General features: G+C 63.0%; 91 protein-coding genes and 2 tRNA genes. 46 read left to right on the forward strand and 47 right to left on the reverse strand.

The window, feature by feature from the left end:
- From JQ586_RS28165 to JQ586_RS28185, 5 genes are all read left to right on the forward strand, one after another.
- A partial coding sequence (locus JQ586_RS28165; RefSeq protein ID WP_212397886.1) for a hypothetical protein occupies positions 1-434 on the forward strand: 434 nt, incomplete at its 5' end.
- 313 nt (positions 435-747) lie between these two features.
- Entirely contained in the window at positions 748-960 is a 213-nt protein-coding gene (locus tag JQ586_RS28170) for a hypothetical protein (protein WP_212397887.1), read from the forward strand.
- 222 nt (positions 961-1,182) lie between these two features.
- Positions 1,183-1,488 carry a hypothetical protein gene (locus JQ586_RS28175; protein ID WP_312017030.1) on the forward strand — a complete coding sequence of 102 codons (306 nt, stop codon included), beginning with the start codon at positions 1,183-1,185 and terminating at the stop codon, positions 1,486-1,488.
- A 196-nt stretch (positions 1,489-1,684) separates the two neighbouring features.
- The gene (locus JQ586_RS28180; protein WP_212397888.1) at positions 1,685-1,963 is read left to right on the forward strand and encodes a hypothetical protein; all 279 of its coding nucleotides are present in this window, start codon (positions 1,685-1,687) and stop codon (positions 1,961-1,963) included.
- Positions 1,964-2,072: 109 nt separating this feature from the next.
- On the forward strand, positions 2,073-2,279 hold the full coding sequence (locus JQ586_RS28185; RefSeq protein ID WP_212397889.1) for a hypothetical protein: 207 nt from the start codon (positions 2,073-2,075) through the stop codon (positions 2,277-2,279).
- Positions 2,280-2,642: 363 nt separating this feature from the next.
- Here the strand turns inward: JQ586_RS28185 and JQ586_RS28190 are convergent, their stop codons facing one another.
- Entirely contained in the window at positions 2,643-2,876 is a 234-nt protein-coding gene (locus JQ586_RS28190) for a hypothetical protein (RefSeq protein WP_212397890.1), read from the reverse strand.
- Positions 2,877-3,557: 681 nt separating this feature from the next.
- On the opposite strand from JQ586_RS28190, the gene JQ586_RS28195 reads away from it, so the two are divergent.
- The gene (locus tag JQ586_RS28195; protein WP_212397891.1) at positions 3,558-4,367 is read left to right on the forward strand and encodes a hypothetical protein; all 810 of its coding nucleotides are present in this window, start codon (positions 3,558-3,560) and stop codon (positions 4,365-4,367) included.
- A 413-nt stretch (positions 4,368-4,780) separates the two neighbouring features.
- Here the strand turns inward: JQ586_RS28195 and JQ586_RS28200 are convergent, their stop codons facing one another.
- Together JQ586_RS28200 and JQ586_RS28205 are read right to left on the reverse strand one after the other, a co-directional pair.
- Positions 4,781-5,287: a hypothetical protein gene (locus JQ586_RS28200; protein WP_212397892.1), complete on the reverse strand. Its 507-nt coding sequence runs from the start codon at positions 5,285-5,287 to the stop codon at positions 4,781-4,783.
- 23 nt (positions 5,288-5,310) lie between these two features.
- Positions 5,311-5,724 carry an SRPBCC family protein gene (locus JQ586_RS28205; RefSeq protein WP_212397893.1) on the reverse strand — a complete coding sequence of 138 codons (414 nt, stop codon included), beginning with the start codon at positions 5,722-5,724 and terminating at the stop codon, positions 5,311-5,313.
- Positions 5,725-5,832: 108 nt separating this feature from the next.
- Between JQ586_RS28205 and JQ586_RS28210 the strand changes: the two genes are divergently transcribed.
- Positions 5,833-6,138 (forward strand): hypothetical protein, encoded by a 306-nt coding sequence (locus JQ586_RS28210; protein WP_212397894.1) that lies wholly within the window; start codon positions 5,833-5,835, stop codon positions 6,136-6,138.
- A 59-nt stretch (positions 6,139-6,197) separates the two neighbouring features.
- On the opposite strand, the gene JQ586_RS28215 is transcribed toward JQ586_RS28210, so the two are convergent.
- From JQ586_RS28215 to JQ586_RS28225, 3 genes are all read right to left on the reverse strand, one after another.
- Positions 6,198-6,374 (reverse strand): hypothetical protein, encoded by a 177-nt coding sequence (locus JQ586_RS28215; RefSeq protein ID WP_212397895.1) that lies wholly within the window; start codon positions 6,372-6,374, stop codon positions 6,198-6,200.
- Between the two features lie 569 nt (positions 6,375-6,943).
- Positions 6,944-7,579, reverse strand: a complete 636-nt coding sequence (locus JQ586_RS28220; RefSeq protein WP_212397896.1) for a 2-dehydro-3-deoxy-6-phosphogalactonate aldolase — start codon at positions 7,577-7,579, stop codon at positions 6,944-6,946.
- Positions 7,580-7,591: 12 nt separating this feature from the next.
- The gene (locus JQ586_RS28225) at positions 7,592-8,506 is read right to left on the reverse strand and encodes a 2-dehydro-3-deoxygalactonokinase (protein ID WP_212397897.1); all 915 of its coding nucleotides are present in this window, start codon (positions 8,504-8,506) and stop codon (positions 7,592-7,594) included.
- A gap of 554 nt (positions 8,507-9,060) precedes the next feature.
- Between JQ586_RS28225 and JQ586_RS28230 the strand changes: the two genes are divergently transcribed.
- Complete coding sequence (locus JQ586_RS28230; RefSeq protein ID WP_212397898.1) at positions 9,061-11,382, forward strand: hypothetical protein; 2,322 nt, start codon at positions 9,061-9,063, stop codon at positions 11,380-11,382.
- 736 nt (positions 11,383-12,118) lie between these two features.
- Here JQ586_RS28230 and JQ586_RS28235 read toward each other — a convergent pair.
- The gene (locus JQ586_RS28235) at positions 12,119-12,328 is read right to left on the reverse strand and encodes a hypothetical protein (protein WP_212397899.1); all 210 of its coding nucleotides are present in this window, start codon (positions 12,326-12,328) and stop codon (positions 12,119-12,121) included.
- A gap of 200 nt (positions 12,329-12,528) precedes the next feature.
- Between JQ586_RS28235 and JQ586_RS28240 the strand changes: the two genes are divergently transcribed.
- The gene (locus JQ586_RS28240; RefSeq protein ID WP_212397900.1) at positions 12,529-12,702 is read left to right on the forward strand and encodes a hypothetical protein; all 174 of its coding nucleotides are present in this window, start codon (positions 12,529-12,531) and stop codon (positions 12,700-12,702) included.
- A gap of 31 nt (positions 12,703-12,733) precedes the next feature.
- Here the strand turns inward: JQ586_RS28240 and JQ586_RS28245 are convergent, their stop codons facing one another.
- Entirely contained in the window at positions 12,734-12,973 is a 240-nt protein-coding gene (locus tag JQ586_RS28245; RefSeq protein ID WP_212397901.1) for a hypothetical protein, read from the reverse strand.
- Positions 12,974-13,110: 137 nt separating this feature from the next.
- Complete coding sequence (locus JQ586_RS28250) at positions 13,111-13,287, reverse strand: hypothetical protein (protein WP_212397902.1); 177 nt, start codon at positions 13,285-13,287, stop codon at positions 13,111-13,113.
- A 184-nt stretch (positions 13,288-13,471) separates the two neighbouring features.
- Here JQ586_RS28250 and JQ586_RS28255 point away from each other — a divergent pair, with 184 nt between their 5' ends.
- Both JQ586_RS28255 and JQ586_RS28260 read left to right on the forward strand, forming a co-directional pair.
- Positions 13,472-13,705, forward strand: coding sequence for a hypothetical protein (locus tag JQ586_RS28255; protein ID WP_212397903.1), 234 nt, complete (start codon positions 13,472-13,474; stop codon positions 13,703-13,705).
- Positions 13,706-13,917: 212 nt separating this feature from the next.
- Positions 13,918-14,274, forward strand: a complete 357-nt coding sequence (locus tag JQ586_RS28260; protein WP_212397904.1) for a DUF6481 family protein — start codon at positions 13,918-13,920, stop codon at positions 14,272-14,274.
- A gap of 57 nt (positions 14,275-14,331) precedes the next feature.
- Here the strand turns inward: JQ586_RS28260 and JQ586_RS28265 are convergent, their stop codons facing one another.
- Positions 14,332-14,571 (reverse strand): pentapeptide MXKDX repeat protein, encoded by a 240-nt coding sequence (locus tag JQ586_RS28265; RefSeq protein WP_212397905.1) that lies wholly within the window; start codon positions 14,569-14,571, stop codon positions 14,332-14,334.
- A 325-nt stretch (positions 14,572-14,896) separates the two neighbouring features.
- On the opposite strand from JQ586_RS28265, the gene dctP reads away from it, so the two are divergent.
- Genes dctP through JQ586_RS28280 form a run of 3 tightly spaced genes read left to right on the forward strand, consistent with a single transcriptional unit; the run spans position 14,897 to position 17,825 of the window.
- The gene (gene dctP / locus JQ586_RS28270; protein WP_212397906.1) at positions 14,897-15,919 is read left to right on the forward strand and encodes a TRAP transporter substrate-binding protein DctP; all 1,023 of its coding nucleotides are present in this window, start codon (positions 14,897-14,899) and stop codon (positions 15,917-15,919) included.
- On the forward strand, positions 15,916-16,470 hold the full coding sequence (locus JQ586_RS28275) for a TRAP transporter small permease (RefSeq protein WP_212397907.1): 555 nt from the start codon (positions 15,916-15,918) through the stop codon (positions 16,468-16,470). Before dctP ends, JQ586_RS28275 begins: the two co-directional genes overlap by 4 nt.
- Positions 16,467-17,825 carry a TRAP transporter large permease gene (locus JQ586_RS28280; protein WP_212397908.1) on the forward strand — a complete coding sequence of 453 codons (1,359 nt, stop codon included), beginning with the start codon at positions 16,467-16,469 and terminating at the stop codon, positions 17,823-17,825. The genes JQ586_RS28275 and JQ586_RS28280 overlap by 4 nt, the downstream gene beginning before the upstream one ends.
- Before the next feature lie 35 nt (positions 17,826-17,860).
- Here the strand turns inward: JQ586_RS28280 and JQ586_RS28285 are convergent, their stop codons facing one another.
- The 5 genes from JQ586_RS28285 to JQ586_RS28305 form a co-directional block, all read right to left on the reverse strand.
- Positions 17,861-18,286, reverse strand: a complete 426-nt coding sequence (locus JQ586_RS28285; protein ID WP_212397909.1) for a zinc-ribbon domain containing protein — start codon at positions 18,284-18,286, stop codon at positions 17,861-17,863.
- 43 nt (positions 18,287-18,329) lie between these two features.
- On the reverse strand, positions 18,330-19,244 hold the full coding sequence (locus JQ586_RS28290) for a hydroxymethylglutaryl-CoA lyase (RefSeq protein ID WP_212397910.1): 915 nt from the start codon (positions 19,242-19,244) through the stop codon (positions 18,330-18,332).
- Positions 19,241-21,247: an acetyl/propionyl/methylcrotonyl-CoA carboxylase subunit alpha gene (locus JQ586_RS28295; RefSeq protein WP_212397911.1), complete on the reverse strand. Its 2,007-nt coding sequence runs from the start codon at positions 21,245-21,247 to the stop codon at positions 19,241-19,243. The genes JQ586_RS28290 and JQ586_RS28295 overlap by 4 nt, the downstream gene beginning before the upstream one ends.
- 2 nt (positions 21,248-21,249) lie before the next feature.
- Positions 21,250-22,854, reverse strand: coding sequence for a carboxyl transferase domain-containing protein (locus JQ586_RS28300; RefSeq protein ID WP_212397912.1), 1,605 nt, complete (start codon positions 22,852-22,854; stop codon positions 21,250-21,252).
- An 81-nt stretch (positions 22,855-22,935) separates the two neighbouring features.
- Positions 22,936-24,108, reverse strand: a complete 1,173-nt coding sequence (locus tag JQ586_RS28305) for an isovaleryl-CoA dehydrogenase (protein ID WP_212397913.1) — start codon at positions 24,106-24,108, stop codon at positions 22,936-22,938.
- 192 nt (positions 24,109-24,300) lie between these two features.
- On the opposite strand from JQ586_RS28305, the gene JQ586_RS28310 reads away from it, so the two are divergent.
- A complete protein-coding gene (locus JQ586_RS28310) occupies positions 24,301-24,963 on the forward strand; it encodes a TetR/AcrR family transcriptional regulator (protein WP_249148252.1) in 663 nt (220 codons plus the stop codon).
- A complete protein-coding gene (locus JQ586_RS28315; protein WP_212397914.1) occupies positions 24,960-25,454 on the forward strand; it encodes an Lrp/AsnC family transcriptional regulator in 495 nt (164 codons plus the stop codon). Before JQ586_RS28310 ends, JQ586_RS28315 begins: the two co-directional genes overlap by 4 nt.
- A 14-nt stretch (positions 25,455-25,468) precedes the next feature.
- Here the strand turns inward: JQ586_RS28315 and JQ586_RS28320 are convergent, their stop codons facing one another.
- Complete coding sequence (locus JQ586_RS28320; RefSeq protein ID WP_212397915.1) at positions 25,469-25,774, reverse strand: ETC complex I subunit; 306 nt, start codon at positions 25,772-25,774, stop codon at positions 25,469-25,471.
- A gap of 223 nt (positions 25,775-25,997) precedes the next feature.
- On the opposite strand from JQ586_RS28320, the gene JQ586_RS28325 reads away from it, so the two are divergent.
- Positions 25,998-27,167 carry an OpgC domain-containing protein gene (locus JQ586_RS28325; RefSeq protein WP_212397916.1) on the forward strand — a complete coding sequence of 390 codons (1,170 nt, stop codon included), beginning with the start codon at positions 25,998-26,000 and terminating at the stop codon, positions 27,165-27,167.
- A gap of 51 nt (positions 27,168-27,218) precedes the next feature.
- On the opposite strand, the gene JQ586_RS28330 is transcribed toward JQ586_RS28325, so the two are convergent.
- Positions 27,219-28,109 carry a VOC family protein gene (locus tag JQ586_RS28330; RefSeq protein WP_212397917.1) on the reverse strand — a complete coding sequence of 297 codons (891 nt, stop codon included), beginning with the start codon at positions 28,107-28,109 and terminating at the stop codon, positions 27,219-27,221.
- Positions 28,110-28,935: 826 nt separating this feature from the next.
- Between JQ586_RS28330 and JQ586_RS28335 the strand changes: the two genes are divergently transcribed.
- Both JQ586_RS28335 and JQ586_RS28340 read left to right on the forward strand, forming a co-directional pair.
- The gene (locus tag JQ586_RS28335) at positions 28,936-31,185 is read left to right on the forward strand and encodes a TOMM precursor leader peptide-binding protein (RefSeq protein ID WP_212397918.1); all 2,250 of its coding nucleotides are present in this window, start codon (positions 28,936-28,938) and stop codon (positions 31,183-31,185) included.
- 12 nt (positions 31,186-31,197) lie between these two features.
- Positions 31,198-32,646 carry a SagB family peptide dehydrogenase gene (locus JQ586_RS28340; protein WP_312017031.1) on the forward strand — a complete coding sequence of 483 codons (1,449 nt, stop codon included), beginning with the start codon at positions 31,198-31,200 and terminating at the stop codon, positions 32,644-32,646.
- Positions 32,647-32,920: 274 nt separating this feature from the next.
- On the opposite strand, the gene JQ586_RS28345 is transcribed toward JQ586_RS28340, so the two are convergent.
- From JQ586_RS28345 to JQ586_RS28360, 4 genes are read right to left on the reverse strand one after another with little or no spacing between them, the layout of a single operon-like run.
- Positions 32,921-34,123, reverse strand: coding sequence for a Xaa-Pro peptidase family protein (locus tag JQ586_RS28345; RefSeq protein ID WP_212397919.1), 1,203 nt, complete (start codon positions 34,121-34,123; stop codon positions 32,921-32,923).
- 21 nt (positions 34,124-34,144) lie between these two features.
- Positions 34,145-35,557, reverse strand: a complete 1,413-nt coding sequence (locus JQ586_RS28350) for an MFS transporter (RefSeq protein WP_212397920.1) — start codon at positions 35,555-35,557, stop codon at positions 34,145-34,147.
- Positions 35,558-35,577: 20 nt separating this feature from the next.
- Complete coding sequence (locus tag JQ586_RS28355) at positions 35,578-36,366, reverse strand: alpha/beta fold hydrolase (protein WP_212397921.1); 789 nt, start codon at positions 36,364-36,366, stop codon at positions 35,578-35,580.
- Between the two features lie 11 nt (positions 36,367-36,377).
- Positions 36,378-37,997 carry an FAD-dependent monooxygenase gene (locus JQ586_RS28360; protein ID WP_212397922.1) on the reverse strand — a complete coding sequence of 540 codons (1,620 nt, stop codon included), beginning with the start codon at positions 37,995-37,997 and terminating at the stop codon, positions 36,378-36,380.
- A 95-nt stretch (positions 37,998-38,092) separates the two neighbouring features.
- On the opposite strand from JQ586_RS28360, the gene JQ586_RS28365 reads away from it, so the two are divergent.
- Positions 38,093-39,070, forward strand: coding sequence for a LysR family transcriptional regulator (locus JQ586_RS28365; RefSeq protein ID WP_212397923.1), 978 nt, complete (start codon positions 38,093-38,095; stop codon positions 39,068-39,070).
- Here the strand turns inward: JQ586_RS28365 and JQ586_RS28370 are convergent.
- The 5 genes from JQ586_RS28370 to JQ586_RS28390 form a co-directional block, all read right to left on the reverse strand.
- Positions 38,991-39,767 carry a cyclase family protein gene (locus JQ586_RS28370; RefSeq protein ID WP_212397924.1) on the reverse strand — a complete coding sequence of 259 codons (777 nt, stop codon included), beginning with the start codon at positions 39,765-39,767 and terminating at the stop codon, positions 38,991-38,993. The genes JQ586_RS28365 and JQ586_RS28370 overlap by 80 nt on opposite strands.
- A 365-nt stretch (positions 39,768-40,132) precedes the next feature.
- Positions 40,133-40,209: transfer RNA gene (locus tag JQ586_RS28375), tRNA-Pro, on the reverse strand.
- A 129-nt stretch (positions 40,210-40,338) separates the two neighbouring features.
- Positions 40,339-40,818: a DUF192 domain-containing protein gene (locus JQ586_RS28380; RefSeq protein WP_212397973.1), complete on the reverse strand. Its 480-nt coding sequence runs from the start codon at positions 40,816-40,818 to the stop codon at positions 40,339-40,341.
- 136 nt (positions 40,819-40,954) lie between these two features.
- Positions 40,955-41,620, reverse strand: coding sequence for a cold-shock protein (locus JQ586_RS28385; protein ID WP_212397925.1), 666 nt, complete (start codon positions 41,618-41,620; stop codon positions 40,955-40,957).
- A 201-nt stretch (positions 41,621-41,821) separates the two neighbouring features.
- A complete protein-coding gene (locus JQ586_RS28390; RefSeq protein WP_212397926.1) occupies positions 41,822-42,583 on the reverse strand; it encodes a Sir2 family NAD-dependent protein deacetylase in 762 nt (253 codons plus the stop codon).
- A gap of 222 nt (positions 42,584-42,805) precedes the next feature.
- Here JQ586_RS28390 and JQ586_RS28395 point away from each other — a divergent pair, with 222 nt between their 5' ends.
- Positions 42,806-42,973: a hypothetical protein gene (locus JQ586_RS28395; protein WP_212397927.1), complete on the forward strand. Its 168-nt coding sequence runs from the start codon at positions 42,806-42,808 to the stop codon at positions 42,971-42,973.
- A 66-nt stretch (positions 42,974-43,039) separates the two neighbouring features.
- On the opposite strand, the gene JQ586_RS28400 is transcribed toward JQ586_RS28395, so the two are convergent.
- The 3 genes from JQ586_RS28400 to JQ586_RS28410 all read right to left on the reverse strand — a co-directional run bounded on the left by JQ586_RS28400 (position 43,040) and on the right by JQ586_RS28410 (position 44,449).
- On the reverse strand, positions 43,040-43,330 hold the full coding sequence (locus JQ586_RS28400) for a hypothetical protein (protein ID WP_212397928.1): 291 nt from the start codon (positions 43,328-43,330) through the stop codon (positions 43,040-43,042).
- 334 nt (positions 43,331-43,664) lie between these two features.
- Complete coding sequence (locus JQ586_RS28405; protein ID WP_249148253.1) at positions 43,665-43,850, reverse strand: hypothetical protein; 186 nt, start codon at positions 43,848-43,850, stop codon at positions 43,665-43,667.
- A 251-nt stretch (positions 43,851-44,101) separates the two neighbouring features.
- Positions 44,102-44,449: a GrlR family regulatory protein gene (locus JQ586_RS28410; RefSeq protein ID WP_212397930.1), complete on the reverse strand. Its 348-nt coding sequence runs from the start codon at positions 44,447-44,449 to the stop codon at positions 44,102-44,104.
- Between the two features lie 184 nt (positions 44,450-44,633).
- On the opposite strand from JQ586_RS28410, the gene JQ586_RS28415 reads away from it, so the two are divergent.
- Together JQ586_RS28415 and JQ586_RS28420 are read left to right on the forward strand one after the other, a co-directional pair.
- A complete protein-coding gene (locus tag JQ586_RS28415) occupies positions 44,634-45,086 on the forward strand; it encodes a VOC family protein (protein ID WP_212397931.1) in 453 nt (150 codons plus the stop codon).
- A gap of 395 nt (positions 45,087-45,481) precedes the next feature.
- Complete coding sequence (locus JQ586_RS28420; RefSeq protein ID WP_212397932.1) at positions 45,482-46,126, forward strand: glutathione S-transferase family protein; 645 nt, start codon at positions 45,482-45,484, stop codon at positions 46,124-46,126.
- 5 nt (positions 46,127-46,131) lie between these two features.
- Here the strand turns inward: JQ586_RS28420 and JQ586_RS28425 are convergent, their stop codons facing one another.
- Together JQ586_RS28425 and JQ586_RS28430 are read right to left on the reverse strand one after the other, a co-directional pair.
- Positions 46,132-46,377 (reverse strand): hypothetical protein, encoded by a 246-nt coding sequence (locus JQ586_RS28425; protein WP_212397933.1) that lies wholly within the window; start codon positions 46,375-46,377, stop codon positions 46,132-46,134.
- A 57-nt stretch (positions 46,378-46,434) separates the two neighbouring features.
- The gene (locus JQ586_RS28430; protein WP_212397934.1) at positions 46,435-46,692 is read right to left on the reverse strand and encodes a PilZ domain-containing protein; all 258 of its coding nucleotides are present in this window, start codon (positions 46,690-46,692) and stop codon (positions 46,435-46,437) included.
- Between the two features lie 315 nt (positions 46,693-47,007).
- Here JQ586_RS28430 and JQ586_RS28435 point away from each other — a divergent pair.
- Together JQ586_RS28435 and JQ586_RS28440 are read left to right on the forward strand one after the other, a co-directional pair.
- Positions 47,008-47,082, forward strand: a tRNA-Glu gene (locus JQ586_RS28435).
- Positions 47,083-47,204: 122 nt separating this feature from the next.
- Positions 47,205-48,503: a tyrosine-type recombinase/integrase gene (locus JQ586_RS28440; protein WP_212397935.1), complete on the forward strand. Its 1,299-nt coding sequence runs from the start codon at positions 47,205-47,207 to the stop codon at positions 48,501-48,503.
- Here the strand turns inward: JQ586_RS28440 and JQ586_RS28445 are convergent.
- Positions 48,479-48,685 (reverse strand): hypothetical protein, encoded by a 207-nt coding sequence (locus JQ586_RS28445; protein WP_212397975.1) that lies wholly within the window; start codon positions 48,683-48,685, stop codon positions 48,479-48,481. The genes JQ586_RS28440 and JQ586_RS28445 overlap by 25 nt on opposite strands.
- Positions 48,686-49,053: 368 nt before the next feature.
- Between JQ586_RS28445 and JQ586_RS28450 the strand changes: the two genes are divergently transcribed.
- From JQ586_RS28450 to JQ586_RS28465, 4 genes are all read left to right on the forward strand, one after another.
- Positions 49,054-49,944, forward strand: a complete 891-nt coding sequence (locus JQ586_RS28450; protein WP_212397936.1) for a helix-turn-helix domain-containing protein — start codon at positions 49,054-49,056, stop codon at positions 49,942-49,944.
- On the forward strand, positions 49,937-50,647 hold the full coding sequence (locus JQ586_RS28455; protein WP_212397937.1) for a hypothetical protein: 711 nt from the start codon (positions 49,937-49,939) through the stop codon (positions 50,645-50,647). The genes JQ586_RS28450 and JQ586_RS28455 overlap by 8 nt, the downstream gene beginning before the upstream one ends.
- Before the next feature lie 465 nt (positions 50,648-51,112).
- Positions 51,113-51,796, forward strand: a complete 684-nt coding sequence (locus JQ586_RS28460) for a recombinase family protein (protein WP_212397938.1) — start codon at positions 51,113-51,115, stop codon at positions 51,794-51,796.
- Between the two features lie 5 nt (positions 51,797-51,801).
- The gene (locus JQ586_RS28465; RefSeq protein WP_249148254.1) at positions 51,802-52,005 is read left to right on the forward strand and encodes a helix-turn-helix domain-containing protein; all 204 of its coding nucleotides are present in this window, start codon (positions 51,802-51,804) and stop codon (positions 52,003-52,005) included.
- Between the two features lie 51 nt (positions 52,006-52,056).
- Here the strand turns inward: JQ586_RS28465 and JQ586_RS28470 are convergent, their stop codons facing one another.
- The gene (locus tag JQ586_RS28470; protein WP_212397940.1) at positions 52,057-52,248 is read right to left on the reverse strand and encodes a hypothetical protein; all 192 of its coding nucleotides are present in this window, start codon (positions 52,246-52,248) and stop codon (positions 52,057-52,059) included.
- A 375-nt stretch (positions 52,249-52,623) separates the two neighbouring features.
- On the opposite strand from JQ586_RS28470, the gene JQ586_RS28475 reads away from it, so the two are divergent.
- The 8 genes from JQ586_RS28475 to JQ586_RS28510 all read left to right on the forward strand — a co-directional run bounded on the left by JQ586_RS28475 (position 52,624) and on the right by JQ586_RS28510 (position 57,029).
- Positions 52,624-53,028 (forward strand): hypothetical protein, encoded by a 405-nt coding sequence (locus tag JQ586_RS28475; protein ID WP_212397941.1) that lies wholly within the window; start codon positions 52,624-52,626, stop codon positions 53,026-53,028.
- Positions 53,029-53,066: 38 nt separating this feature from the next.
- A complete protein-coding gene (locus JQ586_RS28480) occupies positions 53,067-53,441 on the forward strand; it encodes a hypothetical protein (protein ID WP_212397942.1) in 375 nt (124 codons plus the stop codon).
- Positions 53,438-54,961 carry a hypothetical protein gene (locus JQ586_RS28485; protein ID WP_212397943.1) on the forward strand — a complete coding sequence of 508 codons (1,524 nt, stop codon included), beginning with the start codon at positions 53,438-53,440 and terminating at the stop codon, positions 54,959-54,961. Before JQ586_RS28480 ends, JQ586_RS28485 begins: the two co-directional genes overlap by 4 nt.
- A gap of 13 nt (positions 54,962-54,974) precedes the next feature.
- Positions 54,975-55,484 carry a hypothetical protein gene (locus tag JQ586_RS28490; RefSeq protein WP_212397944.1) on the forward strand — a complete coding sequence of 170 codons (510 nt, stop codon included), beginning with the start codon at positions 54,975-54,977 and terminating at the stop codon, positions 55,482-55,484.
- Between the two features lie 181 nt (positions 55,485-55,665).
- Positions 55,666-56,061 (forward strand): hypothetical protein, encoded by a 396-nt coding sequence (locus JQ586_RS28495; RefSeq protein ID WP_212397945.1) that lies wholly within the window; start codon positions 55,666-55,668, stop codon positions 56,059-56,061.
- A gap of 12 nt (positions 56,062-56,073) precedes the next feature.
- A complete protein-coding gene (locus JQ586_RS28500; protein WP_212397946.1) occupies positions 56,074-56,391 on the forward strand; it encodes a hypothetical protein in 318 nt (105 codons plus the stop codon).
- Between the two features lie 16 nt (positions 56,392-56,407).
- Positions 56,408-56,590, forward strand: a complete 183-nt coding sequence (locus JQ586_RS28505) for a hypothetical protein (RefSeq protein WP_212397947.1) — start codon at positions 56,408-56,410, stop codon at positions 56,588-56,590.
- Between the two features lie 232 nt (positions 56,591-56,822).
- A complete protein-coding gene (locus tag JQ586_RS28510) occupies positions 56,823-57,029 on the forward strand; it encodes a cold-shock protein (RefSeq protein ID WP_212397948.1) in 207 nt (68 codons plus the stop codon).
- Positions 57,030-57,053: 24 nt separating this feature from the next.
- Here the strand turns inward: JQ586_RS28510 and JQ586_RS28515 are convergent, their stop codons facing one another.
- Entirely contained in the window at positions 57,054-58,037 is a 984-nt protein-coding gene (locus JQ586_RS28515) for an ABC transporter substrate-binding protein (protein ID WP_212397949.1), read from the reverse strand.
- Between the two features lie 167 nt (positions 58,038-58,204).
- Complete coding sequence (locus JQ586_RS28520; protein ID WP_212397950.1) at positions 58,205-58,888, reverse strand: N-acetylmuramoyl-L-alanine amidase; 684 nt, start codon at positions 58,886-58,888, stop codon at positions 58,205-58,207.
- Positions 58,889-59,583: 695 nt separating this feature from the next.
- Here JQ586_RS28520 and JQ586_RS28530 point away from each other — a divergent pair.
- Positions 59,584-59,952, forward strand: coding sequence for a recombinase family protein (locus tag JQ586_RS28530; RefSeq protein ID WP_409411024.1), 369 nt, complete (start codon positions 59,584-59,586; stop codon positions 59,950-59,952).
- 6 nt (positions 59,953-59,958) lie between these two features.
- Here the strand turns inward: JQ586_RS28530 and JQ586_RS28535 are convergent, their stop codons facing one another.
- From JQ586_RS28535 to JQ586_RS28545, 3 genes are all read right to left on the reverse strand, one after another.
- Positions 59,959-60,960, reverse strand: a complete 1,002-nt coding sequence (locus JQ586_RS28535; RefSeq protein ID WP_212397952.1) for a hypothetical protein — start codon at positions 60,958-60,960, stop codon at positions 59,959-59,961.
- Between the two features lie 733 nt (positions 60,961-61,693).
- Positions 61,694-62,377: a hypothetical protein gene (locus JQ586_RS28540; protein ID WP_212397953.1), complete on the reverse strand. Its 684-nt coding sequence runs from the start codon at positions 62,375-62,377 to the stop codon at positions 61,694-61,696.
- A 765-nt stretch (positions 62,378-63,142) separates the two neighbouring features.
- Entirely contained in the window at positions 63,143-63,379 is a 237-nt protein-coding gene (locus JQ586_RS28545) for a DUF6894 family protein (protein WP_212397954.1), read from the reverse strand.
- Between the two features lie 703 nt (positions 63,380-64,082).
- On the opposite strand from JQ586_RS28545, the gene JQ586_RS28550 reads away from it, so the two are divergent.
- A complete protein-coding gene (locus JQ586_RS28550) occupies positions 64,083-65,441 on the forward strand; it encodes a hypothetical protein (protein ID WP_212397955.1) in 1,359 nt (452 codons plus the stop codon).
- A gap of 250 nt (positions 65,442-65,691) precedes the next feature.
- Here the strand turns inward: JQ586_RS28550 and JQ586_RS28555 are convergent, their stop codons facing one another.
- Entirely contained in the window at positions 65,692-66,015 is a 324-nt protein-coding gene (locus JQ586_RS28555) for a hypothetical protein (RefSeq protein ID WP_212397956.1), read from the reverse strand.
- A 127-nt stretch (positions 66,016-66,142) separates the two neighbouring features.
- Here JQ586_RS28555 and JQ586_RS28560 point away from each other — a divergent pair, with 127 nt between their 5' ends.
- Entirely contained in the window at positions 66,143-67,375 is a 1,233-nt protein-coding gene (locus JQ586_RS28560) for a Zn-dependent hydrolase (protein WP_212397957.1), read from the forward strand.
- A 119-nt stretch (positions 67,376-67,494) separates the two neighbouring features.
- Here the strand turns inward: JQ586_RS28560 and JQ586_RS28565 are convergent, their stop codons facing one another.
- Positions 67,495-68,400, reverse strand: coding sequence for a sulfite exporter TauE/SafE family protein (locus JQ586_RS28565; protein ID WP_212397958.1), 906 nt, complete (start codon positions 68,398-68,400; stop codon positions 67,495-67,497).
- 397 nt (positions 68,401-68,797) lie between these two features.
- On the opposite strand from JQ586_RS28565, the gene JQ586_RS28570 reads away from it, so the two are divergent.
- Positions 68,798-69,835, forward strand: coding sequence for a PrsW family glutamic-type intramembrane protease (locus JQ586_RS28570; protein ID WP_212397959.1), 1,038 nt, complete (start codon positions 68,798-68,800; stop codon positions 69,833-69,835).
- 386 nt (positions 69,836-70,221) lie between these two features.
- A complete protein-coding gene (locus JQ586_RS28575; protein ID WP_212397960.1) occupies positions 70,222-71,307 on the forward strand; it encodes a 3-deoxy-7-phosphoheptulonate synthase in 1,086 nt (361 codons plus the stop codon).
- 78 nt (positions 71,308-71,385) lie between these two features.
- Here the strand turns inward: JQ586_RS28575 and JQ586_RS28580 are convergent, their stop codons facing one another.
- From JQ586_RS28580 to epmA, 3 genes are all read right to left on the reverse strand, one after another.
- The gene (locus JQ586_RS28580; RefSeq protein ID WP_212397961.1) at positions 71,386-71,652 is read right to left on the reverse strand and encodes a hypothetical protein; all 267 of its coding nucleotides are present in this window, start codon (positions 71,650-71,652) and stop codon (positions 71,386-71,388) included.
- A gap of 73 nt (positions 71,653-71,725) precedes the next feature.
- On the reverse strand, positions 71,726-72,817 hold the full coding sequence (locus tag JQ586_RS28585) for a lysine-2,3-aminomutase-like protein (protein WP_212397962.1): 1,092 nt from the start codon (positions 72,815-72,817) through the stop codon (positions 71,726-71,728).
- The gene (gene epmA / locus JQ586_RS28590; RefSeq protein ID WP_212397963.1) at positions 72,814-73,866 is read right to left on the reverse strand and encodes an EF-P lysine aminoacylase EpmA; all 1,053 of its coding nucleotides are present in this window, start codon (positions 73,864-73,866) and stop codon (positions 72,814-72,816) included. The genes JQ586_RS28585 and epmA overlap by 4 nt, the downstream gene beginning before the upstream one ends.
- A 396-nt stretch (positions 73,867-74,262) precedes the next feature.
- Between epmA and efp the strand changes: the two genes are divergently transcribed.
- Entirely contained in the window at positions 74,263-74,829 is a 567-nt protein-coding gene (gene efp, locus JQ586_RS28595; RefSeq protein ID WP_212397964.1) for an elongation factor P, read from the forward strand.
- A gap of 139 nt (positions 74,830-74,968) precedes the next feature.
- On the forward strand, positions 74,969-76,552 hold the full coding sequence (locus JQ586_RS28600; RefSeq protein WP_212397965.1) for a M23 family peptidase: 1,584 nt from the start codon (positions 74,969-74,971) through the stop codon (positions 76,550-76,552).
- Between the two features lie 109 nt (positions 76,553-76,661).
- Here JQ586_RS28600 and JQ586_RS28605 read toward each other — a convergent pair whose 3' ends face one another.
- The 3 genes from JQ586_RS28605 to JQ586_RS28615 all read right to left on the reverse strand — a co-directional run bounded on the left by JQ586_RS28605 (position 76,662) and on the right by JQ586_RS28615 (position 78,745).
- On the reverse strand, positions 76,662-77,555 hold the full coding sequence (locus JQ586_RS28605) for a dihydrodipicolinate synthase family protein (RefSeq protein ID WP_212397966.1): 894 nt from the start codon (positions 77,553-77,555) through the stop codon (positions 76,662-76,664).
- A 168-nt stretch (positions 77,556-77,723) separates the two neighbouring features.
- On the reverse strand, positions 77,724-78,233 hold the full coding sequence (locus tag JQ586_RS28610) for a cupin domain-containing protein (RefSeq protein WP_212397967.1): 510 nt from the start codon (positions 78,231-78,233) through the stop codon (positions 77,724-77,726).
- A 32-nt stretch (positions 78,234-78,265) separates the two neighbouring features.
- A complete protein-coding gene (locus tag JQ586_RS28615; protein WP_212397968.1) occupies positions 78,266-78,745 on the reverse strand; it encodes a carboxymuconolactone decarboxylase family protein in 480 nt (159 codons plus the stop codon).
- A gap of 95 nt (positions 78,746-78,840) precedes the next feature.
- Between JQ586_RS28615 and JQ586_RS28620 the strand changes: the two genes are divergently transcribed.
- Together JQ586_RS28620 and JQ586_RS28625 are read left to right on the forward strand one after the other, a co-directional pair.
- Positions 78,841-79,419, forward strand: a complete 579-nt coding sequence (locus JQ586_RS28620; protein ID WP_212397974.1) for a MarR family transcriptional regulator — start codon at positions 78,841-78,843, stop codon at positions 79,417-79,419.
- Between the two features lie 133 nt (positions 79,420-79,552).
- Positions 79,553-80,785, forward strand: coding sequence for a lytic murein transglycosylase (locus JQ586_RS28625; RefSeq protein WP_212397969.1), 1,233 nt, complete (start codon positions 79,553-79,555; stop codon positions 80,783-80,785).
- A 64-nt stretch (positions 80,786-80,849) separates the two neighbouring features.
- Here the strand turns inward: JQ586_RS28625 and JQ586_RS28630 are convergent, their stop codons facing one another.
- A complete protein-coding gene (locus JQ586_RS28630) occupies positions 80,850-81,332 on the reverse strand; it encodes a cupin domain-containing protein (protein ID WP_212397970.1) in 483 nt (160 codons plus the stop codon).
- Positions 81,333-81,722: the final 390 nt, after the last annotated feature.

The following is an 81,722-nucleotide window of genomic DNA, read 5'->3' on the forward strand; positions in this document are numbered from 1 at the left end:
ACCTTCACCCAACCGATCATAGAGCTCACTGTGCCCGCGCGCGTGCGTCTATCAGGCGGTCCTCGTCGTATGCGTACGGCATTGATGACACCCAGAGAGCCGCAGTGTTCTTCCCGTCCAAAGGCCAACCGCTTCAGGCATGCCTCTACACCCACTCAATCAACGAAACACTGGTCCATTATCCGAATGCCGCAATCAGGCTCGATCCAAAGAGTGCGGCGCCCACTGGTAGTTTCCCGCCGACGCTGATTTTGGCGGGTAGCAATCTATTCATCAGAGCATTTGAAAAAGGCTATAACTACCGCACGTTCGATGTATCGACGGGCATGATGAACAACAGTGTTGTCGAACGCGAGACACTAAGCTTCGCCCAGTGGAGTATTGGCATGGTAGCGGATAGCAAATTCGAGAAACTCTATTCCTGCCCTCCCTAAGGCAAAACCGGTCTCCCGCTAGCAACCGAGGCCCGTTAGCTCCACTTTTTCGGAGCGCACTGCGCCCTTGCCGACCACCCGCCTGTTCACCTCGTATCGACGAAATCCTTTGATTCCAGGCTTTCCCGTTTGGTCCAGCCGGGTCGATAGTCCCTGGATCGTGCACGGTACTTCCGTGTTTGTTCCTGGCGGGGCAGATGGACACCTCCGCGTGAACGAAACACGTTTCCGTCGTTCGTGAAGCGAGCACGAAACAAACCACGCTCACCATCCCCCTGTTTTCAACTTCCAGGCATTTTCGTGGAGCAAGGCCATGCAGCAAGAATATCTCGACCGGCGGGCGAGCTCGACCATCTCCTGGACAGGCGCGCTGCGCGTGCTCCTGATCGCAGGTTCTCTGGCCGCAGGGGCCTGTTTCTGCTGGTTGGCGGTCGCCGGCCCCGCGCCCGTCGCAAATGCTGCGCTCGGCAGTGACTGGCAGTGCAGCAAGACGGCGTTTGTGTTGACGACCTGTCGTCCGCTTTGATCGACACGGCCTTCTTCCTTGGGACTTTGGTCGGGTCCGAACAGATCGTGATGCAAGGGACGGACAAGGAAGACAAGGAAGCGGCCGCGCGCTGCCTGTTCGCGCAGGCCCGCCTCTGCGGCCCTCCCGCACCGCACCTTCCACGCGCTGAAGACCGCTCGCCGCGAGCCGCCGCGCGACCGGGTTCTTACGGGCTCGATATTGGCAGGCCAATTGCGATGCGTGTTTGAACGTTCGGTGCCAGATGTTCTCGGTGTACCGAACCCGGACATTCGGAGCACGCAAATGAATATTCACACTCGTTTTGGGACAACCCGCGAAAACACCTCGCGAGAGCTGACCATCAGCAGGATGCTGTCCGATCTTGTTCTCTCCTGCGAGTTGATCGAAGCCGACATCGCGGCCGAAGAGCAGCGGACGGGAATCTTCGATCCGTCGGACAAAAGGTACCCGATCCTGGCGAGGTCGCTGACCGAGCGGCACCGCAATCTCAAGGGAACCATTGCCGCTCTTGAAAGGCGTAGATGACCTGTCATCGCCCCATAAAGAGCGCACACACGATGCAGGCGGCGTGAAGCAGCGGACCTTCTTCTCGCCTGGACCTCGTGCCGAGCGATATCAGCCAAGGTAAACGCGCATTGGCATTAACCACCGGACCAGCCCAGGCTTGCCCTCCCGGTTGGTTGCAGAACACTATCCCCTATTTCCTATCGGGTATCGTTTCATGGAATTCCCTTTTCTCTGGGTCGGATTGTCGATCGTCGATTGGGTTGCGGCTTACGCGCGGGGCCGCGATGGCGCAGGATGGCTCCTCCTCGTGCTGATCATCGCGCCCGTGATCGCGCTGCTTCTCGTGCTCCTGATGGAGCGAGTGCGCAGAAATACTCCAGACGACGTACTTTCACCCCCGCCCTTCCCCGAAGCGGTTCTTGAGCCGGATACCGCGCATGCCGCCAGCGTGCCCGGGTCGAGATCGCCGACTGCGGAAAGTTTTCAGGGGTGACCGGAACACAGCCCCATGGGGTACCTCCGGATCGCAACTCCCGTAGTTCGCCTTTTCCGGTACGATGCCTTGGCCGGAGGTCGTTCACCAGTTCGTCCAGGATGACAAGATGATCGATGAGAAGCTGGCTCGACAGCGCGCGCACGAAAGGAACATCGCGCGCTATCGGCGTTTGCTCCATACCCGTCTCACGGATATCGAGCGCCGTTTTCTCGAACGGCGGGTGGCCGAAGAACGGACCGCACTATCGATGCTCGCCGTCGCGACTAACGATGACCAGCAATGTAGCTCGCTGGCCAGTCAACCGATCCAATGATCGATCGTCGTTTGTCACAGAACGTGCATACGTGCGGCTCGAGCAGATCGTCCATCTGCTCATAAGGCAGGACTGCATTTGTCGCTCCCACGGGCAGCGCCGGGACCGCTTCTTTGGGGCCGATTCGTAAACGCAGGAGCGAAGCATGGCCACAATGATTCTCATCATGGTCCTCGTAGCGTTGGCTGCGAGCTACGGGATCATGGCAATTCGCCCGAATGCGCCCAAGCTACAGTCGCGGCGGCGGCGAGCATTCTAGCTTTCGAGTGACGACGCGTACCTCGAACGTCGGTATTTCGTCGGTGTCTTCCGCTCGCGCGGCCGCCCTCACCGATCATCAAGGCGACGGCGGGCCAGCCCCGACTAATCGCCTTCCCCATAGTGCGTGGACTCGTCCATCCATTTGCGGGTCGCCTCGTCGCTCCAGCCGGGGACGGCGAAGCGCGGTGTCGCGGTCGCCCCCGAAGGCGTCGAGATCGTATCCGCAGGAGGGCGCGGACGCGCCGCCGGTTGCCGTGTGCGGGGGTGACGCTCGGTCGCGGCGTTCGCCGACACGCACAGGACGATCAGGATGCCGAGCGCCAGTACCGACCGCATCGCATTTGCTCCGCAACATCCACTGATCGAAACCTCTCGGCGTCACCTGCGGGCATTACGGTGGGCTTCGGCGGGTACAATGTCGAGCCACAGTCGCGTGACCGAATTCGAGCGAGCGGGCCAGGCGGTTAGCCATGACGGGGCGTCCCGATCGTTGATTCGGTGCGGTTTCTTCACCCGAACCGGTCTCCACTTCGCTCGAAACGGTCTGGAAATTACAACGGCGCGGCACCGGTCAGCCTCTCGCTGTGGAAATCGACTGCCGATTGTGAACCAGTTCACATTTGCCCGGCGCTGCAACTGCTAGATCGCACGCGCTGGGGGATTTCAGGGGCCCAGTGTCAGGCGCCGTCGGGACGCTCATTTTCGAGCCCGGCGGCGTAGCTTTTTGCCGAGCGACTCAGGCATGGGCAACTGCACGCCGCCTCTCAACCAGCGCACGTTCGCCGTGATCATCGATTGCATATCGCGTCCGCCGCCGCCCTCCTGATCGACGAACTGCTTTCGCTGTGAAATGTATGATTGTCTTCCGACTGCAGAAGTGCTGATTAGGCCTGCGCATAACCTGGAGGAAATTATCCATGCGTCGCATTTTTTTATTGGCCGCGTTGTTGGTGTTCATCGCCCCCTTGCTGGCATCGGCTCCGGCCCATGCCCAGGCAACACGAACGTGGATTTCCGGTGTCGGCGACGACGTCAATCCCTGCAGCCGTACGGCACCCTGCAAGACATTTGCCGGAGCCATCTCGAAGACCCGCCGCCGGCGGTGAAATCGATTGCCTTGATCCGGGTGGATTCGGCACCGTCACCATCACCAAGTCGATCACCCTTGATTGCCAGGCGACGAACGGCTCCATCCTTGCATCCGCGACCAACGGCATCAACGTCAATGCCGCCAGCACCGACCTCGTCATCCTGCGGAATCTCAGTATCAACGGCGCGGGGACCACGCTTGGTCTCCACGGAATCAACATCCTCTCCGCGGGTGCCGTGACGATCGAGAACGTGAAGGTCTTCAACTTCAGTCAGCAAGCCATCGCCGACCTGCGCAGCACCGGCGGCGCGCTGACGATCATCAACACGGACGTCCACACCAACCTCGGCGCCGGACTCGGAACTTCGACATCCGGCGGTACCCTCCGGGTCCTCATCGACGGCTTGCACTCGTTCGACAATTCGTTCGGCATTGCCCTCAGCACGAACACCAGCGCCATGATCAGGAATTCGGACTTCTCGAACAACACGACCGGGATCGACAACGAGGGCGCTCTCATCGTCGCAACCGGCAACGCGATCTCCAACAACGGTACGGGCGTGCTTAGTCAGGGCGGCACGATACGGTTGTCGAACAACGACATCGCGCTCAACTCCGTTGGCATCAACAACCTCAACGGCACCGTGATCACGTACGGCAATAATCGGAACACGAGTTCCACGTCGGGAACAATCACGCCAGCCGGCGGCGCGACCCCGGACCTCGGCCAGCAATAGGCTGGAAGCGGCAGCACATGAGCGGGGCCCCGGCCCTGCTCATGTCTATTCCATTTCGACGGCCTGCCCGCTCCGACGATCGGCCGCTAGAGCGGCCCGGTCCATTATCCGCCGATTCCGTAGGTGGACGAGGCGTTATCGAGCCATTGTCGCGTCGACTGGTCGCTCCATCCGGGCACCGCAAACCGTGGCTGTTGTGCTGGCGGCGCTGCATCGACGGGCCGGCTGCTCGTCGCAGGAGGCGGGCGCCTGCCTGGATGATGCGCCGGGGCGGCACTCACCGACGTGCAGAGGGTCACCAACAGGCCAAAAGCCAAGACTGAAACAGCCAGGACCGCACGCATTACCTTCGCTCCGGACGACGCATTATCGGCTGCAAGCGACGGCCTGTCGACAGCGATGATCGAAGCGGCTCACGCGAACGGATCGAGCCCCTTTTGCCGGCAGAGCGCCGGGACCAGCCCTGAATCCCGCCCGGCACTCCTGGTGCCCGTTGTCGCGATCGCGCCGCCCGTCACGACGCCGTTTTCGACGATGATCGTGGCCAGGAACGGCTGCAGGCCCTGGTAGGCGCCCTTGTCGTTCTGCGCATTGAGCTGGGCGCAGTAGTCGAATGAGCGGCGGCCCTCGCCGGTGACGACAGGAATTCTGGTCCATTTGAATTTCACGCCCTCGGGATTGCTCAGGCTGGCTGCGAACGCGTCTGCGAGCGTGGCCCGTTCGGTGACGCTCAGCTCCCGCGTCGACGTTGCCGTCGGGGCCGCTGGTGGGAGCGACCCGGCCTCCGGCGTTGGCGACGCGGCCGCCTCGGGCGTCGAAACATATTCGGTGGTTGCCGCGCACCCCGAGAGGCAAAGCACAACGAGCAAGGGTGCAACCGCCCTTGCGTTGGTCCCAAGCAGGCCTGATGGACCGATCACGCCGCTCTCCCTTGCCCCGGGAATCAGGATCGTTGCTTGCCTTCGACGTAGCGCTTGAAATTGTCCAGGATGGCCTGCCAGCCGCCGCGCTGCTGCTCGACCGAATGCGTGCCCTCGGCATCGAAGGAGACCTGCACCTTCACCTCGCCGGCCTGCTCGGCGAAAGCGATCTGCGCGGTGCGATCACCGAAGGAATATTCGATCAGGCGGGGCGCCTCCACCGTGGTGTAGGTGCCGGCGAAATCGAATCCCATGCTGCCGTCCTTGGCCTCCATCCGCGACGAGAAGGCGCCTCCGACGCGCAGGTCGACGGTCGCCGCCGTGGTGTGCCAGTCGTCGGAGGCTGCGTTCCACTGCCTGATGTCTTCGGGGGTGGTATAGGCACGCCAGACATCGGCAATCGGTGCGGCCACAGTGGTATCGACGACAATCCTCATCTCGGCTCCCCGGTATTTGACCAGGTGGCCTTAGCACATTGGAAGGACCTGTAAAGAAACGGCGGTATAACGCGCTAGCCTGCCCCTCCAGGAGCGATCGAGACCACCATGCGAAACCTGAACACCGTCCTGAGCAAGCTGAACGATCGATTGCTGAGGCTGGAGGGCGAATTATTCGTCCTGCGCTCGATTGCGCGCGCATCGCTCACCGCCGGCGACGAGCCGGCGATGCGCACCCGCAAGCTGCTCGAAGGCGCAAAACTCGCGCTCACGGATGAGACAAGGCGGCCACTCGACAGCGCCACCGAAAAATACGTTGCCGCCGCCATCGCCATGGTCGACGAGTTGCTCGAGCATCCCCGCGAGTCGGCGCCGCTGTTCCGGGTGATCGAGGGCGGCAGGCGGGAAGACTAGGGCATGATCCGGAAATGACCTCATCGCGCCTTGGAGCGCGCTGGACGCAGCCTGCGGGCTCAGTGCCATTCGCGTGCCAGGCAGTTCGAATACTGCGACCGCCTGAGAATGTTCACAGGCTCCCGCGCGCATCTGGCCTTCACGGCGTGCGGTGCGTTGCGCAGCAGATAGCCCCGGTAGCCGAGGTTGAGGACCGCGAGCAGCACCAGGATCGTGAGGAGGATGGTTCTCCACATCCAGCCAGGCTAGCGCGGATGCCTTTCGGAATGATTGTCGTGATCCGATAATCCGGCGACCATGGCTGCGCGGGATCACGGACTCCGACGGCAGGCCGCGGCCCCGACGGGCACAGGAAGTCTCACGATCCGATGTCGCCGCTGCCATCCGGAACACGACACGTCCCGGCTCCTCGGGAAGGCCCGCCTGCTGCAATACCAGGGCAATCCGATCTCCCCATTCGGTTGAACGCGCCGGGAAGTACTGGCGAGCAAACGAGGCGCGAAACCCCGGCCGGAGCTGCACGAGTCGGGATGCGGTCGCCCGCGCCTCCTCGATCCTGCCGGCGCCGACGTCGTTTGCGATGAGCGCACAGAGAGTGTGGGCATCGGCCGCGAACTCGAGTGCTTTCGCCGCCATGAGCCGGCCGCTGTCATACTGACCAAGCATGAAACGAGCAAAGCTCGTTCCATTCCAGACCGCTGCACGCCCTGCATCGAGCGGGCTGAGATCCAGCCTTTGTTCAAAGCTCTCGATCGCTCGCGCGGGCTGCAGGCAGGGATCAGGATTTCCGCCAGTTTTGCAGTCCTTACCCTGCGCCCTGCACAGCCTTGTCGTAGGCCTCGATCGTCACCCTGGCCCTGACTGCAATGTCCGCCGCCGTCATGCCGGGCTTGTACAGGCTGCCGCCGAGGCCGAAGGCGCGGATTCCGGCCTTCACGTAGTCGGCGAAATTCGCATCCGAGACGCCGCCGACGGCGGCAATCATCGCGTCGGGCGGCAGCACGGCGCGGATCGCGGTGATGCCGGCGGGGCCGAGCACACTCGCCGGAAAGAATTTCAGGCCGGACGCGCCTGTGCGTGCCGCCAACAGCGCCTCGGTGGCCGTGAACACACCGGGCAGCGTCACCATCGCGTGCGCGTGCGCACGGGCCAGCACGTCGGCATCGACATTCGGCGAGACCACAAGCCGGCCGCCGACGTCGTGGAGACGATCGACGTCGGCCGCCGTCAGCACCGTGCCCGCGCCAATCAGCACCTCGGCGGGCGCGCGCTTGGCCGCGATCTCGATCGAACGGAACGGCTCCGGCGAATTGAGCGGGATCTCGATTCCCGTCAAGCCGGCCTCGATCAAGGCGCTGACGATGCCGGCAGTCTCGTCCGGCCGCACGCCGCGCAGGATCGCGACCAGCGGGCGCTTCATCGCGGGAAACGGAATGCTCATGCGTTGATCCCTTCAGTTGGTCCAGATCGCCGCCGCGGCCCTGGCGAGACCGTTGCGGACCGCTTCGTCCGCATCGACGGAGCTTTGCGGCACAGAAAGCGCCGCGAACGCCAGTTGATAGAGCCGCTTGAGCCGCCCCGATGCTATCAGCGTGACCACCGCACCCGGCGCCCGCTCCGCGAGCCCCGCCGCGAGCTCGAGCCCGATCAGCGTGCCCGAGATCGTCTCGCGCGCCGCCGCCGCACTGCCGCCGAACAGCAGCTGCCGCGATCGCACCCGGAACAGGAGGTTGGCGGCGAGCGCCGGTGCCGCAAAGGCCTCCGCGACGGCCGATGTGAAGGCATGGCTGTCGACCGCATCGTCGGCGCCGGAAACGGCATGCGACAGGATGGTCTGGCGCGCAGCCGCACTGAACAGCTCTCCGGTCATGAAGGTTGCAAAACGCTCGACCGTGCCGCCGCGCACCCTCGCCCATTTCGAATGCGTCCCGGGCATGCAGACATCAGCCTCGCCGGAAGCCTCGAGGCCGAGCGCACCGAGCAGCTGGGTCTCCTCGCCGCGCATCACGTCGGGGGTCCCGGCGTCACGCTGCGCGATCCCCGGCAAGATCCTGACGTCGCGCCCCTGCCCCGGGACCACGGCCGCGCGATCGAGGATATCGGAGAGCCGCGCCGGGGTGTCGATATAGCCGGCCTCGACCCAGCCCTGCCGTGCGCCGGCCATGCCGCAGATCACGACGGGCACGTCTGGCCCCACCTCGAGCGCGTCGAGATGCGATTGCAGCACGGCGGCGAAACCGGTCTTGCCGGCCGTCATCATGCCTTGATCACTGCGCCGTTCGCCGAGCACGCAGCCCGCGCGATCCATCGCCCAGAGCCGGAAGCTGCTGGTACCCCAATCGACCGCGACAGATGTGGCACAATTCATTCGGCTCAGGTCCGGAGGTTGGAGTTTGAGTCGGGACGATCGTTAGCACGAACGTATGCGCGACGAATTCATGAAATCAAATGGAGGCTGGCGATATTGTTGGACAATCGGCCCGGCACGGTGCAAACGCTCCTCGCCAAACGAATAGTAGTGCTCAGGTCGAGGATACCCACCATTACTTGAGCGTGCGTTCTTATGGCGCAAATGCTCATGAGCGGCTTCCCATCGCAGTAGCTGCCAAGAAGTGCTCGATCTCCCGTTCCTCCGGGACGTCCCTCGAGAACACGTTGCTCCGAGTCCCGGCGATTTCCTCATTGCAAACGCTTCACTGTCCGTTCTCGACCACACGATCATCAGCATCCGAGTGTGGGCCTGATCGCTTGTTCGGACTTGAAGGACCTGCCCGGTGCGTCGCTGGCACGGCTGTGCGAATAGCTGTTGTTACGCAGCGCTTTTTCGTGTGAGGTGCCACGAATTGCTGAATTTTTGACGCATCTCGGACTTTGACCAACGCGCGACCGGATTCTTGTTATTGATTGCCGAGGAACAGGGCGATGCTGAAATTGATCAGGCCACAACGCGACTCCGCGCTCTTGCAGACAGCTTTGCGAACATTGGTGGTGGGCGCTCTCGCCTGCTTGCTCGCGATTTATGCCGGGATGCCTGCGCGCGCGCAGAGCTTGCTGCCCCGACCGAATTGGAACGTTTCGCCACCCAAATGCGCGGATAGTCAGAAGATTTGCATCATGACGATCAAGATCTTCAACAATGATCCCGATCACTGGATCTATCCCGTGCTGACCACCGGCAAGGGCCCTGCCGATATCTGGATGCAAGCGTGGTGGTCGGTCCCGAACAGCGAACTGCCCAACTATCCCTTTATCCGGCGGAAGAACTATCGGCTCTATATCAATCCAACAGGCGCCGGAATTCCGCCGAACACCGGTATCGAGCTAACGGTCCCAATCTTCACGCAGTTGTACGAGCCAATAAACGCAAACCCGCCGGCAGATGCAAGTTCTCCGTCCGGAGGAGACACACTCATCAATTGGTGGAATGGCGGCGTAATCCAGGTTTACACGAGTCCTCAAGCGAGCCCGCCTTTGGCTCTGCAGCAGGCCCTGACGCGATCAACCCAGAAGGTGGTCCAGAGCGGCGTCTCCAGCGCGGTCCTGCCCAAGTGTGTGGCCGTCGCATCGGTCCCGACCAAAACGGTCCGAAGTCCGCCAGCGCCGCCGCCATGCCAGCCACTGACCATTTACAGTGATGATTCCGATCTGGCGAAGAACGACCCGAGCCAACTGATCGAATATACCTTCGGCGCCAGGAACGACCCGAAAGATATCAACGCGGGGCCCAGATACCTGCTCGACACCAGTAACGTCGATTTCGACGTGAGCTACGTCAATGTCGCCTTCGCGCCGGCCGTGATGGGACCGTACAAGAACAACCAGGTCGGCTATATCGGCACGCCGATCACAATCGACAACTTCAATCTCGCCATTGACGAATTCCTCCATGACTTCCCCGGCTGGCCGCAATTTCTCCGTGAAGGGCAATTGGTGAACAAGCTGGCCTCGCCGCTGGAGGTCTTTGCTCGGCTCGGTGGCAAGGATCCTCCTCCCGATCTCACCCAACTGCGTGGTTGGCCCGGCAGTTGGCCGGCCGACTTGTGGGCGCCCATTCAAGCGTTGCGAACCAAATGGAGAGAGTACGCCGGCACGGTCACTGCCATTCCTGGTCCGCAGTACGTCCAGGCAACGCCTGGCATATGCGGGCCCCTCCCTCTTCCGGATGCCCCCGCCCCGACCAACTTCTGTGACGCAGTCGTCGCCGTCCAGCAACTCTTGATCAAGAACTATGTCAGCTACAGGCAGTTGTATGCTGCGGGCCAATGCAAGGGAACGGCGTTCGACATCACCGACAACCTCCTGATATCCCACGTCTACGGATGGGCGCCGTGGACTGAATCATCATCCGGAAAGGATGGCGACGGATGCGCAGCCGCTCAGAACCTGCTTGAGAATACCGCGCGCTACAGCACCGGGATCGACTATACGAATTACCTGAACGTCAAGGTGGCGTTCGACAAATTGAACTACGGGACGTTTCCCCCGAGGGCTCGGGACCAGATCTACCAGTTCAACCCTTGGGTACAGTTCATCCATGGCGTGCCGAACGGCAATCCGCACAAATATGTCAGCACGGACTATGCGTATGCCTATTCCGTCGATGATGCGATGGGCAACATCCAAGCGGAGGGCGTAGGCATCATCATCGACATTGGAAGCACTGCGAATCTGGAAAACCAAAAACCGGCGACGCAGCCGATCCTGGTCACTCTGGGAGGCGCAGAGCCGGTCAAGGGGATTGCCTACAAGGCTTATGCCATTTGCGAAAACACAGCTGCGAACACAAAAAACCTGAATCCGAATTTTACGACCTTTGCGGTCAGCGGCAACGATCCTGCCAATTGCCCGATATATATTTACGACAGCAAGGTTCCTAGCCAGCTTTATGCGTTCAAGATTGACGCCACGCCAGACCAGTTCCCGTATTTTGCCAATCCCGCCGATGCCAGATGGCTACCGGGGAATGCCAAGAACAGCACGACCAAAATAGTGGTGTGCTCGGGCATCCCAGATGCCGGTGCAGCGCAAGGATATCAACAATCGAGCGCAACTGCGTGTTGCGACTCGGCCAGCAATTCGGGCGTCTTTGCATTTGCGCAGCCGGAGCCCCATGATGCGCACAATACCAAGAAGTATATCGTCAATGTGCCGCCTCCCAAGCGCTGCACGAACGACACGGACGCCGCATGTTTTTACCCGACGCCCCCGCCGATCACCAAGGCATGTAATCGGGGGCTCCCTTGAAGGCTTCAAATGCGTTGAAGACTCGTGAGCTGGTCTGAATTCGGGCAGCGGTCGGTTTGGCGGCTTCTCACACGAGAGCTTCCTTCGAGCACGCTCGCCTGTACATCGATCGCGCCGAAGCATTGGGAGAACTGCTCGAAGACCTCCTTCGGCGGAAATCCAACTCCCGCTGGGCCTCGTCGGGCAAATCAGCAAAACCTGTCAAGCCCGCCATGAACAAATATTTCGGTTTTTCATTAGTTCAAATCAGTGTATAGATCAATCCGTCTCACCCGCTTGAGCGGCGCATCGCGATCGTCACGAGTGCCGGGTTGGGATGCGGTGGACGCTGATGTCACGGCTGACGAGCGTGGCAGATGCGGACGGCGAAGTCGTGCAGGCCTGACGCCCTAGTGGCAGGTGTCCTGTCAGCAAGAGACTGATGTCTCTTGCTGACGGCGGTGACAAGAAAGCCCAGTCTCACCGGGGAGAGTACGTATAAGCCGTAACCCATCGCGCAGGGAAAGCCGGGTTGTTTCCGGTTACACCTGTGGTCCTACCCCCGTGCTTTCTACATCGCACGGGGCCCATGGGTGCGATCGGCACCCGGCTTTCCCTGCGCCCTCGGCGGATTGAGAGGGTGGAACGTGAAGCAAAGCTCGGGCGCCGCGCCGCGAGAATGCGAACACGTGCCCGCACCGCTGTCTGACATGTGAATCGAGATGGCCGACCCCGCCCTGTCAGCGACCCAGGTCCGTCACCGTGCGCCCTTCAGCGTGCAGGACGTCGTGCAGGTCGTCACGCTGCCGTTGTCACATTTGATGCAGACGTTGACGCACTGATCCATGACCTTGGGATTGTACTGGCTGTAGAGATTCGCCGCGCAGCTGTTGGTCGATCCCGTGACCTCGGGATCGCAGCCGGACAGGGAAAGTGCTGCGAAACCCAGAATGGCGACCTTGCGCATAAGGCCTCCCGCCATGCTCCAATGCAGGTAACCTTGACAGGTTAGGTTAAATTCCAGTTTCAATTGCGACCTTATCCGGAAGCAGTATTGCTTATCCACCGGACATTTCCCCAAGGTCCGGGCCCACACCGGCAAAGCCGCCAGGCGATTCTGCCTGGCGGCTTTGTTGCCTAGCAATTTGAGATGAGGATTTTCAGACGATGGCCCGGAAGCCACGCTGGTCGTTCAAGGAGGACCGCCGACTGATGGAAATGGCACGCTCCTCAAAGTCGCTGGAGGATGTCGCCAAGGCCACCGGGCGATCGCCGGACCGAATCAAGAAAATGGCGATGCGCCTTGGGCTGTCGATCAAGCCGCGCTCGACCAAGCGATAGGCCGCAAAACGGGCTGCGACCGACCCGGTCACTAGATACCGGGAGGGCAATCCTCCCTGTCCCGCACCGGAACCGCCTTGGGCCGGCCCACATGCGTGCAGCTGGTCAGAACGAAGGCAACCCGGCTGCATTGCCAGTCCGGACCCAGCGCCGCGACCGAGATCGGTGCGGGCGAAGCCAGGCTGAACATCACAAAAGACAGCATGCAGACGCATAGTGCGACCGCGGCCGCCAACGCCGCGCCCTTTCGGGACCACAGCTTGGATCTCATGGCCTAGCTCCCGTCGATCCCTTGAAGTCTAGGGGTCGCCCGCCTTGGCCGCTGTGATCGGAATCACAGTCCGGCCGCTATTGCGGACTCCCCGCCGGGGTCGATTTGGGATCCATGCCGCACTGCCGCAAGAGCCGTCAGCGCGCCGGCTCGATCACATTACAGTTGGTTCGGCCCGACATCAGGCAGTCCTGCATCTTGCTGGCCGCGGTCAGGTCATGGGCGAGCCAGAGGCCGACCGCGAGCATCACCGCCGCCACCAGCAGTCCGACCAGCGCGCCACGGCGGCCGCCGCCGTCCTCGGAATCGCTCATTGTCGCATCGGTTCCCGATTGGCCTGACCGCATCATGGCCGCTTGCACGGCAGCATGCGATCAAATCTGCAACACTCGCGCAATTAAATGCGGACATCGAGAATCGGGGCCGCAATTCCATTGCACGCCAGGCGAGCTTGCGAAACACTGTTCACTCGGTGGAGCGCGTTGTGCGGGACCTGCCATGAGCGAAGACGAAGCGAGCCAGCAGCCGACCTACGATTATCATCGTTACAGGCGGCTGTTGTCGGAGGCCGTTGACGAGACCAGCCGCCGGCGGCTGATCGAGTTGCTGATCGAGGAAAAGGCGCGGGACAGGCTGGAGGCGCAGCGTACCTCCGACCGGGTCGCGATGACCGCCGCGACGGTGGCCAAGGTGCTGGGCAATTACAGCCGGCGCGAGCTGCTGCTCCGCTAGCATTTTAGGCGAATCGCGGCGATCGGTGCCCAGGTCGTGCCCCCCGGCGCGGCCATCGTGCCCGCCGGCATCGCATCCGGCCATTTGCTGTGCGCTCATGTCTCCCCTGCCGCCCGCGTTCGGCACTGGCAATTTCCGCCGGCTTCACTTATTGAAACGCCGGACCTCACCCCCATCCCATCACCCGAACAGAAAGCAGCAAGGCTTCCTCTATGAGTGGCTTCAAGGAACCGGGTTTTGCCGACCGCGCGAAGGCGGCCCAGCAGGCGCGGCAGAACATCCTCAACAAGTTTCGCGCCCAGCCCGGACCCGACGATCCGGCCGTGAAGGCACGGGCCGAGGAACGCGCGGCGATCGCCGAGCGGCGCACCAAGGCCAAGGAGGCGCGCGAATCCGAGAAGGCCGAGCAGAAGCGCCGCGAGGACGAGGCCGCCGCGGCCGAAGCCGCCCGGATCGCGCGGGAGAAGGAAGACGAAACTGCGCGTCTGGCGGCGCTCGAGGCCGAGCAGAAGGCCAAGCGCGACGCCCGCTACGCCGCGCGCAAGGAACGCGGCAAGAAGAAGCGCTAGGTCGCTTGCGCCAGACCCGCCGCATCGGCGGGCCTGGCGATGACCATCGGGGCGGCGTCAGTTCTTCTTCATGGCGTCGTCTTTCTTCATCATCCCGCCGTCCTTCTTCATGGCGTCGTCCTTCTTCATCATGCCACCGTCCTTCTTCATGGCATCCTTGGACGCATCCTTGGACATCGTATCCTTCTTCATCGCATCGTCCTTGCCCATCTTGTCCTGAGCGAACGCAGCCGGCGCGAGCGCAAGGCTGAGCGAGAGGAGCGCGGCAGTGAGGCCGATACGGGTTTTGGTGGTCATGGCTGGAGATCCTCAAGTGGTCGAGTTGTGAAAGCGACGTCTGCCGCTACTTCCTCGACGCGACAGCGCCGCCTGCTGTTACCTCGATAACAAACTCTTGAACCGGGTCGGTGCGACAGGGCCGGATGATCGGCTGCACGCGTGGGTTGAAGACTTTCCCGTCATCGTCGCAATGTGCGGCGCAGCAACGACAATGCTTGCCGTCATGCGCCGGCCCGCACTATCAGGGCGCCTCTGAACTATCAGACTAGAGAAAATTGACGCGAAGTCCGGCTAAGGTGCGCGCCGGTCTAACAGCCACTCAAGAAGCTCCAGGAAAACAACCATGCTCACACGCCGCCACGTCCTCGCTTCCGCCCTCGCCGCGCCCGCCATCCTGCGGATGGGCACAGGCACCGCGCACGCCGCGACCACGCTGAAGATCTCGCATCAGTTCCCCGGCGGCAGCATCGACAAGGGCGATTTCCGCGACCGGCTGTGCCGGATGTTCGCAGCCGAGATCGCCAAGCGCTCGGGCGGCGAGCTTGCCGCCGAAGTCTATCCGAATTCCTCGCTGATCAAGACCAACGCCCAGTTCTCGGCGATGCGCAAGGGCGCACTGGATCTCAGCCTCTATCCGATGCCTTATGCCGGCGGCGAATTGCCCGAGACCAATATCGGCCTGATGCCGGGCCTGGTGACGACCTATGATCAGGGCATGCGCTGGAAGAAGGAACCGGTCGGCAAGGCCCTGTCCGACTTCCTCGCCGACAAGGGCATCCTGCTGATCTCCTGGGTCTGGCAGGCCGGCGGCGTCGCCAGCCGCTCGAGGGCGATCGTCGCGCCCGAGGATGCCAAGGGCATGAAGGTGCGCGGCGGCTCGCGCGAGATGGACATGGTGCTGCAGACCGCGGGCGCCGCCGTGCTGTCGGTCCCCTCTAACGAGCTCTACGCCGCCATGCAGACGGGCGCCTGCGATGCCGGCATCACCTCCTCCACCAGCCTGATCTCGTTCCGCCTCGAGGAGATCGCGAAGTCGCTGACATCGGGCGCCGGCGCGTCCTACTGGTTCATGCTGGAGCCACTGATGATGTCGAAGGCGATCTTCGACAAGCTGCCCAAGAACCAGCAGGACGTCATCCTGGCGGTCGGCGGGGAACTGGAAGCCTTCGGCCGCAAGGGCGCGCAGGACGACGATGCCGAGGTCGCCAAGATCTACGAGAAGGCCGGCGCCAAGGTGGCAGCGCTCGACGGCGCCGTCGTCGCCAAATGGCGCGACATCGCCCGCGACACCGCCTGGAAGGACTACGGCGCCAAGACGGCGACCGCGGCCAACCTCCTCAAGCTCGCAAGCGACGTTACCGCATGATGCATGGTCCGGTCGCGGATCGAGCCGAAGCCGCAAGCGCGGCCCCGGGCGGCACGCCCGTGGCGGCGTTCGAGCGCGCGCTGTCCGTCTGCAACAACGTCATCGTGGCGTCCGCCGCGCTCGCTCTGATCTCGGCCTGCGTGATCCTGAGCTACAGCGTGCTCGGGCGCGCGCTGTTCCAGATGGCGAACTACTGGCAAGACGAGGCCGCCGTGTTCCTGCTGGTCGGCGCCACCTTCATGACCTCTGCCTATGTGCAGAGCCAGCGCGGCCATGTCAGCATCGAAGCCTTCGTCGGCCTGCTCTCGCCGCGCGCGAACCGCGTCAGGCTGTGGCTGGTCGATGTCGCGAGTTTCGCGTTCTGCACGTTCTTCGCCTGGAAGTCCTGGACCCTGGCGCACGAGGCCTATGTCGACGGCCAGGTCTCCAACTCGATGTGGTCGCCGCCGCTCGCGATCCCCTATGTCCTGATGGCCTTCGGCATGTCGCTGCTCTGCGTGCAACTTCTCCTGCAGATCATCACGCCGATCGTGGATGGCGCGCGCCGATGACCGTGTTTGGAATTGGCGTCTCCTACGGGCTCGCCACCCTGATCGCGATGTTCTCGGGCATGCCGATTGCGTTCGCACTCGGCGCCGTCGCGGTCGTCTTCATGGCGATCTACATGCCGTCAGCCTCGCTCGATACGGTGACGCAGAACGTCTACGAGGAGATGGCCTCGATCACGCTGCTGTCGATCCCGCTGTTCATCCTCAAGGGCGCGGCGATCGGCAAATCCCGCGCCGGCCAGGACCTCTATTCCGCGCTGCATGCCTGGCTGCACCGCGTGCCGGGCGGCCTCGGCGTCGCCAATGTGTTTGCCTGCGCGCTGTTCGCCGCGATGGCCGGGTCCTCACCGGCAACCTGCTCGGCGATCGGCTCCGCCGGCATCCCGGAGATGCGCAAGCGAGGCTATTCCGGCGGCTTTGCCGCCGGCATCATCGCCGCCGGCGGTACGCTCGGCATCCTGCTGCCGCCCTCGATCACGATGATCCTGTTCGCGGTCGCCGCCGAGAAGTCCCTGGGCCGGCTGTTCCTCGCCGGCATCGGTCCCGGCCTTCTGCTGGTGACGCTGTTCGGCCTCTACGCCGTGTTCCGCTTCCGCAAGGAATACGCAGCCGCCCGCGCCGCCTGTGACGCCACCGGCCAGGACGCCGCGATCCTCCAGCGCGACGAGTTCACCATGGCCGAGCGCTTCAGCGCGCTGCCACGGGTGCTGCCGTTCGTGCTGCTGCTCACGGGCGTGATGATCGCGCTCTATGGCGGCTACGCGACGCCGTCGGAGACTGCCGGTCTCGGCGGCCTGCTGGCGCTGGCACTGATCGCGGTGATCTACAGCGTGTGGCGGCCGAGCGATCTGTCGCCGATCCTGAGATCGACGATCCGCGAGTCCACCATGCTGATGATGATCATCGGCATGTCGCTGCTCTATTCCTACGTGATGAGCTACTTGCACATCTCGCAGTCGGCGGCGGAAGCGATCGTCGCCATGCATCTGCCGCGCTGGGAGCTGTTGTTCGCAATCCTGGTGATGGTGATCATGCTCGGCTTCTTCCTGCCGCCGGTCTCGATCATCCTGATGACCGCGCCGATCATCCTGCCGCCACTTCGCGCCGCCAACTTCGACATCATCTGGTTCGGCATCGTGATGACCATCGTGATGGAGATGGGCCTGATCCATCCGCCGGTCGGTCTCAACATCTTCGTCATCCGCAACGTCGCACCCGACATTCCGCTCAGCGAGGTGATCTGGGGCACACTGCCGTTCGTGCTGCTGATGATGTTCGCGGTGCTGCTGTTGTGCCTTGTCCCGGAGATTTCGACCTGGCTGCCGGACATCGTGATGGGGCCGGAGGGGAGCCGATAGAAGCATCCGACGGTTCGTAACGGTTCAGCGCGTGATCAGCCCTTCCGCGCCGGCAACTTCCGCGCCGCACCGTCGAGGTGAGTGCGACGCGCCTCGTCTCGACGCGAGCGTTCCTTCCTGCGGCAAGGTCGGCACATGATCGCCGTTGTGAAGACGTCACCCTTGGCGACCTCGTACCACCACTTTTGTTGTTCGGCCGTCCACGTTTCGACCTTTCCGCATTGCTTGCAGGCAAACTCGATCGGAGCATAGGTGCCGCGCGCCACAAATGCAGGAATGCTGTAGCTGTTGTTCGGGCTGAGTTTGGCCGTATCGACAGGCAGTTCGCCGCGTGAACGGGCGAGGCGACGAAACTCCAGCCGCGCTTCCCTTGCAGCCTGTACTGCAAGAATCTCCTGCTTCTCGCGCTTTGCCGCCTTGCGCGCGCTGATCTCGGACCGCTTCTGCTTGTTGCTCTTCATTCGACGTTCTTCGGGCGAAGGATCACCGAACGATCCGCATTCCTTATTCGCCCCTTGACCTCTTCTTCCTCGCATTCAGCGCGGATGCCACGCGGCCTACAGGCGGACGGCCGAGCAAGCCGGCGACGTCGTTCGTCGCCGTCAACAGCTTCTCCATGTCGATTCCGGTCCTGATCCCGATGCCCTCGAGCATGTAGACGACATCCTCGGTTGCGACATTGCCGGTCGCGCCGGGCGCATAGGGGCAGCCGCCGAGGCCGCCGGCGGCGGAATCGATCGCGCGGACGCCTTCCTCCATGCCGGCATAGAGATTGGCGAGCGCCTGGCCGTAGGTGTCGTGGAAATGCATCGCGAGGTTAGCGGTCGGAATTTCGGCGCCAACCGCACGAAGCATCCCTTTTGCCTTCAAAGGCGTGCCAACGCCAATCGTGTCGCCGAGCGAGATCTCGTAGCAGCCGAGGTCCCACAAGGTCTTCGCCAGGTCGGCGACGGCCTTCGGCCTGATCTCGCCGTCGAACGGGCACCCCAGCACGCAGGAAACATAGCCGCGCACCCTGACGCCATCGGCCTTGGCGCGCGCCACGACCGGCTTGAACCGCTCGATGGACTCCGCGACCGAGCAATTGATATTGGCGCGCGAAAAGCCCTCGGATGCCGCCGCAAACACCGAGACCACCTCGGCCCCTGCTGCCCGCGCGGCATCGTAACCCTTCTCGTTGGGGACCAGGACGTGGAATTCGGCGCCCTTGACGTGGCTGACGCCGCGCAGCACCTGATCCGAGCTCGCCATCTGCGGGATCGCCTTGGGCGAGACGAATGCACCGACCTCGACGGTGGTGAGGCCGGCCGCCACCAGCGCCTCGACAAAGGCGATGCGGGCTTCGACGCTGACCGGCGTCTTCTCGTTCTGGAGGCCGTCGCGCGGCCCCATCTCGACGATGCGGATTTGATCGCTCATGATGCCGTCGCCTCGACTTCGGCCAGCTCGACGCCCTCGCCGACGATGTCGCCGACCTTGCATTTCAACTTCTTCAGCACGCCGGCGTAAGGCGCCCGCAAGGTCTGCTCCATCTTCATGACTTCAAGCGTCAGGATCGGGGCGCCCTTCTCAAGCGTCGTGCCCTCCTCGGCAAGCAGCGCGACCACCGTGCCAGGCAGAGGTGCCACGATCTTGTCCTCGCCGACCTGCTCCTCGCTCTCGCCGCCGAATGGATCGACCCAGTGCAGGTCGAAGCGGCCGTTGCGGGTGCGCAGGTAAATTTCGTGGCCTTCGATCACGGAGGCGACGCGCGATTTGATGCCTCCGAGCGTCAGGTCGAAACGGCTGTCATCGACCGATGAGGCAGCGAAGGCCTGTTCGTGCCCGCCGACGGACAGGGTCGATGATCCGTTGCCATAGTGCAGCGTGATGGTCTGCTCCGGGCCATGGCCCTGCCGGAACGAAAACACGCGCTGGCGGCGGCCGACCGGCATCCAGCCGAAGGTCTGCCAGGGCGAGCTGGCATCGGTTTGCGCGGCCCTCTGCTCCGCGTTCAGGATCGCGGCCACCGCTGCACAGAGCTCGAAGGCACCGGCGGCGCCCTTCTCGGCCGTTAGCTTCTTCAACTCACGCTCGATGAAGCCGGTGTCGATCGCGTTCGCCCTGACGTCCGGATGCGTCACCAGCGCCGACAGGAACGGGATGTTGGTGACGATGCCGCGGACATCGGTTTCCTCCAGCCCGCGATTGAGCTTCTCGATCGCGGCCTGCCGCGTCGGCGCCCAGGCGATCACCTTGGCGAGCATCGCGTCATAGTAGGGCGAGACGTTGTCGCCGCTGCGATAGCCGGCATCGATGCGCAAGCCCTCGGCCTCGGGCGGCGTTCGCCAGGTCTTGATGCGGCCGACCGACGGCATGAAGTTCTTCTGCGGATTCTCGGCATAGACCCGCGCTTCGATGGCATGGCCGTTGAGCCCGATCTCCTCCTGCTTCAGCGGCAACGCTTCGCCGGAGGCGACGCGGAGCTGCCATTCGACGAGATCGACGCCCGTGATCAGTTCGGTGACGGGATGCTCGACCTGCAGGCGGGTGTTCATCTCGATGAAGAAGACGTTCTTGCCGTCGGAAACGAACTCGATGGTGCCGGCGCCGACATAATTGACCGCGCCGGCCGCCTTGCGCGCGGCCTCGCAGACCGTCTCGCGCTGCGTGGCGTTCAGGGTCGGCGACGGTGCCTCCTCGATCACCTTCTGATGCCGGCGCTGCAACGTGCATTCGCGCTCCCAGAGCGAGAGCAGGTTGCCATGGCTGTCGCCGATGATCTGCACCTCGATGTGGCGCGGATTCTGGACGTATTTCTCGATCAGCATGCGGTCGTCGCCGAACGCCGCCTTGGCCTCGCGCTTGGCGCTGACGATCGCAGCCGACAGCTCTCCGGCCGAACTGACCACGCGCATGCCGCGGCCGCCGCCGCCGGCGGAAGCCTTGACCAGCACCGGGAATCCGATCCGGTTCGCAGCCTCCGCAAGGACTGCCTCGTCCTGCGCTTCGCCGTGATAGCCCGGCACCAGCGGAACGCCGGCCTTCTCCATCAGCGCCTTCGAGCCGGACTTCGAGCCCATTGCCGTCATCATCTCGGCGGTCGGTCCGACGAAGACGAGGCCTGCGTCAAGACAGGCCTGCGCGAACTCGGCATTTTCAGAGAGGAAGCCGTAGCCGGGATGCACCGCCTCGGCGCCGGTCTCGCGCGCGGCCGCGATCACGCGCTCGATGTTGAGATAGCTGTCGCGTGCCCGCGCAGGGCCTAGCAGCACGGCCTCGTCGGCCAGTGCGACATGCATCGCGTCCTGGTCGACATCGGAATACACGGCCACCGTGCGGAGCCCCATGGCGCGGGCGGTGCGGATGACCCGGCAGGCGATCTCGCCGCGGTTGGCGATCAGAAGGGTTCGGAAGCGCCGGTAGAGTCTTGAGCGGTCCATGATTACATCCTGAACAGGCCAAACTTCGTGGGCTCGATCGGCGCATTGGCAGCGGCTGACAGCCCGAGCCCGAGCACCAGACGTGTGTCGGCGGGGTCGATCACGCCGTCGTCCCAGAGCCGCGCGGTGGCGTAATAGGGATTGCCCTGGCTCTCATACTGGGCGCGGATGGGCGCGCGGAACTTGTCCTCCTCTTCCGCCGACCAGGTCTCGCCCTTGGCCTCGATATTGTCTCGGCGCACCTGACTCAGCACCATCGAGGCCTGCTCGCCGCCCATCACGGAAATGCGGGCGTTCGGCCATAGCCAGAGGAAGCGCGGACTGTAGGCGCGGCCGCACATGCCGTAATTGCCGGCGCCATAGGAGCCGCCGATCACGACGGTGAATTTCGGCACGCCGGCGGTGGCGACCGCCGTCACCAGCTTGGCGCCGTCGCGCGCGATGCCGCCGGCCTCATACTTCCTGCCGACCATGAAACCGGTGATGTTCTGCAAAAACACCAGCGGAATGCCGCGCTGGCAGCACAGCTCGATGAAATGCGCGCCCTTTAGCGAGCTCTCGCTGAACAGGATGCCGTTGTTGGCGATGATGCCGACCGGATAGCCCCAGATATGGGCGAAACCGCAGATCAGCGTAGTGCCATAGAGCTTCTTGAACTCGTCGAATTCGGAGCCGTCGACGATCCGCGCAATGATGTCGTGCACGTCGAACGGCTTTCTCCCGTCGGCGGAGACGACGCCGTAGATCTCCTCGGCCGGAAACAGCGGCTCCTGCGGTGCGTGCATGTTGAGCTGTGCGCGGATCGGTTGCTTCAGCGTCGCCACGATGCGGCGGGCAATCCCGATCGCGTGGGCGTCGTTCTGCGCATAGTGGTCGGTCACGCCGGATTGCCGGGAATGCACGTCGGCGCCGCCGAGTTCTTCCGCCGTGACGACCTCGCCGGTTGCAGCCTTCACCAGCGGCGGACCGCCGAGGAAGATGGTGCCCTGGTTGCGCACGATGATGCTCTCGTCAGACATCGCCGGCACATAGGCGCCGCCAGCGGTGCAGGACCCCATCACGATCGCGATCTGCGGAATGCCCAGCGACGACATCTGCGCCTGGTTGTAGAAGATGCGGCCGAAATGCCGCTCGTCGGGGAATATCTCGTCCTGCAGCGGCAGGAAGGCGCCGCCGGAATCCACCAGGTAGACGCAGGGCAGATTGTTCTGCCGCGCGATATCCTGGGCACGCAGATGCTTCTTCACCGTCATCGGGTAATAGGTGCCGCCCTTGATGGTGGCATCGTTGGCGACGATGATGCATTCGCGGCCCGAGATGCGTCCCACGCCGGTGATGACGCTCGCCGAATGCACGTCGCCGCCATAGAGGCCATTGGCGGCGAGCGGCGACAGTTCCAGGAACGCGGTGCCGGGATCGACCAGCAGATCGACACGGTCGCGCGCCAGCATCTTGCCGCGCGAGGTGTGGCGCTTGCGCGACGTCGGCCCGCCGCCACCCGCAACCTGGTTGAGCTTGTCGCGGAGTTCGGCGACGAGGCTGCGCATCACCTCGGCATTGCGGGCAAATTCGGAAGACGTTGGATCAATCGTCGAATGAAGCGGCATCTGGATTGCACGTTTCGTTGGAGTGTGGACGGATCTTTGCGGAGGGAAATCGTCGCGCCGAGGAGCGCGACGATGCTGATGTCACGCCGTCTTCGCGAACAGTTCGCGGCCGATCAGCATGCGGCGGATCTCGCTGGTGCCCGCGCCGATCTCGTAGAGCTTTGCGTCACGCAGCAGCCGGCCCGTCGGATAGTCGTTGATGTAGCCATTGCCGCCGAGCAGCTGGATCGCATCCAGCGCGCATTGGGTGGCCTTTTCGGCGGCATAGAGGATCGCGCCGGCGGCATCCTCGCGCGTGGTCTCGCCGCGGTCGCAGGCTTTCGCGACCGCGTAGACATAGGCCCGCGACGCATTCATCGTCGTGTACATGTCGGCGAGCTTGCCCTGCACCAGCTGGAACGCGCCGATCGGCTCGCCGAACTGCTTGCGCTCGTGGACATATGGCAGCACCACGTCCATGCAGGCCTGCATGATCCCGATCGGACCTGCCGCAAGTACCGCGCGCTCATAGTCGAGCCCGCTCATCAGAACGTTGACGCCGCGGCCGACCTCGCTGAGCACGTTGTCCTCCGGCACCTCGCAATCCTCGAACACCAGTTCGCAGGTGTCGGAGCCGCGCATACCGAGCTTGTCGAGCTTCTGCGCGGTGGAGAATCCCTTCATGCCCTTCTCGATGATGAAGGCGGTGATGCCGCGCGGACCGGCGCTCGGATCGGTCTTGGCATAGACCACGAGCGTGTCGGCGACCGGGCCGTTGGTGATCCACATCTTGCCCCCGTTCAGCACGAAGCGGTCGCCTTTCTTCTCGGCGCGGGTCTTCATCGAGACCACGTCCGAGCCGGCCGAAGGTTCAGACATCGCGAGCGAGCCGACATGCTCGCCCGAGATCAGCTTCGGCAGATATTTCCGCTTCTGTTCCTCGTTGCCGTTGCGGCGAATCTGGTTGACGCAGAGGTTGGAATGCGCGCCGTAGGACAGCCCGACGGCGGCGGATGCGCGGGAAATCTCCTCCACCGCGATGCAATGCTCGAGATAGCCGAGGCCCGATCCGCCGTATTCCTCCTCCACCGTGATGCCGTGCAGGCCGAGCGCGCCGATCTTCGGCCAGAGGTCGCGCGGAAACTGGTTGCTGCGGTCGATCTCGGCGGCGCGCGGCGCGATCTCGTTGCTGGAGAAATCATGCACCGTGTCGCGGATCGCATCCGCGGTTTCGCCGAGGTCGAAATTGAACACTGCCGCCCGGTTCGAGGCCATGATCCCTCCCTTGGAGATTCATCTTGTAATTAAACGATCATACGTTTTTTTAATAGGATCGCAAGCAGATGTGCTATGATCAGCAAACGAAACCTGCAGCACATTGAATCTACTTGGATTTTGTGCAATAAACATACGGTCGTTCGCTTGTTTCCAGGTCCTCCCGGCAAGCCGACCCCATCCGAGGCCTCGATGGCACGCACGATCGGCTCACATGGCCCCAAGACGCTGGAGGCAATCCGGAAGGCCGGCGTGCGCCTGATCTTCGAGCACGGCTACGAGGCCATGAGCCTGCGCCAGCTCGCCGCCGAGGTCGGCATCCAGGCCGGCTCGCTCTACAATCATATCTCAACCAAGCAGGAATTGCTGTTCGATCTGGTGCAGGACCATATCAACGATTTGCTGCGGCAGCTCGATCTTGCGCTCGCGGGCAAGACTAATCCGGTTGAAAGCCTGCGCGCCTTCGTTGCGTTCCATGTCACCTATCACATGACCCGCAAGCGCGAAGTCTTCATTGCCAATTCCGAGCTGCGCAGCCTGGACTCGAAGAACTACGAGGCGGTCGTTACGTTGCGCGGCGCCTACGAGCGGCGGCTGGCGCAGATCCTTGACCAGGGGGTCTCGGACGGCGTCTTCGAGGTCGTCGACGTCCAGGTCGCGACCTTTGCGATCATCGCGCTGCTCACCGGGCTCTGCACCTGGTATCGGCCCGGGGGCCGCTTGACCAGGGAGGCGATCGTTGCGGCCCACGAGAAGCTTGTCCTCTCTGGCGTCGGTGCCGCGGCTCTGGTCGCGACAGGCGAGACGAGCAAGATCGACCAGCCGCGCAGCATCATGGCCGGTGAACGCCCGTGACGGAGCGTCCTCCGCTTGACGACATCGACCTGAAAATCCTGTCCGAGCTGCAGAAGGACGGCCGGATCAGGATCAACGAACTGGCGCTCCGGGTCGGCATCACCGCCCCGCCCTGCCTCCGCCGGGTCCGGACCCTGCGCAGTTCGGGGGTGATCCAGGCGATCCGCGCCACGCTGGATGAGCGACTGCTCGGCTATGAGGTGATGACTTTCGTCCTGATCCAGCTCGAGAGCCAGCGATTGGCCGCCATCGAGGCTTTCGAGGCCGCTGTCACAGCCGAGCCGCGCTTCCTGCAATGCTGGCGGATCTCGGGCGATGCCGACTTCATGCTCAAATGCGTCGCGCCTGACGTCAACGACATGCGCCGGCAGCTCCTGCAATTCGCGGGCCTGCCCAATGTGCGTAAGATCAGAAGCTTTCCAGTGCTCGGAGTCTCGAAAGACGCGCCCTTGCCGATCCCCGGGAGCCTGGCGACTCCGAACCCGGCCTGATCGCCCCGCGTTCCTTAGTGGGTCCAGGGCTCCCAGCGGCGGAAGGCAAAATTGTCGGCATAGGCGACCTGGCGCTGGGCTGATGCCTGCGGCTCGATCACCTGATAGGCAATTCCCTTCCGCTCGCAATAGGCGATCGCTTCTTCCTTGGTCTCAAAGCGGAGCGTGAGCTGCTGCTTCATGTCGCCCGATGACGTCCAGCCCATCAGCGGCTCGACCGTCCGCGGCTGCTCGGGTTCATAGTCCAGTTGCCAGTCCTTGGTCTTGGCGGGTCCCGATTGCATCGCGTTTTTGGCGGGCTTAAAAATGCGTGCGGTCATGGATGGTCGGGCCCCGTGGGATATGCAACATGGAAGCGATTGGAGGAAACCGCCAGGACAGTATAGAGACACCGATCAGTGATTTGACCGGTGATTCGCTGTCGTCGGATGTTACCTTCACCAGACCGGTATAGTCATTCTGCTACGCTGTGACAATCTGGGCCGTCGCAAGCGGCGCGCAGCGCGGCCTTCTCGTAAGCATCACCTGGAAGAAGCGGGACCCATGGAAATCCACGCCACTCTGCCCGAAAAAGGACGTGACCTTCGGCTCGACCTGTTCCGCGGGGTTGCGAACTGGGCGATCTATCTCGATCACATCCCCGACAACATCGTAAACTGGATCACGACGCGGAACTACGGCTTCAGCGACGCCGCCGACCTGTTCGTCTTCATCTCCGGCTACACCGCCTCGTTCGTCTATGCCCGCATGATGCTGGAGCGCGGCTTCATCGTCGGCGCCACGCGCCTGACCAAGCGCGTCTGGCAGCTCTACGTCGCCCACATCATTCTGTTCGTGATCTACATCGCCTCGATCAGCTATCTCGCCTTGCGCTTCGGCGATTCCGAAATGATCAACGAGTTCAACGTCGCCGGCCTCGTCGACAATGCAACCGAGACGTTGCGGCAGGGACTGTTCCTGAAGTTCAAGCCGGTCAACCTCGACGTGCTGCCGCTTTACATCGTGCTGATGGGGCTGTTCCCGCCGGTGCTGTGGTTCATGCTGCGCCAGCCGAACGTCACCATGCTGGCCTCGCTCGCATTGTGGCTGGTGTCGCGACAGATGGGCTGGAATCTGCCGGCCTACCCGGCGGGGACCTGGTACTTCAATCCGTTCTGCTGGCAGGTGCTGTTCGTGTTCGGATCGTGGTGCGCGATGGGCGGTGCGCGCAAGAACATGCACATCATCAATTCGCGCTACACGCTCTGGTTCTGCATCGCCTATCTGATCTTCGGACTGGTCATGACCATGGCCGGACGCTTCCCGGACAGCCTCGGTGCCATGTTCCCGCACCGGTTCTATGCGTGGTTCAACCCGAACGACAAGACCAACCTCGCGCCCTATCGGTTCCTGCACTTCGTTGTCATCACCGTGCTGGTGATCCGCTTCATCCCGAAGGACTGGTCGGCGCTGGAGTGGAAGATGTTCGATCCCGTGATCGTGTGCGGCCAGCAATCGCTCGCGGTGTTCTGCGTCGGCGTATTCCTGTCCTTTGTCGGGCATTTCGAGCTGTCGATGAGCTCGGGCTCGCTGTTCGCGCAGATCTTCGTCAGCGTCTCCGGCATCGCGATCATGACGATCGTGGCCTATTACATCTCGTGGTCGAAGCGGCAGGACAAACCGGTCAAGCCACCGGCCGCAGCCAGGCCGTCGGCGCCAGCCAAGGCTGCCTGATCGGAGGCTGCCTGATCGGAGACTGCCTGATCGGAGGCTGACTGATCGGGCCTACTTACCCGGCGGCCGTCCCTTCCCGGGCGGCCGCTCCCCGCGCCATCTGCCTTTCGACGAGAACTGGTCCCAGGTCGCGGTCCAGCGATATTCGGCGACCGGCGCCTTCGCGATGCTGTCCTGGCTTCGTGGCCCTTGCAGCGCGAATGTTGCATCCTGCGGATCGAGGCAGCGCACGATCCAGCTGCTGTCGGGCAGCATCAGCGGGCCCTCGTAGACTCGTCCGCCACCGGCGGTCACCCGGGACGTGGCCGCGTCGACGTCATCGACGTTGAAGTAATAAAGCCAGAACGGGACCGCTTCATGGGGCCGCTTGTTGAAGATTCCGCCGGCCGTCAGCCCGCCCGCCGAGAACAGCTGATACGGTTCGGGATCCGGAATCTCGACCTCGGCCGGACGCCAGCCGAATACCGCGGCGTAGAAGTCGAAGGCCTGGCGCCAGTTCGCCGCCAACAGTTCGTGCCAACCAACGCGCGACGATGCATCGAGGTCGGCGAGCGGAGGCGGATCGATTTTCAAATCATTAACCAACCCGAACGTCGCGCCCTGCGGATCGGCGACGATCGAGATTCGGCCAATGTTGGTGCCGGTCGGAGGAACATACACGGCGCCGCCGAGTTCTCGAATCCGGCCGACGGTTGCGTCGATATCGGCGACGCCGACATAACCCACCCATCTCGGCATTGCGCCCTGCCGCCTGCCCTCTTCCGGCAACTCCATCAGACCGCTCCGCGGCAGCCCGCCCGACATGAACAGATTGTAAGAAAACGCAGGTGTCGAAACGTCTCTCGAATCCCAGCCCAGCACGCTGCCGTAAAAAGTACGCGCGGCCGCCGCATCTGTGGTCAGCAGTTCGTACCAGACAAAGCTCGCACCATCATTCTGCATGCGGATTCCTCGAGTTCGCTGTCAGGTCAACCGCAGTGCAGCATCGCCCTTGTGTTCACCTTGCGATGAACGAGGAGAACCCTGTGACGGCGTCGTCGCGCTATCACATTCATCAATATGAACCGCAACATAAACTCACGATCAAGCGCGCTGCGTCCGTGCAGCGACTCTTGCATGGCCAGATCACCAAGCGTACAAATGCGTGAGGGTTGACTGCAGATCAAGTTCGTTAGGAATGGAGGATGCGACTATGCCACGGGTGAAGCAAGCCCCCAAGCGGAAGCGTGTGACCAAGGCCGCCGTGCCCGCATTGGGTGCGGCCGGATTGACTTTCTCACTGGTGGGAGGTGCATCAGCATCCACCGTGCCGGCGGCCGACATGCCGCAGACTCAGAAATACGCGCCTACCCACGCGATCACGCTCGGTGACGAAGAGATCGCTGACGTCAGCCTCGCGACATTCCACCTGTTCGACAAGGAAGACGCGGGCGCAGGCGTCCAGGTTGCCTGGCGCGGCTGCGGCGGCTGTCGTGGTTGCCGCGGGTGCCGCTGCGGTGGTTGCCGCGCGTGCCGCTGCGGCGGTTGCGGTGGATGCGGCGGATGCTGCGTGTCCTGGGGCTCTTGCCGTCTTTGCTGATCCGGACAGGATCTCGTTGACGCACATCAATCATCATGGCCGGGTTCGACACAGGTCGACCCGGCCATTTCATGTTGTCGCACTCTCAAGCTGTCCCGGTGTCGCTTGCGCGGCGCGCCTCGCAGGAGGTGCCGAGGTCAGCTCCTCCCTTCCTCGACAGTCGGCCGCGCGCGCTACAGGAACGAGTCTTTGCCCAGAAAATCCTCTCCGATCTCCAAGGACGTCTTGCGGTTCGCACCGAATTTCACGGCCTACGTGCTACCTCCGGACGTCGTCTGCCTCTATTCCGAAGACCGCAAATTCTTCCTTCACGGCGAGCTCTATTGTGCCCTCGCGACGGCGATCGGCGCGGGTGGAATCAGCGCCGCCAGGCTCGCCGCCGACCTCGGCAAGAAATATCCGTCCGACAAGATCAACGAAGCAATCGGGCGTCTGCTCGACCGGCGCTACGTGATCGCTAAGCCGTCCACGCCCGGCAACGCAGTGGACGGACTTTGGGCGAGCCTCGGACTGCCTCCCGAGGTCGCCGGACAAAACCTGCAAAGCTGCCGCGTGCGGATCGAGGCTGTCGACGTCAAGGGCGCGGCCGAACTGGGCAAGGCGCTGCAGGACCTCGGGGTCCGCGTCGTCAAGACATCGCCCGACCTCACGGTCACGCTGGTGAATGATTATCTCGACCGGCGATTGGCCGAGCGTAATCTCGAGCGCGCATCAGCACGGTCTCCCTGGCTGCTGGTCCAGCCCTCAGGCGTATTCCCGCTGGTCGGCCCCGTCTTCAATCCGGACGGCGCGTGCTGGACCTGCCTGTTCGACCGCATGATCCGCAACCGCGAGATCAAGGGATTTCTCGACCGAGCCGGCGCGCGGCCCGTTGCCGTCTCGCCCCTCGCGCAGCACACCATCGGGCAGAACGCGGTCCAGTTTGCCGCGATCGAGATCGCCAAGGCCGTTGCAAGCGGTTTCCGCACCGATCTGCGCAATCACATTGTGAGCCTCGACCTCCTGGGCTCGACGACCGCCCGGCATTACGTGGCGGCGCGCCCGCAATGCCCCACCTGCGGCAACAAGAAACTGCAAAACCCGCGGCGCGCGCCCCAACCGATCGAGTTGGGATCAGGCGCCAAGCTCGTGATGACCAGCGGCGGCTATCGCACAGTGTCGTCGCGCACTACGGTGGCGCGGTTCAGGAAACATGTCAGCCCGCTGACCGGCGTCGTGACGCGGCTGGACCGGATCGAGGTCGATCTGCCGCTGAACACCAATTTCCACGCCCAGCACAACTTCTCCGCGCCGGCGCAAAGCGTCGACCAGCTGCGCTCGGGGCTGACCGGCGGCAGCTTCGGCAAGGGCAGCACCGCGGAGCAAGGCGAAGCCAGCGCGCTGATGGAGGCCATCGAGCGCTATTCCGGAATCTTTCAGGGCGACGAGATCCGCGCGCGCAAGCGCTTCAGCGACTTCGCTCCCGACGAGGCCATCCCTCCCAACGACATCCTGCTGTTCAGCGACGAGCAATACCGGATCCGTGCGCAAGCCCGCGAGCATGATTCCTATCACACCCAGCCGGCGCCCGAGCCGTTCGACACGTCTGCACGGATCGAATGGTCGCCGGTCTGGTCACTGCGCGACAAGCGCTTCCGACAGGTGCCGACCAGCCTGCTGTATTTCTTCCATGACGGGCCGGGAGCCATCTTCGCAGCTGACTCCAACGGCTGCGCCGCCGGCAACACGCGCGAGGAAGCGATCGTCCAGGGCTTCCTCGAATTGATGGAGCGCGATGCCTACGCGATCTGGTGGTACAACCGGTCGCAACGGGCAGCAGTCGATCTCGACCGGTTCGACGATTCCTACGTCCGCGATCTGAAGACCCAGCTCGAGGACACCGGTCGCAAGCTCTGGGTGCTCGACATCACCAGCGACCTCGGCATCCCGACCTACGTTGCGATCGTGCACTGGATGCAGAACGGCCAGGAGAACATCGAGTTCGGATCGGGCTCGCACTTCGATCCGCGCATCGCATTGTTGCGGTCGCTGACCGAGCTGAACCAGTTCCTGTCGATCGGCCTGATGGGCGGAGGCAGCGGCGAGAAGCCGAGCCTCGACGGCATCAATCCGCTGCGGCTCGAGGAATATCCGTTCCTGATTCCGGCCTCGAATCCGGTTGTTCCTCCGGCCGCGGCGTCAAACGTGCCGCTCGACAACACGCGTGCGCAAGTCGACGCCTGCGTCGACATCGCCACGCGCGCCGGGATGGACTTTCTCGTCCTCGACCAGACCCGGCCGGACGTCGAGGTCCCCGTCGTCCGGGTCATCGTTCCCGGCATGCGTCATTTCTATCGTCGCTTCGGCCCCGGACGGCTCTATGATGTGCCGGTCAAGCTCGGATTGCGCGATCGGCCGTCGCCGGAAAACGAGCTGACGCCGTTTCTCCCGCATACGTAAGGTGACGCCGGCGTGCGCGCGAAGACAACGAAATCGAAGAGCGCAACGCCGACGCTCTACGCGCAGCTCAATCCGCGTGTCGCGCTCGACGTGCAGCCCGACGGCAGCATCGCCGCGCATTTCGACGACTATTCGGAGCCGCTCGGCAAGTTCAGCGCCGCTGCAACGGAACGCGCGCGCGAGCTGCGGGCAGGCCTGCCGCTGCCGTCCCCTTCCCGCGAAGGCGATGTGGTCGCGCGCGACGTCGAGCGCCTGATCCGGCAATTGGCGCGCCGCGGCCTCGTGGAATATCGCCTGGCGCGTGCGAGCGACGAACTCGTCGTGATCGAACCGCAGACGTCGGACTATTGGCCGCGGATGCCGAAGCTTGATGACGCGGCGACGGTTACGTTGTCGCGCTTCGCCTATCTGCGGCGGCGTGGCACCTCGATGGTCCTGGAATCGCCGCGCGCCGGCGCGTTGTTCCGGATTTGCGATGCTGGCACTGCGAGCCTGCTCACGATGCTCGCCACACCGCAGAAGATCGGCAGCATCCGCCGTCTCGACGGCTATCCGGGGCCGGGATTGCTCGCGCTGCTGCTCGATTGCGAGATCATCATCAAGGTCGACACGGCCAGGCGCGACAATCTCCGGCAGATCGAGGGAGATGACGGCCTCGTCTTCTGGGATTTTCACGACCTGCTGTTCCACACCCGCAGCACTGAGGGCCGGCAGGCCAATCCGCTGGGCGGCCTCTACCCGCACATCGGCTTGAGTGCGTCGCTGCCGGCGGTTCGGCCAGCCTGGCCCGGCCGAACCGTCAAGCTGCCGGATGCGATCGGCAGCGCCTCGCCGTTCGAGCAATTGCTGGATCGGAGACATTCCACGCGTGAGTTCGACGACCGGAAGCCGGTCACGCTCGCCGAGCTTTCGACGCTCCTCAACAACGTGGCGCGCATCAGATCAAAATGGAGCAGCCCGCTCGAATTCACCGATGACGGCCCCGAGATCGAATACAGCAGCAGGCCCTATCCCGCGGCGGGCAGCGCCTACGAGCTCGAGCTCTACCTGGCGATTGCGAATTGCGATGGCCTGGCGCGGGGGTTCTATCACTACGACGCCGATGCGCACGCGCTGACGGCGATCGACGTTCACCCGCATCAATTCGACGCCATGATGCAAGGCGCGGAATTTGCCATGGACGCCCCTGCTCCGCCGCAGATCCTGATCACGATCGCTGCACGCTTCGGCCGGATCTCCTGGAAGTACAGCGCCATTGCCTATGCGCTGATCCTGAAGGATGTCGGCGTGCTGACCCAGACGCTGTATCTGATGGCGACGGACATGGGTCTTGGCGGCTGCGCGATCGGCGCCACCAATATCGATCTGTTCGCAAAGATGACGGGGCTCGACATTCACGTCGAGGGACCGGTCGGCCAGTTCGCGCTGGGCCGCGGCATCGAACCGCCTGCCTCCGGATAGCGCGCAAGAGAGAGCCCCGGACAGCGCCGGGGCTCCAGTCTACGGGAGAGAACTGCGCGAGCCATCAATGATGACGGGCAGATGCCCCAAATCATCTGCGCTAGATCATCAACAATGCGCCTACGACTACTGCGTGCATTAGAGCGCAATTCGTCGATTCAGGCTGTAGCACCGCGGCAACAACCGGGAGGAATGATCGGCGCGCCCCCAGGTTCCGCAAAGCGCCAGCCGGAGCCCGAATATTTGAACGACCGAGCTCCTGTGCCGAATGAATTCACAGACCCGATTTTGCCTGGCTGCAATCGGATGAATTCCATCTGCGGCAGCTGTCGCCCGGAGCTTCCCAACTTCCGTCACTCACGATCAACGTATCCTCGAGCTTGATGTAACCGCGCGTGGCGTGCAGAAGCGTCGTCTCGACCGAAATCACCATTCCCCTCTCCAGTGCGCGATCGGCATCGTAGGGCGCATAAGGCACCGGCCCCCTCGCAGTGAGGCGCGGTGCTTCGTGGCTCACAAGGCCGATGCCGTGCGCAGTGAAGTCGAGCACCGTGCGGTGGACCGAAGTCTTCACGGCAGCTTCTCCCGCTGCAATGACGTCACCGCCGAGCGCTCCCGGCCTTATGGCGCGCCGCGCGGCTTGCTGGATCGTTTCGACTTCATCCAGCAGCTCGCAGAGCTCATTGTCCGGCTCGCCGAGCACGCCCATCCGGCTCAGATCGCCGATATATCCCCTGTAGTTTCCCCCGGAGTCGAGCGAGATCACATCGCCCTCTTCCAACCGCTGATCGGACGGCGCGCGATTGTGGCTGGTGCCTGCGGCGATCAGGCAATATTCGAACACAAGATCGCGTTCATGCTCCTCGCGCTTCAGGCGCTGCACTATGTCACGTTTGGTCATGCCAGGGGCGCAGGCCTTGAACGTGGCGGCCATTGCATCCACGACCCGCTCGGAGGCTTGCCGGATCAGCTCGATTTCACCTGGAGATTTCGCAGCTCGCAGGCGTTCGAGGACGAAATGGGCCTCGCATAGCTCGAAACCGCTGTGACCGGCCAGCACATCCTTGGCATCCGCAGGCATGAAGCCCGCCTCGATGCCAACTCTCCTGGCGTTGCCGCCGAGCTTTCTCAGGTAGTCGATGACAAGCCCGATCGCATCGATCGTGCCCCACGACGCCGTCTCGACGATCGGGGTCCAGATGCTGCCAAGTTCGCGTTCGAATCCTTCCATGCGGTTGCCGATATAGGCTGCATTTTCGGGATGACCCTTTTGATAGATCACGGCCGGCAAATAGCGGCTGGTGCCGATCGCTTCCATAACGTCGAAGAAGAAGAAGCGATATCCACCGAGCAGATATTGCACGTTGTGACGCGACGTTGCGATCAGGACATCGAGACCCGCCTCATCCATCAGCCGGTCGAGCTTGTCCGTGTCGAACGGCGCCTTCAATCCGGTCTTGCCGAACTTATCGTTCATGACATCATCTCTCATGCTGCATCACGCCGCAGTTTCTGCCGTTGCCTGCTCCAGTGTCGCTTTGCCGATCCGGTTGCCGCCGAACAGCGAGACCGGGCGCCCGTGCGGCTCGACACCCAGGAAGGTAAAGGCGAGACCGACCAGGAGGCCTGAGCCGGCGAGAAAGATGAACGCCGGCAATACTGCCGATGCGGTCGCGTGCGGAAGCACCGGATTGTCCGAGCCCGCGATCAATGCCAGGCACAGTGGACCGGCGATCTTTCCAATGCCGTTGGCGAGTTGTGCCAATCCGACGGCCCGGCCGCTAAGCTGAACCGGGAAGATCTCCGCTGGATACGGAGCGAGGCTGGAAAACCCGCCGTCAAAGAGCAACGCACCGACCATCAGGAAAACCAGGAACAGCGGCACCGAGCCGACAAAGTCACTGTGGAAGCTTGCCGCGAGTCCGAGTGAAATGGCGGTGCCATACCCCATCAGCTGACCGCAGGGCTTGCGGCCGACCCGGTGAGCCAGAAAGGCAAAGCCGGTCCGGCCGAGCACGCCGGCAAGGCTGACGAGGATGAACATCTTCGCTGCATCCTGGGGCGCTACGCCGAGCAATAGCGCGACGATCGTCGGCCCCCACAGGAAGACGCCATAGTTGGCCGTGCTGGCACCGAACCAGGTCAGCACCGTCAGCCAGAAGCGCCGCTGTTCGGTCAACAGATCGGCGAACCGCGCCGGGCTCGCCGCCGGGAGCGTCGGCAGCGCGAACGTCTGATCGCCGACCCGGTAGAGTTTGCGGATACTGACCTGCGCTTCCCGCACACGACCTTTGCTGATCAGCCAGCGTGGCGACTCCGGCATGACGACAGCGGTCAAGACAGCGAGCATGATTGGCAGGAAGCCGACCGCGGCAAGCCCGCGCCAACCAACCATCGGCAGCAGGTAGCTGGCCGTAATCGATGCCGACAAAACGCCAAACGCGACAGGAACGCCCACCAGACTCGTGATCAGCGTCCGGTGGCGGGTTGGTGCGAACTCGACGATGGCCGGCACCCCGGCCGCCGCGCCCCCCGCCAGGCCGAAGCCCACGAAAAACCGCAGACCGGCGAACAAGATCCAACCGTCATCCGGTATCAAAGCAATCGCGCCCGAACTCAGTCCGCAGATCAGCACACCGACGACGGCAAGCGGCTTCCGCCCGAAGCGGTCGGCCAGGAAGCCCGAGGCCAGCGCGCCCAGCATCGCGCCGATGCCAGCGCTCATCAACATGATCGAGGTCTGCCCGAAGGTGAGGTGCCATTTCGGTGCCAACACCGACACAAGAAATCCGACGACGAAGAAATCGAAGAAGTCGATCACCCCTGTCGAGGCAAACAGAATGACTGAAAGCCGATAGCGCATCGTCACCGGTGCTTCGTCGAAAGACACTACGCCAGGCTGGTCGGCCATGGTCCTCTCCGCTCCTGTTATCAAACCGCCTCTTCCGAGTTGAGAAATGCGATCACGGCCTCCGCCACGCGCTCCGGCGCCTGGATCGACGACACATGGCCGACCTGTTCGATCACAAGCGTCTCGACACGCTGGAGATCGTCCGCGATCGCAAATGTCTCCGTGTTCGGAATCAGGCGATCATCGCTTCCGGCCAGCAGAAGCGTCGGGCGATCGAAATTCGCGAGGTCGGCCGCGACAGGTTGCGCCAACAGCGCGGCGCGCCGCGCCTTCTGCCCGTCGTCCCGGTTGTTGCCGCGGAAGATATCGATCAGTTCCGGCCGCTCGTGCAGAAAGCCCGGCGGAAAGAAGAACTCGGCGATCTTCGCCGCATTGGCACTGGCGTCAGCGCGGTAGGCGCCGAGCGCGCGGAACGCGCCTGGATTGACGTCCAGCGGACTCCTGTTGATCTTCCATGTGCTGCTCAGAACTAATCGGTCGATGCTGTGGGGATGCCGTGCCGCCAGCGTTTGCGCGACCAATCCGCCGAGTGAGGTTCCCATCACATGAACCCGACCATGGCCGAGCCCGCGGATCAGAGCGGCGGCATCGTCGGCCAGATCAGCGAGCGAATACGGCGACGACGGATTCCGCGTCGCGCCGGAGTCGCGCTGATCGTAGGCGATGACCGTGAAGTGGTCGCTCAGCGCGCGCGATAGGCCGTCGAACATGGCGTGATCGGCCTCGCCGCCGTGCAGCAGGACGATGGGAGCGCCGCGGCCGGAGATCCAGTACGCCGTCGCAACGCCGTTGGCATCGAACGATTGCATCTGAGCCCCCGCTAATGCAGCAGGGTCGAAAGCGCGCCGGCAAGTTCCTTCGCCGGATCCGATGGCAGCCAGTGCATTCGCCACGCCACATGGCCATCGGGGCGGACCAGCACGGCGCCGCGCATACCCAATTGAAACCCGTCGGCGGGATCAGCCGCCGGCAACTGCTTGAGCGAGAGCGACACTCCAGTTTTTTCGGACACTCGCCGCCCCGCCTCCAGCCACTCGCTGCCGAGCGGACCGGTGACGACAGAAAATTCCTTGTCGAACCAGTCCAGTGTCGAACGTTTGCGCGTCGAATCGAGCCAGACGTGCGGGAAACGCGCGCCGGGGCGGTCGGATGGGGCGTAGTGGCGGGAGTTCAGCGCCTTCGCGACGGTGCCGTCGGGGATAACAGCACCTTCCTCATAATTGTGTCCGAGATTCTGGCCGATGCTGTGCAGGTGATTGTCCATATCGTTGATCCAGAAACGGATGCGGTCCGGATTCCTCGATCGCACCGCGTCGTCGGTGAGGCCCATCCGCAGACGGTTGCCGAAGCTGAAGCTGGCGTTGGACTGCGCGACCGGGCGCCGTTCGCTCGAATAGCTGTCGAGAAGGCGCTCATCAGCCCAGCCCCTGAGCACGAATGCGAGCTTCCACGCGAGATTGTGCGCATCCTGCACCCCCGAATTCAGGCCGAAGCCGCCGGTCGGCGGAAAGCGGTGGGCGCAGTCGCCGACCAGGAACACCCGGCCCTTCCGAAACGTCTCCGCGACCTGCATGCTGACGCGCCAGATCGAGCGGTTGAGCAGCGCCACGTCGAGGTCGGGAATTCCGACGTGCTCGCGCGTCATCTCGATGAACTCCTGATCCGACCATGGCCGCTCGCGATCGTCCTTGGTCAGGCCGATCTGTGACACCGTCAGCCAGCGGTCGCGGCCATTGGTGTTGAGGATTGCCGCCCGCGGCAGATCGGGGTTGTCGGGGATCACCATGAAGCCCGCGGCCTCGCGCGCGATCGGCAGACACGACAGATCGGCCCGCCAATATTCGTTCGACATCACCGCAAGCGTGGCTGGTCCGACCATCTCGATCCCGGCGCTGCGGCGGGTCCGGCTGCCGGCTCCATCGGCCGCAATCAGGTAGGTCGCGCTCCATTCGGTGATTTCGCCCGACTTTTCGCAGCGCGTCCTGACGCGAACGCCGCTGTTGGTTTCCTCGAACGACTCACACTCGGTGCTGAACAGCACGGTGGCGTGTTTCGATCGCTCGACGACGCGGAGGATTTCCTCCTCGACCGCATCCTGTGCGACGAGACACTTCCATGCCGGGGTGTGTCCGAGATTTGGCTCGGGGCGGGTCCGGCCGAATTCGTGTCCCGCGATACTGTCGAGGAACACGAACATATCGGAATTGTCCTGCAGGCCGCGCTCGCGGATCGCGGTCTCGATTCCCCATTGCCGGAATATTTCCATGGTGCGGACCCAGCAGCCGCGCGACTTCGGATGATCGGTTGTGGTCGCGCTCTTCTCGGCCACCACGCAGTCGATGCCGAAGCGGTCGAGCAGCAGCGACATCGCGAGGCCGACCGGGCCGCCGCCTGCAATGAACACTGTCGTCCGGTGCGTTGCATTCGCAGCGATGCTCATGTGCGTCACTCCCTGTTTCGCCCTTGGCGCGGAGAGTGCTCGGATTTTTGTATCTCACAAGAATAAGTTTAATATGGTTGCCATCTCGATTTGAGATGGAGGCCGGCATGGACCTGCGACAGCTTCGCTACTTCGTTGCGGTTGCCGAACGCGGCGGGTTCGCGGCCGCAGCGAGCACACTCAACGTCGCCCAGTCTGCGCTCAGCCGCCACGTCAAGGAGCTCGAGCACGAACTCGGCGGCAAGCTGGTTGAACGCGGGGCGCGCGGTGTAACGGTTACCGAGTCAGGCAAGGTGCTGCTGGCGCGTGGACGCTGGCTGCTTGGCACCATCGACGATATCAAGGCCGAGGTCCGGACGGAAAATCGCGAGCCCAGCGGCACGGTTCGGCTCGGTGCGCCATCGAGCCTGGCCGACCTGCTTTATGCACCGTTCGCCCAGTTGTTCATGAAGAAATTTCCCCGGGTGCGGCTCGAACTGAGCGAGGGACTGACCGAAGGAATGAGCGACCGCCTGCTCCGCGGTGAACTCGACCTCGCAATCGTCACCACGCCGCAGCCTAACGACCATCTCGACTACGAGATGCTGGTCGTCGAGCAGGTATTTCTGATCGGCCCGCCGCGCGACCCCCTGCTCAAGCGGGGCAAGATGACCCGGAAGGAGTTCGACAACCTGCCGTGCGCCATCGCGCCACTCAGCCGCAACCCGTTCCCGTCGACAGTGCCTTTTTCGTTGCGCGTCGACAGCAGCGTCCCGTTGAAGCGGATCGTGGCATCCGGACTCGGCTACGGGCTGCTGCCGTTTTCCGGCATTCATGAAGAGGTCGCGGCCGGTTCGCTGTCGGCGGCGCTGTTGCCCTGGGCGAGCGCCGACCGCGTTTTGGCGTTGCCGCGCGGACGTCCCGTGAGCCGGGCAACACGGGAAGCGGTCGCAGCGCTAAAGGACGTGTGCAAGGATCTCGTTCGCGAGGGCAAGATCCTGGCCGTATCGCGCTTCAGCCATCGAGGATCGCGACCGCCCTCGTCCACCCCGCCGACGCGCGCTCGATCTTCACGGGGAAGCAGGACACCATGAAGCCGGTCGACGGCAGCTGCTCCAGATTGTGCAGCTTTTCGATATGGCAGTAGCCGATGTGCCGCCCGGCCTTGTGGCCCTCCCAGATCAGGCTCGCGTCCCTGGTCTCCGCATATTTCCTCGCGGTGTAGACGAAAGGTGCGTCCCAGCTCCAGCCGTCGATACCGGTCAGGCGCACCCCGCGCTCGAGCAGATACATCGTCGCCTCGTAACCCATGCCGCATCCCGAGGTGACGTAGTCGGGCCTGCCATACTTGGCGCCGGCGCTGGTATTGACGACGACGATCTCGAGCGGCGACAGCGTGTGGCCGATGCGCTTCAGCTCGGCCTCCACGTCCTTCGCCGTCGCCACATAACCATCCGGCAGATGGCGGAAGTCGAGTTTCACGCCCGGCTGAAGGCACCATTCCAACGGGACCTCGTCGATGGTCCAGGACCGTTCGCCGCGGTTCATGGTCGGATGGAAATGCCAGGGCGCATCGAGATGGGTGCCGTTATGGGTCGAGAGCGACACCTGCTCGACCGCCCAGCCCTGGCCATCGGGCAGATCCTCGGCCTTCAATCCCTCGAAGAACTGCAGCATCCGCGGCAGCCCCTGCTGATGGTCGATATACTGGATTGTCGGATGATTACCGGGCGGATCGGCCGGCACGTCATTCTGCAGGGGAACGGAGATGTCGATCAGTTTGCGCACCATGATGTCTCCTCGCTGATTGTTCTTGCATGGCGGCGCTACCCTGCCAGCCCGCTTCACACATCGGCAAGCCACATCCCCTCGATGCCGCCGGCCGGCTCCGGCGCATCGCGGACCCCGGCAGGCGGCGAAAAAAAGCCCCCTGCTTGAACCTTTTCAGCTGCTGGCACGACCTATCACCACTGGGGATTTAAGGGCCCAGCAATTAGCGCGGCGCCGTCCGGACGAACATATTCCGTCCGGGTGGCGCTGATGCGTTCTCCGATACAATCTCTGGTTCAAGACAGCGCCGGCGCCGGGGTTGCCGGGCAGTAAAGCCGTTGTGCACCGGTCAGGGCATAGAACGATCCACTGACGTGTCGGTGATTTGGTCGGGGCAGCTGGATTCGAACCAACGACCTGCAGTACCCAAAACTGCCGCGCTACCAGGCTGCGCTATACCCCGGCTTTTCCGAGAAGCCCTGTCGATACACGCATAAGCCGGCGCCAGCAAGGCGCCGATTGGGGCGCTTCATCGCGTTTTCAAAAGAAGTGGATGCCGGTTCGCATCAAGATACCGCGTCAAACAAGAAGATCAGTGGCTGCCAAACAGCGGGTGCGCTACCCGGTCGCCGGGTCGGATGCCGTATTTCTGAGCGGTCCCGGCAACCACCTCGAGAACGCCCCTGGCGAGGCCGCGCGACGGGATGATCCTGGTCGACATCGGTTCGGTGTTCTCGGCGATCCTGAGAATGCGGCCGTCGGCGCGGATGAAAATCATGTCGAGCGAGAGGTAGGTGTTCTTCATCCACATCGACACCTCCTGCTCCGGGGAGAAGTCGAACAGCATGCCTTTGCTGTCCGCCAGTTCCTTGCGGTACATCAGGCCGGTTTCCTTCTCCTCCTCGGTGGTCGCCATCTCGACCGAGAAGACGTGCACGCCGGACTTGGTGACGATTTCGAGCGGCTGGAAGGTCGCAGCCTGCGCGCCGGGACCGGCCAGCACGCCGAACAGGACCACGAGCGAGGCCACCAGCCATGAGCGAGGCCGGCTGACGAAGCGATCGAAATTCATGGTGAGATACTCACGCCAGGGATACGTCAAGGAAACGCCAGGGACATTTTCCGGCGGACCGTAACCTGACGATTGCGGCAAATGCCAGAGCCGTCGGGCTCACCCGGCGGCTCACGTTTACGTCAGGATGGCGAGATCAGTGCGACGACAGCGCCGACGGGCCGCTCTCGGGATGGATCTCGGCGGCCATCATGCCCTTGGAGCCGGGCCCGAAGCGCACCAGCACAAACTGGCCGGGGCGGAGCTCGGTCATGCCGAAGCGGCGCAGCGTCTCCATGTGGACGAAGATGTCGGGCGTGCCTTCCCCGCAGGTCAGGAAGCCGAAGCCGCGCAGCCGGTTGAACCACTTGACCTGCGCGCGCTCGAGGCCGCTGGTGGGGGTGACCGTGACATGGGTCCGCGGCGGCAGCATCTGCGCCGGATGGATCGCGGTCGACTCGTCCATCGAGACGATGCGGAAGGCCTGATAACCCTTCGCGCGCTGCACGCATTCGACGACGAGCCGCGCGCCTTCGTAGGCAGTCTGGTAGCCGTCGCGCCGCAACACCGTCACGTGCAGCAGAACATCCGGCCAGCCATTGTCGGGAACGATGAAGCCGTAGCCCTTGGAGGCGTCGAACCATTTGATGACGCCGGAGATTTCAACGAGGTTGGCCGCGGCATCGCCGAGGCCCGAGAACGCATCGATCGCCGGATCGCGCGACGCGCCGCTTGAATATTCGCCTTGCCCAATTCTGCCCTGTCCCGAACCGCCCGCCGGCGGTCCGCCGAGCTTCTTGGACTCAAATCCGTCCGACCCCATGACCCCGGACCCCACACATCAATTGCAGCTGGCCGCTGTTGCGGCGCAGCCTGAACACGCTGCCATCCATGACCGACTCAGAAGAACGCTGCGCGAATCTCTCGAATCAAAAGATAACACTCCCGCCTGTGGCGCATAGCTAAAAAAGCGAATCCGTCGGGAACTATGAACAGGCTTGCGAAGGAGCGAATCAAGCAGGCATCAGTTGCCGACGAAAGGACCGAGCGTCTCGCCGATGTCATGCCGGATCACGAGATCGGCAATATCGTCCTGATCGGTCGGCTCGTTGTTGATGATCACGAGCCGTGCGCCGCAGTTCTTCGCCATCATCGGAAATCCCGCAGCCGGCCACACCACGAGCGAAGATCCGATCGCCAGAAAGAGATCACAATGCTGCGCGAGTTCCGTTGCGCGCTGCATCGCATCTTCCGGCATCGCCTGCCCGAACGAGATCGTCGCGGTCTTGATCGGATCACCGCAGTCGGCGCAATCGGGCGCGCCGCCGCCTGCGTCGAAGTGCTGCTTCACCCACGAAAGATCGTATCGCTTCGCACAGCCGATGCAGCGGGCATAGGTCGTATTGCCGTGCAGCTCGATGACATCATCGGCCTCGAAGCCCGATATCTGATGCAAATTGTCGATGTTCTGGGTGACGATGCCCGGAACCTTGCCGGCGCGATAAAGCGAGGCAAGCGCGCGATGTCCGCGGCCGGGCCTCGCCGCAGCGAAGGTCGGTTCCATCGCGAAGCGACGACGCCATGACTCGTCGCGCGCGTCCTGGCTGGCGACGAATTCGTCGAACGGGATTGGCCGGTTACGGGTCCAGATCCCACCGGGCGAACGGAAGTCGGGAATTCCGCACTCGGTCGAGATGCCGGCACCGGTAAAGGGGACGATCGACGACGCCTCGGCGATCATGTTGCCGAGTTGCTCGACGCCGCTGCGCAGGTCCCTTGCAATCATGGCCCTTGCAATCACGTCTCTTGCAATCCCTGGAGATGATTCCGTCCGCCGCGACCAGCCTTATAGCACAGCCGGTCCTGCATGCGCGATCGACGCGCGCCAAAGGGCTGCTTTCGCGACCTGCCTTCGGTTGATCACATTGCAGCAACGCCGGCTCCGCACTCGCGCCCAAATCGCCGACGTCTATGCCGGTCGGGGGCGCCACCAGGAACGTGATGGGCAATGGCAGAGAACGAACACCGCCTCGCGCGCGAGCGCGAAGAGATCGCGGCACGCGTCGCCAGCTTCAGGGCCACGCAGGAGAAATTCGAGCGCGAGCGGCACGAATACTATGCCAACACCCTCGGCAATGCCTGGAGTGGATATCGAGCGGCAATCCAGACGCGCTGAAGATTGATCCCGATGGGCACCGGCGCAAATGAAAGACCCGGAGCGGTCGGCTCCGGGTCCTGATCGTTACCAGTGCCGCCAATAGCGGTGGTGATAATACGGACCGCCATAGTAGGCGTACGGGCCCGGTCCATAATAGCCGTAGTAGCGCGGGCCATAGTAATAACCGGGATAGTAGCCCGGCCCGTAATAGTAATGCGGACCGTAGGCGCCCACGACGCCTGCCGTGATCGCGCCCGCGGCCAGACCGAAGGCGAGGCCCGGGCCAATACCGCGCGCCTGCGCAGGTGCAGGCGCGCTCAACGTGATCGCGCCAACCGCCGTGACCGTCGCCAGAACTGCCAATGCCTTTTTCATGTGCAACCTCCTCACATAGGCCTGCCGGACCAACGCGGGTGCGCCGGGATGGTTGCCGGGTTCCCCTGATCACGATTGGCGCCTCGCCGCACCGACGAGGCATCAACGTGACGCGGGTTCCTTAGCCATGCGATTGCGCGGGGTCCACCATCGGTCAACGACGGAACGAATTGACAACCTCAGGGTTACAATCGCCCGGAAAGAGGTTGGCGTCATGCCAGCGTGGATGGAACTTCTGCTCAACGTGCTGGGCTTTGTCGGCTTCATCGGCATCGCGATGTATCACAAACGCCCGGACGAGAAGCTGCCCGACTGAGCGCCCGGCGGCAGCTATTCAGTTGGCCTTTTGCAGCTGACCTGCGATGCGCACCAACCTGTCGGCCTTCACCAGCGCACGCCCGTCATCCGGCTGTGGCCGGAGCCAGAAGCTCATCACGACAAACGCCGCGCAAAACAGCAGCCCCACCACCATCACGCGCCGGTGGGTCGGTCGATCCGCACTGTGAAACGTGGGCATCATGGCTGTCATCCCGATGCAGCCATATGGCTGTCATCCCGATGCAGCCATTCCTAGCGCAACCGCAGGTGGGGACAACGCGATGTTGCCCTTAACCTAACCAGGTAGGGTTATCGCTGCAGCGGGCGGCCGGCCTCCACACCTTTTCCCCCGCTTATCCGCAGCAAATCCACAGTCTGGCCAATCCGATTTGTCGAGCAGATCCACGATCTTGCTGCGCACAAATCCACAGGCACACGCTGCACAGTGGCAATTTATGCGTCGGCCATTCGCTTGAGGGTGGCGCGAAAGCTCATGCTCCGGGTACCCACCAGCACGGTCCCGAAGGCCTCCGCCTCGTCGCCCTGGAACGTCCCGGAAAAGCCGCTGGTCACCTCGTGCCCGCCGAACAGCGGCCTGACCAAGGGGTCCGCGAACGGCGTGTGCTGGTTGGTGCTGAGATGCCCCTTCCAAGTGCCGGCGCCCGCCGTGTATTCGCCGATCGACCAGAAGTAAGGCCCGCCGCCGATCAGGAGACCGTCGCGCAGGATCAGGACGCCGCTGTCGCGCCCCTTGACGCCGTCGGTCATATGGATGTGGATCGAATAGAGCCCATTCTTCATCGATCGCGCCCGCTCCCTCTGGGTCCAGTATGGCCCGAACCGGTATCGCACGCGAGCGGGGACCGTACCGGATTGTGAAGCGGGCCAGGCGGTGGCGCCCTGCCCCCGTCAAGCATTTGCTGGTATTGAGGGCCCGAACCATCAGGCCCAATCGTCCCCAGAAAACGCCAGGGAGCCAACAACCATGCGCTATCTCCACACCATGCTGCGCGTCCGCAACCTCGATGCCGCAATCAAGTTCTACCAGGATGCGCTCGGGTTGCAGGAAGTGCGCCGGATCGACAACGACAAGGGCCGCTTTACCCTGGTGTTTCTCTGCGCGCCCGAGGATCTCCATTTGCTCAAGAGCCTGCCGCAGACCCGCGGCGCGCCGCTGGTCGAACTCACCTACAATTGGGACGAGGAGAAATACGGCGAGGACCGCTATTTCGGCCACCTCGCCTACGAGGTCGACGACATCTACGCGACCTGCGCGAAGCTGATGAAGATGGGCGTCACGATCAATCGCCCGCCACGCGACGGCAACATGGCGTTCGTGCGCTCGCCCGACCTGCACTCGATCGAGCTGCTGCAGAAGGGCGAGCCGAAGGCTCCGGCGGAGCCGTGGACATCGATGCCGAACACCGGCCACTGGTAGGGTCCCCTACGGATTGCTCCGGCACGTCTGCCTGTCGCCTGCGATGGTGAGGCGGACGCGCCGCTTTCCCGCGACAGCCGCCGCGCCGAAATAGGAACCTGCTGCGGCCATTCGGGTTGGCTCCTCGAAAATGAGCGATGCGAGGAGACGACGCGATGGGAAAGGGAATCCTGCTTTGGCTGCTGGGTGTGCCGATTCCGGTGATCATCCTGCTGTGGTTGGTCTTTGGTCATTGAATTCGATCTGACACGTCGCGCGTAAGCGCTGCTGCGCGCATGAGGCCCTGTCGCCACGCGGCAGGGCCGCTATTTTCTTGCCCTCGGAACAATTCATCCCGCGCATTTCACGCGGGACTCCGCTAAGAACACGCCAACACAAAACGGCGGGAGAAACGTGTGACCGGCGGCAAGCAGCAACTGACGATCTGGGGCCGGGCCAACTCGGTCAACGTGCAGAAGGTGCTTTGGTGCCTCGCCGAGCTTGACGTCGCCTATCAGCGCATCGATGCCGGCATGCAGTTCGGCAAGAACGATCAGCCGGACTATCTGGCGATGAACCCGAACGGCCGCGTGCCGACGCTGGTCGATGGCGACTACGTGCTCTGGGAATCCAATTCGGTGATGCGCTATCTCTGCATGGCCTACGGTGAGGGCACGCCGATCTATCCGCAATCGCCAAGGGCGCGCGCCGCGGTCGACCGCTGGCTCGACTGGACGCTGTCGACGTTGCAGCCGGTCGACCGTCCGGTGTTCTGGGCGCTGGTTCGCACGGCACCGGAGAAGCGCGACATGATTCAGATCCAGAAGGATGTCGATGCCGAAGGTGTCGTGTGGCGCGTCGTCGAGGCCCAGCTCGCAAGCCGACGCTTCATCGAGGGCGATCAGTTCACGATTGCCGACATCGCGATCGGCGCCTTTGCGCGACGCTGGCTCGGTGTCGAGGGCGTCAGCAAGCCGACACTGCCCAATCTGCAACGCTGGTTCGACGAGGTGGCGGAGCGGCCCGGCTTTATCAGCTTCGTCGCGCCTCCGATGTCGTAGCGCACTCAGCGGCCGGAGGACATTCCGGCGCCAACGCTGATCGCGCCGCCGAGCTTGACGCAGGTGTCGGTGCCCTCGACCTTCACGAAGCCTGGCCCGAGCGACGCGCAGGGATTGCTCCGAGTGGTGGCTTTCGACGGCAGCGATTTCCCGGCATCCGATGGCGTCTGGAGATTGAGGCGACCGCCCTGCTGCGCGAGCGCGGCCACCGGAAGCAGAACAGCGATGACGACGAGGGATGTTTTCCGCATCCGGCCTTTTATCGCGCGAGGACGGACGAAGCCAGAGCACCGATGCCGATCGAGGAGCTAGCGCACAAACTTGACGCCGAATGTCTTGCCGCGACGCCACACCACCTCGCAGGCCCGGCCGGTGCGGGCATCGCGTGAGAAAGCCAGCCGCAGCCTCGCCGGCAGCGTGTTGTTGTCTTCGACCGTGATCTTGGCGCCCGATGACGAGATGTCCTCGACCACACAGGCCCGGGCGGCAAAGCCGCCATCGAGCGTGATCCAGCCGGCCTGGCGCAACGACTTGCGCGATTCGCGCTTTTTGGATCCGAGAGCCATCGCATCAATCCCAAGAAACAGTTGCACGAACAAGTTGGACGGACAGTTGCAAGAGCGGCAACCGGAAACAGCCTCAAGATTCGCCCCGGCCCAAGCGCCAGCCCTACTGCCGGCTGCTTTACAAAGGATTGAGAAATCGTACCGGATTGCTACGGTCGCCCGGCCAGGATCAATGGGGGCTCGCGACCGGGAAAAGGCCCGTTTGAGTGCTTGCCCGCCCGGGCAATCGCCACTATACGTTCGCCCGTCGCGGCCGTTGACCGGCGGCGAGTCCGGCGCGTCTGACGCTCAACGTATTGATTTGCCGGGAGTTTTGCTCCCTTCGTCTATCGGTTAGGACGCCACCCTTTCACGGTGGAGAGAGCGGTTCGATTCCGCTAGGGAGCGCCAGACTTGCGCGCCTAAAAACCCCCTAAAATCAAGCATTTACGCCTCTTCATTGACATTCTGCGGCTCTCGCTCCAGTGTAAACGTCGGTACACGACGTAGATACATGGACGGGATGAAGCGCCATGACGGCAGCGCCTGACTATTTGGTGCGGCGGAACGGTTTCTGGCAGTACCACCGCCGGGTTCCGAAGGCCTATGCAGGCCTCGCCGGCAAGAGCAAATTCGTAATCCTGTCGACGAAAATACGTGTCGCCGACGACCCCAAGGGCGCGAAGGCGGCTCGCGCGGCGGCCCGGCTCAATGAACAGCAAGAGGCTCGGTGGCGCGGCCTCGCCGCGGGCACGCCAGCCAAGCAACGCTATCAGGATGCTGTCACCCTGGCCCGGTCGCATGGCCTCGACTACCTGACGCCGACCGAGGCCGCCCTGCAGCAGATCAGCGCGCTCCTGGCCCGCATCGAGGTGCTGCAGGCCGGCGGACGCAAGACCGACGTGGTCACCGTCGACGCCGTGCTCGGCGCTGTCGAGAAGCCCAAGATCAAGCTGTCCGACTTGTTCGGCGAATACGAGCTGACGCAGAAGACGCCGCTCTCGAAAATGTCGGCTGATCAAGTCAGGAAATGGACCTCAGCAAAGCGGCGCGCGGTCGAAATCCTGATCGAGCAGCGCGGAGACAAGGTGCTGCAGGACCTCACACGCGCCGACGCGCTGGCCTATGCGGATTACTGGGAGGCGCGCACGATCTCCGAAGGCATCAGCGCGAGCTCGGCGAACAAATCAATCAGCCACGTCGGCGGCATGATCAGGGCGGTCGACAAGCGCTTGAAGCTCGGCCTTGACAACGTCTTCGCCGGCTGCAGGCTCGACGGCGGCCGCGATGGCAAGCGCGCGCCCTTCACCACCGACCACATCCGGAACGTCATTCTCGCGCCGGGCGCCCTCGCCGACCTCAACGAGGAAGCCCGCGACGTGGTCTATGTCGTGATGGAGACCGGCTGCAGGCCGAGCGAGATCGTCAACCTCACCAAAAACCGCATCGTGCTGGACGCCGACGTTCCCCACATCCGCATTGCGGCCGAGGGCAGGTTGTTGAAGACCGAGCACAGCGAGCGCGACATTCCGCTCGTTGGCCGGGCCTTGGAGGCGATGAAGCGGCACCGCGCCGGCTTCCCGCGCTATCACGACAAGGGCTCTACCCTCAGCGCCACGTTGATGAAGCACATGAAGGCGAGGAAGTTGCTGCCGACACCGAAGCACTCGGTCTATTCGCTCCGGCATAGCTTCAAGGACCGACTGAAGGCCGCAGAGGCGCCCGAGGAGTTGATTGACGAGGTGATGGGTCACGCCAACGGCAAGCCCCGATACGGCGATGGCTACGGCCTGCAGCTGAAGCAACGCTACCTGCAGGCGATCGCCTTCTGATCGCGCTCTTGGAGCCGGCGGCGAGCTCGCGCCATCACATCGTCCTTCGACCGCAAGGCCGCGATCTCGCGCTCCAGCCGCTCGACATAGGGCTCGAACTGCGACCGATCGTGCAGCACCATCACCTCGGAGACGAGGTCGAGCGCGGCTTCGAGCCGTTCGATGGTGACTGGATTAGGCAAAGGTGTTCTCTGTCAGGCGCGCGCGCCGTAACCAGCGGCTTCATGCGCGCTACACTGAGAGATTCCCGCGCCACATCGGCGACAGCAAGCACCACGAGTCTCACGACTCCGAGAACGACTCGCGACATGCTCGCGCGCTGCGGAACGTAGCGAAAAAGTGTTTCGTACTTAAATGATCGGTGCACCGTCGTGACGACGGCGCGGCCTTTAAGGGAAACCGCTAGGTGAATCACACCCTCACCCAGAACTGAAAAAGCCCCAGCGCTGGGCAAGCGCAAGGGCTTTAGCAGTAGTTGAGGAAGGTTTGTGAGAGACGGCTTCGCCTCCGTCTGATCACCGGCATCAACAGCGTCAGGAGCGCTGCAGACATGTCAGTATCTAAGAATCCGTCTCCTAACAGTCAAGCAGCCGGCGAGGCCAAACGCAGCACCGCGGATCAATTCGCGTGGTTGCGACAGGTCGCACTCGACCCTGTTCTGCCGGCAGCTGCACCGCGCGTTGCGATCGCGCTCACCGGATACTTCAACAGGGAGCATGGTGGCTGGGCGTGGCCGTCACAGCAGACCTTGGCCGACGAACTCGGCCTACACGAACGGACGGTGCGGACTGCACTCTCGGCAATGGTCGAGCGCGGGCACCTCCTCGCAAAGCGGCGCGGTCGAGAGGAGACCAACCTCTACCACCTCGCACTCAAAAACAGCGACAGTGACCGGAAGAAAACTTCCGCTCACACAGAGGAAGTGACCGGCAATAATCTGCCGGTCATGACCGGCAAGATTGTGCAGAGTGACCGGAAAAATCGTGTCAAAGTGACCGGAAGAAAACTTCCGCCTAACCCTCTTAATGAACCCTTAGAAGAACCCTTTGAGGGGAAAACACCCCCGACGAAGGGGAATGTTCGCAAGGTGACGGCGCGTCGTCGACCATCGACTCCATGGCCTGATGGCTTCCACCTCGAAGACGACCTAGCAGACCACGCCGCCGCCAAGGCAGGCTGGAGCCAAGGCCGGGCCTTCGAGGAGTTCGACCGCTTCCAGAACCATCACCTCGCCAAGGGCAGCATCTTCTCGGACTGGCGAGCGGCTTGGCGCACCTGGGTCGCCACCGGCATCAAGTTCGACCGCGAGCGCGCCCAGCAGAACGGCGCCGTCATCGATCAGGCTGGCAACCCAAACGCGCCGCCGCCTAACAGGCCGCCTCCATCATGGCGCCGCCCCTCGAACATGCAGCGCGCGATGATGGGAGGCGACGATGACTGAGATCGCGACCCGCACCGAGACCGGGCTCAGCGTCGCCAAGGTCATGACCACCGCCTTGGCGCCGTACAGGATCATCGAGGGCTGGCCCCGGCTCGATCTCATCAACGACACGCCAGAACGGAAACTGACGTGGGTCGACAGCAACGGCGAGCTGACCGTGCTGCGCACCACCACCGACAAGGCCAAGAGGTGGGAGTTGAACTGTCAAGCCTATGCGTTGCAGGGAGCCATGCCGGACATGCCCGAGATCATCGCCGCGCACAAGGTCGTCGACCACGCCATCAAGACGTTGCCGACCTACCGCGAGCGCAAGATGCTGGCCGGCATGCTGCTCGACGGGCTCGGCATCAAGGCCGAGGAAGCATCAGCGACCTATGCGGAGGCCCTTGCATGGACGCTGGAGCACGTCGCGCCGGGTGAAGAGGAAAGGCACCGGAGGACAGCCGACTGCATCGACCACATCCCGGCGCCAGCCATTGCCGCGGCGATCGACTGGCTCTGGCGCAACCATGCGGAGACCTACGGCAGGCCGCCGCCAATCCACTTGGTGCTGGAGAAGTGCACGAAGTTCCGCGCAGAGCTGTGTCGGGTACGGCATCGCATCGCCGACTACGGGCACGCGCACAAGCGGCTCGGCCAGCTCATCACCGCCACCAACGGCGACATACCGGACGTCGCCGACGACGCTGATGTGCCGTTCTGAGGAAAAGCGGCCCCAGCACGAGGTGGTGGTTCGGTGCTGGGGCCGCCGTGAGGCGGGTTGCCCGAGGTGGGGGCCAGGATGACAACCCGCGAACACGATAGGCTGAGGGGCGCCCAGGTGGCAACGGCTCAGGGGGGAGGTGGTGGGGAAATCCGCGACCACACACCCCCTCGCCCCTGAATATTTTACTTCGACCGTCATCGAAGCGTGCCGGTCACCCCTTTTGCTGATGCAACCTACGATACACAAAAACCGCGCGCGCGAGATGCTGAGACAACATACTGTGCCGGTCACCCCATCGGCTGGTTCTCGCGCTAAGAGCGGTGACAAGGAAAGTGGTCGAGGGTAGTCGTCGCGCTTGCAGAAGGCTGGCGGCACTGCCGAGGGATACCCTTGAATACAAGCACGGACGGTGTTACGTGTAGCTCAACCGACATTGAGATAACCGTAACAGGCATGGTCGCCATGACAAACACCGGCAAGTTCGTCTGCTACTACCGCGTATCTACTGTACGCCAAGGCAAATCCGGCCTTGGCCTTGAGGCGCAAAAGCATGCCGTCACCGAGTTCCTCAACGGCGGCGATTGGTCGATCGTCGGCGAGTTCACCGAGATCGAGAGCGGCAAGCGGTCCGATCGGACGGCTTTGGGCAAGGCGCTTGCCATGTGCCGCCTGCACGGCGCCAAGTTGGTGATTGCCAAGCTGGATCGATTGAGCCGCAACGCGGCGTTTCTGTTGAATCTGCGGGATAGCGGCGTCGACTTCGTTTGTGCCGACATGCCGAACGCGAACAAGCTGACGGTCGGCATCATGGCCATGGTTGCCGAAGACGAGGCCGAGCGCATATCAGATAGAACCAGAAAGGCACTGGCCGCAGCAAAGCGGCGCGGCGTCACGCTTGGCGGTTTCCGTGGCAAGGTGCCAACAGCAAAGCACCGTGCGCTGTCTGCGGAGGCCCGCCAGCGCGCGGCCAGTAACCGGGCCTCTGATATTGGTCCCGTCATTGCAGAGCTGCAGGCGGCCGGGAAAACGAGCCTGCGGGACATCGCGGCTGGACTCAATGCGCAGGGTATTCCGACATCGCGCGGCAACGGCGCGTGGACTGCAGTGCAGGTCGCGCGTGTGCTGGCGCGGCTGTCATGGGAATAGTCATCATGAAGTCGCCACGCGCTCTGCGCTATCCCGGCCGGCGACCGGGCTACACCCGTGCTCAGCTGGAGTTAGTGCGGAAAATGCTCGACGAGGACGCCACCGTTGTCGAGATCGCCTTGGCGACCGGTCTCTCCAAGCCTTGCGTTTATCGCATTCGGCGCGATCCTGCCGCTGCAGAGGCCTCGCTCGCAAAGTGGGGTGATTGATCTCGCCCTCGATCTCGACGGGCCGCGCCTTGAGCGAGGGCCTTGTCGATTTCAGTAGCCGAACAGCCGGTGTCCCGCTGGGCCGGTGAAGAAGGTCCAGATGAGCCACCCGATAACGATTCCGAAAAGGCACATCATCACGAGCCGCGGTATGCCGTCGCTGTCGCGCGCTAGTGGCCGCCCCACCAGCCAAAGCCCCACGGCGATAGCAATCGCGACGACCCATGCAATGATGAGTAGCATTTGGTGAATCCCCCTCGAAGACCCGGTCAACACTAACGGCACCAACAGCTGCGGAGCTAGAGCCCCTCCCCCTCGATCAACCGCCCCGCCCGCCCCGCGCCGAGCCCGCCCATGCGCTGGCCGATCCTGGCCGTGCCGGAGAGACCGGAGCCTCGTCAGGCCTCCCACCGACCTCCCCCGCAAATCCTAGAGGGCCGGAACCCTACACCATTTCGGTTTATTAGCAAAATATAACTTGGGATTATGTTCCTCTGCGCTTATATTCTTCTTTGAAAGCCCTTGTATCGCCCTTCACAAATAGCCGCGCCGATGGGCGTTGCGGCCGGCGCTAGAGCTGTATTTCGCTCAGTGGCGCGCTCAGTGAGAACAGTCACCATGTCATCGCGTCATCCCACCGCGCTCAGTGCACGGTCGCACGACCGCGCCGCTCGCAAGCGCAACAGGCGTGACACCGTTGCACTGCGCCGGGCCACCGCTGGCGATCTGCAGGCCCAGCGCGCCAGCCTCGATCTGGGCCGATGGTTTCGAGCAACGGACGGCAGGCGAGATCACGACGACGCCACCGTGGCCGCGATCAGGTACGCGCAGGAGTTGATCAGGCGGGCGCTGGAGCGGCGCCAGCATGTCGACGGCGTACTGATCGAGCGCCTGCGGCTCGCCACTGGCCGGCTAGAACTACACGTGGAAGCCGGCCGCCTGCGGCTTCACCCTGATGTCTTGATCGAGGTCCGCATGGTCGCGGCCGAGATCGCAGCGCAGCTGTTCCAGAGCGCCACCTAGCACAACACGCATCAACCTAAACGACCGGAGGCCCGCCCATGGCGACCGACGACGAAACCCTATTGACCGGTGCCGAGCGCAAGCGAGCCGGCGGCCTTGAAGGTTCGCGCCGGGCGAAGGAAGTGCCTGCTGAGATCGCGAAGCAGCGCGAGGAGCTGGCGCAGCGGTTGGCGGCTGATCTCGGCCGCCCGGCAACGGCGATCGACGGGGTGGCCATCGAACAGCTGGCCAGCTTGGTAACAGAGGCCCGGCGCCTTGAAGCGCGCGGCCGGTGGACGAAGGCAATGGAGATCCGGCACGAGATCGCGATCGCCATCAAAAGCACGGGCCTTCGTCCGGAGCCGCCAGTAGCGGCGAAGTCCCAGCCGGAATCGATGGCCGATTACCTGAAGCGCACGGCTGAAGCGTCATGATCGAGATCCCCAACATCGTCGCCAGCATGGAGCACCCCGGTCTGTTCAGGACATGGTTTGACGGCGCGAGCTGGAACGGGTGGAAGTCCATCGCCAAGGCGACCAACGGCTTGCCGATGTCGCCTGCGGATGTGGCCTTCTTCAAGTCCGTTGCCGGTGGTCGCGAGCCACCGAAACGCAGGCCCCGCGAGATCTACGTTTTGGGCGGGCGGCGAGCTGGGAAAGACTCGTACACTTCCGGCGTAGCAGCCCACACAGCCGCGAGCTTCAATCCACGCGGAATACTGCGACCAGGTGAACGTGCTGTCGTAGTTTGCGTCGCGGTAGACAAGGATCAAGGACGGATCATTTGGAACTATTGCCGCGCCTTCTTTGAGCGGATCAAGCCGTTCTCCGCCATGGTCACGAGACTAGCGGAGAGCGACAACATCATCGAGCTGTGCAATCAGGTCGATGTCATCGTGATGTCCGGTGCGCGTCCCGCTGCGCTGCGCGGTCGACCGATCCTCCTGGCCGTACTGGACGAATGTGCACACTTCCAATCAGGCGATGGAGCCACCTCTGACTCCGAATTGCACGCCGCGATTTTGCCATCGATGGCGACGATACCGCAGGCCCAGCTGATCGGCATATCGACGCCACACCGGCGGGACGGCCTACTGTTCAATCAGTGGCGCCGATATTTCGGGCGCGACACCGACGACGTGGTGGTGATCCAAGCGGCGAGTCACGTTCTCAACCCGTCGCTCGACACTCGCGATCGTGATCGGCAACTGCAAGAAGATCCCGCCCGGGCACAGGCCGAGTGGTTCGCGCTGTGGCGCGACGACTTGGTTTCATTCATCGATCCGGCGACGGTCGACCGTGCCGTTGTAGCGGGTCGGATTGAGCTGCCGCCCTCGCCCGGCATCCAGTACACCGCAGGCGTCGACCCGTCCGGTGGCTCCAGCGACAGCATGACACTGGCAATCGCGCATGCTGATGGCGAGCGCGGGATTTTGGATCTGGTGCGCGAGTGGAAGCCGCCCTTCTCGCCGGATCTGGTGTGCCGCGAGATCGCTGAAATCTGCCGCCGCTACGGCACGACAACAGTGCTTGGAGACAACTACGGTGGCGAGTGGCCGAAGGAGCGCTTCCGAGCCCATGGCATCGATTACCAGCTTGCCGGCAAGTCACGCTCCGATCTCTATCTGACCTTGCTGCCGGCGTTGAACACGCCGGGCCGGATCGAGTTGTTGGATCATAAGCGGCTCACCGCGCAACTCTGCGGATTGGAGCGGCGCACCACCAGATCCGGCAAAGACTCCGTAGACCATCCGAGCGGAGGCCATGACGACGTCATCAACGCCGCCGCGATCGCGCTTGTCGGCGCGGCTCTGGCGCCGCAGGGCGCGGCCTGGGGTTGGCTGGAGTACATGCGCCGCGAGTGCATCAAGGCTGGCCTCGATCCGGATCGCCTTCCCAACACCGACTACGACGACGTGCGAGCACCGGCGCCCGATTGGGGCTGGCGCTTCTAAAGGAGAACGCAAAATGGACACCTACAACACCATCAACCGTGCTCGCATCGAACAGGCCGAGGATGCCCGCGCGGAGATCGAAGCCAGAGTCGCCCGGATGTCCAAGGCCGAGGTAGACGCAGAACTGATGCGCTTGCCGGCCTCACCGGAGACCGACGCAGACATCATCGCCCGCGCTACGCTGATGCAGCGCCGCCTCGATCTTGAGGCCGCGAAGCAGACTCCGAAGATCGACCCCGCCGAGGAGGCTAGATTGGTCGACATCTTCATTCCGGCAGGTTGTGACATCGGATGCATGCAGGACGGCACCAGCGGTAACGCGGGCCGGTTCTATTATCGCAGGCAACACGCCGATGGCCGGTGGATGATCCGGGCACCTTGGAACTGTTGGCTGGCGGTCATCTCCGGCCGTGTGAACACCGCAGGCCTCGGCGCTCATGAGTGGACAGCCGCCAATTCACATCTGGTCCAGCGTCTTCCTGTCGCGCCACGATCCAACGAAGTAGCGATGGGGCCGAGATGATCACCCTTATCGCACCCGACGACGCCGCCGTATTCCGGAGGATCACCCTGTCTTCCGGTCACACGGTGCGGCCACGGTTCAGCGAGCACGCCACAACGGTCATCGTTGCAGCCGAAGCTGACGCCGTCGAGCTCGAGGCTGAGGGTTGGACTCGCGTCAAGTACACCAGGAGGTTCATGCCATGATCTACCGCGATATCCCCAACCACGAAGCAGCGCGCGACTGCGCAAAACGCCATGCTCACGCCGTCGGGCTCAACGTTGATGAGCACCGCACTCGCATCGTGTTCGGCGAGGTGACGGTCGGCGAGTTCGGCCGCCTCATGGTCGAGCACCTGACAGCGCAGGACCTGCTCACCTTACACGCCGTTCCGATCAAGCTCACCGAGATCGACCGCGATCTCCGCGGCGCGATCGTCAACGCCTCTGCGGCCTTCGCGGCGGCCACCAGCGCCGAGGAGCAGGTAAAGCAGAAGGAGCTGATCGGCATCCTGATCGCATCGATAGCTCACCGGCACCCCGCTGTTGGCGCGACCATTCGCGAGATCAAAATCCGCGAGAGATACGCGGCTCTATGAGGAGAACACACCATGACTATCAGATTGCTCAACACGAACAACCTGCCGGCGACCGGCATCAATCCGCCCGCCAACTGGCCAAACGGCAAGCAGTACTCGATCCCTGTGAGCGGCACCCTTGATGTCGCCGGCGTCGACGAAGCTGCGATGTTGGCAGGTCAGCACAATGGCGGGGCCGGCTTCTTCATCGTCGGCGATTCGTCCGGCCCGACGTCGGCTCGCCCAGTCAACATCCGGATTGGGTGGATGCATGTCGACACCACGCTCAACAAGACCGTGACGTTTGACGGCAGCACGTGGCGCGACCCCGCCACGGGCGCCGTGGTCTGAAGCAAGGAGTGAAACAATGTCTGTAACAGTTGTGATGCTGCCGCCACCGGGCCAATTCCCTACTTTGGTTCATCTGCCTGACGGGAGTGTCGGCAAGATGATTGTCGACCCCGTCACGAAGGTCACCCAGTTTGAAATCCCCGCCAAGTTCATTGGCGTGTTGCTGGGCGCCGGCTGGTCGGTGGTTCAGACCTCGTGAAAACACTGAGGCTTCGGCTTGACCGCCTGCAGGTCGAGCCGGCCCCGCATGTCGACTCCGGAAGTAAGAGCGATATGTGCGGGCACCCTCCTCTTGCGCGGGGCCATTCTCCGCCTCGGCGCGCGCACGCGTCGAGTAAGAAAGACAACCTCCGCCGGCCTCGCGCAGCGCGCCATCGTTGCGGACAAGGTTGTCGTCGTGCGCGCACCAATTGCTTTGCAGGAAAAAGACAATGGAACATGGAATAATCGCGGACTGGATCACCAACCGCGGGTTCGGTCTCATCAAGCCTGATGCCGGCGGCGACTATGTGTTCTGTCACATTACCATGATGCCGAGCGGCATCACGCCGGTCGCAGGCATGAGGGTGGCCTACAACATCATCGAGGGCACGCGGTCCGGCAAGCCGCGCGCCCGCGACGTGCAGGTGCTGTCGTGACCATCGATTTATATAAGATCCTGGCTACCCGATTACGTCGTTGGCAAAGGCAAGCAGACTTTGCGGGATCTCAAGACCTAGTTGTTTGGCGGTTTTTAGATTTACGACGAAATCGAACTTCGTGGACATTCTGACCGGCAGGTCCGCTGGCTTGATGCCAGCGAGAATTTTGCCGACCAAATCGGCCGCTGCGATGAGGTTATCCGCGTAGTCGTCGCCGTAGCTCATCAGACCGCCTCGTAATGCAAACTGGCGGCTAGTATAGATAGCTGGAATTTTATATCGTTCGGTCAGTGTCACTATCTTTTCGGCAAAGGCCGGGTCGAAAAAGGTCGGCTCTGAGCCAAGCATCAGTGCGCCAGCAGCGTTCTCCGCGAATGTCGCAAGAGCGGCCTCAAGCTGGGCATCAGTACGATATTCAATGACAATGAGCTGCCGCCTGAGTGCATCCGCTGCCGCCGTCAGGCGCTTCTTCTCCTCTTCGAATGACCAGAACCACCGGCCACCACTCAAATATGCGACCGTCGTTGCCGATGGAACGGCTTGGCACAGCAGATCGAGCCTTTTTGCCGCAAGCTCGGTGCCGAAGAACGCCACTCCAGTAACGTTCCCGCCGGGTCGGTTCAGGCTCTCGACGAGGCCCAACTTCACTGGATCCAGTCCGATGTTGACGAAAACGACGGGAATTGTGGTTGTGGCGTGCCTTGCCTGCACCGCCGGACCGCCATTAGAAGCCACTATCACTGTTACCTTCTGACGATCAAAATCGCTCAGAATTTCACGCCATTGGCCAGGTGTCGTACCGCCGCGATAATCAATGACCACGTTCTGACGATCGATATATCCGGCTTTTTCCAAGCCTGTTGCGAACGCATGAAAGCGGTCTTGGATCTTTGTTCCGAACCCCAATACCCCAATAACCGGCAACGCCGACCGCTGTGCGCGCCCCACAATCGGCCACGCGGCCGCAGCGCCGCCGAGCAGTGCGATGAATGTCCGTCGCCTCATGCGTGCTCTCCGCGCGGAGCCCGGCCAGCAGAAACATACCATATTTTTGGGGCCTGCGGCGCGAAAGCGGCCTTGAGGGCCTCCAGCTGGCGCCCGTCAGGTTTTGGTCCTGCGCCGTCCGTCGGAAAATATTAACGGGCAGGGTGTGCGTGGTCTCCGCCGTCTAATTAGGGTGAAATTTTCTTCCCGAGCTTAGACAAAAACTTGTCGAGAGCGTCGGCCTTCGCTCGATCCGCCGGGCTTAGCTCTTGGCGATCCAGCTTCCGCAACAACTCCGTCATACTGCTTTCCGCGTGCCGGGTGCTGGAAGGGAATATCCCTAGCGTCAAAAACTCTGGATCTGTGAGGCCCTCTTCGTGATCTCCAGGCGAAGCTATCACGAGTGAAACGTCCGCGTGACTGCAGAACCCGTGCCAGATGCCACTGACGTTGGTCATTTCGCTTAGAGACGGGGGTCCTATCTTAGGAATAGAGTGTGTCGACGAGACCCAGTCCACCACTCGTCGAAGTGACTCAGCCTGGGCCAGCGTTAAAGGATCGCGGGTAGTGTTGGGGTCTTGCCGATGCTCATACCCGGGGCGCGCCGCAATGCTGCTTATCTCGATGCCGATGTAATACGCGTTTGCGTTTCCTACATGTGTCGTTTTCTGGCCAGTGTCGCTTACCTGAACAATCTCACCATCTTTTCCCACTAGGAAGTGGGGGTAGTGTGTGGCGGTCTGAAAGTTTGCCGCTGACTGAGCAAAGCGCGGGTTTTCAGGGCGATGGAGAATGCAGCCGACCGGGCTTGGACTGATGAATGCGCCTTTGCCGGGTCGGTTGAGATAATTCACCCCGTACATGACAGCCATCGCAGCCCCCCTACTTACGTAGATAGGTTCGCAAATCTATGGAAGCTTATCACGAACAAGCTCTCCTGCCATCGAAGCGCTCGGCCCACAGGTGATTTCCAGTCTCGGCGGCGATCGACAGGACACACCCATCTCCAATCGCGGAAAAAATCTCGCCCGGGATCCACCGCCTCGCCTCCTCGCGGAAAAAAATCCTAGCCAGCAACTCCGTACACCTGCAAGGCCCCGGTCGGGCCGCATCGTCAGGGTGCGATCCAAACGCCGGCGCCGAGGATCGCCAGCATGACCACAATGACCACCAAGTCGGTTGTCAGCCAGTCTGGCAAGCGTGATTCAGGCATGGTCGTCGGCCTCCTGGCCCAAAGGCCTGGGAAAAATCCCAGTGATGATCCGTGGTCGCACGTTCCCGGCCGCAGGTTCATGGCGACGCCGTATTCGTCGCGAGACCGATGCCTTGGTGAGCGACTTTCCAAAACGTAAATGGAAAACTTGGTCGAGGCGCTGAAGGCTCCGGCTGCGAGCGCATCTTCTTTGAGAAGCAATCTGGCAAGTCGCGCGATGACCGGCCCGAGTTTTGGCAAGCTGATGAAGGCTTCTGCTGCCCGGCGATGCCGTAGTGGTGACCAAGCTGGACCGCCTGGCGCGTTCTAGCCGCGACCTCCACAAACATCATCGACGAACTGGGGGGCCTCTCTGTGGCGTTCCTATCGCTTGGCGAGGCATGGTGCGACACCACGACCGATGTTGGCCGCCTCATGCTTACCATCATGGGCGGCATCGCCGAGTTCGAACGGGGCCTGATCCGCAAGCGCTGCGAGGAAGGCATCGCCCGAGCCGAGCGGCAGGGGAAGCAGTTCGGCCGCCCCTCGGCGCTGGATGTCGGTCAGAAGAGGGTCATTGCTGATCGCTACGGAAAGGGGGCGACGATCCCCGAGAGCGAACGCCTCGATTCGAAAGTGGGCCATCGCATGCGGATCTCGGTGGCGAGGTCGATCGCGACGCGGCCGACGTCGTGGACGAAGGCGTTTCTCGATGTAGTTGGCCGGCGACGTCGAGGACTCTAGGAATGGCTAAAACGGCAGATTGAAGGGGTTGGAATAATCAGTACCGGGAACGGGATCGACATCGAGGGACGCGTAGTAAAGATAACCCGGGGGATCAGGATGACGAGGAGCGGCGTCTTGATTCTGGATTAGCACCATTTGCAGGCCGCGTTGCAGCATCGGACCGATCGCCGGAGCAACTGCGTCTGAGCGCACATTACTATAAACGCCCATTATATTTGACACGATGTCCATGAAAGCCTGTAGCTGGTTTACTTTGAGCGAGCGGGTAGCATCAGTGAAGATCGCGGCAGCCCTGCCGCTTCTCATCCACCGCAATGTAATAGCATTGCGGGCATCTTGCGCCGCAATGCGCATGTAAGTGGCGATATCCGCCCCATAAACTGCTTTTTCACCGCTAGACGCATTCATAAGAAATTGAATTTGCTCGCCAGACCTCGCATCTTTTAGCGCCCTCCACCTATTAGCCGATCCAGCTGCGCTCCCAAGTGTACCTGCGAATGAAGCTACCTCTAGGCCAATGGACACGCCCTGGTACCATGTCTGCGAATCGAGGTTGGTCAACCCGATTGACTTGGGGTCTGCCACGGCAATTATGACACGGCCAATGGAAATGCCGCATTGCGCACCGGTGGCGGCCACACCAAGCGCTGTGAGGCCCAAGAGCGGAGCGCATCCACCCGCAGTTCCCACAGTGCAGACTGCTGTCCCCGCGCTGGCAATCCCCAGAAGCACCATTGCACCGCAATTAAGCCCGGCGCCAATCAGCTCGCTGGCCACCATATCGGCGTTTGTCTGCTTGTAGGGCTTGGGGGGCGCCATCACTTCACAAGGTGCGAGGTCTATTTCTTGAATTACCAAATACGTGTCGAGTCCGGTTACGTGCCCGGATGCCCGCAACATATTGGTTGACATGCCATCTAAGTAGACTACTCCGGCTCCCCGCATCTCCGGGACTGTGTCCATTGCTGCATACAGGCGCCCTAAATCTTCCTGGCGAATTATCATCGTTGGCTCCTCGATATCTCCTCGGAAGAATAACGCCGCCAAGCCCGGAGTAATGGGTTTATTTGCTGGGGCCCATTAAAATCCCCCAGCACATTGGTTCGTCCATTTTTGGCGGCTGAAGGTTCACAATAAAAAGGCCTGCTCAAGGTCCGTTGTTACCCCGGACAGTGGAGACCCAACGAGGCTGGGCAGTTGGCGGCGTTGATCATCGCCACGCCGGCCGAGCACCAAGCGCGCCCTCGACGGCAAGGTGCGCACCGCCAGCTGGAGGATTTTAGCGGCGACACTCTGACCCGGTGCATGCTCATACTCGATCGCAAGCGTATCCGAGCGGCACGGACTGTTAGACGCATCAAGGCGGCTCGGCGCAGGAGTAGACCGGCCGAGCGCGTCGCCGCCTAGAAGCAGCTACACCACCGTCATCAGCGACAGGCCCGCCCCGCCCGGCGGGCCTTGTGCGTAGATACATGACGCCGATACATGACACAGACATGAAAATGTAAGCTACTGGAATCTAACCGATAATCGGAACGTAGGTTGTGGTTTCATTCCGCTAGGGAGCGCCAATCAGGTCAATCGCTAAAGTGACGTCCCGAGATCCGTGCCCAATGGATGTCAAATAAGCGGCGCGCCCCCGCTTAGCCATTAAGGGTAGCTTAAGCAGTTACCGATGAGCGTCCCGGGTCCCATGAATCCAGTGGTCCCAGGGAGAGCGTCTCGTCGTTCGCAGGGGTTAGGGGACACCGAGCGGCTTGCCGATCACATCCGGCCATCGATGTATGATCTCCGCCTTTGCCCCATTGGCGGTCAGGGAGGTCTTCTGCACGAAGGCGCCGACGACGCAGCCTTTCGTGCCCCCATCATGGCTGCCTAGATAAAACTTTGTCGCTCGCAAGCCTTCCATCAAATTTACGATCTCCGCATCGCTCCTGAGGTGGAGAGCGCCATTGGTAATTACGCCGAGTTGCTCCAGCGCCTCCGGACCGGGATCGGGAGCAAAGCGGAGAAATGGAATTCTAGTCAGTTCAAGAGAGCCCTCATCCAACTTGTCGAGAGTGTCGCCGAGCAGCCACGTTCGATAGGCTTCCCAAGATCGAGACCGTGCGGACCAACCTCCAAAGAAAACCTCGAGCCCGATCTCCGCCTTTGTAGCCCCATGGGCTTGACTGACAGCTGAATAGGCACACTTCGGCATGGCGTCGACGGCGGCATCAAAGGTTGTATATTTGTCGCACGCGAATTCCAGAAGACTGGTTGCCAGCATCGGTCCGCGAGCAGCCATGATCATGGGCTGGTGAACAAAAATTTGAGCCTTTCGGCACGGGTTAAGATACGCACCATTTCGGGCGTCGAGCGAGGCACCATCTGTGTAGATGACGATTCCGTCGCTCTTCGCTAAACAGATTATTGCGGTCAAAGCGTCACCTGATCGTCAAATGCTCGATTATTAATCACCCCGCCGGGGTCAATGCCAGCTGTTCCGACTTACGGTCTAATCCGCAATCGCCAAGTTGCTCGCGAAAATCCACACTTGTGAGTGATTTGCAGAACCGAGGTCCGCAAGGCACGGTTCGGACATGGACCTATCCTACCTCAGCGGCAGCATTGTAATCGGCCTGCTCCTCCTTGCGTACCACCTGTACGGCTCGCTGTTCAGGAGGGACATGTTACGGCACCAAAGGCTGAACAGGCTACGGCGACCGGCGTCGCATTCAATCTTTGGCGATATAATTGTTGAGCCTCTCGAAGGGCCAGATTCAACCGCACCAGAGAAGCTTGACGCCGCGTGATCCTCACGCCGATCTGACGCTTTCGATCAGGTGAAGAAAGCCAAGCGCGCACGAAGATATCGCTAGGCGTAAGGTCCATGTAAGCCTGGGCTGCGGTCGGCGCTGAGCCGCTAACCTCTGAATCTGAGGCAGTGCTGTTGTATTGCCCGAAATGCAAAAGCGTCGTTCGCTTAGTCAGCGGGAAGGACCGACCCAAGCGGTCGTCTAAATCGCCTTCGCGGGCAATCGAGCTACCAGATCGTACTCGGAGCTAAAGTCGAGCTACCGCTGGCGGCTTCCCGCCCCGCGCGATCGGCGCGATCATCGGGCATCACGGGCCCGCAGAAGATCGTCTTCGGCGACATGCGCTCGATGGGCGTGCGCGGTATCGTCGCGCTAACGCCACAAGGTTCCTATTGCTTTGGGGATTTCGTCTCAAAGATGAGAGCGGCCTTGAAGATCGGACCGCCGTCCGTTCTGACCTCGATCACAAGGTCGGTTCGGTCATCCGACGATGCAACGTTTTTGGCAATATCTGCCAGAGTGCGACTGGCTTCTATTTCCGCTCCCCTTTGATCCACAAATTCCATGCCTTCTTCATCAGGGTACAAACCTGTGATGTCCCTGATGTCGAAGAAATATCGCGGCATTCGCGCCTCCTCTGCGGGCAACAGGGGGACGCAGGAGTTCGTTCCTGACCGGGCATGCAAGCCCGGACGGGTCCGGTACTCCGTTAATGCTGTCCCAATTCGGACACACTTTCGAACGAATTCGAACACTGACTAAGTAAGCCATTTCGGGAACCCAAAACTCACCCTACACTTCGGCACTGGGCGCTTTTTTCATTTCCTAATTTTATGGCCCAGCAGGCCGCTGTTTTTAGGCGGATCGGAAGGCGTGGCCCCAGCCATACCGGCCTCCAGGCTGGGGCCGTTTCGAGGCCGGGCGCCGCGCCACGCCCGCGACCGTCCGAGACTGACGCTCGCAATCGCGCGTTGATTTGAACGCTCGCGGCTTTCGCTGGCGTCACGTCCCAGCGTGGATAAGACGGCTCCAATCAAATGCATAATGGGGCTCCACGGCCCCGAGAGCTCTTTCGGGAGAACAACCCGCCGCCGCCTGTCCCCATTTTAATGTGCCGTCCGGAGCGGGAAATCCTATAACAAGGGCCAGGATGCCCCTCATGCGCGACCCCCCATTGCATTCGGCCGATCTCATCGCCCCGGCGAGGGGACCGTGGTCCTGCGCGCAATCGGATCATCGATCGTTGCGTGCGCAACCTTTCCGGGTCGATTGCGCCGGTCCATGGAAGGGTCATGCCGGCGCGTCCTGCCATCGGCGAAACGGGCAACGATGACCGTGCCGTGGCCTGGCGAGCCGAAGGACTGGCCTCTCAAACTCGAAACTTCGCCTGTGCTGCCCGGCGAAGCGAAGCGCCGCCGGACCGGGGCAATCGCACGTGCGATCCTGCTGTCCGCGTTCTTCGGTCTGCTGTTCTTCTGCTTCTACATGGTCTCGCAGATCCAGCCGCTGTTTCACGTCGGCTTCAGCGACAGATGGCTCGCGCTATCCGTTGTGCCCGCCTGCCTGGCCGCGGCCATCGGGGCAGCATTCGTTTTTGCCCGCTTCAGCTTCGGCTATCTGGTCGGGTTCTATCTTTTTGTGATGATGGTGGGTTACTTCTGGCTCAATGCCTTCAGCGTGCTTCACTATGACCACCGTCAGGCGCTCGTTGCGTCAGCGGTCTCGATCGTGTCGTTTCTGCTGCCCGCACTGTCGATCCGGGGCGACATCCCTCGGCCGCAACTGGCGGCCGGGGCGCTGAACCGGGCTCCCGATGTCATCCTCGCGCTGTCGCTGCTGGTGTTGACGTGGTGCGCGCTTGGTGACTTCCACATCGTCGGTCTCGACGACATGGAGAGGTACAGGGCCGCCGTCGCGCGCCCGCGCCTCGTTGAATACGCGATCGGCAATATCAATGGCGCCTTGATTCCCTTTGCGCTGGCATGTGCCATCATGCGCGACAGGAAGTGGATGGTGGCGGCACTTTGCGTCGTGGCGCTCGCCTACTATCCGGTGACGTTCACCAAGACCGCGATCTTGACCGCGCCGTTCGTGATCTTTTTGGCCGCGATGTCCTTGCGCCTCGAGGCGCGGATCGTTGTCATCCTTTCGCTGATGGTACCACTGGCGATCGGGCTTGCAGCGGCCGGCGGCAGCGGAGCGCAAGACATCGGCACCATCAGGCAGCTCGTGTTCGGTGTCACGAATTTCCGGCTGCTGGCGGTCCCGGCGATTTCACTCGAACACTACTTCGATTTCTTCCAGCATCACCCGCACACCTACTTCTGCCAGATTTCCTTCCTCAAGCCGCTGATGAACTGTCCCTACACCGACGAGCTCGGCATGCTGATGGCCGGCGAGTATCATATCGGCAATATGAATGCGTCGCTGTTTGCGACCGAGGGTATCGCATCGGTCGGACCGCTCTGGATGCCGTTGAGCGCGCTGGCCTGCGGACTGATCATCGGGTTCGGCAACAAGGTCGCGGCTGGTCTGCCGGCACGCTTTGTCCTGATGTCCGGCGCGATCGTTCCGCATACGCTGCTCGACGTGCCGCTCTCGACCACACTGCTGTCGAACGGACTCGCGCTCCTGATGCTGCTTTGGTGGATCACGCCGCGCGGTTGGCTGGCCCGCGAAGATGCCTGATGGAGCGGGCGCGCCACCGGCGGCCGGGCACCGGCAAAACTGTGCGCTCGGCGGGTTACCGGCAGGACAGTCCGGCTTCGATCGAGGTCCAGAATCCGCAATGCGGCGGAACATGGGCGTGAGCCCGCGAGCCACCGACGTGGATCAGGATTGCGACCGCTAGCGCAAGGATCGCCAGGGGAGCGACAAGGCTTCGAATCTGCATGCCGCCTGCATTAAACGACATCATGGCTTGACTAAGGCCGAACTGCTAGCGATTGGCGGCCTGCGCCACGTCGGTGCGATCGGGGCTCGCTGCAGCCGGCTTGATGCAGGTGCTGCAAATCACGAGCTTTCGTGCCAGTCGGTCGTCTGCGTCGGCCTGTTCATCGGCCGATTGCGCCACCGCCTGCGCGGTGTTGTGCGCGTGCCGCTGCGGCGGCAGGTTGGGATTGGGCCCTGCACCGTCCCAGGCCAGCGGCCCCGGCTCTGACGTCGTCGTCATGCCGTATTGCGCATATTGCGCGCAGGCGCCGAGTGCGATCGGCAGAAGCAGGACAGCGGCCTTGCTCACCCAGTTCCGGATTGGAGACATGATCAAACTCTCACGCTATTCGTAATGTGACCTAAGAGCAGAACCGCTAAGAAATCGTTTGCCCTGTTTACCGCCCCATCGCATCCGACGACGACGGTATTGAGGCGCCGAAGCAAGGAACCTGACCATGCGCGACAGCAACCGTGGTTTCGATGGCAAGCGGGTCCTTGCCAACCTCAACGCGCTCCGGGCCATCGGCGCCTACAAGACCGGCGTGCACAAGCCGACCTTTTCGGAACCGCATATCCGTTCCCTCGACTGGCTGGCACGGCGGCTCCCGGACGCTGGTCTGACTGCGACGATCGACGGCATCGGCAACGTTGTCGGCAAAAGTGCGAAGGCGGGACCGAAGCTGCTCGCCGGCTCGCATCTCGAAAGCCAGAACCATGCCGGCTGGCTCGATGGTCCGCTTGGCGTCATCTACGCGCTCGAGGCGGCCCGGGTGATCAACTCCGATCCTGATGTGACGGGCGCGGTGGAAGTGGCCGCCTGGTGCGACGAGGAGGGACATTTCGGACATTTCCTCGGTAGCCGATCCTTTGCCGGTGCCGTCACCGAAGCCGAGATCGACGCTGCAAGCGACCGCAGCAGCGATCGCCCGCTACGGCAGGCCTTGCGCGATGCCGGCCTGGCCGGTCGGGCACGCCTGCAAGCCGAGCCCCGACGACACATCGGCTATCTCGAGGCGCATATCGAACAAGGCGAAACGCTCGAGAGCAGCGGGCTCAAGATCGGCGTCGTCACCTCGATCGTCGGCATCTGGCAGTACCGCATCACATTCACCGGTGTGCAGAACCATGCCGGCACCACGAGGATGGCGGTCCGCAGGGACGCCGGCCTCGCACTGGCACGGTTCTGCGTTGCGATCGACGACAGCTTCCCTGCCCTGTGCGGTCCGCGCACGGTGTGGACCACGGGCCGCATCACGCTCGATCCCGGTGCACCGAGCATCATTCCGGGCCGTGCGGAGATGCTGTTCCAGATCCGCGACGACGACCCTGACGTGATCGAGCGGCTCGAGGCGCATCTGCGAAACATGGCCGCGGACGTCACCGCCCAGGCCCGATGCAGTGTCGATGTCGAGCGGATCAGAACCGGTGTGCCGGCGATCATGAACGCTGCGTTCCAGGACGCGATCGAGGCCGCCGGCGCGGTCCTCGCGGGCGGAAAGTCGATCCGGATGCCAAGCGGCGCCGGTCACGACGCCCAGGTCCTCGCCACCATCATGCCCGCGGCGATGCTGTTCGTGCCGTCGATCGGTGGCATCAGCCATCACTGGAGCGAAAACACCGATGACGCAGACATCCTGACGGGGGCCGCCGTCTTCGTCGACACCTGCCGACGCCTGCTGGCAGGCTAGAGCTTTTTCGAGTGACGTATCGGCTCGCGTAAACGCGTCAAAACAACAGAGTAGAGCTTTGTTTCGACTTCAGCGGAACAGAGCCCCACGCAAACGCGATATTCACGGGATCGTCGCCATCATCTCGGACCGCCGGGGTCACCGGGCGTCAGCGAAGCCAGCACTTGCGAACTCTTCAGGGTCGCTCTCCGCACCGTGAAGAAGACGTACAACAGATAGGCGTCGATCAGGATCGTGCCGGCCATCACGCTGTAGCCCCATGGGCTTTCCATCAGCTTCAGCTCGATCAATACGCGCGAGAGACCGAAACCCACGACCCAAGCGTCGAAGCTCATGCATATCCGGCGAAACGTATCGGCATCCAGCCGCCGAATGAAAAAGGTACCGAGTGGTATGCCGATCAGAACGCAGGGACCAAGTACGAACAGGATGCTCTGGCTTTCCGTGATGAACAGACCGAGGTTGTAGTACGCAATCGCGGTCAAGCTGGACTCCGTCACTCGAACGAGTGCGAGACCGGCCCGAAACTCATCTTTGACGAGGCCCTGGTTGTTGAACAGCATCGCCAGCGGCGGTCCCGAGATGGTCGTGACCGAGTACAGGATCCCGAGTGTCGTTCCGAACGGCAAACCAACGAGCCATTTCGACTGGATCGGCTTTCGCCAGCCGGCTGCCTGCAGCAGGATGAGTGGCAGAATGATCGAGTAGGTGGCGAATTTGGTCCAGCCGGGTTGAAGCGACGTCAGCGCGAAGGCTCCAATTGCGATGCCGGGCAGCATGCCGAGGAGGATCGGCAGCACACGCCGCCAAACGGCCGGGACGCCGCTCAGGTTGATGCACAGGACGTAGAGGTTGACGAAGACTTCGACGATGACGATTGCAGGATTGAGGACGCGGTTGGTGTAGAAGACGAGCGCAACCGGCACGGTGAGCGACGAAAACCCGTAGCCAAGCGCACCGTTTACAAAGGCCGCAAGCAGGGCGATCACGGCAAGAACGATTACAGCGGCGTCAATCGAAGGCATCTTTGCATCTTACAGATCGGCTACAGTCGCTTGCCCACGCCACTATAGCGCAACGAACGGGACGCGGTGCCGAAACTTGCGCTTATGGCGGCGGGTAGCGGCCTTGCGAAGGATCCGCGCGCCTTCACCGCAAATTACCTCCCTCGCCCCGCAGAGAAGGAATGCGCGTTGCGAAGGCCCGACCGCACGAGCGGCTTGCGTCCCGAAACCAGTCGCCACGTTTGGCGGGTTCGCTCTGTTCCCGAACCGGTGTTGCGGGCGATCACCGAATTCAAACTTCGCGCTTCGCTGCCACGACCGAAAAGTGAACAGCCGGATCCCGGGCGACGGTGGCTGAACGCCTTGCAAAGCGCTGGATTTGCGGCCATTTTCGCCGAAGCGAGGTCAAGTCCGTTTCATGTTGTTGCTTGAATCACTTCCGACCGTGATGGGCGCGGCTGCCATCGCACCGGCCTTGCTGGTGTTGTGGCTCGTGATCGCCGCCGATGAGCGCCCCGGACCGCCTGCGCAGGTGTGGCTCGCCTTCGTGCTGGGCGCGGCCAGCATCTCCCTGCTCGGGCTGGCGCGGGTACCGTTCAACGCCCTGCTCGCTATTCCCGGCAACCCCTGGATGACGCAAGCCGTCCGCTCGGTGTTCGGCGTTGCCGCGCCGGAGGAGATCGTCAAGGTGCTGGTCATCGTCTCGATCTCGGCACGTCGCAAGGCCTTCGCCGACCCGATGGATACGGTCGTCTATGGCGCGGCCGCAGGCCTCGGCTTTGCCGCCTACGAGAACCTCGCCTACCTCGTCCAGCACAAGGACATCTGGCATGCGCTGGCGGCCCTGCGCAGCGTCCTGACCGTCCCCTTTCACGGCTCGCTCGGCGTCATCGCCGGTGCCTATCTTGCGATCGCGCGCTCGGGCGGAGCGCTCGGCGCACACCGCGGCAACCGCGACTGGGCGCGCATGACAAGCTGGGCAATGGTGCTGTTCGCGCCGATCGCGCTTCACGCGGCCTTCGACTTTCCACTGCTCTCGCTTCAGCGCAATCCTGACCTCGGTCCGACCACGCGGTTGCTGCTGGGGTTGGCGAGCGTGCTGATCGGCTTCTCGTCGATCGGCTTTGCAATCCGGCTGGTCCGTCGCGTCGGCAAGCACCACGCGCCGCGCACAGAACTCGCGCGGGAACGGCTGAGCCAGCTACGGCGGATGTGGGCGCTGCTCCTGATCGGCGGCGGCGCAGGCTTCGCCGGCGTGTCCTTCCTGCTCACCTCGCTGCATCACTGGTACGTCAATCCGGAACGCAATGCCTCGTTCATCCTGGTCCCGATCGGTTTCACCTCGATCCTGATCGGCCTTGCGCTGCTGACCGCGACCACCGCAGTCTACTTCCTCGGCCGCAACCGGATGCGAACGGCGCCGCAGGGCTTTTCGTCAGCGCCGGGTCCGAGCTAGGCGGGGCGACCCTGATCGGGATGGCGCTCGCCGCACGCGGCGCCTCCTGGCTGGAGCTGTTTCCGTTCCTATGGCATCGGAACAGCGCTCCATGCGCTTGTTTTGACGCGGATTCTTCGCGCGAACCGGTATCCCCTTTGCTTGAAACGCTACGGTCCCGGACCTGGCTCGAGACGGCCGGGTTTTGACACGGCAGAATCCCTGCGCTATAGACCCGCCCCATGATCACCGTCGCCACCAGCGCTTTTTGGTATTTTAGCTACGACAGCTTGCTGGCGGCAGGAGGATCGCGCTCAATCTGAAGAATTGCAGCAGACATCCAAAAAAGCCGCCAGACCTGGCGGCTTTTTTGTGCCGGCAGGTCCTGAAATCCAAAGGAGCCAGCCGTGTTGAGTACGACAGACGATCTTCGCATCAAGGAACTGAAGGAGCTGAGCACACCCGAAGAGGTGATGCGGGAAGTCCCGCGCACCCTCACCGCGACCCGGGTCGTGATGGGCGCACGCAACGCCATCCACGCCATCCTGAACGGAGCCGATGACCGCCTCCTGGTCGTCGTCGGCCCCTGCTCGATCCACGATCCCGCGGCGGCCGTCGACTATGCCGAGCGCCTCGCAGCCCTGCGCGAGCAGCTTGCCGACCGCCTCGAGATCGTGATGCGGGTCTATTTCGAGAAGCCGCGCACCACCGTCGGCTGGAAGGGCCTGATCAACGATCCCGGCCTCGACGGCAGCTTCGACATCAACAAGGGGTTGCGCCTCGCCCGCAGCGTGCTGTCGGCCGTCAACAATCTCGGCCTGCCCGCCGGCACCGAATTCCTCGACATGACGACGCCGCAATACATCGCCGATCTGGTCTCCTGGGCGGCGATCGGGGCGCGCACCACCGAGAGCCAGATTCATCGCGAGCTGGCGTCGGGATTGTCCTGCCCGGTCGGCTTCAAGAACGGCACCGACGGAAACATGCGGATCGCGGCTGACGCGGTGAAGTCGGCCTCACATCCGCATCACTTCATGGCGGTGACGAAGGGAGGCCGGTCGGCGATTGCCGCGACGAGCGGCAACGAGGATTGCCATGTCATCCTGCGTGGCGGCCGCACGCCGAACTTTGATGCCGCAAGCGTCGATGCCGCTGCCGGTGAACTCGGCCGCGCTGGCGTCGCCCCCCGGCTGATGATCGACACCAGCCATGCCAACTCCAGCAAGAAGCCGGAGAACCAGCCTTTGGTGGCCGCCGACATCGCCCGGCAGATCGCGACGGGCGAGCAGCGGATCGTCGGCGTGATGATCGAGAGCAACCTGGTCGCGGGTCGCCAGGACGTCGTGCCGGGCGCGCCGCTGACCTATGGCCAGAGCATCACCGACGGCTGCATCGGCTGGGAAGCCACGGTTGACGTGCTGCAGCAGCTCGCCGACGCAGTGGACATCAGGCGAAGCGCGCGGCAAGGAAGCTTGAAGGAGCTCTCGGCCTGAGGCAGCAGGCAACCGGATGGATTGAGCGCAAGCGGCGGGGCGCGGGATGTTCGCGCTCCGCTCGCCCTGCTGCTGATATCAGCAACCGCGGCAGATGCTCTTGATCTTCTTGTCGAGCGCCGCGTCTTCCTTGTTCGCCGCGGAGTTCGGATCGTTCAGACCCTTCTCGCTCGGAACGTCACCTGGCCGCGGCTGGCGGTGGCCGACGGGTGCAGGCACCACCCCTCCGCCACCTTGTTGCATGGTCGACGATCCGCCCTGCTGCTGCGCATACGCCTGCTGCATCAGGACCTGGGGCGCCCCGACCGCAACCATCAAAGCCATCGACAAAACTGTTTTCCGCATTTTGCGCCTCCGCCTCTCAGCCCACTCTGCCCGTTCCGGGACATCGGCCGTCCCTGTCCCAGCACCGCCCGGCTCACGGCACCGGCGGATATGCGTGCACATCACCACAATAATCGACGACACGATAGCGTGGTTCCGCGGAACGTTCACGTTCATGGGATGCCGGCTGCGACAAGTAGGTCGGGCCGATCGGTACCTTGCCATGGCCGCCCGGGATGTCGAGCACATATTCCGGCTGGCACAGGCCGGAGATACGGCCGCGCAGGCCGCGCATCAATGCCTGCCCGGCCTCGATCGTGGTCCGCAGATGCGCGGTCCCCGGTGCGAGATCGCCGTGGTGCAGATAATAGGGCTTGATCCGGCACTCGACGAACGCCCGCATCAGGGCCTCGAGCGTCACGGCATCATCGTTCACGCCGCGCAGCAGCACCGACTGGCTGACCAGCGGAATGCCGGCGTCCGCGAGGCGTGCACAGGCCGCACGTTCATTGGGCGCCAGCTCACGCGGATGGTTGGCATGGATCGCAATCCAGGTCGTCGCCCCGTCGGAGCGCAACGCCGCGACCATGTCGGGATCGACGCGCCCGGGATCGGCTATGGGTACGCGAGTGTGAAGACGGATGATCTTCACGTGATCGATCCGGGACAGATCGCTCATGATCCGGGACAGCCGTCGCGGCGACAGCATCAAGGGGTCGCCGCCGGTCAGGATGACCTCCCAGACCTCCGGATGGGCGTGGATGTAGTCCAGCGCCTTGCGATACGCCTCGTCCGACAAGGCGGTGGCCTTGCCCGGTCCGACCATTTCGCGCCGAAAGCAGAACCGGCAATACACCGCGCAGACATGGACGAGCTTGAACAGCACCCGGTCGGGATAGCGGTGCACGATGCCGGCCACCGGCGAATGCGCATCGTCGCCGATCGGGTCGGGATTCTCGCCGGGCTGCTCCACGAGCTCTTCGGCACTCGGGACGAACTGCCGCGCGACGGGATCGTCGGGGTCCGCCGTGTCGATCAGCGCCGCGATCTCCGGCGTCAGTGCGACCGCATAGCGCGCGGCGACCCGCTCCAGTTCGGGAAGCGCCGCAGGCGACACCAGACCCGCACCGACCAGTTCATGTGGCTGGCGCAGCGTGGCCGCCAGTTTGGGATCGATCCTGTTCATGTCTCTCCTGCAGGCGGTGTCCAGACCACCTGGTCAATTCGCGGCGCGCCGCTCGCCAGCATCACAAGCCGGTCGAAGCCGAGCGCGACGCCGCTCGCCTCCGGCATTCTGCCGACGGCGGCGAGAAAATCCTCGTCCAGCGGATAGCGCTCGCCATAGCGCCGTGCCTTCTCGTCCATGTCGGCGGTGAACCGATGGCGCTGCTCGACGGCGTCGGTCAACTCGCCAAAGCCGTTGGCAAGCTCGACGCCGCAGGCATAGACCTCGAAGCGCTCGGCCACGCGCGGATCGCCGGGCTTGGTGCGCGCCAGCGCCGCTTCCGGCGACGGATACTCGAACAGCACGGTCAGGCGGCCCTGCCCGAGATGGGGCTCGACGTGCTCGACCAGCAGCTTGCTGAAGATGTCGGACCAGGTGTCGTCCCCAGCCACCCGGACGCGGTCGCCGGCAGCGGCGGCAAGCGCGGCGCGGTCGCCCTCGCCGCCCGTGATCGTCGCCAACAGATCAACGCCGGCAAACCTCTGGAAGGCGCCGGCGACAGTCAGCAGTTCCGGTTCGGCAAAGGGGTCGGCAATCCTGCCGCGGAACGCAAACTGCCCAATTCCTGTTGCCTGCGCGGCATGTGCGATGACGACGATGGTGTCGGCCATGATGGCGTCATAGCCGGCATTGGCACGATACCATTCCAGCATGGTGAATTCGGGCAGATGCAGATCGCCGCGCTCACGGTCGCGGAACACGCGGGCAAATTCATAAATTTTCGACTCGCCTGCAGCGAGCAGCTTCTTGCAGGCAAACTCCGGCGAGGTACGCAGATAGCGCGTTGTGCGCGATCCGTCGGCCCCCGCCAGATCGGTGCGGGGGGCATGCAGATGCGTCTCGTTGCCCGGCGATATCTGGAGGATTCCGGTCTCGACCTCGGAAAATCCCTGCTCGGCAAACCAGGCACGAAGTGCGGTCATGATCGCGCCGCGCGCCATCAGGAACGGCCGGCGGTCGGCAAAACGCGCCGGTGCCCACCACGGCGAGGGTTCGTTCCGCCCGGTCATGACCGGCCCCTTACCGATCGCGTCGAATCGACATCAAGGCTCCCCACCACTCGTTTAAGATACAACCGTAAGCCTTTGATATTGAGTAGATTGCTAACCAGCATGCCCTGAATCTCGCACCAAGATGGCGAAGCAATATCCCTTCATGTCGAAAGACACCGGCCTTGTCCATCGGGCTGCAACCGCCGGTCACGTCGGAACGGTGGTCACCGCCGTTTCCAGGCCTTAACCGCCACGAGGCGCTCCCGATCGAAGCCGTTGGCAAGCTGCCGAAATCGGCCGCAAAAGGCTGGCATCTCAGGGACAAATCAGTATGTTGCAGCCCGAAATCACCGCCATGACCGCTGGACTGCCCAACTGGTTTGCGTCCCCGGTCGCCAATTCAGGAAAACACCTTTGAAAGTCATCGCCAGTTCCATCCGCAAGGGCAACATCATCGAGCAGGACGGCAGGCTCTACGTGGTCCTGTCCGCCGAGAACATTCATCCCGGCAAGGGCACCCCCGTCAGCCAGATCGAAATGCGCCGCATCGGCGACGGCGTGAAGGTCTCGGAGCGCTACAAGACCACCGACCAGGTCGAGAAGGCCACCGTCGAGGATCACAATTACAACTACCTCTACGAAGACGGCGACGGCTTCCACTTCATGAATGCCGAGAACTACGACCAGGTCCAGGTTTCCAAGGAGACCGTGGGCTCCGCGGCGCCCTACCTTCAGGAGAACATGACCGTGAAGCTCTCGATGCACGAGGGCAATCCGGTCGCGATCCAGCTGCCGCAGCGCGTGACGCTGGAAGTGGTGGACACCGAGCCGGTGACCAAGGGCCAGACAGCCTCGTCGTCCTACAAGCCCGCAATGCTCTCCAACGGCGTACGCACCGGCGTGCCGCCGCACGTCTCCACGGGCACGCGCATCGTCGTCATGACCGAGGACGGCTCCTACGTCGAACGCGCCAAGGACTGAGCCGGATTGAGCGCACCGGGGCGCGGAGCGATCCGCGCTTCGACTTGTTGTCTACGCATGGCCCTCCCGGAAACCCGATACACACTTTTCAGGATCATGCTCTAGTCTCTATGACGATCAGCATGGCCCGGGGGGTGCATTGAACAGGAAGGTTGTCAGCTTCGTCAGTTGCTGGCTGGCAGCCTTGCTCTCGCCCCTGTCCGGCGCTTTCGCCGACGAGTTCAGGACGCCGTCGATCTCGGCCATGCGGGTCGACTGGCGCGCCGTGCTCGACCAGCTGCGTCAGGACATCGGCGCCCGGCCCGCCATCGCCGCCAATTTCACCTTCGCGAGCCAGCGCCGCGTCCCGGGCTCCGATTCGCGCGCCACGCCCGCGTTGGTGCAGCTCAACGCCGCGACATCACCGATCTTCCCGGGTATTGCGCGCAGCCCGATTCCCGTGCTGCTGCCGTTCGATGCCGCAGCCTGGCTGGATGCGCGGCTCGGCGGTGCGCCCGACACCCAGTCCGTCGCGCGCTACCAGGCCGACTTCCGCCCCGCAGATTTCTTCGATGCCGGCGCATCCGGCTATGATGCCATGTTCTCGCTGGAGCCGGGCGCCGGTGACGGCATGCCGCCACGGACCTTCATGAAGCCGGTCGAGGTCCAGATCTCGGGGTCGATCCTGGTCTACGACCTCGCCGACCGGCTCGGCGGCAAGGGCGAACCGGTCAAGGCGCTCGCCGCCCAGTTCCCCGACATGCGGCGCTTCATCCGTGAAGGCTATGTCCGTTATGCCTTCACCCGTTTCGGCATTCCCTACGTCGTCTCGATCCAGTGCCTCGACAGCGCCCCGCGCCCGAAGCGGCTGGCATGCCGCGAAGCCTATCCGGTGGCCGAACACTTCCTCAAGGCGCTGCGCGTCGCCGGCGGACAGCCGTCGCAGCCGCGCGGCGATATTGCCTCCGACGTCGCCGATCGCCCGGTAACGCCGTCACGCGACTTCACTTACCGCCCGAGCGGCGACATCGTCCTGGGCAGCGGCGGCCGCAAGCAGGGCGGTCACGCCGACTTCACCGTCTATTCGCAAATCCGCTTTCCGCTCGAGAAGGCGCCGGCCTACGCCCACTCGCAATCCTTCGCCAAGCGCAAATCGGACGGGCCTGCCGACGGCTATCCCTGGCAGGACAATTTCTGCGAGGCGCGCAGCTTCGAGGTCGGGCAGTGCGCCAGCGGCTACGGCCATCAGGGCCAGGACATCCGCCCCGGCGGATGCCCGGCGGACAGCACGGATGGTTGTGATCCGAAGCAGCAGGCAGTCGTCGCGGTGCGCGACAGCGTCGTGCTTCGCTCACCGCTGCAGCAGGCCGCAACGCTCCAGGTCAACACCCGCACCGAGCATATCCGCTTCCGCTACATGCACATGAACCCGTCGGCGATGGATACCGACGGCCTGCTCAACGGACGCGTGGTCACGGAGGGCGAGAAGATCGGCGTGGTTTCGAACTATCTCGATCACCCCAACGGCACCTCGCGGCATCTGCATTTCGACGTCCAGCTGTTCACGCGCGACGGCTGGCTGTGGGTCAATCCCTACACCACCCTGGTGTCGGCCTATGAGCGGCTGATCGGCGGCCGCGGCCGCGAGATCGGACCGGAACCGGCCGCTGCGGCCGCCGTGGCCCGCACCCTGCCCGACGACGTCGCGCATCACGTCGACATCCAGGAAGGCGGCGGCAACTAGAGCATGATCCGGAAAAGTGTGTAGCGGTTTTCCCTCGCGACAAACGCGTTTGCGCGGAGATCATGCTCAAGCAAGGAGCTAAAGCGACTGAGCCTCATCTCATCGTGCTCTAGTCGACCTCCAGTTCGGCCAACACCTTCCTCACCTGGGCCTGGGCGCTCGCGGGAAGCGGCAAGATCGGACGCGGCGGTTCGGCCGCACAGACTCCCCTGATATTGGCGATCGCGTAAACCACCCGCAGGCTCGAGAAGGTCTTGAACAGATGCCAGACCGGTTGCAGACGCTCATCGAGCTGCCGCGCCCTGGCGCCATCTCCGCTCGCTACCGCGCGCACGATCTCGAGGCTGATTCTCGGAAAGAGTCCTGCGACCACGCTGTACCAGGTCTCGCCGCCCGCAAGCAGCGCCTCGGTGCAATTCCAGTCGGCGCTGTAACCAAGCGAGAAGCCGCTCGGGACGACGGCCCGCAAAGCCTCGACATGGCCTGAAACGCCCGAGACGTCAGGCGCGGGGCTTTTGACCGCGATGATCCCCGCCACCCGGCTCAAGCGGCCGATCAATGCAGGCGTGAAGCGAAAATGCGTCGTACCCGGATTGTCGTAGATGCAGATCGGCAACCCGCTCTCGCGCGCCACGGTCTGGAAATGCTCGAAGACCTCATCATCCGTCAGAGGCGTATAGGACACCGGCGCCAGCAGCCCCGCCGCCGCGCCGGCGTCACGCGCATCCTGAGCCAGCCTCACCGCCTCGTCGGTGCGCAGGGCGCCGATGCCGACCAGGATCGGTACACTGCCGCCTGCGAGGGTTACGGCGGCCTGCACGGCACGCCGCCGCTCGTCGCGACTGAAATACGGATATGAACCGGTACTTCCGAGCAGACCGACCGAATCCACCTTCGCCGCAATCAAGGGCTCCAGCAAAGCACGGAGAGCTCCCGCGTCGACCTGCCCGTCTCGATTCGAGGGCGTGATCGGGAAGGCAGAAAGCCCCTTGAGATTGACCATCGGCTTGTTCCTCTTCGGTGACAATCGCCCGACAACGGACGGCGAACCGGGCCATCAATCCCGCCTCCCCCACCCCTTGCAAGGTCCAGTATGCCGCCGACTTCGCAGCAAACTGGTCCAGTGCTCCACGGCTCTCGCCACCTGCAGAAATCGGACGACGTCCGACGACTATTCAAGCATCGTCGTCAGCTGCGCGCCCTCGTCGGCCACGAACACGGCGATCAACTCCGCCGGCTCGGTGTTGCTGGCATTGGCCGAGACGACATGGGTCGAGCCCGGTGGCTCGAAGAAGGACTGGCCGACCGTGAAGGTCTCGAGCGGCCCGCCGCCGAGCTGGGAGCGGATTTCACCCTTGGTGATGTAGGCGGTCACCGAGCCGGAATGGCGGTGTGGAGGGGTAAATCCACCAGGACCGTAGAACACGCGAACGACCGTGACGCGCTTGCCCGGCACGTTCGGCAATGCGTGCGAGGTGATCACCTCCACCTTGTTGAGCCCTGCTCCATCCGCATTCGCCGCGGCGCAGAGCGGTACGATCGCCGAGGAGATCGCGTCCATGGTGATCGGCAGTGCCTTGCCGATCGCAAAGGCACAGGCGAGCCCGGCAACGATTGCCAGCGAGACCGGCCGTGGCGGCCGGACGGATGGAAGAGACAGTGCCGCAGCCATCGACGTCATCTTCGTTCTCCCTTCAGATGTTGCTCATCCTCTCACGACGCAGCGGCGTTTGTTGCCTGCTTGCGCGCCGGCGGCGTCCAGCGATAGGCCGCGCCGAACCGGTTCCAGGCATTGATCGACGCGATCGCGGACGTCAGGTAGGTCAATTCCTGCTCGGAGAATTCCGCCGACGCCTGCGCATAGACTTCGTCGCTCACGCCATCGGCAATCATCGTCAGCGCCTCGGTCCATGCCAGCGCCGCGCGCTCGCGCGCCGAGAATTGCGGCGCCTCGCGCCACACCACGACGAGGTTCAGCTTGTCGACGGGGATGCCGAGGTTCTCGCCCTGCAGGATGTGAAACTGCACGCAGAAGGCACAGCCGTTGATCTGAGAGGCGCGCAGCTTGACCAGCTCGAGCATCTGCTTGTCGAGACCGGCCTTCGCGGCGAACTGGCCGAGCGATCGCACCGCTGCGAACGCGTCCGGCGTCAGCTTCTCGAAATCGGTGTATTCCTTGCGAGCATGTGACATAAGCTTCGCCTCATGTTATCAGTGTGCTGATATATTATCAGAGTACTGATATGATGAGCAAGGCACCGATATCCGCGAAGACGAAATCCGCCGACATGACCGCAATGCGGAAACGCCGGAAACCGGCTGCCGCAAGAAAGCGCCTTGCCGAGCGCAAGGCCGCCGGAGAGAGGGCACGGAGCCGACGGCCCAGGGCCGCAGATCCCCTGCCCGCCCTGCAAACCCCTCCGCCGCCGGGCCAGGGCAAACGCGGCGAGCAAGGTTACCTCGCCTATCTGCTCCGCCAGGCCCAGGCGGCGGCGCGGCTCTCGATGGAACGCGCCCTTGCACGGCTCGGTGTGACTTCGCCGCAATTCGTCGTTCTCACCATGCTCAGGGCCTATCCCGGGCTATCAGGCGCCGACCTCGCGCGGGTCGCCATCCTGACGCCGCAGACGGTGAGCGTGATCATCAGCAATCTCGAGCGCGACGGCGCCATCCGCAAAGCGCCGCACCCGGTCCATGGCCGGGTGTTGCAGTGGACGCTGACCCGCCGCGGAACTGCCCTGCTCGACAAATGCCGCCGCCATGCCGTCGCGCTGGAGCGGCGGCTCGCCGCCAGCCTCAACGCCAGGGACGAGCGCATCATCAGGCGCTGGCTGTCAAAAATCGCCACAGATCTGCAGGATAGCTAAGGCATGATCCGGACCCGAAGGGCGCGTCAGCGCAAAGTGGTAACCGGTTCTCCGGGAAGATCATGTCCAGACAAACGACTCCCGCGGCGTCACGACTTTTGGTCCACCCGGTCGACACCGCTAGACTGGCCGCATGAGACAGCTTGATTCTCCGAAATCCCATACCCGCCGCGGTGTGCTGAAGGCAGGACTTGCGGCAAGCGCGCTCGTCGCCGGTCCGCTTCGCGCGCTGGCCGCCGCGCCGGCCGGCTTCGACCAGTGGCGCGACAATTTTCGCGCGCGTGCGATCGCGAAGGGCATCTCGGAGGCGACCTGGAACCGCTGCATGGCGCGGGTCGAGCCCGACATGAGCGTGTTCAAGCAGATGCGCAATCAGCCCGAGTTCCACGAGCTGATCTGGCAATACATCAACCGGCGCGTCTCCGACTGGCGCATCATCCACGGCCGCGAGGCGCTGAAGAAGAACGAGGCGCTGTTCGCCCGGATCGAGCGCGACTTCGGCGTCGAGCGCGGCACGCTGCTCGCGTTGTGGGGCGTCGAGTCCGCCTATGGCGACCCGCTGGTGCAGCAGAATCACATGACGCCGGTGTTTCCCTCGCTTGCCGCGCTCGCCTGGAACGAGCCGCGCCGCAAGGCCTATTGGGAGGCCGAGCTGATCAACGCGATGAAGATCGTACAGCGCGGCTGGAGCACACCCGAGGAGATGAACGGCTCATGGGCCGGCGCGATGGGCCATTCGCAATGGATGCCGGAGGTCTGGCTCAATGTCGGCTTCGACTACGACGGCGACGGCAAGGTCTCGCCGTTCGGCCGGCCCGACGACGCGCTGGGTTCGACCGCGAAATACCTCGTCAACCGCGGCAAATGGCATCGCGGCGAGCACTGGGGCTATGAAGTCCGCGCCCCCGGCGGCACCAGCGGCAGCCGCTCCTATGCGGCCTGGGCCAGCGCCGGCGTCGTCAGGGCCGATGGCCGGCCGTTTCCGCAGCCGAATGCGTCGGCCCAGCTCTGGATCCCGGAAGCAGGCGGGCCGGCATTCCTGCTCGGGCCGAACTTCTATTCGGTGAAGAGCTACAATCCCTCGATGAACTACGCACTGGCGATCTGCCATCTCGGCGACCGCTGCCTCGGCGGCCCGCCCTTCATCCAGCCTTTCCCGGGGTCCGAGCGCGCGCTGACGCTCGCCGAAGTCCAGGAAATGCAGACGCGCCTGACCAAGGCCGGTTTCGACACCGGCGGCACCGATGGCCGGGTCGGCAACGACACCATGCAGGCGATCAAGGACTATCAGACCAGGACGGGGCTGTTGCCCGCCGATGGCTACGGCGGGCTGAAGGTGCTGGCACGGTTAAGGCAGGGTGGGTAGGCCGCACTGCGGAGTGCGCGGACGCTGGCCATCGAAATCGCCGCGCCGTCCCTCAAGTGGCCGTTCACAAGATTGGAGGCGATATCTCATTCCGGAACGCTGGTGCCAGCGGCCGCGTCGCCACCGGGATGTTCCGCGCGATCAAAGACTTGGCCTTGTTGACAGCGCGGATGGCGATGCCCAACGGGAACGGATTGTTCAGGCGAAGGAAGGCGAGTTTCCTGACATAGCCCTCAACGTGCCATTTGGCGCTCGCCCCCCTCCGAAAGTAGATCACGTCACCAACGCCATAGCGCTTCGGCGGCATGCCCTCGCTCTCGAGCACGATCGAGCCTTCGAGGATTATGATGGTCTCGTCGAGGTCGTAATACCAGTTGAACTTGCCTGCGGTACACGACCAGATCAGCGTCCTGGCAGTGTTGCATTCGCTCGTCGACAGCAGGCGCGAGCGAGCTTCCGGACTTCCTTCAATGATCCAGGACGGCTCAATCGGCGACAGACCAAGTTCCATGCCGGAATGTGCGGCTTCAATTAGCGCGAGAGGCATCGATTACTCCAACTAAAACAAATTCTCAGGGTTTCAAAAAGCCGGCCGTGCTATACACTCATATTTTCGGCGAAAGTCGTGAAGAGCGCAGTTTGCCGCAAGTGACATTATGTCTACATTCTAAAGCAGTACTCCTTAAGACTTGCCGCGGCAGTTGTGGGTGCGACAAAACGACCCGACGGGCAAATCAGTCAAAACCTGTCCAGCCCTTCATCAAAAAATATTTCGGTTTATCGTAACTGCAAATCAGTGTATAGAATTTGCCGTCTCACCCGATCGAGGGGCGCTCGCGATCGTCACGAACGTTGCGGTGGGATGCGGTGGACGCCGCATGCGTGACTGACGAGAGCGCATGAGGCGGACGGCGAAATCGTGCAGGCCTGACGCCCT

The sequence above is a fragment of the Bradyrhizobium jicamae genome (assembly GCF_018130215.1).
Classification (GTDB): domain Bacteria; phylum Pseudomonadota; class Alphaproteobacteria; order Rhizobiales; family Xanthobacteraceae; genus Bradyrhizobium; species Bradyrhizobium jicamae_A.

Excerpts from the sequence above, each read along its gene's own strand:
- JQ586_RS28170 (WP_212397887.1), top strand. The coding sequence starts at position 748 with ATGCAGCAAGAATATCTCGACCGGCGGGCGAGCTCGACCATCTCCTGG.
- JQ586_RS28180 (WP_212397888.1), top strand. The coding sequence starts at position 1,685 with ATGGAATTCCCTTTTCTCTGGGTCGGATTGTCGATCGTCGATTGGGTT.
- JQ586_RS28185 (WP_212397889.1), top strand. The coding sequence starts at position 2,073 with ATGATCGATGAGAAGCTGGCTCGACAGCGCGCGCACGAAAGGAACATC.
- JQ586_RS28190 (WP_212397890.1), bottom strand. The coding sequence starts at position 2,876 with ATGCGGTCGGTACTGGCGCTCGGCATCCTGATCGTCCTGTGCGTGTCG.
- JQ586_RS28205 (WP_212397893.1), bottom strand. The coding sequence starts at position 5,724 with ATGAGGATTGTCGTCGATACCACTGTGGCCGCACCGATTGCCGATGTC.
- JQ586_RS28210 (WP_212397894.1), top strand. The coding sequence starts at position 5,833 with ATGCGAAACCTGAACACCGTCCTGAGCAAGCTGAACGATCGATTGCTG.
- JQ586_RS28215 (WP_212397895.1), bottom strand. The coding sequence starts at position 6,374 with ATGTGGAGAACCATCCTCCTCACGATCCTGGTGCTGCTCGCGGTCCTC.
- JQ586_RS28220 (WP_212397896.1), bottom strand. The coding sequence starts at position 7,579 with ATGAGCATTCCGTTTCCCGCGATGAAGCGCCCGCTGGTCGCGATCCTG.
- JQ586_RS28225 (WP_212397897.1), bottom strand. The coding sequence starts at position 8,506 with ATGAATTGTGCCACATCTGTCGCGGTCGATTGGGGTACCAGCAGCTTC.
- JQ586_RS28230 (WP_212397898.1), top strand. The coding sequence starts at position 9,061 with ATGCTGAAATTGATCAGGCCACAACGCGACTCCGCGCTCTTGCAGACA.
- JQ586_RS28235 (WP_212397899.1), bottom strand. The coding sequence starts at position 12,328 with ATGCGCAAGGTCGCCATTCTGGGTTTCGCAGCACTTTCCCTGTCCGGC.
- JQ586_RS28240 (WP_212397900.1), top strand. The coding sequence starts at position 12,529 with ATGGCCCGGAAGCCACGCTGGTCGTTCAAGGAGGACCGCCGACTGATG.
- JQ586_RS28245 (WP_212397901.1), bottom strand. The coding sequence starts at position 12,973 with ATGAGATCCAAGCTGTGGTCCCGAAAGGGCGCGGCGTTGGCGGCCGCG.
- JQ586_RS28250 (WP_212397902.1), bottom strand. The coding sequence starts at position 13,287 with ATGAGCGATTCCGAGGACGGCGGCGGCCGCCGTGGCGCGCTGGTCGGA.
- JQ586_RS28255 (WP_212397903.1), top strand. The coding sequence starts at position 13,472 with ATGAGCGAAGACGAAGCGAGCCAGCAGCCGACCTACGATTATCATCGT.
- JQ586_RS28260 (WP_212397904.1), top strand. The coding sequence starts at position 13,918 with ATGAGTGGCTTCAAGGAACCGGGTTTTGCCGACCGCGCGAAGGCGGCC.
- JQ586_RS28265 (WP_212397905.1), bottom strand. The coding sequence starts at position 14,571 with ATGACCACCAAAACCCGTATCGGCCTCACTGCCGCGCTCCTCTCGCTC.
- dctP (WP_212397906.1), top strand. The coding sequence starts at position 14,897 with ATGCTCACACGCCGCCACGTCCTCGCTTCCGCCCTCGCCGCGCCCGCC.
- JQ586_RS28275 (WP_212397907.1), top strand. The coding sequence starts at position 15,916 with ATGATGCATGGTCCGGTCGCGGATCGAGCCGAAGCCGCAAGCGCGGCC.
- JQ586_RS28280 (WP_212397908.1), top strand. The coding sequence starts at position 16,467 with ATGACCGTGTTTGGAATTGGCGTCTCCTACGGGCTCGCCACCCTGATC.
- JQ586_RS28285 (WP_212397909.1), bottom strand. The coding sequence starts at position 18,286 with ATGAAGAGCAACAAGCAGAAGCGGTCCGAGATCAGCGCGCGCAAGGCG.
- JQ586_RS28290 (WP_212397910.1), bottom strand. The coding sequence starts at position 19,244 with ATGAGCGATCAAATCCGCATCGTCGAGATGGGGCCGCGCGACGGCCTC.
- JQ586_RS28295 (WP_212397911.1), bottom strand. The coding sequence starts at position 21,247 with ATGGACCGCTCAAGACTCTACCGGCGCTTCCGAACCCTTCTGATCGCC.
- JQ586_RS28300 (WP_212397912.1), bottom strand. The coding sequence starts at position 22,854 with ATGCCGCTTCATTCGACGATTGATCCAACGTCTTCCGAATTTGCCCGC.
- JQ586_RS28305 (WP_212397913.1), bottom strand. The coding sequence starts at position 24,108 with ATGGCCTCGAACCGGGCGGCAGTGTTCAATTTCGACCTCGGCGAAACC.
- JQ586_RS28310 (WP_249148252.1), top strand. The coding sequence starts at position 24,301 with ATGGCACGCACGATCGGCTCACATGGCCCCAAGACGCTGGAGGCAATC.
- JQ586_RS28320 (WP_212397915.1), bottom strand. The coding sequence starts at position 25,774 with ATGACCGCACGCATTTTTAAGCCCGCCAAAAACGCGATGCAATCGGGA.
- JQ586_RS28325 (WP_212397916.1), top strand. The coding sequence starts at position 25,998 with ATGGAAATCCACGCCACTCTGCCCGAAAAAGGACGTGACCTTCGGCTC.
- JQ586_RS28330 (WP_212397917.1), bottom strand. The coding sequence starts at position 28,109 with ATGCAGAATGATGGTGCGAGCTTTGTCTGGTACGAACTGCTGACCACA.
- JQ586_RS28345 (WP_212397919.1), bottom strand. The coding sequence starts at position 34,123 with ATGAACGATAAGTTCGGCAAGACCGGATTGAAGGCGCCGTTCGACACG.
- JQ586_RS28350 (WP_212397920.1), bottom strand. The coding sequence starts at position 35,557 with ATGGCCGACCAGCCTGGCGTAGTGTCTTTCGACGAAGCACCGGTGACG.
- JQ586_RS28355 (WP_212397921.1), bottom strand. The coding sequence starts at position 36,366 with ATGCAATCGTTCGATGCCAACGGCGTTGCGACGGCGTACTGGATCTCC.
- JQ586_RS28360 (WP_212397922.1), bottom strand. The coding sequence starts at position 37,997 with ATGAGCATCGCTGCGAATGCAACGCACCGGACGACAGTGTTCATTGCA.
- JQ586_RS28365 (WP_212397923.1), top strand. The coding sequence starts at position 38,093 with ATGGAGGCCGGCATGGACCTGCGACAGCTTCGCTACTTCGTTGCGGTT.
- JQ586_RS28370 (WP_212397924.1), bottom strand. The coding sequence starts at position 39,767 with ATGGTGCGCAAACTGATCGACATCTCCGTTCCCCTGCAGAATGACGTG.
- JQ586_RS28380 (WP_212397973.1), bottom strand. The coding sequence starts at position 40,818 with ATGAATTTCGATCGCTTCGTCAGCCGGCCTCGCTCATGGCTGGTGGCC.
- JQ586_RS28385 (WP_212397925.1), bottom strand. The coding sequence starts at position 41,620 with ATGGGGTCGGACGGATTTGAGTCCAAGAAGCTCGGCGGACCGCCGGCG.
- JQ586_RS28390 (WP_212397926.1), bottom strand. The coding sequence starts at position 42,583 with ATGATTGCAAGGGACCTGCGCAGCGGCGTCGAGCAACTCGGCAACATG.
- JQ586_RS28395 (WP_212397927.1), top strand. The coding sequence starts at position 42,806 with ATGGCAGAGAACGAACACCGCCTCGCGCGCGAGCGCGAAGAGATCGCG.
- JQ586_RS28400 (WP_212397928.1), bottom strand. The coding sequence starts at position 43,330 with ATGAAAAAGGCATTGGCAGTTCTGGCGACGGTCACGGCGGTTGGCGCG.
- JQ586_RS28405 (WP_249148253.1), bottom strand. The coding sequence starts at position 43,850 with ATGATGCCCACGTTTCACAGTGCGGATCGACCGACCCACCGGCGCGTG.
- JQ586_RS28410 (WP_212397930.1), bottom strand. The coding sequence starts at position 44,449 with ATGAAGAATGGGCTCTATTCGATCCACATCCATATGACCGACGGCGTC.
- JQ586_RS28415 (WP_212397931.1), top strand. The coding sequence starts at position 44,634 with ATGCGCTATCTCCACACCATGCTGCGCGTCCGCAACCTCGATGCCGCA.
- JQ586_RS28425 (WP_212397933.1), bottom strand. The coding sequence starts at position 46,377 with ATGCGGAAAACATCCCTCGTCGTCATCGCTGTTCTGCTTCCGGTGGCC.
- JQ586_RS28430 (WP_212397934.1), bottom strand. The coding sequence starts at position 46,692 with ATGGCTCTCGGATCCAAAAAGCGCGAATCGCGCAAGTCGTTGCGCCAG.
- JQ586_RS28440 (WP_212397935.1), top strand. The coding sequence starts at position 47,205 with ATGACGGCAGCGCCTGACTATTTGGTGCGGCGGAACGGTTTCTGGCAG.
- JQ586_RS28450 (WP_212397936.1), top strand. The coding sequence starts at position 49,054 with ATGTCAGTATCTAAGAATCCGTCTCCTAACAGTCAAGCAGCCGGCGAG.
- JQ586_RS28455 (WP_212397937.1), top strand. The coding sequence starts at position 49,937 with ATGACTGAGATCGCGACCCGCACCGAGACCGGGCTCAGCGTCGCCAAG.
- JQ586_RS28460 (WP_212397938.1), top strand. The coding sequence starts at position 51,113 with ATGACAAACACCGGCAAGTTCGTCTGCTACTACCGCGTATCTACTGTA.
- JQ586_RS28465 (WP_249148254.1), top strand. The coding sequence starts at position 51,802 with ATGAAGTCGCCACGCGCTCTGCGCTATCCCGGCCGGCGACCGGGCTAC.
- JQ586_RS28470 (WP_212397940.1), bottom strand. The coding sequence starts at position 52,248 with ATGCTACTCATCATTGCATGGGTCGTCGCGATTGCTATCGCCGTGGGG.
- JQ586_RS28475 (WP_212397941.1), top strand. The coding sequence starts at position 52,624 with ATGTCATCGCGTCATCCCACCGCGCTCAGTGCACGGTCGCACGACCGC.
- JQ586_RS28480 (WP_212397942.1), top strand. The coding sequence starts at position 53,067 with ATGGCGACCGACGACGAAACCCTATTGACCGGTGCCGAGCGCAAGCGA.
- JQ586_RS28485 (WP_212397943.1), top strand. The coding sequence starts at position 53,438 with ATGATCGAGATCCCCAACATCGTCGCCAGCATGGAGCACCCCGGTCTG.
- JQ586_RS28490 (WP_212397944.1), top strand. The coding sequence starts at position 54,975 with ATGGACACCTACAACACCATCAACCGTGCTCGCATCGAACAGGCCGAG.
- JQ586_RS28495 (WP_212397945.1), top strand. The coding sequence starts at position 55,666 with ATGATCTACCGCGATATCCCCAACCACGAAGCAGCGCGCGACTGCGCA.
- JQ586_RS28500 (WP_212397946.1), top strand. The coding sequence starts at position 56,074 with ATGACTATCAGATTGCTCAACACGAACAACCTGCCGGCGACCGGCATC.
- JQ586_RS28505 (WP_212397947.1), top strand. The coding sequence starts at position 56,408 with ATGTCTGTAACAGTTGTGATGCTGCCGCCACCGGGCCAATTCCCTACT.
- JQ586_RS28510 (WP_212397948.1), top strand. The coding sequence starts at position 56,823 with ATGGAACATGGAATAATCGCGGACTGGATCACCAACCGCGGGTTCGGT.
- JQ586_RS28515 (WP_212397949.1), bottom strand. The coding sequence starts at position 58,037 with ATGAGGCGACGGACATTCATCGCACTGCTCGGCGGCGCTGCGGCCGCG.
- JQ586_RS28520 (WP_212397950.1), bottom strand. The coding sequence starts at position 58,888 with ATGGCTGTCATGTACGGGGTGAATTATCTCAACCGACCCGGCAAAGGC.
- JQ586_RS28535 (WP_212397952.1), bottom strand. The coding sequence starts at position 60,960 with ATGATAATTCGCCAGGAAGATTTAGGGCGCCTGTATGCAGCAATGGAC.
- JQ586_RS28545 (WP_212397954.1), bottom strand. The coding sequence starts at position 63,379 with ATGCCGCGATATTTCTTCGACATCAGGGACATCACAGGTTTGTACCCT.
- JQ586_RS28550 (WP_212397955.1), top strand. The coding sequence starts at position 64,083 with ATGACCGTGCCGTGGCCTGGCGAGCCGAAGGACTGGCCTCTCAAACTC.
- JQ586_RS28555 (WP_212397956.1), bottom strand. The coding sequence starts at position 66,015 with ATGTCTCCAATCCGGAACTGGGTGAGCAAGGCCGCTGTCCTGCTTCTG.
- JQ586_RS28560 (WP_212397957.1), top strand. The coding sequence starts at position 66,143 with ATGCGCGACAGCAACCGTGGTTTCGATGGCAAGCGGGTCCTTGCCAAC.
- JQ586_RS28565 (WP_212397958.1), bottom strand. The coding sequence starts at position 68,400 with ATGCCTTCGATTGACGCCGCTGTAATCGTTCTTGCCGTGATCGCCCTG.
- JQ586_RS28570 (WP_212397959.1), top strand. The coding sequence starts at position 68,798 with ATGTTGTTGCTTGAATCACTTCCGACCGTGATGGGCGCGGCTGCCATC.
- JQ586_RS28580 (WP_212397961.1), bottom strand. The coding sequence starts at position 71,652 with ATGCGGAAAACAGTTTTGTCGATGGCTTTGATGGTTGCGGTCGGGGCG.
- JQ586_RS28585 (WP_212397962.1), bottom strand. The coding sequence starts at position 72,817 with ATGAACAGGATCGATCCCAAACTGGCGGCCACGCTGCGCCAGCCACAT.
- epmA (WP_212397963.1), bottom strand. The coding sequence starts at position 73,866 with ATGACCGGGCGGAACGAACCCTCGCCGTGGTGGGCACCGGCGCGTTTT.
- JQ586_RS28605 (WP_212397966.1), bottom strand. The coding sequence starts at position 77,555 with ATGGTCAATCTCAAGGGGCTTTCTGCCTTCCCGATCACGCCCTCGAAT.
- JQ586_RS28610 (WP_212397967.1), bottom strand. The coding sequence starts at position 78,233 with ATGACGTCGATGGCTGCGGCACTGTCTCTTCCATCCGTCCGGCCGCCA.
- JQ586_RS28615 (WP_212397968.1), bottom strand. The coding sequence starts at position 78,745 with ATGTCACATGCTCGCAAGGAATACACCGATTTCGAGAAGCTGACGCCG.
- JQ586_RS28620 (WP_212397974.1), top strand. The coding sequence starts at position 78,841 with ATGACCGCAATGCGGAAACGCCGGAAACCGGCTGCCGCAAGAAAGCGC.
- JQ586_RS28625 (WP_212397969.1), top strand. The coding sequence starts at position 79,553 with ATGAGACAGCTTGATTCTCCGAAATCCCATACCCGCCGCGGTGTGCTG.
- JQ586_RS28630 (WP_212397970.1), bottom strand. The coding sequence starts at position 81,332 with ATGCCTCTCGCGCTAATTGAAGCCGCACATTCCGGCATGGAACTTGGT.